109 protein-coding genes, 1 tRNA gene and 1 pseudogene (2 of these 111 cut by a window edge) are annotated in these 115,343 nt (G+C 68.6%); 26 read left to right on the forward strand and 85 right to left on the reverse strand.

The genetic code is table 11. The annotated features are described in order from the left end of the window. The 23 genes from BST38_RS10560 to fabG all read right to left on the reverse strand — a co-directional run. Window positions 1–628, reverse strand: partial view of a cytochrome P450 gene (locus BST38_RS10560; RefSeq protein ID WP_083143250.1) — the beginning only. Its footprint begins 635 nt before the window's first position; 628 of the gene's 1,263 nt are visible here — the first part of the coding sequence; its start codon is at window positions 626–628; the stop codon falls past the left edge of the window. Next, complete coding sequence (locus BST38_RS10565; protein WP_083143251.1) at window positions 625–2,163, reverse strand: acyl-CoA synthetase; 1,539 nt, start codon at window positions 2,161–2,163, stop codon at window positions 625–627. The genes BST38_RS10560 and BST38_RS10565 overlap by 4 nt, the downstream gene beginning before the upstream one ends. A 5-nt stretch (window positions 2,164–2,168) precedes the next feature. After that, entirely contained in the window at window positions 2,169–2,573 is a 405-nt protein-coding gene (locus BST38_RS10570; protein ID WP_083143252.1) for an SCP2 sterol-binding domain-containing protein, read from the reverse strand. Between the two features lie 127 nt (window positions 2,574–2,700). Further along, window positions 2,701–4,011: a phytoene desaturase family protein gene (locus BST38_RS10575; RefSeq protein ID WP_083143253.1), complete on the reverse strand. Its 1,311-nt coding sequence runs from the start codon at window positions 4,009–4,011 to the stop codon at window positions 2,701–2,703. A 15-nt stretch (window positions 4,012–4,026) separates the two neighbouring features. Further along, the gene (locus BST38_RS10580; protein WP_083143254.1) at window positions 4,027–5,187 is read right to left on the reverse strand and encodes an acyl-CoA dehydrogenase family protein; all 1,161 of its coding nucleotides are present in this window, start codon (window positions 5,185–5,187) and stop codon (window positions 4,027–4,029) included. A gap of 5 nt (window positions 5,188–5,192) precedes the next feature. Beyond that, window positions 5,193–6,404: an enoyl-CoA hydratase-related protein gene (locus tag BST38_RS10585; RefSeq protein ID WP_083143255.1), complete on the reverse strand. Its 1,212-nt coding sequence runs from the start codon at window positions 6,402–6,404 to the stop codon at window positions 5,193–5,195. Continuing rightward, complete coding sequence (locus BST38_RS10590; RefSeq protein WP_083143256.1) at window positions 6,394–6,846, reverse strand: MaoC family dehydratase; 453 nt, start codon at window positions 6,844–6,846, stop codon at window positions 6,394–6,396. Before BST38_RS10590 ends, BST38_RS10585 begins: the two co-directional genes overlap by 11 nt. Before the next feature lie 168 nt (window positions 6,847–7,014). Further along, on the reverse strand, window positions 7,015–7,278 hold the full coding sequence (locus BST38_RS10595; RefSeq protein WP_083143257.1) for a cytochrome C oxidase subunit IV family protein: 264 nt from the start codon (window positions 7,276–7,278) through the stop codon (window positions 7,015–7,017). Continuing rightward, complete coding sequence (locus BST38_RS10600; protein ID WP_083143258.1) at window positions 7,275–7,859, reverse strand: cytochrome c oxidase subunit 3; 585 nt, start codon at window positions 7,857–7,859, stop codon at window positions 7,275–7,277. The genes BST38_RS10595 and BST38_RS10600 overlap by 4 nt, the downstream gene beginning before the upstream one ends. Next, window positions 7,856–8,536 carry a hypothetical protein gene (locus BST38_RS10605; RefSeq protein WP_083143259.1) on the reverse strand — a complete coding sequence of 227 codons (681 nt, stop codon included), beginning with the start codon at window positions 8,534–8,536 and terminating at the stop codon, window positions 7,856–7,858. The genes BST38_RS10600 and BST38_RS10605 overlap by 4 nt, the downstream gene beginning before the upstream one ends. Further along, on the reverse strand, window positions 8,530–10,182 hold the full coding sequence (locus BST38_RS10610; RefSeq protein ID WP_083143260.1) for a class I adenylate-forming enzyme family protein: 1,653 nt from the start codon (window positions 10,180–10,182) through the stop codon (window positions 8,530–8,532). The genes BST38_RS10605 and BST38_RS10610 overlap by 7 nt, the downstream gene beginning before the upstream one ends. Next, complete coding sequence (locus BST38_RS10615) at window positions 10,179–11,732, reverse strand: class I adenylate-forming enzyme family protein (protein ID WP_237160737.1); 1,554 nt, start codon at window positions 11,730–11,732, stop codon at window positions 10,179–10,181. Before BST38_RS10615 ends, BST38_RS10610 begins: the two co-directional genes overlap by 4 nt. A gap of 46 nt (window positions 11,733–11,778) precedes the next feature. After that, window positions 11,779–12,639, reverse strand: coding sequence for an SDR family NAD(P)-dependent oxidoreductase (locus BST38_RS10620; protein WP_083143262.1), 861 nt, complete (start codon window positions 12,637–12,639; stop codon window positions 11,779–11,781). A gap of 28 nt (window positions 12,640–12,667) precedes the next feature. Further along, window positions 12,668–13,861: an acetyl-CoA acetyltransferase gene (locus BST38_RS10625; protein WP_083143263.1), complete on the reverse strand. Its 1,194-nt coding sequence runs from the start codon at window positions 13,859–13,861 to the stop codon at window positions 12,668–12,670. Then, window positions 13,851–15,179, reverse strand: coding sequence for an OB-fold domain-containing protein (locus BST38_RS10630; protein ID WP_237160740.1), 1,329 nt, complete (start codon window positions 15,177–15,179; stop codon window positions 13,851–13,853). The genes BST38_RS10625 and BST38_RS10630 overlap by 11 nt, the downstream gene beginning before the upstream one ends. Window positions 15,180–15,187: 8 nt before the next feature. Further along, window positions 15,188–16,396, reverse strand: coding sequence for an acetyl-CoA C-acetyltransferase (locus BST38_RS10635; protein ID WP_083143265.1), 1,209 nt, complete (start codon window positions 16,394–16,396; stop codon window positions 15,188–15,190). After that, window positions 16,393–16,632, reverse strand: a complete 240-nt coding sequence (locus BST38_RS10640) for a hypothetical protein (protein WP_083143385.1) — start codon at window positions 16,630–16,632, stop codon at window positions 16,393–16,395. The genes BST38_RS10635 and BST38_RS10640 overlap by 4 nt, the downstream gene beginning before the upstream one ends. A 23-nt stretch (window positions 16,633–16,655) precedes the next feature. Next, the gene (locus BST38_RS10645; protein ID WP_083143266.1) at window positions 16,656–17,183 is read right to left on the reverse strand and encodes an aromatic-ring-hydroxylating dioxygenase subunit beta; all 528 of its coding nucleotides are present in this window, start codon (window positions 17,181–17,183) and stop codon (window positions 16,656–16,658) included. Beyond that, window positions 17,180–18,430, reverse strand: coding sequence for an aromatic ring-hydroxylating oxygenase subunit alpha (locus tag BST38_RS10650; protein WP_083143267.1), 1,251 nt, complete (start codon window positions 18,428–18,430; stop codon window positions 17,180–17,182). The genes BST38_RS10645 and BST38_RS10650 overlap by 4 nt, the downstream gene beginning before the upstream one ends. After that, complete coding sequence (locus BST38_RS10655) at window positions 18,427–19,239, reverse strand: enoyl-CoA hydratase/isomerase family protein (protein WP_083143268.1); 813 nt, start codon at window positions 19,237–19,239, stop codon at window positions 18,427–18,429. Before BST38_RS10655 ends, BST38_RS10650 begins: the two co-directional genes overlap by 4 nt. Then, the gene (locus BST38_RS10660) at window positions 19,236–20,039 is read right to left on the reverse strand and encodes an enoyl-CoA hydratase/isomerase family protein (RefSeq protein ID WP_083143269.1); all 804 of its coding nucleotides are present in this window, start codon (window positions 20,037–20,039) and stop codon (window positions 19,236–19,238) included. The genes BST38_RS10655 and BST38_RS10660 overlap by 4 nt, the downstream gene beginning before the upstream one ends. Continuing rightward, the gene (locus tag BST38_RS10665) at window positions 20,036–20,803 is read right to left on the reverse strand and encodes an enoyl-CoA hydratase/isomerase family protein (RefSeq protein ID WP_083143270.1); all 768 of its coding nucleotides are present in this window, start codon (window positions 20,801–20,803) and stop codon (window positions 20,036–20,038) included. Before BST38_RS10665 ends, BST38_RS10660 begins: the two co-directional genes overlap by 4 nt. Further along, window positions 20,800–21,528 carry a 3-oxoacyl-ACP reductase FabG gene (fabG, locus tag BST38_RS10670; RefSeq protein ID WP_083143271.1) on the reverse strand — a complete coding sequence of 243 codons (729 nt, stop codon included), beginning with the start codon at window positions 21,526–21,528 and terminating at the stop codon, window positions 20,800–20,802. Before fabG ends, BST38_RS10665 begins: the two co-directional genes overlap by 4 nt. 103 nt (window positions 21,529–21,631) lie before the next feature. On the opposite strand from fabG, the gene BST38_RS10675 reads away from it, so the two are divergent. After that, entirely contained in the window at window positions 21,632–22,429 is a 798-nt protein-coding gene (locus BST38_RS10675) for an SDR family NAD(P)-dependent oxidoreductase (RefSeq protein WP_083143272.1), read from the forward strand. A 64-nt stretch (window positions 22,430–22,493) separates the two neighbouring features. Here the strand turns inward: BST38_RS10675 and BST38_RS10680 are convergent, their stop codons facing one another. Next, a complete protein-coding gene (locus BST38_RS10680; protein WP_083143273.1) occupies window positions 22,494–23,306 on the reverse strand; it encodes an enoyl-CoA hydratase/isomerase family protein in 813 nt (270 codons plus the stop codon). A 48-nt stretch (window positions 23,307–23,354) separates the two neighbouring features. On the opposite strand from BST38_RS10680, the gene BST38_RS10685 reads away from it, so the two are divergent. Continuing rightward, window positions 23,355–24,272, forward strand: coding sequence for a LysR family transcriptional regulator (locus tag BST38_RS10685; protein WP_083143274.1), 918 nt, complete (start codon window positions 23,355–23,357; stop codon window positions 24,270–24,272). 26 nt (window positions 24,273–24,298) lie between these two features. Here the strand turns inward: BST38_RS10685 and BST38_RS10690 are convergent, their stop codons facing one another. Then, window positions 24,299–24,997: an MBL fold metallo-hydrolase gene (locus BST38_RS10690; protein ID WP_083143275.1), complete on the reverse strand. Its 699-nt coding sequence runs from the start codon at window positions 24,995–24,997 to the stop codon at window positions 24,299–24,301. A gap of 72 nt (window positions 24,998–25,069) precedes the next feature. Between BST38_RS10690 and BST38_RS10695 the strand changes: the two genes are divergently transcribed. After that, on the forward strand, window positions 25,070–25,978 hold the full coding sequence (locus tag BST38_RS10695) for a DoxX family protein (protein WP_083143276.1): 909 nt from the start codon (window positions 25,070–25,072) through the stop codon (window positions 25,976–25,978). Between the two features lie 25 nt (window positions 25,979–26,003). Here the strand turns inward: BST38_RS10695 and BST38_RS10700 are convergent, their stop codons facing one another. Further along, complete coding sequence (locus BST38_RS10700) at window positions 26,004–26,741, reverse strand: DUF4333 domain-containing protein (RefSeq protein WP_083143277.1); 738 nt, start codon at window positions 26,739–26,741, stop codon at window positions 26,004–26,006. Between the two features lie 85 nt (window positions 26,742–26,826). Here BST38_RS10700 and BST38_RS10705 point away from each other — a divergent pair, with 85 nt between their 5' ends. Then, entirely contained in the window at window positions 26,827–27,711 is an 885-nt protein-coding gene (locus tag BST38_RS10705) for an SCO6745 family protein (RefSeq protein ID WP_083143278.1), read from the forward strand. A gap of 9 nt (window positions 27,712–27,720) precedes the next feature. Here the strand turns inward: BST38_RS10705 and BST38_RS10710 are convergent, their stop codons facing one another. The 7 genes from BST38_RS10710 to BST38_RS10740 form a co-directional block, all read right to left on the reverse strand. After that, window positions 27,721–28,047 carry a YnfA family protein gene (locus BST38_RS10710; protein WP_083143279.1) on the reverse strand — a complete coding sequence of 109 codons (327 nt, stop codon included), beginning with the start codon at window positions 28,045–28,047 and terminating at the stop codon, window positions 27,721–27,723. Between the two features lie 14 nt (window positions 28,048–28,061). Further along, the gene (locus tag BST38_RS10715) at window positions 28,062–28,808 is read right to left on the reverse strand and encodes an ABC transporter ATP-binding protein (RefSeq protein ID WP_083143280.1); all 747 of its coding nucleotides are present in this window, start codon (window positions 28,806–28,808) and stop codon (window positions 28,062–28,064) included. Further along, window positions 28,792–29,643 carry an ABC transporter ATP-binding protein gene (locus BST38_RS10720; protein WP_083143281.1) on the reverse strand — a complete coding sequence of 284 codons (852 nt, stop codon included), beginning with the start codon at window positions 29,641–29,643 and terminating at the stop codon, window positions 28,792–28,794. Before BST38_RS10720 ends, BST38_RS10715 begins: the two co-directional genes overlap by 17 nt. Beyond that, window positions 29,640–30,785 carry a branched-chain amino acid ABC transporter permease gene (locus BST38_RS10725; RefSeq protein WP_083143282.1) on the reverse strand — a complete coding sequence of 382 codons (1,146 nt, stop codon included), beginning with the start codon at window positions 30,783–30,785 and terminating at the stop codon, window positions 29,640–29,642. The genes BST38_RS10720 and BST38_RS10725 overlap by 4 nt, the downstream gene beginning before the upstream one ends. Then, the gene (locus tag BST38_RS10730; RefSeq protein ID WP_083143283.1) at window positions 30,782–31,792 is read right to left on the reverse strand and encodes a branched-chain amino acid ABC transporter permease; all 1,011 of its coding nucleotides are present in this window, start codon (window positions 31,790–31,792) and stop codon (window positions 30,782–30,784) included. The genes BST38_RS10725 and BST38_RS10730 overlap by 4 nt, the downstream gene beginning before the upstream one ends. A gap of 96 nt (window positions 31,793–31,888) precedes the next feature. Next, a complete protein-coding gene (locus tag BST38_RS10735; RefSeq protein WP_083143284.1) occupies window positions 31,889–33,100 on the reverse strand; it encodes a branched-chain amino acid ABC transporter substrate-binding protein in 1,212 nt (403 codons plus the stop codon). 212 nt (window positions 33,101–33,312) lie between these two features. After that, entirely contained in the window at window positions 33,313–33,954 is a 642-nt protein-coding gene (locus BST38_RS10740) for a two-component system response regulator PdtaR (protein WP_083143285.1), read from the reverse strand. A gap of 86 nt (window positions 33,955–34,040) precedes the next feature. Here BST38_RS10740 and BST38_RS10745 point away from each other — a divergent pair. Beyond that, window positions 34,041–34,117 (forward strand) — tRNA-Leu (locus tag BST38_RS10745). Between the two features lie 24 nt (window positions 34,118–34,141). Here BST38_RS10745 and BST38_RS10750 read toward each other — a convergent pair. The 4 genes from BST38_RS10750 to BST38_RS10765 are packed head-to-tail and all read right to left on the reverse strand — an operon-like array spanning window position 34,142 to window position 38,972. Further along, window positions 34,142–35,560, reverse strand: a complete 1,419-nt coding sequence (locus BST38_RS10750) for a DASS family sodium-coupled anion symporter (protein WP_237160738.1) — start codon at window positions 35,558–35,560, stop codon at window positions 34,142–34,144. Window positions 35,561–35,573: 13 nt separating this feature from the next. Continuing rightward, window positions 35,574–36,323 carry a succinate dehydrogenase/fumarate reductase iron-sulfur subunit gene (locus BST38_RS10755; RefSeq protein WP_083143287.1) on the reverse strand — a complete coding sequence of 250 codons (750 nt, stop codon included), beginning with the start codon at window positions 36,321–36,323 and terminating at the stop codon, window positions 35,574–35,576. Window positions 36,324–36,333: 10 nt separating this feature from the next. Next, window positions 36,334–38,280, reverse strand: a complete 1,947-nt coding sequence (locus BST38_RS10760; RefSeq protein ID WP_083143288.1) for a fumarate reductase/succinate dehydrogenase flavoprotein subunit — start codon at window positions 38,278–38,280, stop codon at window positions 36,334–36,336. Continuing rightward, a complete protein-coding gene (locus tag BST38_RS10765) occupies window positions 38,277–38,972 on the reverse strand; it encodes a succinate dehydrogenase cytochrome b subunit (RefSeq protein WP_083143386.1) in 696 nt (231 codons plus the stop codon). Before BST38_RS10765 ends, BST38_RS10760 begins: the two co-directional genes overlap by 4 nt. A gap of 160 nt (window positions 38,973–39,132) precedes the next feature. On the opposite strand from BST38_RS10765, the gene BST38_RS10770 reads away from it, so the two are divergent. Further along, complete coding sequence (locus BST38_RS10770; protein WP_336385740.1) at window positions 39,133–40,434, forward strand: adenylate/guanylate cyclase domain-containing protein; 1,302 nt, start codon at window positions 39,133–39,135, stop codon at window positions 40,432–40,434. Here the strand turns inward: BST38_RS10770 and BST38_RS10775 are convergent. The 7 genes and pseudogenes from BST38_RS10775 to BST38_RS10805 all read right to left on the reverse strand — a co-directional run bounded on the left by BST38_RS10775 (window position 40,409) and on the right by BST38_RS10805 (window position 47,234). After that, the gene (locus BST38_RS10775) at window positions 40,409–40,912 is read right to left on the reverse strand and encodes a Dps family protein (protein ID WP_181792046.1); all 504 of its coding nucleotides are present in this window, start codon (window positions 40,910–40,912) and stop codon (window positions 40,409–40,411) included. The genes BST38_RS10770 and BST38_RS10775 overlap by 26 nt on opposite strands. A 32-nt stretch (window positions 40,913–40,944) precedes the next feature. Then, a complete protein-coding gene (locus BST38_RS10780) occupies window positions 40,945–42,759 on the reverse strand; it encodes a DUF2339 domain-containing protein (RefSeq protein ID WP_083143389.1) in 1,815 nt (604 codons plus the stop codon). A 45-nt stretch (window positions 42,760–42,804) separates the two neighbouring features. Further along, a complete protein-coding gene (locus BST38_RS10785; protein WP_083143289.1) occupies window positions 42,805–43,458 on the reverse strand; it encodes a response regulator in 654 nt (217 codons plus the stop codon). Next, window positions 43,455–44,582, reverse strand: a pseudogene (macS, locus tag BST38_RS10790) (MacS family sensor histidine kinase); the annotation flags it as partial. The gene BST38_RS10785 and the pseudogene macS, both read right to left, overlap by 4 nt. Before the next feature lie 5 nt (window positions 44,583–44,587). Next, a complete protein-coding gene (locus BST38_RS10795) occupies window positions 44,588–45,340 on the reverse strand; it encodes an amino acid ABC transporter ATP-binding protein (protein WP_110781718.1) in 753 nt (250 codons plus the stop codon). Window positions 45,341–45,381: 41 nt separating this feature from the next. Further along, on the reverse strand, window positions 45,382–46,308 hold the full coding sequence (locus BST38_RS10800) for an amino acid ABC transporter permease (protein ID WP_083143291.1): 927 nt from the start codon (window positions 46,306–46,308) through the stop codon (window positions 45,382–45,384). Between the two features lie 5 nt (window positions 46,309–46,313). After that, window positions 46,314–47,234: an ABC transporter substrate-binding protein gene (locus BST38_RS10805; protein WP_083143292.1), complete on the reverse strand. Its 921-nt coding sequence runs from the start codon at window positions 47,232–47,234 to the stop codon at window positions 46,314–46,316. 193 nt (window positions 47,235–47,427) lie between these two features. On the opposite strand from BST38_RS10805, the gene BST38_RS10810 reads away from it, so the two are divergent. From BST38_RS10810 to BST38_RS10835, 6 genes are all read left to right on the forward strand, one after another. Continuing rightward, the gene (locus BST38_RS10810) at window positions 47,428–48,021 is read left to right on the forward strand and encodes an HdeD family acid-resistance protein (RefSeq protein WP_083143293.1); all 594 of its coding nucleotides are present in this window, start codon (window positions 47,428–47,430) and stop codon (window positions 48,019–48,021) included. Between the two features lie 89 nt (window positions 48,022–48,110). Then, window positions 48,111–49,580 (forward strand): cytochrome ubiquinol oxidase subunit I, encoded by a 1,470-nt coding sequence (locus BST38_RS10815; protein ID WP_083143294.1) that lies wholly within the window; start codon window positions 48,111–48,113, stop codon window positions 49,578–49,580. Between the two features lie 9 nt (window positions 49,581–49,589). Further along, complete coding sequence (cydB, locus tag BST38_RS10820) at window positions 49,590–50,630, forward strand: cytochrome d ubiquinol oxidase subunit II (RefSeq protein ID WP_083143295.1); 1,041 nt, start codon at window positions 49,590–49,592, stop codon at window positions 50,628–50,630. 53 nt (window positions 50,631–50,683) lie between these two features. Further along, a complete protein-coding gene (gene cydD, locus BST38_RS10825; protein WP_083143296.1) occupies window positions 50,684–52,246 on the forward strand; it encodes a thiol reductant ABC exporter subunit CydD in 1,563 nt (520 codons plus the stop codon). Then, entirely contained in the window at window positions 52,233–53,711 is a 1,479-nt protein-coding gene (locus BST38_RS10830) for an ATP-binding cassette domain-containing protein (protein WP_083143391.1), read from the forward strand. Before cydD ends, BST38_RS10830 begins: the two co-directional genes overlap by 14 nt. After that, the gene (locus tag BST38_RS10835) at window positions 53,708–54,190 is read left to right on the forward strand and encodes a DUF4190 domain-containing protein (protein WP_083143297.1); all 483 of its coding nucleotides are present in this window, start codon (window positions 53,708–53,710) and stop codon (window positions 54,188–54,190) included. Before BST38_RS10830 ends, BST38_RS10835 begins: the two co-directional genes overlap by 4 nt. A 5-nt stretch (window positions 54,191–54,195) precedes the next feature. Here the strand turns inward: BST38_RS10835 and BST38_RS10840 are convergent, their stop codons facing one another. From BST38_RS10840 to BST38_RS10900, 13 genes are all read right to left on the reverse strand, one after another. Beyond that, entirely contained in the window at window positions 54,196–55,056 is an 861-nt protein-coding gene (locus tag BST38_RS10840) for an acyl-CoA thioesterase II (protein ID WP_083143298.1), read from the reverse strand. Between the two features lie 17 nt (window positions 55,057–55,073). Further along, window positions 55,074–56,492, reverse strand: coding sequence for a pyruvate kinase (pyk, locus tag BST38_RS10845; protein WP_083143299.1), 1,419 nt, complete (start codon window positions 56,490–56,492; stop codon window positions 55,074–55,076). A 27-nt stretch (window positions 56,493–56,519) separates the two neighbouring features. Continuing rightward, a complete protein-coding gene (locus BST38_RS10850; RefSeq protein ID WP_083143300.1) occupies window positions 56,520–58,028 on the reverse strand; it encodes a glutamate synthase subunit beta in 1,509 nt (502 codons plus the stop codon). Continuing rightward, window positions 58,021–62,559, reverse strand: coding sequence for a glutamate synthase large subunit (gene gltB, locus BST38_RS10855; RefSeq protein ID WP_083143392.1), 4,539 nt, complete (start codon window positions 62,557–62,559; stop codon window positions 58,021–58,023). Before gltB ends, BST38_RS10850 begins: the two co-directional genes overlap by 8 nt. A gap of 81 nt (window positions 62,560–62,640) precedes the next feature. Further along, window positions 62,641–63,054 carry a DUF2752 domain-containing protein gene (locus BST38_RS10860; RefSeq protein ID WP_083143301.1) on the reverse strand — a complete coding sequence of 138 codons (414 nt, stop codon included), beginning with the start codon at window positions 63,052–63,054 and terminating at the stop codon, window positions 62,641–62,643. Continuing rightward, complete coding sequence (locus BST38_RS10865; protein ID WP_083143302.1) at window positions 63,044–63,472, reverse strand: NINE protein; 429 nt, start codon at window positions 63,470–63,472, stop codon at window positions 63,044–63,046. Before BST38_RS10865 ends, BST38_RS10860 begins: the two co-directional genes overlap by 11 nt. Window positions 63,473–63,517: 45 nt before the next feature. Next, window positions 63,518–64,948 (reverse strand): HNH endonuclease signature motif containing protein, encoded by a 1,431-nt coding sequence (locus tag BST38_RS10870; RefSeq protein WP_237160739.1) that lies wholly within the window; start codon window positions 64,946–64,948, stop codon window positions 63,518–63,520. A 54-nt stretch (window positions 64,949–65,002) separates the two neighbouring features. Further along, window positions 65,003–67,057: a prolipoprotein diacylglyceryl transferase gene (lgt, locus tag BST38_RS10875; protein WP_083143304.1), complete on the reverse strand. Its 2,055-nt coding sequence runs from the start codon at window positions 67,055–67,057 to the stop codon at window positions 65,003–65,005. Continuing rightward, on the reverse strand, window positions 67,054–67,842 hold the full coding sequence (gene trpA, locus BST38_RS10880; protein WP_083143305.1) for a tryptophan synthase subunit alpha: 789 nt from the start codon (window positions 67,840–67,842) through the stop codon (window positions 67,054–67,056). Before trpA ends, lgt begins: the two co-directional genes overlap by 4 nt. Further along, window positions 67,839–69,101 (reverse strand): tryptophan synthase subunit beta, encoded by a 1,263-nt coding sequence (gene trpB / locus BST38_RS10885; RefSeq protein WP_083143306.1) that lies wholly within the window; start codon window positions 69,099–69,101, stop codon window positions 67,839–67,841. The genes trpA and trpB overlap by 4 nt, the downstream gene beginning before the upstream one ends. Further along, on the reverse strand, window positions 69,102–69,920 hold the full coding sequence (gene trpC / locus BST38_RS10890) for an indole-3-glycerol phosphate synthase TrpC (RefSeq protein WP_083143307.1): 819 nt from the start codon (window positions 69,918–69,920) through the stop codon (window positions 69,102–69,104). 65 nt (window positions 69,921–69,985) lie between these two features. Continuing rightward, a complete protein-coding gene (locus BST38_RS10895; RefSeq protein WP_083143308.1) occupies window positions 69,986–70,582 on the reverse strand; it encodes a TIGR02234 family membrane protein in 597 nt (198 codons plus the stop codon). Next, window positions 70,579–72,105: an anthranilate synthase component I gene (locus BST38_RS10900; protein WP_083143309.1), complete on the reverse strand. Its 1,527-nt coding sequence runs from the start codon at window positions 72,103–72,105 to the stop codon at window positions 70,579–70,581. Before BST38_RS10900 ends, BST38_RS10895 begins: the two co-directional genes overlap by 4 nt. Window positions 72,106–72,137: 32 nt before the next feature. Here BST38_RS10900 and BST38_RS10905 point away from each other — a divergent pair, with 32 nt between their 5' ends. Both BST38_RS10905 and BST38_RS10910 read left to right on the forward strand, forming a co-directional pair. Further along, window positions 72,138–72,602, forward strand: a complete 465-nt coding sequence (locus BST38_RS10905) for a peroxiredoxin (protein ID WP_083143310.1) — start codon at window positions 72,138–72,140, stop codon at window positions 72,600–72,602. Next, window positions 72,599–73,393 (forward strand): ABC transporter ATP-binding protein, encoded by a 795-nt coding sequence (locus tag BST38_RS10910; RefSeq protein WP_083143311.1) that lies wholly within the window; start codon window positions 72,599–72,601, stop codon window positions 73,391–73,393. The genes BST38_RS10905 and BST38_RS10910 overlap by 4 nt, the downstream gene beginning before the upstream one ends. A 21-nt stretch (window positions 73,394–73,414) precedes the next feature. Here the strand turns inward: BST38_RS10910 and hisI are convergent, their stop codons facing one another. Genes hisI through hisD form a run of 8 tightly spaced genes read right to left on the reverse strand, consistent with a single transcriptional unit; the run spans window position 73,415 to window position 79,847 of the window. After that, window positions 73,415–73,762, reverse strand: a complete 348-nt coding sequence (gene hisI, locus BST38_RS10915; RefSeq protein WP_083143312.1) for a phosphoribosyl-AMP cyclohydrolase — start codon at window positions 73,760–73,762, stop codon at window positions 73,415–73,417. Between the two features lie 28 nt (window positions 73,763–73,790). Further along, a complete protein-coding gene (hisF, locus tag BST38_RS10920) occupies window positions 73,791–74,576 on the reverse strand; it encodes an imidazole glycerol phosphate synthase subunit HisF (RefSeq protein ID WP_083143313.1) in 786 nt (261 codons plus the stop codon). Continuing rightward, window positions 74,573–75,391, reverse strand: coding sequence for an inositol monophosphatase family protein (locus BST38_RS10925; RefSeq protein WP_083143314.1), 819 nt, complete (start codon window positions 75,389–75,391; stop codon window positions 74,573–74,575). Before BST38_RS10925 ends, hisF begins: the two co-directional genes overlap by 4 nt. Continuing rightward, window positions 75,388–76,143, reverse strand: a complete 756-nt coding sequence (gene priA / locus BST38_RS10930) for a bifunctional 1-(5-phosphoribosyl)-5-((5-phosphoribosylamino)methylideneamino)imidazole-4-carboxamide isomerase/phosphoribosylanthranilate isomerase PriA (protein ID WP_083143393.1) — start codon at window positions 76,141–76,143, stop codon at window positions 75,388–75,390. The genes BST38_RS10925 and priA overlap by 4 nt, the downstream gene beginning before the upstream one ends. A 5-nt stretch (window positions 76,144–76,148) precedes the next feature. Further along, complete coding sequence (hisH, locus tag BST38_RS10935) at window positions 76,149–76,769, reverse strand: imidazole glycerol phosphate synthase subunit HisH (protein ID WP_083143315.1); 621 nt, start codon at window positions 76,767–76,769, stop codon at window positions 76,149–76,151. Continuing rightward, window positions 76,766–77,383, reverse strand: a complete 618-nt coding sequence (gene hisB, locus BST38_RS10940; RefSeq protein WP_083143316.1) for an imidazoleglycerol-phosphate dehydratase HisB — start codon at window positions 77,381–77,383, stop codon at window positions 76,766–76,768. The genes hisH and hisB overlap by 4 nt, the downstream gene beginning before the upstream one ends. Beyond that, the gene (locus tag BST38_RS10945) at window positions 77,380–78,495 is read right to left on the reverse strand and encodes a histidinol-phosphate transaminase (RefSeq protein ID WP_083143317.1); all 1,116 of its coding nucleotides are present in this window, start codon (window positions 78,493–78,495) and stop codon (window positions 77,380–77,382) included. Before BST38_RS10945 ends, hisB begins: the two co-directional genes overlap by 4 nt. Next, window positions 78,492–79,847 (reverse strand): histidinol dehydrogenase, encoded by a 1,356-nt coding sequence (gene hisD / locus BST38_RS10950; protein ID WP_083143318.1) that lies wholly within the window; start codon window positions 79,845–79,847, stop codon window positions 78,492–78,494. Before hisD ends, BST38_RS10945 begins: the two co-directional genes overlap by 4 nt. A gap of 36 nt (window positions 79,848–79,883) precedes the next feature. Between hisD and BST38_RS10955 the strand changes: the two genes are divergently transcribed. Together BST38_RS10955 and BST38_RS10960 are read left to right on the forward strand one after the other, a co-directional pair. Then, entirely contained in the window at window positions 79,884–80,294 is a 411-nt protein-coding gene (locus BST38_RS10955) for a nitroreductase family deazaflavin-dependent oxidoreductase (protein WP_083143319.1), read from the forward strand. A gap of 23 nt (window positions 80,295–80,317) precedes the next feature. Continuing rightward, entirely contained in the window at window positions 80,318–80,956 is a 639-nt protein-coding gene (locus tag BST38_RS10960; RefSeq protein WP_083143320.1) for a LysE family transporter, read from the forward strand. Here the strand turns inward: BST38_RS10960 and BST38_RS10965 are convergent, their stop codons facing one another. From BST38_RS10965 to nadA, 4 genes are read right to left on the reverse strand one after another with little or no spacing between them, the layout of a single operon-like run. After that, entirely contained in the window at window positions 80,957–81,397 is a 441-nt protein-coding gene (locus tag BST38_RS10965) for a hypothetical protein (protein WP_083143321.1), read from the reverse strand. 20 nt (window positions 81,398–81,417) lie between these two features. Continuing rightward, the gene (gene nadC, locus BST38_RS10970; RefSeq protein ID WP_083143394.1) at window positions 81,418–82,275 is read right to left on the reverse strand and encodes a carboxylating nicotinate-nucleotide diphosphorylase; all 858 of its coding nucleotides are present in this window, start codon (window positions 82,273–82,275) and stop codon (window positions 81,418–81,420) included. After that, window positions 82,275–83,822 (reverse strand): L-aspartate oxidase, encoded by a 1,548-nt coding sequence (locus BST38_RS10975; protein WP_083143322.1) that lies wholly within the window; start codon window positions 83,820–83,822, stop codon window positions 82,275–82,277. The genes nadC and BST38_RS10975 overlap by 1 nt, the downstream gene beginning before the upstream one ends. Beyond that, entirely contained in the window at window positions 83,819–84,862 is a 1,044-nt protein-coding gene (gene nadA, locus BST38_RS10980) for a quinolinate synthase NadA (protein ID WP_083143323.1), read from the reverse strand. The genes BST38_RS10975 and nadA overlap by 4 nt, the downstream gene beginning before the upstream one ends. Window positions 84,863–84,936: 74 nt before the next feature. Here nadA and BST38_RS10985 point away from each other — a divergent pair, with 74 nt between their 5' ends. Continuing rightward, a complete protein-coding gene (locus BST38_RS10985) occupies window positions 84,937–85,614 on the forward strand; it encodes an NUDIX hydrolase (protein WP_181792125.1) in 678 nt (225 codons plus the stop codon). Between the two features lie 42 nt (window positions 85,615–85,656). Further along, on the forward strand, window positions 85,657–87,009 hold the full coding sequence (locus BST38_RS10990; RefSeq protein WP_083143325.1) for a lipase family protein: 1,353 nt from the start codon (window positions 85,657–85,659) through the stop codon (window positions 87,007–87,009). On the opposite strand, the gene BST38_RS10995 is transcribed toward BST38_RS10990, so the two are convergent. The 3 genes from BST38_RS10995 to bioB are packed head-to-tail and all read right to left on the reverse strand — an operon-like array spanning window position 86,945 to window position 88,868. After that, complete coding sequence (locus BST38_RS10995; protein WP_083143326.1) at window positions 86,945–87,601, reverse strand: DUF2567 domain-containing protein; 657 nt, start codon at window positions 87,599–87,601, stop codon at window positions 86,945–86,947. The genes BST38_RS10990 and BST38_RS10995 overlap by 65 nt on opposite strands. Next, on the reverse strand, window positions 87,598–87,846 hold the full coding sequence (bsaP, locus tag BST38_RS11000; protein WP_420872571.1) for a biotin synthase auxiliary protein BsaP: 249 nt from the start codon (window positions 87,844–87,846) through the stop codon (window positions 87,598–87,600). Before bsaP ends, BST38_RS10995 begins: the two co-directional genes overlap by 4 nt. Before the next feature lie 26 nt (window positions 87,847–87,872). Then, entirely contained in the window at window positions 87,873–88,868 is a 996-nt protein-coding gene (bioB, locus tag BST38_RS11005) for a biotin synthase BioB (protein ID WP_083143328.1), read from the reverse strand. 123 nt (window positions 88,869–88,991) lie between these two features. Between bioB and BST38_RS11010 the strand changes: the two genes are divergently transcribed. Beyond that, window positions 88,992–89,564: a TetR/AcrR family transcriptional regulator C-terminal domain-containing protein gene (locus tag BST38_RS11010; RefSeq protein ID WP_083143329.1), complete on the forward strand. Its 573-nt coding sequence runs from the start codon at window positions 88,992–88,994 to the stop codon at window positions 89,562–89,564. A gap of 7 nt (window positions 89,565–89,571) precedes the next feature. Here the strand turns inward: BST38_RS11010 and BST38_RS11015 are convergent, their stop codons facing one another. From BST38_RS11015 to BST38_RS11030, 4 genes are read right to left on the reverse strand one after another with little or no spacing between them, the layout of a single operon-like run. Continuing rightward, window positions 89,572–90,096: a 2'-5' RNA ligase family protein gene (locus BST38_RS11015; protein WP_083143330.1), complete on the reverse strand. Its 525-nt coding sequence runs from the start codon at window positions 90,094–90,096 to the stop codon at window positions 89,572–89,574. Beyond that, window positions 90,096–90,776: a dethiobiotin synthase gene (gene bioD, locus BST38_RS11020; protein WP_083143331.1), complete on the reverse strand. Its 681-nt coding sequence runs from the start codon at window positions 90,774–90,776 to the stop codon at window positions 90,096–90,098. The genes BST38_RS11015 and bioD overlap by 1 nt, the downstream gene beginning before the upstream one ends. Further along, window positions 90,773–91,915, reverse strand: coding sequence for an 8-amino-7-oxononanoate synthase (locus BST38_RS11025; RefSeq protein ID WP_083143395.1), 1,143 nt, complete (start codon window positions 91,913–91,915; stop codon window positions 90,773–90,775). Before BST38_RS11025 ends, bioD begins: the two co-directional genes overlap by 4 nt. A 36-nt stretch (window positions 91,916–91,951) precedes the next feature. Beyond that, complete coding sequence (locus BST38_RS11030) at window positions 91,952–93,253, reverse strand: adenosylmethionine--8-amino-7-oxononanoate transaminase (protein ID WP_083143332.1); 1,302 nt, start codon at window positions 93,251–93,253, stop codon at window positions 91,952–91,954. A 23-nt stretch (window positions 93,254–93,276) separates the two neighbouring features. Here BST38_RS11030 and sucT point away from each other — a divergent pair, with 23 nt between their 5' ends. The 4 genes from sucT to treZ are packed head-to-tail and all read left to right on the forward strand — an operon-like array spanning window position 93,277 to window position 101,643. Continuing rightward, window positions 93,277–95,472: an acetyltransferase SucT gene (sucT, locus tag BST38_RS11035; protein WP_083143333.1), complete on the forward strand. Its 2,196-nt coding sequence runs from the start codon at window positions 93,277–93,279 to the stop codon at window positions 95,470–95,472. Continuing rightward, complete coding sequence (gene glgX, locus BST38_RS11040; protein WP_083143396.1) at window positions 95,472–97,619, forward strand: glycogen debranching protein GlgX; 2,148 nt, start codon at window positions 95,472–95,474, stop codon at window positions 97,617–97,619. Before sucT ends, glgX begins: the two co-directional genes overlap by 1 nt. Window positions 97,620–97,621: 2 nt before the next feature. After that, a complete protein-coding gene (treY, locus tag BST38_RS11045) occupies window positions 97,622–99,910 on the forward strand; it encodes a malto-oligosyltrehalose synthase (protein WP_083143334.1) in 2,289 nt (762 codons plus the stop codon). Continuing rightward, the gene (gene treZ, locus BST38_RS11050; RefSeq protein ID WP_083143335.1) at window positions 99,910–101,643 is read left to right on the forward strand and encodes a malto-oligosyltrehalose trehalohydrolase; all 1,734 of its coding nucleotides are present in this window, start codon (window positions 99,910–99,912) and stop codon (window positions 101,641–101,643) included. The genes treY and treZ overlap by 1 nt, the downstream gene beginning before the upstream one ends. 4 nt (window positions 101,644–101,647) lie before the next feature. Here treZ and ilvA read toward each other — a convergent pair whose 3' ends face one another. Then, on the reverse strand, window positions 101,648–102,970 hold the full coding sequence (gene ilvA / locus BST38_RS11055; protein WP_083143336.1) for a threonine ammonia-lyase IlvA: 1,323 nt from the start codon (window positions 102,968–102,970) through the stop codon (window positions 101,648–101,650). Between the two features lie 125 nt (window positions 102,971–103,095). Here ilvA and BST38_RS11060 point away from each other — a divergent pair, with 125 nt between their 5' ends. Continuing rightward, a complete protein-coding gene (locus tag BST38_RS11060) occupies window positions 103,096–103,326 on the forward strand; it encodes a hypothetical protein (protein ID WP_083143337.1) in 231 nt (76 codons plus the stop codon). Between the two features lie 11 nt (window positions 103,327–103,337). On the opposite strand, the gene BST38_RS11065 is transcribed toward BST38_RS11060, so the two are convergent. The 6 genes from BST38_RS11065 to lspA form a co-directional block, all read right to left on the reverse strand. After that, window positions 103,338–104,339, reverse strand: a complete 1,002-nt coding sequence (locus BST38_RS11065) for a WXG100 family type VII secretion target (RefSeq protein ID WP_133057218.1) — start codon at window positions 104,337–104,339, stop codon at window positions 103,338–103,340. A 67-nt stretch (window positions 104,340–104,406) separates the two neighbouring features. Then, complete coding sequence (dnaE, locus tag BST38_RS11070) at window positions 104,407–107,949, reverse strand: DNA polymerase III subunit alpha (RefSeq protein WP_083143339.1); 3,543 nt, start codon at window positions 107,947–107,949, stop codon at window positions 104,407–104,409. A 71-nt stretch (window positions 107,950–108,020) separates the two neighbouring features. Beyond that, on the reverse strand, window positions 108,021–108,695 hold the full coding sequence (locus BST38_RS11075; protein ID WP_083143340.1) for a TetR/AcrR family transcriptional regulator: 675 nt from the start codon (window positions 108,693–108,695) through the stop codon (window positions 108,021–108,023). 62 nt (window positions 108,696–108,757) lie between these two features. Then, complete coding sequence (gene rarD, locus BST38_RS11080) at window positions 108,758–109,639, reverse strand: EamA family transporter RarD (protein WP_083143341.1); 882 nt, start codon at window positions 109,637–109,639, stop codon at window positions 108,758–108,760. Beyond that, window positions 109,636–110,565 carry an RluA family pseudouridine synthase gene (locus tag BST38_RS11085; RefSeq protein WP_083143342.1) on the reverse strand — a complete coding sequence of 310 codons (930 nt, stop codon included), beginning with the start codon at window positions 110,563–110,565 and terminating at the stop codon, window positions 109,636–109,638. The genes rarD and BST38_RS11085 overlap by 4 nt, the downstream gene beginning before the upstream one ends. Beyond that, window positions 110,562–111,221, reverse strand: coding sequence for a signal peptidase II (gene lspA, locus BST38_RS11090; protein ID WP_110781719.1), 660 nt, complete (start codon window positions 111,219–111,221; stop codon window positions 110,562–110,564). The genes BST38_RS11085 and lspA overlap by 4 nt, the downstream gene beginning before the upstream one ends. Before the next feature lie 42 nt (window positions 111,222–111,263). Here lspA and BST38_RS11095 point away from each other — a divergent pair, with 42 nt between their 5' ends. Next, entirely contained in the window at window positions 111,264–112,166 is a 903-nt protein-coding gene (locus tag BST38_RS11095) for an asparaginase (RefSeq protein WP_083143344.1), read from the forward strand. On the opposite strand, the gene BST38_RS11100 is transcribed toward BST38_RS11095, so the two are convergent. Next, window positions 112,167–113,531 carry a DNA polymerase IV gene (locus BST38_RS11100; RefSeq protein WP_083143345.1) on the reverse strand — a complete coding sequence of 455 codons (1,365 nt, stop codon included), beginning with the start codon at window positions 113,529–113,531 and terminating at the stop codon, window positions 112,167–112,169. It lies immediately after the preceding gene. A gap of 30 nt (window positions 113,532–113,561) precedes the next feature. Here BST38_RS11100 and BST38_RS11105 point away from each other — a divergent pair, with 30 nt between their 5' ends. Then, a complete protein-coding gene (locus tag BST38_RS11105) occupies window positions 113,562–113,804 on the forward strand; it encodes an RNA-binding S4 domain-containing protein (RefSeq protein WP_083143346.1) in 243 nt (80 codons plus the stop codon). On the opposite strand, the gene ileS is transcribed toward BST38_RS11105, so the two are convergent. Then, on the reverse strand, window positions 113,801–115,343 hold the end of the coding sequence (gene ileS / locus BST38_RS11110; protein ID WP_083143397.1) for an isoleucine--tRNA ligase. 1,574 nt of this gene lie beyond the right edge of the window; only the last 1,543 of its 3,117 coding nucleotides appear in the window; the start codon falls outside the window, past its right edge; it ends in the stop codon at window positions 113,801–113,803. The genes BST38_RS11105 and ileS overlap by 4 nt on opposite strands.

Here is a 115,343-nt window from a genome sequence, read left to right on the forward strand (position 1 = left end):
CCAGCGACTCGGTGAGCACCTCTGCGGGTTCGCGGCCTGCCGCGACATCGGGGTCGGCCCAGGCCACCATGCCCTCGGCCAGCCTCGCCGCCTCGTCGCGCTGCTCGTCGGGCAGGCCGAGCATGTCGTAGATCGTCCACATCGGCAGCCGCTTGGACACCTGCTCGACGAAGTCGCCCTCTGTGGTCTTGAGCAGGTCGTCGACGATTGAGCGGGCCTGGTTGTCGATCTGGTCCTTGATCTTGGCGACCTGACGCGGGGTGAACACCGAGCTGACCAGCCGGCGCAGGCTCGAGTGGGCCGCACCGTCCATGCCCAGGAATGACTGTGTGGCGTCCAGCAGTTCCTCGGGAACCGCCTCGAACGTGATGCCCTGCCCCGAGCAGAACAGCTCGGGGTTCTTGCTGACGTAGGCGACGTCCTCGTGCCGGGTGACCACCCAGACCCCGTCGATCTCCGGCTCCATCATCGAGCCCTCGAGCGGCCGGTGCCAGCTGACCGGGCGTTCGTCGCGCAGGATCTTGAACGCCTTCTCGCGGTCGTCGAAACTCTGCGCCCAGAACTCCACCGAAGAGACGCTCACCGGGTCGAACGGGGGACGCGGGGTCTGCACCTGCGTTGCTGTCATGTCGAGACCTCCAGGTAACTGTTGATGAGGATCCGTTTCGCCAGCTTCCCGGTGGCAGTGCGCGGGAGCTGATCGGTGAAGTCCACCGAGCGAGGGGCCTTGTAGTGCGCAATGCGTTGGCGCACATAGTCGATGATCTCGCCGGCGAGCTCGTCGGATCCGGCGACACCGTCGCGCAGCTGCACGACGGCCTTGACCTGCTCCCCCATCTCCGGGTGCGGCAGACCGATGACGGCCACGTCGGCGATGGCCGGGTGCAGGGCCAACAGGTTCTCGATCTCCTGCGGGTAGATGTTCACCCCGCCGGAGATGATCATGAACGCTTTGCGGTCGGTCAGGAACAGGTATCCGTCCTCGTCGGCGTAGCCGACGTCGCCGACGGTCGACCAGTTGGCGTGCTCCGGATGCCGGGAGTCGGCCGTCTTGTCCGGATCGTTGTGATACTCGAACGGCGTCACGTCGCGTTCGAAGTACACCGTGCCGATCTCACCCGGGGGCAGTTCGACGCCGTCGTCGTCACAGATCCGCAGGACGCCCAGGGCGGCGCGGCCGACGGATCCCCGCTTCTGCGTCCACTCCGGCGTGGTGATCACCGTGGTGCCGTGCTGTTCGGTGGCGCCGTAATACTCCACGAGAATCGGTCCCCACCAGTCGATCATCGCGTCCTTGACGTCCGGTGGGCACGGTGCGGCCGCATGCACGGCCAGGCGCAGCGACGAGACGTCGTACGACTGCCGGGCCTCGGTGGGCAGGTGCAGCATCCGGATGAACATCGTCGGCACCATCTGCGTCACCGTCACCCGGTACTTCTCGATCGCGGCCAGCGCGTCCTGGGCGTCGAATCGTTCCATCAGCACGACGGTGCCACCGAGCGCGAGCACGCCGCCGCACCATTTCAGCGGAGCGGTGTGGTAGACCGGCGCGGGCGACAGATAGCGGTCGGCGGGCGAGATCCCGAAGACCTGCGCCAGCATGCCGACGAGCGGATCACCCGCTTCGTCGACCTGGATGTCGAGAAGCCGCGGCTTGATCCCCTTCGGTCGGCCTGTGGTGCCCGAGGAGTACAGCATCTCGGCTCCGCGCGGCTGATCGGTCAGCGGGGGCAGGTCCTGCTCCAGCAGTGCCGAATAGCTGTCGTGGCCCGGGATCTCCCCACCGAACGCATACCGCTGTCGCACGGCCGGTGTCAGGGCGACCAACTCTGCGGACAGTTCACCGATCCCTGCGGACGCGAACAGCACCTGCGCGCCGCTGTCGTTGATGATGTACGCGGCCTCGTCGGGCGCCAGGTGCCAGTTCACCGCGGTGATGTAGAGGCCGGACCGGATTGCGGCCCAGTAGATCTCGAAGGCAGGAGCGGCGTTGTCCGACACCAGCGCGATGACGTCGCCGCGCCGCAGGCCGAGGCCGTGCAGGGCCGACGCCACCGTGGCCGAACGGCGTTCGAGCTCGGCGTAGGTGGTGACCGCCCCCGACCCGGCCATGATGATGGCCGGGTGGTCGGGGTCGGTCAGTGCATGCGAACCGGGAAACATGCCGATCAGACCAGCAGGTCGTCGCGGCCGTCGTTCTTCAGCCGGTCGATGTAGACCGGGTAGAGCTTCTTGCCCAGCGGCGCGATCTTCAGCAGGCTCCCCATGTCGCCGTCGACCTTGATCTTGCGCTTGGCCATCGCCAACGGCAGGTTGACCTTGCCCTGCCAGTAGGCGTTGCCGGTGTCCGCCGTCATCGACATCGTCGCCTTCGGCGCCGCGCCGCCGTCGACGCCCTCACGGATGCTCTTGTTCGCCATGTCGATGACGACGACGGCCTCGGGGTCGGTGAAGTCGAACGCGATGACGAGCCCGGTCGCGACCAGCTTCGGCCCGATCTCCTCGTCCTCGAAAGCCGTCTCGAAAATTCCGCCGATGTACTTGGTGACCTCGGCTGAGTTGGCGAATCCCATCCCGCTCCTTAATTTATTTTTGATTCGAAACTGGCTATGGCCATCGTCACACCATGCCTGCCGTAAGTCAACCTATGTCGGGCCTTCGGCTGGCGCGTTTCGGTCGGATTCCGAACGGTGACAGAACCTAATGTCCGGCGGGCCGGTATGCGGCGACGACCTTGTCCACCACCAGCTTCGCGGTCTCCGCACATGCGGTCGTCCCGCCGTTGGCGTATTCCTTGACCCCGTCGCCGACGTTCCACAGCCCGGCGATCGGGGTGTCGTGGGGCAGGTCGAAGCCGGCCACCGCACGCTGCGGCGGCCAGCCGTCCCGGGTCACCGCGATGTTGAGGATGCGGGCCCGCACGTCGAAGTCGTCGATGTTGTCGCGCAGGTCCTGCAGCAGGAGCTCCGTCTCGGCCTTCTCGTCGAACTCCCCCGTCGGGTTGTCGGGCACCGACGTCCCGACGTAGAGGTTCCAGCCCTCCGGCGCCATCTCCGGGCACAGGTCGGTGAAGTTCGCGATGTACGCGATCCGCCGCGACTTGGAGAAGCTCAGCATGCCGGGGACGTCGACCAACCGCTCCCGGCTGGCGAAGTTGACCGAGATCATCGAGGTGGGCCGGTCGCCGCGCGTGACCAGCTCCTGGTAGTCGGCGGGCACGTTCTCGGCGCCCAGCAGAGCCACCGTCGCGGCCGGACCGACATCACTGACGACCACCGCCGCGGTGACCTGCACGGTCTGCCCGCCGCGCCAAACCTCGACACCGGTCACCTTCCCGGCCTCGGTGAGGATCCTGGTGGCCGGCGTGGACAACCAGATGGTGCCGCCGTCCCGTTCCACAGCCGCCGCCAGCGACTTCCACAACCCGATGGTGCCCTCCGGATGGAACCCGAACCGCTTGAACGCGCTCTTGCGGGTGAAGTAGGTCAGAAAGACCCGCGCAGGCAGGTCCTCGGACCCGACCGCGAAGATCGAGGCGCACATGTTGCGGAAGATGCCGTGCACGCCCTCGTTCTTGGTGTACTTGCGCACCCAGTCCGCGGTCGAGATCTCGTCCTCGGGCAGCCCCGAGTCGTTGCGCGCCGCGCCGATCCCCTGGACCAGCTTGGCGCCCTGCCGGGTCAGTTTGCCCAACAGGAACCCCCACCCGCCGCCGGTGACGTCGACGTCCTTACCTGCGACGCGATACAGGATCGGCGGCTTCGGTTCGCGGATGTCGAAGGCCGCACCGACCTCTTCGCAGGTCTGCTCGGTGATGCCGCCGAGCTCGATGACAATGGCACCGTTGTTGACCTTGAACCCGTCGATGTCGTCCGTGGAGGCTCGACCGCCGACCTTGTCCAGACTCTCCAGCACCAAGGTGCGATACCCCTGGTGGGCCAGGCGCGCCGCGGTGAACAGCCCGCCCGCACCCGCGCCGATCACGATGACGTCGAAGTCGTTGTCTGACATTGCTTCTCCTGGGGTTCAGTACGAGCGGGGCAGGCCGAGGGAGGTCTGGGCGACGAAGTTGAGCACCATCTCGCGGCTGACCGGCGCGGTGCGCATGAGCCGGGTGACGAACCAGAGCTCGGACAGTCCGTACTCATGGGACAGCCCGTTGCCGCCGTGTGTCTGGATGGCCTGGTCGAGGGCCTGCAACGCGGCCTCGGAAGCGGCGAACTTCGCGATGTTGGCGGCCTCCCCCGCCGGTTCCCCGGCATCGAACAGCTCGGCGCTGCGCACGGTGGCCATCCGGCCCAGTTCCACCGCGATGTGGGACTCGGCGAGCGGATGCGCGACGCCCTGGTGCGCGCCGATGGGCGTGGACCAGACGGTGCGCTGCTTGGCGTACTCGGCGGCCTTGTCGATCGCGTAGCGGCCGATGCCGCTGCACAGCGCCCCGACCAGGATCCTCTCCGGGTTCAGCCCGTCGAAAACCTGCCGTAATCCGTTGCCCGGCGCCCCGATCAGTGCGTCCTCCCCGACCTGCACATCGTCGAGGAACACGGTGAACTGCTTGTCGGGTGACACGATCGAGGTGTCGATCTGCTGGAACGTCAGGCCCGGAGCATCGGTGGGCACGACGAACAGCGACAGCCTGGGCTTCTCCGGTGTCGAGTGTTCGGCGTCTCTGGTGACCAGCAGGATGGCCTCACACTGATCGACCGCCGAGATGTAGTACTTGGACCCGGAGATCGACCAGCCGGCGCCGGTGCGGGAGGCGGTGGTCTTGACGTTGTGGCTGTTGGATCCCGCGTCGGGTTCGGTGAGCCCGAACGCCATCTTGCGGGTGCCGTCGGCGATGCCGGGCAGCCAGTCCTGCTTCATCTCGTGTGACCCGTGGTGGGCCAGGATACTTCCGCAGATGGCGGGTGAGATCACCCAGATCAACAACGGCATGCCATGTGCGGCAAGCTCTTCCACGACGACGACGGCCTCCGACATCCCGCCGCCGCCACCGCCGTACTCCTCGGGCAGGTGCACACCGAGCAGACCCGAAGTGCCGAGGTCCTTCCAGAGTTCCTCGATGTCGGTCCCCGACCGGCCGTGCTCCAGGAAGTACTCGACGCCATAGCGTTTGGCGATACCGGCGACGCTGTCGCGGATCGCGCGGTGATCGGCGCTGTCGGTGTGCAGTCCGGGCATGCTTGCTACCTTCCGGTGAATTCGGGTTTGCGCTTCTGCGGGAACGCGGTGATCGCTTCCGTGGCGTCGGCACTGTTGGCGGTGTCCTTGATGACGCGGGTTTCGGCAGCCAACTGGGACTGCAGGTCGTTGGACCAGCTCTCGCGCAGCAGCTGACGCATCGCGCCGAAGGCCTTCGTCGGCCCGTGCGCCAGCTCACCGGCCAGCGCCAGCGCCCGCTCCCGCAGTTCGTCGGCGGGCACGATCTCGTTGATCAGCCCCCATTCCAGGGCCTCGGCGTCGGTGATCGGGGTGTTGCGCAGATAGGCCTGCGCAGCGCGGCGCGGGCCGATGAGCCGGGGCAGATGCCAGGTTCCGCCGCCGTCACCGGACACCCCCAGTCCGGCGAACGCGGTCAGAAAGCGGGTGCCTTCGGCCGCCAGGACGAGGTCCGCGGCGTAGACGTACCCGAGTCCGCCGCCGGCCACGGCGCCATGGGCGGCCGTCACGATCGGCACGTCGAGCCGGCTGAGGATGTCGAAGCCCTGATGGAACGGCACGGTCATCGACTGGATGAGATCGCCGAAGACGGTAGATTGCCCGTGCTGGAAGTAGCCGATGTCGCCGCCGACGGTCAGCGCCGGTCCGTTGCCGCAGATCAGCACCGCGCGGACAGTGCCGTCGGCGGCGAGACGACGCGCCACCTCGAGCGTCTCCTGTGCCACCGTCATGTCGATCGCATTGCGGGCGTCGGGCCGATTCAGGCAGACCGTCGCGACCCCGCCGGAGACGGAGTAGTCGAACGTCTGAAGGCGGCCCGGCCCGTCCAGAGCGGCATGCCAAGCGGCGGTGTCGGTCAGCTGCCGCAGCGCGCTGATGCGACCGTCTGGGGCGAAGGCGAGGATGTGGATGAATGCGGCGTCCAACGGGTTACCGGTGCGGCGGGCAGAGCCGAGGTAGCTCCCGCTGACCAGCAGGCGGCCGTCGCCGAGGGACTCGAACTGCCGCGCGTCCGCACGTGCCCGGAAGTGTTCGCCGATGCGCCACCACAGGTTGCGCTGCATGGCCTCGGGACCGCGGTGTTCACCGCCCATGCCGAACGGCATCCCCTCGGCGGCGTGCCCGACGAAATCGGGGTGCAGCAGAGCGTTCAGGGCTACCCGGTCGCCGGTGGCCAGCGCTGCGTAAAGGCTCTGGGCCGCAGCGATCTTGGCGTCGCTGTGGACCTCAGCCGACATAGCGGATGATGGACTCGATCACCGCGGCGGGCTTGTCGGCGCCGTCGATCTCGATCGTGGTGACCAGCGTGGCCTGCACCCCGCCTTCCACACCGGTGACCTCCGCGACGGTGGCGCGGGCACGGACCTTCGCACCGACCGGCACCGGGGAGATGAAGCGAACCTTGTTCAGGCCGTAGTTGATCGCCATCGTCACGCCGTCCACGCGGTACATCTGGTGCATGAAACGCGGGAGCAACGACAGGGTGAGCAGCCCGTGGGCGATGGTGCCGCCGAACGGGCCGGTGGCCGCACGCTCAGGGTCGACGTGGATCCACTGATGATCGTCGGTGGCGTCGGCGAACAGATCGATCCGCTCCTGGGTGATCTCCAGCCACTCGGTGGGGCCGAGTTCGCGGCCGCCCGCCGCGGCGAGTTCGTCGAGGTTGGCAAAGATCTGCATCGCATCTCCTGAGCGTCAGGCGGCCGCGCCACGCGGCGGGCCGACAGAGTTTAATGTCCATTCGAATCTGAAAAGACAGGCCAGCGCCGCTTCTGGACACGACGGTAACACTTTTTCTATGCGGTGTTAAATTATTCGCAATACGGCCCGACGTCAGCCGCGCACAGGTCAGCGCAGGATCAAGGCGAGGCAGATGCCCGCGACGACGACGAACCACCCCTGCGCCCACCGCTGCAGCGGTGTCCCGCGCAACTCCATGAAATCCATCGCGACCATCCACGCCTTGACGAACGCGATCACTGCGGCGCCCGCGGCGGCGACCCGCGCGCTGAGCACGTCGTGCACCAGCCCGGTCGCGAACAACAGAGCCACCACACTCATGGCCAGCAGCGCCGCGTACACCGCGCCGACCCGGCGGCGCTCGGTGTTCATGCGTGGCTCCCGATGTAGACGAACGAGAAGATCAGGATCCAGAGCAGGTCGACCATGTGCCAGTATCCGGCGGCGCTCTCGGCGAACCGCTGACCGACGACCCGGCCCGCCTGCTCACCGCGCCACCACACCGTCAGCAGGATGCTGCCGATCGCCACGTGCATCAGGTGCAGGCCGGTGAGCACGTAGTAGTACATGAAGAACGTCGAGGACGTCATCGTGTGGCCCGCGCCGATCTCGATCGCGTACTCGACCGACTTCACCATGGCGAACGTCGCCGCCGACGTGAGCGCCCCGCCGAGCAGCACTCGTGCGTCCACGCCGGCGCGGAGATTCTGTACCGCACGCACGACGAAATACGACGACGTCAGCAGCACCACCGCATTGACGAGTCCCAACCACATCACGAGATGCGACGCTTCGGAACGGAATTCGTCCCGGTTGTCGCCGAACTGCCACAGGTAGGCGACGAAGAAGGCCACGAACACCGTCATGTCGGCGAAGATGAACCCCCAGAAGGCGGTGTCGCTGGCCAGCCGGTGAGCGTGCTTGGCCGGCGCTGCCTCGGCGCGTGTCGTCATACCGTGGTCCCGATCCTCGCCCGGTGCCTGACCAGCAGACCCATGACGAGCAGGAATACCGAATAGGTGGTCAGGGCCAGCCAGAAGATCAGCACACCGTTCCAGGTGAACGGACCATGATGGAAGACCATCGCGAGCACGTCGAAACTGAACGTGAAGGCGATCCAGCAGTTGAGGTATCCGACCCACGGGGGAATCGGCGAGGCCGGATCGCGGATCGCCGATGCGGCGATAGCCAGGTTCTGAATGATGAACGGCGCGACGGGCGTGATGAACAGCAGCCAGGCGAGATCATTGAGCAGGACTGTGAGCTCGGGGTCACGATCGGCACGGAACGCTGCCACAGCCATGATCAGCATCGGTATCAACAGCATCGCGGCGGTGACCGATCCGGAGACCACCTGGACAAGTGCGAGCAACCGCGATTCCGGCGAGCCGGTGATCATCAAGTGCGACAACGACGCAATGAGCGGGACCACCAGCGAGATCCCGATGGTGGCGACGGCGAATCCGGCGGACACCTGGATCCCGCCGCCGTAGAAGGCCGCGACCTCGTCGGCCGAGTGGGAAGGACCCAGCGGGAACGGCAGTACCCCGGCGATCAGCCACCCGATGAACGTGACCACCAGCGTCAGAGGACCGCACCACCCGCACACCAGCAGCACGGGTTTCAGCATCCGCGCACTTCTTCGGCCAGCCGGAACTTCTGCACCTTGCCCGTCGGGGTGGCCGGAAGCGCGTCGGCGTCATAGAACACCACCCGCTTGGGAACCTTGAATCGCGCGAGGTTGGCCCGGCAGTAGTCGAGCACCTCGTCCTCGGACAGCGAGGCCTCCGGGGCGGCGACCACGACCACACAGCCGATCTCACCCCAGCGTTCGTCGGTGATCCCGAACGCGAACGCCTGGCTGATCTTCGGATGACCGTGCAGGAGCTCTTCGATCTCCCTGGGCATCACGAGCTCGCCGCCGCTCTTGTAGACCTCCTTGCTGCGGCCCGTCACCTGCAGATAGCCATCCGGCCGGACCACGCCCAGGTCACCGGAGAACAACCAGCCGTCCCGCAGTGCCGCGGCGGTCTCCGCCGGCCGGTTCCAGTAACCGAGCATGGTGGCCGGGCCCCGGGACACCAGCTCGTCGTCCACGGTGTCGTAGACGACCAGGTCGTCGGTGCCCGGAACCGACGCGGCACCGGCCAGTTTCGGACGGCCCACCGTCTCCGAGGTCAGCTGCAACGGATCCTCGGGCAGGGTCAGGGTCATCGCCCCGCCGCACTCGGTCATCCCGTATCCGGTGACGATCTCGTCCACACCGAAGTCCCGTCGCACCTGTTCCCACAACCAGATCGGTGCGGGCGCGGATCCGCACAGCACCGCCTCCAGCGAGCTCAGATCGTAGGCGGCGCGGGTCTGCGATTCCACCATCGCGACTGCCATGGTCGGCACGCAGAGGATGTCGCTGGCCCGGTGGCGTTGGATGCCGGCGAAGTAGCCCTCCGCCGAGAATGCCGGCTGCGGGATGACCGCGCCGCCGACGAACATCGCGGCCAGGATGCCTTCGACGTAACCGAACATGTGATAGCACGGCAGCGAGAACAGGATTCGCCGCCCGTCCCCGAACCCCCGGGTCAGCGCGGACGCGTAGGCGGTGCGCAGGACGCTGTCGTGGGCGACCAGCACCCCTTTGGGCGATCCGGTGGTCCCCGATGTGTACAGCATGTCGCCCGGCGCATCCGGGGCCACGTCGAGTTCGGGGGCCGCCCCCGCCGTAGCGGCCAGGTCGCCGACGGTGCGCACACCCGGGCGGGCGCGACCGTCGGTGTCGAGCAGCACCACGTGCCGTAGGTCCGGCACCGCCCGGTGCTGCGGGGTGTTCTCCGAATCCCATTGTGGGGCAATCTGATCCAGCATTCCCTGGTAGTCCAGGGTTCCGAAACCGGTCATGGTGACCAGCACCCGACAGCCGGAGTCGGCCAGCACGAACCCGAGTTCACTCGCCTGGTACAGGTAGTTGAACGGCACCGCGAGGGCGCCTACCCGGGCGATGGCGAACTTGACGGTCACGAACTCCGGATAGTTGGCCATCACCATGCCGACCCGGTCGCCCGGTTGAACACCGAGCGCGGCCAGCCCGGTGGCGATCCGGCGCGACCGGTCGGCGACGTCGGCATAGCTCAGCGTGACGTCGTCGGTGATGACGAACGGCCGCGCCCCATGGCTGCGCGCGCATTCGTCGAGCCATCCGGCCAGGGTCCTGGGCTGCCACACCGGAAAGCGCTCCCGCAGAGCCCGGCGGCAGGCGTCGATGTCGGCTGTGGTTCTCACAGTTCTCGCAACTCCCCACGTTGTATCGCATCGCGCAGCGCGAACTTGCGCACCTTTCCCGTCGGTGTGGCCGGAAAGTCGGTCTCGGTGACGAACCACCGCGACGGCACCTTGTACGGCGAAAGCACTGATTCCGCCTGGGCGGCGAGGGTCTTCTTCACCTCGACGGGGTCGCCCACGGCACGAATGACCGCGGCGACCGCCTCACCCCAACGGTCGTCGGCGATTCCGACCACCGCGAGATCGAGGAGGCGGTCGTCCCCGGTGAGGTGGCGCTCGATCTCGGCCGGGGCGATGTTCTCCCCGCCGCGGATGATGATGTCCTTCAGCCGGCCGGTGACCGTCAGGTACCCGCGGTCGTCCATCGCGCCGAGGTCACCGGTCCGGACGAAGCCGTCGTCGTCGACGGCCGCCGCGGTGGCCGCGGGATCGTGCAGGTACTCGACGAACTGCTGGTAGCCACGCGCGCAGATCTCCCCGGGCTCACCGACTGCCACCACGGCGCCGGTCGCGGGGTCGACGATCTTGCAATCCACCTGAGGTAGCGGCCGCCCCACCGTGCCCAGCAGTTCGGCTCGGTCATCGGTGGGACGGGTCATCGACAGCACCGGCGCCAATTCGGTCTGACCGAACAGGTTCAGCACCGTCGCCCCGAAAACCTCGGCGGCACCGTCGATCAGTGCCGGTGACACCAACGACGCGCCACCCATCACAATCGGAATCCGTGGACCGGGTGACCCCTCGGAGCGCTGGGCCGTGACCAGCGCGTCCAGGATCGCGGGGACGTAGAACAAGACGTCGGCGCGTTCGGCATGCAATACGGCCAAAGTCTGCGCAGGAGTGAATCGTTCGACAAGCACCGCGGTGCCACCGAGCCACAGCGGCCCGAGGGTCGCGATCACGCACCCGGCGGTGTGGAACATCGGGAGCGGGTTCACGCCCACCGCACCGGCGGGCGCCGCGGCGCTTTCCATCGTCAGCTTCGCGACGTTCACCAGCGCCCGGTGGTTCAGCACGACGCCCTTCGGGCGGCCGGTGGTGCCGGAGGTGTATTGCAGCATCGCGACGTCGTCGGGCGCGACCTCGGGCAGCGCGCCCGGGTCGGGGTCCACGGCCCGCCACCGGTGGTCGGACAACGAGATCCGCTGCAGACCCGGGATGCGCGCCGCGACCCGGGCGGCCACCTCCCCCATCGCGTAGTCACGGCTGACGTCGGCGTGCAACAACACCGTCGCTCCCGAGTGGGTCAGCGCGTAGTCGAGTTCCTCCTCGCGCAGCACCGGGTTGAGAGCGACCAGCACCACCCCCGCCAACGCGGCGCCGTACTGAATGATGGGCCATTCCACGACATTCGGGGCCCACAAGGCGATACAGCCGCCCGGGCGGGCCAGCCGCGACAGTGCGGTGGCCACGCCGGCGGCTTCGGTGTACAGCTGCGCATAGGTCAGCCGCACGTGTTCGCCGCTGCCGTGCCGGGTCCCGACGAGCGCGGGCCGGTCCGGGTGCTGGGCACTGCGCCGGGCCAGCAGCGCACCGACAGAGTCCTCCACGAGGTCGACGCTGCGGTCCGCAGGCCAGTACGACTGCCGCAACGGATTACACCGGGTTGCTGCCGAGTTTGGCGTTGCCCATATCGCTGATTTCGCCCCATCGGCTGGTGATCTCGGCCAGCGTCGGCGGCGCGGCGAACGTGACGCCGTCGTTCTGGAACAACGCGTGGCGCTGCACCAGCCCGCCGCCGACCACGAACGCCGACCCGCTGTCCTGGTTCTCCTCGCTGACCAGATAGCCGACCGCGGGGGCGACCAGTTCGGGATCCAGCTTGTCGAGAACTTCCTGCGGGGCGATGTCGGCGGTCATCCGGGTCGCCGCCAGCGGCGCGATGGCGTTGGCGGTGATGTTGTACTTCGCGCCCTCGATCGCCAGCGTGTTGATCAGGCCGACCAGACCCGCTTTGGCGGCGCCGTAGTTGGCCTGCCCGAAGTTCCCGTAGAGCCCACTGGTGGAGGTGGCCACCACCACGCGGCCGAACTGCTGCTCCCGGAAGTGGGTCCACGCCGCGCGGATCACGTTGAAGCCGCCGTAGAGGTGCACTTTGAGCACCGCGTCCCAGTTCTCGTCGGTCGTCTTGTGGAACGCACCGTCGCGCAGGATGCCCGCATTGCTGACGACGCCGTGCACGGCACCGAACTCGCTCAGCGCGGTCTGCACAATCTCCGCCGCGCCGTCGGGGGTCGCCACCGAGGAATAGTTCGCGACCGCATGGCCGCCGGCGGCACGGATCTCGTCGACCACCTCGTCGGCCATGGTGCTGCCGGATCCGGATCCGTCCCGGGCGCCACCGAGATCGTTGACGACGACCAGCGCACCGTTACCGGCGAGGAACCGTGCGTAGGAACGTCCCAGGCCGCCACCGGCTCCGGTCACGACGACGACCTTGTCTGCTACACCTGGCACTGCTGAACTCCTTGTGTGTGAATGTGGTTTAGCGATGTTGTTCGCGGGTGACGACCGAGACGAACGACACGCAGCCGCCCGGACGGCCGCCGAGGTTGTGGGTCAGCGCGGTGTGCGGGTCGGACAGTTGGCGTTCCCCGGCCTGGCCACGGAACTGCAGCCACGCCTCGTAGAGCATCCGCAGCCCACTGGCGCCGACCGGATGACCGAAGCTCTTCAGACCGCCGTCCGGGTTCACCGGAAGTGCTCCGTCACTGTCGAATTCGCCCGCCAGCACGTCCTTGACGGCCCGCCCGGGCTCGGTGAACCCGAGATCCTCCATCAGCACGATCTCGGTCGGGGTGAAGCAGTCGTGCACCTCGGCCAGCGACAGCTGGGTCCGGGGATCGTCGATGCCCGCCTGCGCGTAGGCGTCCTTGGCCGAGCGCACCACCTCGGGGAAGGTGGTGTAGTCGTACCCGGGATCGAGGGCTCCGCGTCCCGACGCCGCGACCAGTGACAGCGCCGAGACGTACATCGGGTTGTCGGTGTACTCGTGGGCTCGGTCGGCCGGAACGATCAGGGCGCACGCGGCGCCGTCGGAGACGCCGGAACAGTCGAATACCCCGAGGCGGCCCGCGACCCTCGCGGCGTTGCCGATCGTCTCCTTGGCCACCGGGGAGCGGAACTGTGCCTTCGGATTCCGTGCTCCGTTGGCGTGGTTCTTCCACGCCACGTGCGTCATCGCCGCGCGCATCTCGTCGGGGTCCGTGCCGTACTTCGCGCAGTACGCCGGGTCCAGCAGCGAGAACGCCGCCGGCGCGGTCATCGAGATCTCCGGTGCCGTGCCGTCTCCGGGCGGATCCTGGCGCAACAGCCCGGAGAACCCGGAGTCCTTGAGCTTCTCCACCCCGACCGCCATCGCGACGTCGTAGGCCCCTGCCGCCACCGCGTAGCACGCGTTGCGGAACGCCTCGGATCCACTGGCACACATGTTCTCCACACGCGTGACCGGCTTGTCGTCGGAGCCCAGCGCGCGGCTCAGCGTGAGACCGGACATACCGGAACTCAGGGTGCCGAGCCAGTAGGCGTCCACATCGTCGCGGGTGACCCCCGCCGACGTCAGGCACTCGGTGTAGGCCTCCAGCACCAGGTCCTCGGTGGATGCGTCCCACCGCTCCCCGAACCGGCTGCAGCCCATGCCGACAACCGCGACCCGGCCGGCGATGCCGTTACTGGCCATGGATTTGCACCGCCTTCCAGAAGTAGTCGTGCACATCGCCGGCGGTGAACAGCCGCCGGAAGCTGAAGCGCACGCGAGCCCCGACCCGCAGCGCGTCCTGGTCGGCGTCGGCCACCTCCACCGTGCACCGGCCACCCCCGTCGACGTCGACGACGGCCTGCACCATCGGCGGCGACGGCGAATAGGCCAGCCGGTCGACGGTGTAGGTGACGACGGTGCCTTCCCGCGCGGCGATCGGCACCGAATCCATGTCGTCGGCCACCGCACACCCGCGGCACACCCGTGCGGGCGGAAGATGGACGAAACCACATCGGCGGCAGCGTGTTCCGGTGAGGCCGAACTTCCAGGCCGCGGCCCGCGACGACGGTGGGGCCGCGACGCGGTCCGGTTCGGGACGCCGCGGTGGTTCCATCTCGACCAGTCCGCGCCAGGACAGATAGGTCAGCGGCGGCACCGGGCGACCGCCTTCGAGCTGGATGGCCAGCGGTGTAGGTTGGCGGGCTGCCGGCAGCGCGGCGGTGGTGCGCAACACCAGGGCGTCGCAACCGTCGGTGGCCGACAGCACCAGGATGGTGTCCCCCGGGTCGGCGACGTCGAGGACGCCGGTCAGCGCGATCGCCGCGTCGGCCGCGCCGCTGAACCCGACCGGTGAGGTCACCGTCGACTTCTGGCCTTTGACCAGGGAGCCGGCCCGCTTGAGCACCGCCGAGTTCGGACAGGCCAGCACGACGTGGTCGGCATCGGCGAGACCTGCCGTGTCCAGGGCGTCGGCCGCCGTGGAACGGATCAGCGGGCTGTACCGCTCGAAGCCGAAACGCTCCTCCCACTGCTGCCCGGTCACCGAACCCGGTGCCCGCCAACGGTCCAGGAACTCTGCGGTGCGCGACGCCGTGCCGAGCACCTCGGCGATCGGCTCCCCGTCGCCGAACGCCAGCGCCGCGGCGCCGTCGCCGCCCAGCTTCTCATCGGCCGAACCCGGTCGGCCGACCCGCACGTCGGCGGCCACCGCGAGGCCACCGGACCGCGCGGCCAGCAGGATCGCGGCGAACCCGCTGCGGCCGGTGCCGCAGAAGTCCGCCGCCAGAACCTGTTCGGGCAGACCGAGCGCGGCGTGGATCGCGGTGGCGTTGGTCTTGTCGGCGTAGGCGGGGCTGCTGGTCGCGAACAGCACAGCGCCGGGGTCAAATCCCGGGGGCAGTGCTGCGTGCGCCGCGGCGACCGCCATCGTGGTGGAGTCCTCGTCGTAACCGGCCACCACCCGCCGGCCCAGCCGGTGCGAGGGCACGTAGGTGGCGTAGCCGAGCAGGCCCTTGCTCACGGCACTGCTCATGACACGCCCCGGAACAGCGCGGCGATCCCCTGCCCGCCGCCGATGCACATCGTCTCCAGGGCCAGGCCGCCACCGCGTCGCCGCAACTCGTGCAGCATCGTGTTCAGGATCCGCACCCCGGTGGCGCCGATCGGATGCCCCAGCGAGATGCCGGACCCGTTGACGTTGAGCCGCTCGTCGACGTCCGTCAATGAGACGCCCCACCCCGACAGCACCGCGAGGACCTGCACCGCGAACGCCTCGTTGATCTCGATCAGACTGAGGTCGTCGAACCCGAAACCCGTTCTGGCCAAGAGCTTCTGCGCCGCGGTGACCGGTCCGATGCCCATGTGGGACGGTTCGCAGCCGGTGGCGGCCCAGCCCTCGAAGAAGCCCAGCGGTTCCAGCCCGAGGTCGTCGAGACGATCCTCGGCGACCACCAGGCACGCGGCGGCCGCATCGTTCTGCTGACTCGAGTTACCCGCGGTGACGGTGCCGCCGGCCATCACGGTGCGCAGACCCGACAGTGTTTCGGTGTCGGTGTTCGGCCGCACCCCTTCGTCGGTGTCGAAGACGGTCGGTTCGCCGCGGCGCTGCGGCACCTCGACGGGCACGATCTCGTCGGCGAACACCCCGGCCTGCTGGGCGGCGGCGGCGCGCCGGTGGCTGCGCACCGCGAACTCGTCGGCGGCCTCGCGGCTGATGCCGTAGTCCTTCGCGAGATTCTCGGCGGTCTCGATCATTCCGCTGATCTTCCCGAAACGCCACGCGGGCTGCGACATCTCACGGCCACGGTCCAGTCGGTCGTAGAGCGTCTGGTTGCCGGCGCGGGCGCCCCACCGCGCGGTGGTGGTGTAGTGCTCGATGTTGCTCATCGACTCGACGCCACCGGCCAGCACCACGTCGGCGGCGCCGGTCTGCACGGTCATCGCCGCGGTGATCACCGCCTGCAGCCCGCCGCCGCAGCGCCGGTCGATCTGCAACCCGGGCACCGTGATCGGCAGCCCCGCGTGCAGCGCCACCCACCGCCCGATGCACGGGGCCTCGGAGTTGGCGTAGGACTGGGCGAACACCACGTCCTCGATGCGGTCGGGTTCGACGGCGCTGCGTTCCACCACGGCCTTGACCACCTGCGCGGCCAGGTCCTCGGCCCGCAGCGGGCGCAACGCGCCACCGAAGGTGCCGACCGCGGTGCGCAGCGGTGCGACGATCGCGGCCCGCCTCACGATTCCCCCTCCCCCCGCCAGCGGTCCGCCGACGGATCCAGCAGCGCATCCAGCCGTTCCGGGGGCAGCCACACGATGGTCTCCAGTTCCAGTGCGTCGAGGAATCGCACCCGCCCGGTACGCAGGTCCTCCAGCCGCAGCCGCGGCGAGTTGCCCTCCACGTCGAAGGTCACGGACACCTCGGCGAATTCGCTGCCGATGAGCGGTCCGTGCGTGGGGTCCAGGTGAATGCCCATGTCCTGCCCGACGCTGTCCTGGCTCAAATCAGGAAACCCAGCGTCGGGACCGGCTTGTCGTTGTCGACCAGGACGACCTTCTTGTAGGCCAGCCGCAGTCGGTCGCCCTCACGACGCAACCGGTAGGTGGTCCTGCCGCCCCAGATCTCGTTGCCCCGGGCCCGCGACTCCAGCACCAGGAAGTTCGCGCCGATCTCCAGGTCGACACCCCCGCCGGCGTTGGGCCGGCCCCCCAGGAACTCGATGTTGGTGATCAGCCTGCGCAGATTGGACGGCGGGGCCTGCGCGTACCGGCGGCCGGTGCGGACCTGTTTCAGGCGGGTGGAGATGCGGCTGCGGTTGTCGAAGATGATCGACATCTGCCGGTTCGGGTCGATGTCCGCGCCACCGGCAGGCACCCAGTACAGCGCGTCGTCGGTCCACAGCGCTTCCCAGGCGTCGTAGTCGTTCTCGTCGGCGTAGCGCGCCTCGCGGAACAGGAACTGCTCGACCTCGTAGCGGTCGAATTCCTCGGGTACGGGAATCAGGTCGGTGCTCGTCGCGGCGGTCACGGCGTCTCCATCAGCTTCTTGTACTGCGACCAGAACGCACGCATTCCGGTCTCGTCCGTGGCGGTGCCCACGGGATGTCCTCGCTCGTCGGTGGTTTCGCGGTTCAGGCCGCGACGGATATCGAGCCATTCGGGGTTGCGGGCCTCCAGCCCCTGCTGGTTGCGTTCGTACATCTCGGTGTCGTCGGCCAGCAGCATGCCCGCAGGCCCGACCGATCCGATGCACTGGGAAACCATGCGCCGGTTCAGCTCTGGCGCACCGGCGAGCTGCACCGCGGTCGCGTACTGCACGCATTCGTTGACCGCGACGGGCTGGATGTTGAACACCTGGATCTCGGCGATGAACAGGTTCGGGAAGATCATCACGTGAGGTGCTCCCTCGATGAGGATCCGCTCCGCGTCGTCGCCGTAGGTGGCGCGCATCGCGGCGACATAGTCGGGCACCCGCGATTCGGTGGTGCCGAACCAGCGCATCGGCGTGGCGTGCTTGCGGAACTCCGGACGCAGGTCGTTCTCGCTGTGGCCGTTGCCGAGGTCGCGGGTGACCGCGGTCGACGAGTCGCTGTAGAGCGGACCGATGGTGCTGCCGGTCACCCCGAAGATGGAGCCGTGCACGAACTGCGGGTGATATCCGTCGGTTTCGTTCTCGGCCGGGATCTTCCAGTTCGAGCGGGACCGGTGTTGCAGCCAGCCGGCGTTCAACTCGACCCTGCCCTCGGGCGAGAGCCGGGTCAACCGGTCGATCTCCCCGGCCGCGTCGCCGAGATGCTCGACCAGGCTGGGGCCGTCGGCGGCGAAACTGCCGAAGACGAACCCGCCGTAGGTGTCCATCCGCGGCACCCGGCCCATCGGCAGGTCGAGCTTGCGATCGCCGTAGCCCTTGAAGAACGGGAACCCGATCAGGTCGCCGTTGTTGCGGAAGGTCCAGCCGTGATACGGGCAGCGGAACGTCCCGGAGTTGCCCTTCGCGTCGTCGCACACCTGGTTGCCCCGGTGCGCGCACCGGTTGAGCAGCAGGTGGAGCTGCCCGTCGCGGTCGCGGGTCATGATGATGTCCTGCGTCCCGAGCTTCTTGCGGACGTAATCGCCTGCCCGGGCGACCTCACTCTCGTGCCCGACGAAAACCCATGTGCGATACCAGATCTTCTCCAGTTCCTCGGCGAAGATCGACGGATCGGTGTAGAGGGAGCCGTGCACCCGATCATGCTGGATCAGCCGGTCGTAGCGGCTTCCGATGACCGATGTCATGAGCGACCTCCTTGGGTTTGTCCGAACACGGGTCGACGCTTCTCGCGGTAGGCGGCGACCCCTTCGGCGAAGTCGTCGCTGCCGAACAGCTCGGCCTGGTAGGCGGCCTCGCGGCTGAGCACGCCGTACGGATGCAGGGTCGGCGCCTCCGCGAGCATCGTCTTGATCACGCCGAGAGCCGCCGGTGGCTTGACCGCCAGCCGCTCGGCGTCGGCCAGCGCGGCGTCCAGCGCCGCTCCGGGTTCGGCGAGCGCGTCGACGAGTCCCCAGTCGAACGCCTGCCGGGCGTCCACCGGGGTGCCGAGGGTCAGCATCTGCCGTGCCCGCGGAATCCCGATCCGGCGGGGCAGGGACGCGAACACCCCCATGTCGCCGGCGAGCCCGACGTTGGTGAAGGTGGTCGCGAATCGGGCGTCGGCGGCGGCCACCACACGATCGCACGCTGCGGCCAGCGACGTGCCCGCGCCGTAGGCGGCGCCCTCGACAGCGGCCAGCACCGGCTTTGGGGTCGACCAGATGGCCCGGATGACGGCCTGCGCCGACTCGGCACGCTCGGTGGCCGCGTCGCGGTCCATCCGCTGCATCGTGGCGATGTCGCCGCCCGAGCAGAACACCGAGCCCGCACCGGTGAGCACGATGGCTCGCACCGCGGTGTCGGCGTCGGCAGTGTCGATGGCCTCGCGCAGGGCGAGTCGCAGCGGGATGTCGATCGCGTTGCGCACGTCCGGACGGTTCAGCGTGATGATCCGGACCGCACCGCGGTCGTCGGTGAGAATGACCGCACCGCGGTCGTCGGCCACGATGCTCATTTGCCGGTGTACCTCGGCGGGCGGCGCTCGATGACCGCGCGCAGACCTTCCAGCGCGTCGGCGGTGCCGGACAGTTCGGACACCGTGCGGGACTCCTCGGCGAGCCGGGCCTCCACCGGGGCACCCAGGCCGGTCCAGACCAGCCGCTTGGTCGCCGACAACGCCAACGTCGGCATGGCCGCCAGCTGCGTCGCGATCTCGTCGGCGCGGGCGCTGAACTGCTCGTCGTCGACGACCTCGGTGATCAGGCCGATGCTCGCGGCCTCCTCGGCGCCCAGCGTCGGGTTGGTCAGCAGGATGCGGAGCGCGTGCCGCAATCCCACCAACTGCGTCAGCGTCACCGACGACCCGCCGTCGGGGGCCATCCCGACGCGCACCGCACCGGAGAAGAACTTGGCCGAACGCGCGGCGACCACGATGTCGGACGCGCACACCAGGCCCAGTCCGCCCCCTCCCGCGGCGAACCCCTGCACCGAGGTGACCACCGGCACCCGCAGCTGGATGAGCGCCGCGGTGGCCAGCTGCAGCCACGCGGTCGCCTCCCGCAGGTAATCCGGCAGGGCCTCACCCTTGGACTCGAACGTGTGAATGTCGCCGCCCGCACAGAAGTTCCGGCCCGCACCGGACAACCGGACCACCTTCACCGCCGGGTCGGCGTGGCAGCGCAGCACCGCCTCGTGCAGCGCCTTGAGCGTCTCGACGTTGAGCCCGTTGGAGATGTCGGGCCGGTTGAGGTGCAGCCGCGCGATGCCGGCGTCATCGACGTCGAGCAGCACGTGGGTATCGATACCGGTGGTCATGCGCGGGCCTCCCTGGATTCGAACGCGGCGGCGGCGTCCGCGCCGTCTCCGATGATGTGACGGACGACCGCATCCGTCTCGTTGGTCAGTGCCTGGTCGAGTGTGGCGCGTAATCCGTTGTCCACCAGTCGTTTGATTGTGGTGGTGGAGCGGCGGCTGCGGCCGGCAAGCGCGCCGAGGAACGCCTCGACGTCGGCGTCGAAGGTCTCCGGAGGAAACGACCGGTACGCCAGACCGAGAGCAACGGCGTCGCGCCCGCTCAGCCGGTCACCCGAGAGCAGCAGACCCATCGCCTGCTGGCGTCCGACGAGGCGGGGCAGCCGGGCGGTGCTTCCGCCGCCGGGAATCATTCCGAACCGGACGTGGTTGTCGGCGATCCGCGCGGTGTCGCTGACCAGCACGATGTCGGCGGCCTGCAGGAACTCGAACCCCCCGGCCGCCGCGGCCCCCTCGACTACGGCCACCACGGGCACCGCGACGCCCGCGACGCTGTCACACGCCGCACGGAACGTGGTGAACAACCCCTCCAGCGCCTCCGGCCCCTGCGCTCGCAGCCGCTCGACCTCGTCGAAATCGCCTCCGGCGCAAAAATTTCCACCAGCTCCACGCACGACGATGACGTTCACGGCCTCGTCACGGCCCAGCAGGCGCAGGGCCTCGGTCAGTTCGGCGGCCAGGCCGACCGTGATCGAGTTCATCTTGTCGGGCCGGTTCAGGGTGATCCGGCCGATCGGGCCGTCGGCCACCGCCTGCACGGCACTCACATGTATCTCCCGCCGCCGACCTCAAGGACGGTGCCGGTGATGTAGCTCGACAGCTCGGAGGCCAGGAACACCACCGCGCCGGCCACTTCCTTGGGCTCCCCCGCCCGCTTCATCGGCACCGCGGCCTCGCGCTCGGCGAACACCTCGGGCGGCATGGCCGCGGTCATCGGGGTCCGGATCAGGCCCGGCTGCACGGCGTTGATCCGAACATTGTGGTGCGCAACCTCTTTAGCGGCAGCCTTGGTCAGGCCCACGATCCCCGCCTTGGCCGCGCTGTAGTTGGTCTGCCCCGGATTGCCGGACTTGCCCGACAGCGACGAGATGTTGACGATGCTTCCGGATTTCTGTTCGCGCATCACCGCCGACGCTTCCCGCACCCCGAGCCAGGTGCCGCGCAAGTGGACGGTGACGACCGCGTCGAAGTCGGCGACCGACATCTTCTTCAGCGACGCGTCCCGGGTGGTGCCGGCGTTGTTGACGAACAGGTCGAGGTGTCCGTGCGCCCGCACGGTGTCGGCCACCAACGCGTGCATCGCCTCTTCGGAGGTGACGTCGCAGGCGACACCGGTCCCGCTCAACTCCTCGGCGACCGAGTGTGCCGCGTCCCCGTCGAGGTCCGCGATCACCACCTGCGCTCCATGTGCGACCAGTTCACGGGCGATCTCGGCGCCGATTCCCTGGCCCGCACCTGTCACGACAGCAACCTTGCCGTCGAGCAACGTCATCTGGACTCCTAAGCGCGGTTGTAGACAAATTTAATCATAATTTCTAATCTAAGTTAAACCAATGAGGGCGTGTCGCTCAAGAACGCCGGCGAGGAGCTATCAGATGGATCTGGGACTGGCAGGTGCCCGGGTGGTCGTCACCGGCGGGGCGTCGAACATCGGCCGCGGGATCGTGCACGAGTTCGCCTCGGAGGGCTCCCGGATCGTCATCAACGACATCGACGAGGCGCAGGCCGAGAAGGTGCGTGCCGAGGCGCTCGAACGCGGCGCGCAGGACGTCGAGGTGGTGATTGCCGACCTGACGCTCGAGGGCGCAGCCGAAGTCACGGTCGGCCGCGCGGTCGAGCGGTGGGGCGGAATCGACGTCCTGGTGAACAACGCCGGCTGGAGCGTGCCCGGCTTCGTCGCCACCGACACCGACCGCGACAAGTGGCAGCGCACCATCGAGATCAACTTCTTCTCCGCACTGGCCGCCACCCAGGCCGCGATCGGGCCGATGAAGGAAGCCGGTGAGGGATCGCTGATCTACATCGCCAGCGACGCCGCATTCGGCCAGATCCGCCAGGCCGTCTACGGCGCGTCCAAGGCCGCGATGGTGGCGCTGGCCCGCACCACGGCACGCGAACACGGACGGCACGGAATCCGGTCCAACATCGTGTGCCCCGGCCTGGTCATCCCCGAGGGGCCCGATGCGGTCGGCGAGAAGAGCCTGTGGTCGGTAGGCCAGGACGAGGTGTTCAACCCCAATCAGATCGACTTCATGCTCAAGGACACCCCGATGCGGCGTCTGACGACCGCGGAGGACGTCGGCCGGGCGGTGCTGTGGTTCGCTTCGCCGCGGGCGGCGCGGCAGGTCACGGGCCAGATGATCTCGGTCAGCGGCGGCTACACCATGCCCTAGCCCCCATGCCCTAGCCACCATGCCGTAGCCGTCGAGAGTGCGCCCAGCGCGCCCGAGTCGGGCCTCAGTCCGGCTCGGGTATCGGCTCCCACTCCCCCGACACCGATGCGCTCCACCGCGGGGCGCGTTTCTCGCGGAATGCCGCGACGCCTTCGCGTGCGTCGGCACTGCCCATCACCCGGTGGTGCAGGTCAGTCTCCAACCGCGCCACCTGCCGGGCGCTGTAACCGTTGGTCATGGTGTCCCACAACAACCGCTTGCTCAGCGCCGCCGACATCGGGGCGACATTGACCGCGATGTCGCGGGCAATCCCCATCGCGGTATCCAACACCTCCTCGGCGGGCAACGCCCGGTTCGCGATCCCGAGCGTCTCGGCCTCTGCGCCGTCGAAGGTCCGACCGGTCAGCAGGAGATCCGCGGCTACCGCGCCGCCGACCAGGTGGGGCAGCGTCCAGTGCGACATGCAGTCACCGAGGACACCGCGGCGCACCTGCGCCACAGCGTATTTCGCATCTGTAGCCATGATTCTCAGGTCGGCCTGCAGCGCGATCGTCAGCCCGATGCCGATCGCATGGCCGTTGACCGCGGCGATCACGGGAGTTCGCAGCTCGAACGCCGCCGGATCGGTCGGCGATGCGGTGAAGCCCGCTGCGCCGGCCTCGAACGGCCCGGCCGGGGAAGCCATATCGGCTCCGGCGCAGAACGCGTCACCGGCACCCGTCAGCACGATCGCGCGAACTGCGTCGTCGTCGTCGCAGACCCGGTAGGCGGCGTTGAGCAGCTGACCCATCTCGGCGGTGTAGGCGTTGCGCTGCTGCGGCCTGTTCAGCGTCAGCACCGCGACCCCGTGCGCGACAGAGACGGTCAGGTCGGTCATGCGGCGAACTTACCGACCGGCACGGCGCGCACTGGGGACAATCCAAGGATGGACACCCGGCGGCTGGAACTGTTGTTGGCGCTGTCGCGGCTCGGCTCCATGCGGGCGGTGGCCGACGAGTACCGGCTCACCACGTCCACGGTGTCGCAGCAGATCGCCGCGCTGGCCCGCGACACCGGCGCCCAGCTGATCGAGCCGGACGGGCGCCGGGTGCGGCTGACCCCGGCCGGACGCCGGCTCGCCGACCACGCCGTGACGATCCTCGCGGCGGTCGACGCCGCGCGACTCGACTTCGACCCCGACGCCGAACCCGCGGGCACCGTCAGGGTGGGCGGCTTCGCCACCGGTATCCGGGTCTCGCTGCTGCCGATCGTCGCCGACCTCGGGATGCGCTACCCCAACGTGGAGGTGGTGATCAGCGAGTACGAGCCGACCGAGGCGTTCACGTTGCTGGCCGCCGACGACCTCGACCTCGCGCTGACCTACGACTACAACCTGGCGCCGGCGTCGCCGGGACCCGCACTGGAGACGATGCCGCTGTGGTCGACCGGGTGGGGCCTCGGGGTGCCTGCCGACACACCGGCCGGAGCCGGGATCACCGCGTTCGCCGACTCCCCCTGGATCGTGAACTCACGCAACACCGCCGACGAGACGGCGGTGCGCACCCTGGCGTCGCTGGCCGGGTTCACGCCGGCGGTCGCCCACCAGATCGACAGCCTCGATCTGGTCGAGGACCTGATCGTCGGCGGGTTCGGAGTGGGACTGCTTCCGCTCGGCAGGCCCACCGGCCCCGGGGTCACCGTGCTTCCGCTGCACAATCCCGACGTGATGCTGACTGCCTACGCGGTGACGAGGAAGGGCCGCTCGGCGTGGTCACCGCTGCGGGCCATCCTGGACCGGATGCGGCCGCCCCCTGGCGCGCCACAGCACCTGCGGTGGCCGCGGCCCCAGGCCGACGGCGGCTGATCGGACGCCGGGACGGACACCGACCGTCATCGCGCGGCGAGCCAGCGCGCCTGCCGGTGCACGAAGGCCGCGTCGACCACCGCGCCGTGCCCCGGGACGTACCGCGCGCCCGGGCCACCCAGGGCGGCCAGCCGGTCCAGGGTCGCCGGCCAGGCCGCCGGGTCCGACTGATCGTCGACGCACGGATCTCCGGACTCCTCGACGAGGTCCCCGCAGAAGACCACGGTGTGCGGCCCGTCGGCGACGAGCACGACCAGGTCGTGGTCGGTGTGTCCGCGGCCCGGATGCACGATCCGCACCGTGACGTCCTCGGCGAGGGTGAGGTTCCCGGCGGCCTGCGCGTACCGAGGCGGCACCGCCGCGGCCAGCGCGGCATCGACCTCGACCGGGTCCGCCCCGTGTGTCACGGCGTCGGCACGTAGCCACGCGTGCCGCTCGGCAAGCGCGGTCACCACCTCGGGGGCGCAGAACGTCGTCGCGGCGGCGAACACCGAGTGCCCGAGGATGTGGTCGAAGTGGTTGTGCGTCAGCACGACATGGCGCACCGTGCAGCCGGTGAGCTCGGCGATGTCGTGCGCCACCGCATGCGCCTCAGACAGCGTGGTGCCGGTGTCGACCACGAGTGCCGAACCGTCGGCGTGCACGGCGCCGACCGTGACGTCGCAGAACGGCAGCCGGCAGCGAATCACGTGCTCGCTGATCCGCTCCCAGATCAATGCCGCCACCCCTGGGACGGTACTGCGACAGCGCACCTGAGCCGTGGTTTGCCGCCCGGTGTGCCTGGGAACACAGGCCCCATGTTGATCCGACGTGTTGCGCGCCCCATGCTGTCCGCTGTGTTCATCTCGCGGGGAATCGAGGCCCTGCGTAGCCCGAAACCGGCGACCGATGCCACCCGGCAGACGCTCGAAGAGCTCAGCAAGTTGCCCGATCCGGTCGGCACCAATCTGCCGACGAACGCCGAGACAGTGGCGAAGGTGACCGCGGCGGTGCAGATCGGCGGCGGCCTGCTGCTGGCCGCCGGCCGGCTCCCGAGGTTCGCCTCGGCGGCACTGGCGCTCAGCGTGGTTCCGAGTTCCCTTGGCGGTCATGCCTTCTGGACCGAGGTGGACCCGCAGCGAAAGGCCGACGAACGTCGCGCCTTCATCACCGACGTCAGCCTCATCGGCGGCCTGATCATTGCCGCCGTCGACACCGAGGGCAAGCCCTCGCTCGGGTGGCGTGGCCGCCGGGCCGCGCGCAAGGTGTCCGACGCCGTCGCGTCGGCGCTGCCTGCCGGCGCTGCCGCCGGCAACTCTCTGGTGGACAGCCCGCTCGCCGAGAAGGTCGGGCACGGGCTGCAGGTCGGCGCCGAACGGGGCCGCGAGCTCGCACACATCGCCGGGGAGCGGGGTTCGGAGTTCGCCGAGGTGGCGCTCGACCGCGGCGGCAAGTTGGCCGAGGTCGCCCGCGAGCGGGGCACTGAACTCGCCGAACTGGCCCGCGAACGCGCCCCCGAGTTGGCCGAGATCGCCCGCGAACGCGGCGAGGAACTGGCCGACCGGGCCCGCCATCGCGCGCCCGAGCTGGCCGAACTGGCCCGTGAACGCGCTGAACTGGCGCGCGAACGCGCCGCGGTGCTGGCCGATGTCGCGAGCAAGGAAGCCAAGAAGGCCGGCAAGCAGGCGAAAAAGCAGGCCAAGAAGCAGCAGCACCGCGTGCGCTGATTGCGGCGGTCGCCGGCCGCCCCTGTCAGTCCCGCGGCGCGTAGCTGTAGTCGATCTTGGTGCCGTCCACGGCGGTCACGGTCAGGACGAACGCCGCGGTTTCCGGTCCGGCGACCACGCTGCAGTCCACCGTGTTTCCGGGCCTGCCCTCGAGGTCGCCTGAGCAGGTGGCCGACTCCGGAGGCTTTGCGACGTGGCGCGCCAACTCGGCCAGCAGCGACTGCTCGACCTCCGTCTTGGTCAGGATCGGCACCAGGTCGAAGTTCATCAGCAGCCCGTCGAGGCTGGTGACCTCGGCTGTGCGCCGCAACGTGACCCCGGCGGAGGTGACCTCGCACTGGGCCGTCTCCCCCAGCACGCCGAGCAGACCTGTCTCGCATACGACACGCGACGGCGGCGGCCCGCCTGCCTCGTCCACCAATCGCGTCACCGCACGCTCCAACTGCTCTCCGGACAGCGCGGGAATCAGTTCGTACTCGATCCTGTCGCCGTCGACGGCGGTGACAGTCACGATGGGCTCGAACCGGTTGGTCGGGCCGAGCACCACCTCACACCGCGCCGTCTGCCCGACCTCGCCGGGGAGCGGGTCCTTGCACGAGACCGATTCCGGGGTCGCGCCGGCTTCGCGGAGCCGCGCGGTGATGTCGGACTGCAGATCCGAGGTCGCCACAGCAGGGAGCCCGTCGTCGGGGGTCTGCACGCCGCATCCGGCCGCCGAGGTGATGAGGGCCATCGCGGCGAGCGGACCGAAGACCTTCCTCACGTGGTATCCCGTCGCAGGTAGGAAGTTTGCAGGCACCCTAGCAGAGAGTTTCGGGGCCGGCTGGCTTCGATGTTTTACTGCTCGCATGCCCAGAACCGCCCTGACTGCGCGACGCCTGCACGACCGCGCCGAACCCGTCCACGCCGTCACCTACTTCGCCCCGGAAAGCCGTGCCGCGCTCGACGGACTGGGATACCGGGGTTTCTGGTCGGGCTACTTCGCCGCCCGCTCGGCTCCGCTGGGCCCGGTTCCCGCCGACGTGGTCACGGCCGCGTTCTACAACTTCACGGCCGAACGGGTGGCCAAGGCGCTGCCCGCGGCGTGGGACGTCGCCTCGCCCTCCGAGGCACTGGCCGCCAGGGAGAGTTCGGCGGCGGCGGTGCTGCGGCGATGCGGGGTCGGCGACGAGGAGGCCGCGACCGTTGCCGACCTGGTGCGGCGGGCCGTCGCATCGGCCGATACCGACGGTCGCGTGCTCTACGGCGCCAACCGCGCGTTGCCATGGCCATCGGATCCGCAGGCGCGGCTGTGGCACGCGACCACGCTGCTGCGTGAGCACCGCGGGGACGGTCATGTGGCCGTGCTGACTGCCGAGGGGTTGTCCGGGCGCGAGTGCAACGTGCTGCACGCCGCCGCCGGAGGTGTGCCCGCGGAGATGATCAAACGGGCACGCGACTACGACGACGACCAGTGGGCGCTCCACCAGGAGGCCCTGCGCGGCCGCGGCCTGCTCGACGGCGACGGCGTGTTGACCGGAGAGGGACGAAAGTTCAAGCGCCACATCGAGGATCGCACCGACACGATCGCGCTGTCCGTGCTCGCCGGGCTCGATGACAGCGACGTCGAAGCCCTGTTCCAAGCGCTCACCCCGATCACCCGCAAGGTGGTCGCCGCGGGTGACGTGCCTGCGGGGACGCCGATGGGGCTCAGCCGTGACGACCTCGACGACGGCAGCGCACGTCTGGACTGACGGGTCGCCTCAGCGCGGGGCGTACATGATCAGGCCGACGCCGGCGAGGCAGACCGCTGCGCCGACGATGTCCCACCGGTCCGGGCGGAAGCCGTCGGCGACCATCCCCCACAGCAGGGAGCCGGCGACGAACACCCCGCCGTACGCGGCGAGGACTCGGCCGAAGTTCGCGTCCGGCTGAAACGCCGCGACGAATCCGTAGGCGCCGAGCGCGATGATGCCCGCTCCGATCCACAGCCAGCCGCGATGCTCCCGCAATCCCTGCCAGACCAGCCACGCTCCGCCGATCTCCAGGATCGCGGCGAGGACGAACAGCAGCACAGACTTGACGATCACGCGTCTACCCGTGCCTATGCGACGCCGAGGTACGCGGCGCGGATGCTGTCGTCGGCCAACAACTCCCGCGCGACGCCGGTGCGGGTGACCTCGCCGGTTTCCAGGATGTACGCCCGGTCGGATCGGCTCAGCGCCTGTTGGGCGTTCTGCTCGACGAGCAGAACGGTGGTGCCGCTTGCGTTGATCTCCGCGATGATCTTGAAGATCTGCGAGATGACCATCGGGGCAAGGCCCATCGACGGCTCGTCGAGCAGCAGCACCTTGGGCCGGGCCATCAGCGCCCGCCCGATCGCGAGCATCTGCTGCTCACCGCCGGACAGTGTGCCCCCGACCTGGCTGCGCCGCTCGGCGAGCCGCGGGAAGGTCTGCAGCACCCAGTCGAGGCGCTCGTCGTGCTCGGCCTTCGACGGGAATTTGCGACTGTAGCAACCCATTTCGAGGTTCTCGATAATCGTCATGCCGGGGAACACGCCGCGGCCCTCCGGGGCCTGGATCAACCCGTCGGTCACCCGCTTGTGTGCGGGGACACGGCTGATGTCCTTGCCGTCGAACCACACCGACCCCGACGTCAGCGGCAACAGGCCCGAGATCGCGCGCATCATCGTCGTCTTGCCGGCGCCGTTGGAGCCGAGCAGCGTGACCAGCTCACCTTCGTGCACGGTCAGCGACACCGAGTGCAACGCCTTGATCCGGCCGTAGTGCACGACGACGTCGCGCACGTCCAGCAGCACGGGACGGGAGTCGTCAGCTGATTTCGTCATCGGGCACCCCCAGGTAAGCGGCGATGACCTTCGGGTCCTCGCGGATCTGCGCGGGCAGGCCGTCGGCGATCTTGCGGCCGAACTCGAGCACGACGATCCGGTCGGTCACCCCCATCACCAGCCGCATGTCGTGTTCGATCAGCAGCACGGTGTAGCCGTCGTCGCGGATCTTGCGGATCAAATCGATCAACGCCGACTTTTCGCTGGGGTTGAACCCGGCCGCGGGTTCGTCCAGGCACAGCAGCTTCGGTTCGGTGGCCAGCGCCCGCGCGATCTCCAGCCTGCGCTGGTCGCCGTAGGACAGGTTCTTGGCCTTCTCCTCACCCCGGTGCGCGATCCCGACGAAATGCAGCAGCGCCGCCGACCGTTCGATCGCCGACTTCTCCTCCCGGCGGTGCCGCGGCGAGCGGAACAACGCCCCGGGTACCGAGGTGTGGTGGCGGGCGTCGGTTCCGACCATCACGTTCTCCAGCGCGGTCATCTCACCGAAGAGCCGGATGTTCTGGAAGGTCCGGGCGATCCCGAGCCGGGTGATCTGGTGGCGTTTGATCCTGCCGATCGGGGAGCCGTCGAATGTCACCGTGCCCGATGTCGGCCGGTACACGCCGGTGATCGCGTTGAAGCAGGTCGTCTTGCCCGCCCCGTTGGGGCCGATGAGGCCGAGGATCTCGCCGCGACGGATGTTGAACGTCACCGCGTCGAGCGCGGTCAGGCCGCCGAACTTCACGGTCAGATCGGTGGTCTGCAGCAGCACCTCGCCCTCGTCGGCCTGGATGTCGCGGTGCACGCCGGCGATCTCGGCGACAGCATCCTCGAAGGTCTCCGGTTCGGTCATTTCACCGGCTCCGTGTCCGTCGGCTGGGCCCGCAACAGCTTGCGGGCGGCTCTGGCGTAGGTGAGCAGATGCTGGCGGGCCGGGAACAGGCCCTGGGGTCGGAAGATCATCAGCACCACGAGCGCCAGGCCGAAGAACAGGTACTTCAGGTTGCCCATGTCGATGCCCAGGAAATGCACTCCCAGAAGCCGGTTCGGCAGGTACACGATGATGAACGCGCCCAGGATCACGCCGAGCTTGTTGCCCTGCCCGCCGAGTACCACAGCGCACAGGAACAGCATCGAGTTGATGATGTTGAACGTCGGCGGCGCGACGTACTGCACCTGCCCGGCGTAGAGCGCACCGGAAAGCCCTCCGATGGCCGCGCCGATCGTGAACGCCCACAGCTTGAACTTGAACGCGTTGACGCCCATGACCTCCGCGGCGTCCTCGTCTTCGCGGACGGCGATCCAGGCGCGTCCGACCCGGCTGCGCTCGAGGTTCCCGACCAACAGCAGGATGCCGACGATCAGGGTGAGTCCGAGCCAGAACCACCAGGTGCCGTAGTTGGCGTCACCGCCCGAATTGGATACGGAGAACACACCTTCGGGATGTTGCTCGTTCTCCAGGAAATGCGGGAAGGCGACCTCGTTGAGACCGCGGGGCCCGTTGGTGACGTCGGCCAGATTGTCGGCCAGCAGACGGATGATCTCGCCGAAACCGAGGGTGACGATCGCCAGGTAGTCACCGCGCAGCCGCAGCGTCGGGGTGCCGAGTATCAGGCCGCTGAGCGCGGTCACCGCCATAGCCAGCGGCACACAGGCAAGCCAGGCCCACGGGGTGGTCAGGAAACCCTTGGGGCTCATCTGATTCCACGGGCTCTCAGGGCTGGTCAACAGTGCCACGGTGTAGGCGCCGACGGCATAGAACCCGACATAGCCGAGGTCCAGCAGACCCGCCTGTCCGACGACGACGTTCAGGCCGATCGCGATGATCGCGACCATCGCGAACTGCGCCATGGTGCCGCCGAAGCTGATTCCCGGCGTGTTGATGAATCCCGGCTTGAACAACGGGGACAACGCGATCCCGGCGAACAGGACGATGCCGAACACCCACTTCTGGGCCCGGGTCAGGCCGTCCCGCCAATCCATCACCCGTGTCATACGCGTGCCTTCCCGAGGCTCTCACCGAGGATGCCGGTAGGACGCACCAGCAGCACCAGAACCAGCAGCACGAACGCGACCACGTCACGCCACTGCGTGCCGAACACCGCCTGGCCGTAGTTCTCCATCACCCCAAGTAGCAACCCGCCGAGCAGCGCGCCGCGCAGGTTGCCGATGCCGCCGAGTACCGCCGCCGAGAACGCCTTGATACCCAACAGGAATCCGCCGGAATAGATGATGCCCTGCGGCACCTTGAGCGTGTAGAGCAGCGCGGCCGCGCCGGCGAGCAGACCGCCGATCAGGAACGTCGTCATGATGATCCGTTCCCGCGACACCCCCATCAGGGTGGCCGTCGTCGGGTCCTGCGCGACGGCGCGGATGCCGCGGCCGAATTTGGTGCGGTTGATCGCGATGTCGGTCAGCACCGCGAGCACCAGCGCGGCCGAGATGATCACGATGGTGACGTTGGAGATCGAGACCCCGAACAGCTCGAACTGGGTCTTGGGCTGCACCAGCACGATCGGCTGCTGGGCATTCGGCCCGCCGTAGCCCGGGATCAGCTTCGGCAGGATGAACAGCACGAACTGCTGGAGCACGAAGGACATGCCGATCGCGGTGATCAGGAATGTCAGCGCCCGCGCGTTGCGCTTGCGCAGCGGGCGGTAGGCGACGAACTCCAAACCGATCGCCGCGCTTCCGGACACGGCCATCGCGAACAGCATCGCGACGCCCAGGTACAGGATGGTCAGCCCGACGCCCTTGTTGTAGGCGTTGCCGCTCGGGGTGAAACCGAGGATGACGTCGAGCGCGAAGTACGCCCCGAACATGCCCAGCATGAAGATCTCGGAGTGCGCGAAGTTGATCAGACGCAGCACCCCGAAGACCAGGGTGTAGCCGACAGCGACCAGGGCGTAGATCGCTCCCCAGGACAGGCCGTCGATCGTCAACTGCCAGAAGCTGTCCACCAGCGCACCGACGTTGAAGTTGATGTTTGCGGCCAGGTTCATCCGGTGGTGAGCTCCTCAGCGGGGACCAGTCGAAAAGGACTGCTGAGCGAAAACGCGTCCGAGCCAAGAACTCTCGGACGCGTTTCGCTTCAGCGGTTACTGGACGTCGTAAATCCAGATCAACGTGGTGGTGAGCTCACCCTCAGGAGTCCACTGGTACTCGCGGGCCACACCTTGGCCCTGGTAGTTGCGGACGAAGTCCAGCAGGGCCGGGCGGGTGATCGCACCGGAGTCGATGCCCTTGAGCAGGATGGTGCCCAGGTCGTAGCCCTCGGCGCTGTAGGTGCCCGCCTCCTGGCCGAACTTCTCCTGGTATTCCTCGGCGAAGGAGCCGGTGGCCGGGCCGCACGGGCAGGCCAGCACAGCACCCTTGGAGGATTCACCCGCCTGCTTGACGAACTCCGGGTCCTTGGTGCCGTCGGCGCTGGCGAACACGCCCTCGAAACCGCCGTCACGCAGCTGCTGCACCAGCGGTGCAGCCTCGGCGTAGTAGCCGCTGAAGAACACCGAATCCGGGGCCGCACCCTTGATCTGCGTCACCGCGGCGGAGAAGTCCTTGTCGCCCTTCTTCACCGAGATGTTGCACGCGGAGTCGGCCACGGGGCCGAGGGTCTCGCGCACGGCCTGTCCCAGGCCGAGACCGTAGTCGGTGCTGTCGTCGACGACGCAGACCTTCTTGTGGCCCAGGGTGTTCTTCAGGTAGTTCGCGACCGACGGGCCCTGCACGCCGTCGTTGGCCAGGCCGCGGAAGAACGTCTTCCAGCCGTTCTCCGACAGCGTCACGTTGGTCGCCGACGCGGTGGTGGCCACCAGGCCTGCCTGGTCGAACACGCCACCGGTGGCCTTGGTCTCGCCCGAGAAGGCGGGCCCGACCAGGCCGATCGTGTACTGGTCGTCGACGATCTGCGGGGCGATGGCGCTGGCCTTCTGCGGATCGCCCTCGGTGTCGAACGGCTTGAGCTGCACCTGGCAGCCCGGGTTGGCGGCGTTGTGCTTGTCGATCGCGAGCTGGACGCCGTTCTTGATGTTGATGCCGAGCGCGGCGTCGGGGCCGTTGAGCGCTCCGGCCATGGCGATCGACACCGGCGGGCATGTCGCCTGCCCGTCACCTGCCGGGTCGGCGGGCGCGGCGCCCTCGCTCGCGGCGACCTCGGCGCCGGTCTCGTCGATCTGCACCTTCTCGACGATCTTCAGATTCGACTGCGCTGCTTCCTCTTCGGGCGAGCCCTGACTACAGCCGGCCATAGCCAGCGCAATCAACCCCGCGCCACCGAGAGCAAATGCCTTGCGTGCCACGCGACCGCGCACGTCCCACCTCCGGTTCAGTGTTTGTCTCGACATCTTCGGGTGTCCGTCCGATAACCACTGACGATCACGTCGGCGATGCTTCGCCGACGACCATAACCGCCACGCCGCGGTATCGCGTGCCGTTCGAAAACGCGTCGCGTGGATAAACCAGGTCAGCTGAGAAAAGACTGCGCCGGAAACGCAGACTTAACGGGCCGCGGGGCCCGGCGGCGCTATTTGGCGTCCGCGTCGGGCGTGTCAGCGGGTGGGTCCAGAGTCTCGAGGACGACCTCCGCGACACGCTTCATCGTGGTGCGCCGATCCATCGCGGCACGCTGAATCCACTTGAACGCTTCCGGCTCGGTCATCCCTTGCTTGGCCTGCAGCAAACCCTTGGCGCGTTCGACGAGCTTGCGGGTCTCCAGCCGGTCCGACAGCGTCGCGACCTCTTTCTCCAGTTCGGCGATCTCACTGAACCGGCTGACCGCGACCTCGATCGCGGGGATCAGGTCGGTGATGCTGAACGGCTTGACCAGGTAGGCCATCGCGCCGGCGTCGCGGGCCCGCTCGACCAGTTCGCGCTGGCTGAACGCGGTCAGGATCACGATCGGGGCGATGCGCTTGGCGGCGATCTCGGACGCCGCGTCGATGCCGTCTCGCCGGGGCATCTTCACGTCCATGATGACCAGGTCAGGGCGCAGCGACTCGGCCAGGTCGACGGCCTCTTGGCCGTCGCCGGCCTCGCCGACGATCTCGTAACCCTCCTCACGCAGCATCTCTGCCAGGTCGAGCCGGATCAGCGCCTCGTCCTCGGCGATCAGGACGCGGTGCGGCGTGGCGGCGGCGTCGGGGGATGACGCGGAAGCGGATGACATGCAGACATTGTGAAGCCCGCAGGCGATATGGGCGAGCGCGGGGCCATCATCTATGGTGATAGGCCGCGTCCTAGTGTGGGCGCGACGCCCTCGTATCCCAACTGGCAGAGGAAACGGATTCAAAACCCGTACAGTGTGAGTTCGAATCTCACCGAGGGCACCACGACCCGGCGTTGTCCTGGCGTGTTCACCAGACGCCGATGACCTTCATCCACAGTCCCCCGACGGACGTCCAGATCGCGATGTTGACGATGCTCATCACGAACCCGATCCGGAACAGCTCACTGGTCTTGACGTAGCCGGACCCGTAGATCACGCCCGCCGGCCCCGACGAATAGTGCGCGAGGCCGCCGAACAGGCTGCCGATGAACCCGAACACCAGCGCGGCGAACAGCGGCGGTGCGCCGGTGGCGATCGCGGCGCCGAGGAACACCGCGTACATGGCGACGATGTGCGCGGTGTTGGACGCGAACAGGTAGTGCGAATAGAAGTAGACGGTGGTCAGGATCGCGAATGCGAGCAGCCACGGCAGCGCGTCCACCGAGCCGGCCACGGTTTCACCGATCCAGTCGATGACGCCGAGTTGGTTAAGTTCGGCGGCCATCCCGACCAGCACGCCGAAGAACACCAGGGTGCTCCACGCCGAGGTGTTGTCGGCCAGGTTTCGCCAGGTCAGCACCCCGGTGATCAGCAGGATCGCGATGCCGGTGAACGCGGCGGTCGTCGCGTCGATGTTGAGCACTTCCCCCAGGCACCACAGGATCAGCAGCAGCACGAACGTCGCGGCCATGATCCACTCCCGGCGCGACATCGGACCGGACTCATGCAACTGCGCACGTGCCGCCTCGGGCGCCTCCGGCGTCTTGACCACCGTCGGCCGGTAGATCTTCGACATCACCCACGGCACCACCAGCAGGCTGACCAGCCCGGGCACCACGGCCGCCGCCGCCCATCCCGCCCAGGAGATCTCGACGCCCAGTTCGCGGGCCGCTTCCTGGGCCACCGGGTTGCCCGCCATCGCGGTCAGGAACATCGCCGAGGTCACCACGTTGACCTGCAGGGCGGTCAACGTCAGGAAGGCTCCGAGGCGCTTGCGGGATTCCTCCGGTTCGGGGTGGGAGTCCTCGAGCCGGCTCAACGAGGCCACCACCGGGAAGACGACTCCCCCGCACCGCGCGGTGTTCGACGGTGTCGCGGGCGCCAGGATCAGATCGGTCAGCGCCATCCCGTAGGACAGACCCAGCGTCGAGCGCCCCAACCGGATCACGAACTGCAGGGCGATACGCCGGCCCAGCCCGGTGACCAGGAAGCCCTCCGCGATGAAGAACGCCGCGACGATGAGCCACACCGTGGTGTTGGCGAAGCCCGCCAGCGCCCGGGCCGCCGATTCGGTCTTGGTGAGCATCGCCGCCGACATCCCGATCAACGCCACCGAGCTGGTCGGCAATGGCTGCAGGATCAGCCCGAGGATCGTGCCCAGGAAGATGCCGAGCATGCGCATCCCCGTCGGCTCGACCCCCTCGGGCACGGGCAGGAAGTAGACCACCACCGCGACCAGCACGGGAATGCCTGCCTTCCACAGGTACGGCACCCATGGTCTGCTCACACTGTCCCCGCTCTCAGTCCGGCCGGCCGCGCAGACGTGACCGCACCGCTTCCCGGTTGACCGCGGCCACGGCGGTCAGCGGAATCGCCTCGGGACACACCGCCGAGCACTCCCCGTAGCTCGAGCACGGTCCGAAGTCGGCCTCCATCTGGCCGATCACGGCCTTGGCGCGCCGCCCGCGTTCCTGAGCGCCGCGCGTCACCGTGCCCAGGTGCAGCAGTTTCGCGCCGGCATACAGGTGGGCCGCCCCGTTGGGGCACGCCGCCACACAGGCGCCGCAACCGATGCAGGCGGCGAAGTCCAGCGCGTACTCGGCGTCGTCGTGCGGCAGCGGCTCGGCGTCCGCGTCGCCCGCAGTGCCGGCATCCACGGCGACGTGACCGCCCGCGGTGATCATCCGGTCCAGCGCCGAACGGTCGACCACGAGGTCACGGACGACCGGGAACGCCGCCGACCGGAACGGTTCCAGACGCACCCGGGCCCCGTCGGAGAACGACCGCACGTGCTGCCGGCAGGACGGCGCGTTGGGCACCGGGCCGTGCGGGCGCCCGTCGACGGTGATCCCGCACGATCCGCACACCCCTTCCCGACAGTCGGAATCGAAGGCCACCGGGTCGTCACCGTCGGCGACCAGGGTGTCGTTGAGCCGGTCGAGGAGCTCCAACAACGACATCTCCGGGCTCGCGTCGTCGACGACGTAGGTGGCGAAACCACCCGATGCCGCGGTCTCGGATTGCCGCCAGATCTCCAAAGTCAGCTTCACGCCACCCCTCTCACGTGTAGTTCCGGGTCTGCAACGGCACCGCGGTGAAACTCAACGGTTCGTCGCGCCGGATCGGCGGGCCGTCGCCGTTGTGCTCCCAGGCCGACACGAAGCACCACCGGTCGTCGTCGCGCAGGGCCTCGCCGCCGGCCGTTTGGTGCTCGACCCGGAAGTGGGCGCCGCAGGATTCGTCCCGGTCCAGGGCGTCGATACACATCAGCCGCGCCAGCCCGAGGAAATCGGCCACCCGGCCGGCCTTTTCGAGTTCCTGGTTGAACTGCGCCCCCGTACCCGCCACCCGCAGGTCGGACCAGAAATCGGCACTGAGCGCGTCGATCTCGGCGATCGCGGCCTTGAGCCCGGCCTCCGAGCGCGACACCCCGCAACCTCGGTACAGGATGTCGCCGAGGCGGCGGTGGAAGCGGTCCGGTCCCTGGGTACCTCCGATCGACAGCAGCGCCTCGACCCGCCTCCGGACGTCCTCCAGCGTTGCCGTCACCGCCGGATGGTCGGGGGCGGGCGGCTGCGTACCGAGCAGGCCCGCCAGGTAGTCGGGGATCGAGTAGGGCAGGGTGAACCACCCGTCGACGCACGCCGACAGCAGCGAGTTGGCTCCCAGCCGGTTGGCTCCGTGGTAGGTCCATCCCGCTTCCCCACCGACGAAAAGCCCTGGGATCGAGGTCATCTCGTCGAAGTCGCTCCACAGCCCGCCCATAGAGAAGTGTGCGCCCGGCGCGATGCGCATCGGCACCACATAGGGATCCTCACCGGTCGCGTCGCGGTACATCGCGAACAGGTTGCCGTATCGCTCGGTGAGCGTGTCGCGGCCGAGCCTGGTCAACGCGTCCCGGAAGTCAAGGTAGACACTGTTTTTCAGAGGACCGACGCCGTGGCCGGAATCGATCTGGGCACGCGCGGCGCGCGAGGAGATGTCGCGCGGGGACAGGTTCCCGTACGCCGGGTACATCCGCTCCAGGTAGTAGTCGCGGTCCTGTTCGGGGATGTCGTTGGCCGGCCGGTCGTCCCCGGGTTTCTTCGGTACCCAGATCCGCCCGTCGTTGCGGAGCGACTCGCTCATCAGGATGGTCTTGGACTGCCACTGGGAGTTCACCGGCAGCGCGGTCGGATGGAACTGGATGAACGCCGGAGATGCGAACAGCGCGCCGCGCAGGTAGGCCCGCCACGTCGCGGTGGCGTTGGAGTTCTTGGCCAGGGTGGAGTGGAAGAACACGTTGCCGTATCCGCCGGTGGCGAGCACGACCGCGTGCCCGGTGAACGCCTCGACCTGCCCGGTCACCAGGTTGCGCGTGACGATGCCGCGCGCCGCGCCGTCGACCACGATCAGATCCAGCACCTCGCAGCGGGTGTGCAGCGTGACCGCGCCGGTGTCGACCTGGCGCAGCAGCGCCTGGCTGGCCGCGATCTGCAGCTGCTGCCCTGTCTGGCCCCGGGTGTAATACGTCCGCGACACCTGTACGCCGCCGAAGGACCGGGTGCTCAGACTGCCGCCGTACTCCCGCGCGAACGGTGCGCCGATCGCGTTCATATGGTCGATGACGCGCGCGGATTCCTCGGCCAGGCGGAAGCAGTCGGCTTCACGCGCGCGGAAATCCCCGCCCTTGACGGTGTCCTTGACGAAGCGCGCGACGCTGTCGTTGTCGACCTTGCGTCCGCGCGCGGCGTTGATCCCGCCCTGCGCGGCGACGCTGTGGGCCCGCCGCGGCGCGTCGTGGTAGGTGAAGGACTCGACGCGGTAGCCCAGTTCGGCCAGGGCCGCCGCACATCCCGCGCCGGCGAGCCCGGTCCCGACGACGAGCACGGTGAACTTGCGCCGGTTCAGCGGACTGACAAGGCGGTAGTCCAGCATGCGTTGTGCCCACGCGGCCGACGGATCCCCCGCGGGGACACGACCGTCGACGGTGCCGCCGACGATGCGCCACCGCTCGGGCCCGCTCACAACAGTCCCAGCTGCACCGCAACCGGAATGGACATGTTGCCGACCGTCACCGCAAGTGCGACAGCGAGTCCCACGATCACCAGCACCTGCCGGGCGCGACGACCGGTGACGCCGAAGTCGTTGACCACCGTCCACAGCCCATGTGCCAGATGCAAGCCCAGGACCGCCATCGCCAGGAAATAGAACAGCGCCACCGCCGGCCGGTCGAAGCTGGCGGTCATGTTGTCGTACGCATGCCCGGCACGGAACGTCTCGCCGGCCGCCGGGCGGGTCCCGGTGGTGAGGTCGAGAATGTGAAAGATGATGAACAGCAACAACACAACGCCGCTGACGAACATCGTCCGGGCGGCGAACGTGCGGGGTGATCGCATTCCTTTGCGCCGGAAGCGGCCGCGGGCCCGGTGCCCGCGCACGGTCAACAACACCGCCGCCCCGACATGGGCGAGCAGGCATACCGACAACACGACACGGAAGATCCACAACGCGCCCTCGTAGGGCAGCAACGGTTCACCCAGTGTGCGCAACCAGTGCGCGTAGTCGTCGAAATGCGTCGCGCCTGTGTACGCCTTCAGGTTTCCGATCATGTGCACCAGAACGAAGAGCGCGAAGACCGCACCGGTGACGGCCATGATCAGTTTCAGCGTGACCGAGGAGGGCTGCACCTGCCACTGCCAGTCGGACCGTTGCCGCATGGGCTTGCGAGCGACCTCATGGCCGGCGTCGGCGCTGTCTGCGGCCGACCGCTCGATGGTGGATGCCACGCTCACCCCCAACCTGCCCCCACCACAAAAGCTACTCCGGGTCATTTCATTGCGCAGTCGATCCGGTGCGCGGGCGCGTAGGGTTTCGCCCGTGGTCAACGTTCGGCCTGTCTGTCTGCCCGAGGACGAGCCCGGGGGTGGCACGTGGACGCCGAAGTGGCACCGCGAAGACCGGGTGGGCCGTCGTCTCCGCGTCCTGATGATCGCCAGCTGGATCGCCGCGGCGGTGTCGGCGGCGTTCGGGGCATTCCAGTTGGCCGTCGGTGGCTCATTGTGGTGGCTGGGCGCCGTGAACATCATGTGCGGCCTGGTGTTCCTGTGGATCCCCCGGCTGTGCCCGCTCGGCGAGTTGGTCGCGCCGCTGACTTTCGTGACGTTCGCCTACATGTCGGTGACGTTCGTCTGCTACACCATCGGGACCGGGTCAGGAATGCAGTTCTATTTCCTGGTATCCGCGTCGCTGGTGGTGCTCGTCCTCGGTGTCGAGCGCATCGCACTGGCATCGGTGATCGCCGGCGTCGGGGTGGTGATCACTGTCGCGCTGGAGCTGACCGTGCCTCGCGATCGCGGCCTCGGCCCGTCCTGGACGTTGACCGCCGGCTTCGTCAGCGCGATCAGCACGTCGGCGGTGATGATCGTCGCGACTCTGTGGTACACGCTGCGCGAGATCTACCGGGCCGAAGCCGCGATGGAGGCGGAGTACGAGCGCTCAGAACGCTTGCTGGCCAACATCCTTCCGGCCACCATCGCCGACCGGCTCAAGGAGCCGACGCGCACCGTCATCGCCGACAAGTACGACGACGCATCGATCCTGTTCGCCGACATCGCCGGCTACACGAAACGGGCCAGCGACACCGCACCGGCCGAGCTGGTGCGCTTCCTGGATCGGCTCTACACCGATCTCGACGCCCTCGTCGACCGGCACGGACTGGAGAAGGTCAAGACGAGCGGCGACTCCTACATGGTGGTCAGCGGGGTGCCGATTCCCCGCGACGACCATCTCGAGGCGCTCGCCTACCTCGCCCTCGACATGGCCACCGAGGTGGCCGGCCTGAAAGACCCCCGGGGGCGCGACGTGCCGCTGCGCATCGGCATGGCGAGCGGACCCGTCGTCGCCGGCGTCGTCGGCGCGAAGAAGTTCTTCTACGACGTGTGGGGCGACGCCGTCAACGTCGCGTCCCGGATGGAGACCACCGACGAAGAAGGCCGAATCCAGGTGCCCGACAACGTCTATCGCCGACTCCGCGACGCCTTCGTCCTCGAGGAGCGCGGTGTCGTCGACGTCAAGGGCAAAGGTGCGATGCACACCTGGTACCTCGTCGGACACCGTTCCGCGGAGGGCCAGATCATCGGCTCCTCCGGTGGTGTCAGACCTTACGGTTCTCCGACTTGACCAGCCATGCCAACTTCTCCAGGCCGTCGATGAGCTGGTGCAGGATGTCCGCGGTGCTGGAATCCTCGGCGTCCACCGGATCGTGGACCGTGCGCAGCGTGTCGACCACGGCGTAGATCCGGGTCGTGATCAGGTCGACGACGTCACCGGTGCTGTGCTCATAGGCCGGGAACTCCGGAAGCGACGTGGTCGCGGCGACGGTGTCGGAGCGACCGTCGGGGACGGCGTCGAGCGCACGCATCCGTTCGGCGATGGTGTCGCTGGCCGTGCGGGCGAAGTCGACCACCTCGTCGAGCTGCAGGTGCAGGTCGCGGAAGTTGGTGCCGACGACGTTCCAGTGCGCCTGCTTGCCCTGAAGCTGCAGTTCGATCAGGTCGACCAGGACGCGCTGCAGTGCGGCGCTCAGGTCCGGCGATGCCTGGAACCCGGTGACCTCGGCTTCGGTGCGACGTGTCTTCGATGCTGTGTTCATGATCATGTCAACGCCTCCTTTTCTGGATTGAGTCCAGTTTAGCCCATATTTTCTGTGCTCTTCACCACAACCTGGCGATCCTGCTTCTCCAGCAGCCGCGCATAGCCGGCCCCCATGCCGAGAAGGATCAGGCCGGCCACGATGAACACCACCACCCGGAAGATCCCGTCGAGCGTGCCCAGGTCGAACAGGAAGAGCTTCGCCATCGCCGCAGCCACCAGACCCAGTCCCCCGCCGATCGGCACCGAACGATCCTCACGGGGAATCCGGGCCGCGTAGCCGAACAACGCCGCCGCCATCACGATCCACAGGATGGTCGCGGCCATGTGGCCGGCGTAGAAGCCGCCCTGGCCACCCGCGACGAGCATGCCCGCGGTCACGGTGCAGGTGGTCACCGCGTACACCATGACAGCAGCCGCGCCGACCCAGAGCGCGCTCTCCGTCGGGTCCCACGCCCGCACGAGCACCACCGCCGCGACAGCCAGCAGGACGCTGGACACCAGCGTCGACACCCCGGTGGCCGCACTGACCGGCATCGGCTCGAACAACGCGTCCGGCGGCGCATAGGCCAGGTGCGCAAGGGCGCCGAAGACCACGAATCCCGCTGAGGTCCAGCGGGCTACGACGTCGTTGCGGGCGGCTACGGCGAGCACGACGGCGATCGCGAGCAGCACCGGTCCGGCAAGTCTGCCGTCGAAGCCGGCGGTCACGGCGATCAGGACGGCCACCGCCGCCGTCGCGGCGAGCACGTGCCGGACGACCCCCGCGACACCGGGCAACCTGTCGGCGAGCAGCACGACCGCCAGCAGCGCGGCAGCCACTGCCGCAGCCATCAAAGCCGCCACCACCCGGTCCACCGCCAGACCCACACACAGCGCGGGGAGCACGCCGGCGGCGGTCAGCAGCGCCATCGCGACCCGATTCGTGATGCGCGGCAACAAGATCAGCCCGGCGACCACCGCGATCACCGCCGCGATGCCGCATGCGCCGGCCAGCAGCAGATCGTCGCGGCCGTCGAAGTACCGGGCCAGCAATGCCACCAGCAGCGGAAGTGCCGCGGCGGCGATCCGCGCCGCGTGCAGCCAGATCCAGTCCTTGCCGAGTTGTACGGGCAGCGACACCGCCGCCAGCGCCAGCATGAATCCGATCAACAGCAGCGAGATCCCCTCGGTGACAACGGGTGCGAGTCCGATCAGCGGCACCAGCACCAACAACCCCAGATGTTCGGAATCCCACCGCCGCGCCAGGGTCAGCCCCGCACCGCCGATCACCGCGGCCACGACCAGCCCGACCGGCGGTGCGACCCATTCGTAGATCGTGGTGACGGCAATGACGTCCATATAGGCCGCGGCGATCCCGGTCGCGACCGCGGCGATCGCACCGACGCGGCCCCCGGGGCGGCTGTTCAGCCACCACCCGGCCGCCACCAGCGCCGCGGCAAGCACGCCGCCGGCGGCCACCCGGAACTCCGGACGCAGGATGCCCGCCTGCGCGGCCAGCACGAGCAGCAGGACGACGCCGATCAGCGTGACGGCGACCCCGGCGACGGCGAGCAACTTGCCAATCCAGCCCTCCGACCGCTCGGGGCGCGGTTTGGGCGGCACCGGCGCGGGCGGCTGCCACGGCTGATACACCGGCGGCGGTGGATACTGCGGCCAGTACGGCTGCGGCGCCGGGAGCGCGGGCGGCGGAGTGGGTACGGCGACAGGCGCAGGCGCAGGCGCGGGGACGGGGCGCTCGGTGAGGATCCGATCCAGCTCGGCCAGATCACCGGATACCCGTGTCAGCTGACGCGAGATCGCGGCGAAGTCCGCGGACAGCCGGGAGATGACGGCGGAGTGCGGTTCAGTCATGTCCGCCATCGTGGCGCAGAACCACTGCCCGCGGGATGAGTACTACTACTCGTCCAGCCCGTGTTCGATTGCGTAGCGAGCCAGTTCGACGCGGTTGCCGACCTGCAGTTTTCGGAACGTGGCCTGCACATGGTTCTCGACGGTGCGGTGGCTCAGCGACAGCCGGTTCGCGATCTGCTTGGCGGTCAGGCCTTTCGCGACGTAGCGCAGGATCTCGGTCTCGCGCTCGGTCAGCGCAGGGCAGTCCGACCCGTCGGTGGCGTTGCGCTCGATGCGGCGGAACTCGCCCAGCACCAGGCCCGCCAGACCGGGGGTGAACACCGCCCGGCCCTGCGCCGTGGCGCGCACCGCGTCGGCGAGTTCCTGTTTGGACGCACTCTTGACCAGATAGCCGGTGGCCCCTGCCTTCACGGCCTCCAGCACGTCGTCACGTTCGTCGGAGGCCGAGAGCACCAGGATCCGTGAAGACGGGGACACCGCAAGGACTTCCGCCGTCGCCTGCGCGCCGTCGCCGTCGCCGAGTCGCATGTCCATCAACACGACAGCGGGCCGGACCACGGCCGCGCGTCGTTTCGCCGACGCGACACCGTCAGCAGTCGCGATCACCTCGAAGCCGTCGTCGGCCAGGTCCCGGGCGACCGCCTCCCGCCAGATCGGATGGTCGTCGACGACCATCACGGTCGTCCCGGTGTCGGTCATCGGTGCGGTAAACCCGGTGTGCGCGGCAACGTCAACTCCCATTCGGTTCCGGATCCGGCGCCGGTGGTCAACTCCGCGCGGCCACCCAGCCAGTTCATCCGGCCGACAATCGATTTCGCGACACCGACTCGCCCCTCGCCCACTGCATCCTCCAGCCGCCCGTCGGGGATGCCGACCCCGTCGTCCCGGACGCTCACGGTGACCGAATCGCCCAGGTCCTCGAGAAGAACATACGCCCGCGCGCCGGGGCCCGCGTGTGCCTCCACGTTGTCGAGCGCGTTGGTCACCGCCGCGAAGAACTCCCGGGCGAGCGAGGATTCGAGCAGGACCGGCTCGGCGGGCACGCTGACCGACACCCGGTCGGACGCGCGGCCGAGCAGCATCGCGCTCAGATCGGCAACCGTGTCGTCGCGGGGCGGTGCCTCGGCGGAGCTCACCAGCCGGCGCAGCGCGCGCTCCTGCTCGCCGGCGAGCTCGGCCAACTGCGCGGTGTCCCCGCCGATCTCCCGGCCCTTCCGGGCCACCAGCGCGAGCACCTGGATCGCCCCGTCGTGAACCTGGCGGGACAACCGTTCCCGCTCCTCCAGCGCCGCCGCCAGCCGGGTCGCCCGCTGTAGTTCGGCGTGCGCGCGCCGCGCCGTCTGCGCCGCCATGCCGACAGCCAGACCGACCGCGAGCTCGATCACGATGGTGGCGTTGCGGCCGAGATCGATGCTCACGTAGCCCTTCAGTACGGCGCTGGCCGCGACCACGACCAGCCCGGCCAGCATGCCGGGAACGGGACCGGACAGGATCGCCGCCGAGATCGTCGCGTTGGTGGCCCACAGCGTGGTCGGCCACGACTGGTTGTCCAGCGCCCACTGGTCGGACGCGACGAACTCCGTCGAGAGCATCAGTGCCACCACGACCGCGACCTCGGCGAGTACCCATGCCGGACGTCTGCCGAACCCCTGCAGATAGGCGACTGCACACGCCGCGCTCCACGCGAGCAACATCGCGAACAGCGCCCAGGCGATGCCCGGAGCCTCCAGATCGTCGTTGACCGACAGCTGGAAACCGAGTGCGTACCCGCAGCTGAGCAGCCGGAACACCTGGGCGGCCCGCCACAGCGGCGTCGCCGGGTCGGTCGCTACATCACCTTGGAGAGAAACGCTTGCGTCCGTTCGTGCTGTGGGTTGGCCATCACGTCGCGCGGGTTGCCCCGCTCGACGACGACACCCCCGTCCATGAACACCAACTCGTCGGCCACCTCGCGGGCGAACCCCATCTCGTGGGTCACCACGACCATCGTCATACCTTGTCCGGCAAGCTTTTTCATCACACCCAGCACCTCGCCGACGAGTTCGGGATCAAGTGCCGAGGTCGGCTCGTCGAACAGCATCAGCTTGGGTTGCATCGCCAGCGCCCTCGCGATCGCGACCCGCTGCTGCTGGCCGCCGGAGAGCTGCGCGGGATACGCCTGGGCCTTGTCGGCGAGCCCGACCTGCGCGAGCAACTCTTTGCCGCGCTCGACCGCCTCGGACTTCTTGACGCCGGCGACCTGCACCGGCGCCTCGATCACATTGCCGAGCGCGGTCCGGTGCGGGAACAAGTTGAAGTGCTGGAACACCATCCCGACGTCACGGCGCTGCTTGGCCACCTCGCGCGGCTTCATCTCGTGCAGCTTGCCGCCGCGCTCGTTGTAGCCCACCAGCGCACCGTCGACATAGAGCCTGCCAGCGCTGACGGTCTCCAGGTGGTTGATACAGCGCAGAAAGGTCGACTTGCCGGAGCCGGACGGGCCGACCATCACCAGCACCTGGCCCTTCTGGACCTCCAGCGTGATGCCCTTGAGCACCTGCAGCGCGCCGAAGTTCTTGCACACCAATTCGGCCTTGACCATCGGCGTCGCGCTGACTGACTCTGCTGTCATACCCATCCTTGTCAGCCTGCCGGAGGCTGTTGTGCCAGCGCCAGCGCTTCGAGCTGCTTGGAGGTCAGCTTGCGCGAGGCTCCCCGGGAGAAGTACCGCTCCAGGTAGTACTGCCCGACCATCAGGATGCTCGTGATCACCAGGTACCAGGCAGCGGCCACCAGCAGCAGCGGCACCGGCTCGAAGATCCGGGCCGCTATCTCACGAGTGGCGATGCTGTACACATCGAACGCGTACGGCACGGCGGTGACCAGCGATGTCGTCTTCAACAAGCTGATCAGCTCGTTGCCCGTCGGCGGGATGATCACCCGCATCGCCTGCGGCAGCACGGTCCGCCGCATGGCCTTACCCCAGGACATCCCCAGCGCCGTGGAGGCTTCCAGCTGCCCTTCGGGGACCGACAGGATGCCGGCGCGCACGATCTCGGCCATGTACGCGGCCTCGTTGAGACCGAGGCCGATCACCGCGAGCACGAACGGTATGGACAGGTCCTGCAGTTCGATGGCGAAGAACGACGGCCCGAACGGCACGCCGAGCTGGATGTTCTGGTAGATCGTCGGGAACAGGCCCCAGAACGCCAACTGCACGTAGATCGGGGTGCCGCGGAAGATCCACAGGAACACCCACGCCACCGAACTGAGCACCGGGTTGTCCGACAACCGCATCACCGTCAGCACGACGCCGAGCAGGATGCCGATGACCATCGAGTAGACGGTCAGCTGCAACGTGTTGAAGACACCCAACAGGATGCGCTCGTGGAAGAAGTACTCCCCGAACGTCGACCAGCCGTAGGCCGGGTTGGTCGCCGCACCCCACAGGAACAGTCCGACGAGGACGATGATGACGCCGGCCGCCACCCACCGCCAGGGATGCCGCAACGGGACGGCATCGATGGCCTGGGGCGCCCCGGACGGAGGTGGCGTGCCGGCGTCGGTCATGTCGGTCAGGAGATCGCGCCGTTGATCACCGGCTTGTCGATCATCCCGTCTTCGAGACCCCAGTTGGCGGCGATCTCCTTGTACTTGCCGGTGTCGATCAGATGCTGCAGCGCCTGCAGCAGCGACTGGGCCAGCGGGGAACCCTTGGCGACCGGCCAGCCATAGGGCGCCGAGTCGAACGTCTCACCGGCCTCCTCGAGCTTGCCGTTGGTCTGCTTGATCGCGTACAGGGTGACCGGCGAATCCGCCGACATCGCGTCGGCCTGGCCGAGCACGACCGCGTTGGTCGCGGCATCCTGGCTGTCGAACGCCACGATCTCGATGGCCGGCTTGCCCTCGTCGGTGCACTTCTTGCTGCGCGCCGGGAGTTCGTCGGTCTCCTGGACCGTCGTCGCCTGCACCGCGACCTTCTTGCCGCACGCGTTCTCCGGATCGATGTCCGCGCCCGCGGGCTTGGCCCACAGCGTGCCGGCCGAGAAGTAGGTGACGAAGTCGACCTGCTCCTCACGCTCCTTGCTGTCGGTGAACGAGGACATCCCGACGTTGAACGTGCCGCCCTGGATCGACGGGATGATCTTCGCGAAATCGGCCTCGCGGTAGTCGGGGGTCAGACCCAGGGTGCCCGCGACCGCGTTCATCAGGTCGACGTCGAAGCCGACGATCTCGCCGCTCTCGTCCTTGAACTCGTTCGGCGCATAGGGGATGTTCACCCCGATGACCAGGGTGCCGGTCGACTTGATGGCCTCGGGCACGGTGTTCGCGATTTCGTCGACCTTCTCCGCGGGCGCGGCGGCGGTCGGGGATCCCTCCTCGCTCGGGGCTTCCGAGCTGCTCGAACAACCGGACAGCGCCATGGCGCCCGTCGCGGCGAATACCGCTGCGATGCGCCAGAGCTTGGTCCGGCGGTCTTGGATTCCACCCAACACTGGTTTGCCTCCACTTTCTTCTCGGGTCGTCGCGTCCGTCTGAGTCTGCCTACCGGGGCGACCAGGCAGGAACGTTAACGACCGATGACCCGGCGCGCAGCGCCAGTAACGGAACATTAACGACACGGTTAGGACATCACAGCGGTACCGCGAAATCGGAACCGGCGTGTCGCGCGTGTGACACACTTTCCTGATGGAAACCGCTGCTCCCCCAAGCATGTTGCAGAATCTCTGGAAGACGGCGCTGCTGACTGGGGTGCTCACGATAATCCTCGGAGCGATGGTGTGGTTCTGGCCCGCCATCAGCGTGTTCGTTGCCGCCATCTTCTTCGCGGCCTATTTGCTGGTCACCGGCGTTTCCCAGGTGGTCTTCGCATTTGCCCTGAAGGTGTCGGCGAGCGGCCGCGTACTGCTGTTCATCAGCGGTGCGGCAGCGCTGATCCTGGCCGTGATGTGCTTCCGCAATTTCGGTAATGCCGTTCTTCTGCTAGCCATTTGGATCGGCATCGGGTTCATCTTCCGCGGTGTGGCCACCACGGTATCGGCGATCAGCGATCCGGATCTGCCCGGCCGGGGCTGGGAGATCTTCATTGGTGTCATCAGCCTGATCGCCGGCGTGATCCTGTTGGCCGCGCCGTTCGAATCCATCGAGACCCTGACCGTGGTCGTCGGCATCTGGTTGGTGGTGCTCGGCGTCTTCGAGGTGATCTCGGCCTTCGGAATTCGTTCGGCCAGCAAAGACCTGAGAACCATCGAGTCGAACCTCACACCGAGTCGAGTCGATTAAGGGCAAAAGTCCCTTGCCCCCACCACCCCCATGACTACTACATTGTGTCGTAGAAGGAGTAGATTGCTTCTTTAGAGCTGGGAGTGCGCATGGACGCTCTGGATGTTTCTCGGTGGCAGTTCGGTATCACCACCGTCTACCACTTCATCTTCGTCCCGTTGACCATCGGGCTGGCCCCGCTGCTCGCCGTCATGCAGACGATCTGGCATGTCACCGGAAACACCGCCTGGTACCGGCTCACCAAGTTCTTCGGCAAGCTCTTCCTGATCAACTTCGCGATCGGCGTCGCCACCGGCATCGTGCAGGAGTTCCAGTTCGGCATGAACTGGAGTGAGTACTCCAAGTTCGTCGGCGACATCTTCGGCGCCCCGCTGGCTTTCGAGGGATTGGTCGCGTTCTTCTTCGAATCCACCTTCATCGGCTTGTGGATCTTCGGCTGGAGCCGCCTTCCCCGCGCGGTCCACCTGGCATGCATCTGGATCGTCGCGTTCGGCGTCAACGCCTCGGCGTACTTCATCATCGCCGCCAACTCGTTCATGCAGCACCCCGTCGGAGCGAAGTTCAATCCGGAGTCCGGCCGCGCCGAACTCGTCGATTTCGGTGCGCTGCTGACCAACAACACCGCGATATGGGCCTTCCTGCACGCCGTCGCAGGCTCCCTGCTCACCGCAGGCGCATTCGTCGCGGGCATCTCGGCGTGGCTCATGGTGCGCGACCGCCGGCGCAACCCGGCCGACCCGGCACCGCTGGACTCCCAGGCGATGTTCCGCCCGGCCGCGATCATGGGCAGCTTCGTCGCGCTGGTCGCCGCCGCGGGGCTGTTCTTCACCGGCGACATCCAGGGCAAGCTGATGTTCGTCCAGCAGCCGATGAAGATGGCGTCGGCAGAGTCGTTGTGCCACACCGAAACCGATCCGGATTTCTCCATCCTGACCGTCGGAACCCACAACAACTGCGACAGCGTCACCCACCTCATCGAGGTTCCGTACGTGCTTCCGTTCCTGGCCGAGAACAGGTTCAGCGGCGTCACGCTGCAGGGTGTGCAGGATCTGCAGGTGCAGTATGCGGAGAAGTTCGGCCCGGGTGACTATCGGCCCAATCTGTTCGTCACCTACTGGTCGTTCCGCGCGATGATCGGCCTGCTCCTCGTTCCGGTCGCGTTCTCGTTGGTGACCTTGTGGCTGACCCGGCGCGGGCGCATACCGGACCAGCGGTGGCTCGGCACGTTCGGCATCCTGACGATCCCGACACCGTTCCTGGCGAACTCCGCGGGCTGGGTTTTCACCGAGATGGGGCGCCAACCATGGGTGGTGGTGCCCAACCCCACCGGCGACCAGATGGTGCGGATGACGGTGCAGGAAGGCGTGTCCAACCACGCCGCGGGCACCGTGTGGCTGTCGCTGACCGTGTTCACGTTGCTCTACGGAGCGCTCGCGGTGGTCTGGTTCTACCTGATGAGGCGCTACGTCGTCGAAGGCCCGCAGGAGCACGACGCCGAGCCGGCTCCCCCGACCCCGCCCGACAGCGACGACGTCGCCCCCCTCTCGTTCGCGTACTAGGAGACCGCCATGGCACTGCAGGAATTGTGGTTCCTCCTGATCGCCGTGCTGTTCCTCGGCTTTCTCGTCCTGGAGGGGTTCGACTTCGGCGTCGGAATGCTGATGGCCCCGATGGGCACCATGGGCCCAGGCGATACGGACAACCGGCGGCGCGCAGTCCTCAACACGATCGGACCGGTATGGGACGCCAACGAGGTGTGGTTGATCACCGCGGGAGCGGCGATGTTCGCGGCGTACCCCGGGTGGTACGCCACCCTGTTCTCGGCGCTGTACCTGCCGCTGCTGGCCATCCTGTTCGGCATGATCCTGCGCATCGTCGGCATCGAATGGCGCGGCAAGATCAACGATCCGCAGTGGCGCCGCTGGGCCGACATCGGTATCGCGCTGGGCTCCTGGTTGCCCGCGGTGCTGTGGGGTGTCGCGTTCGCAATCCTGTTGCGTGGGTTGCCCATCGACGCCGACGGCAGGACCGACGTGGCATTCGGCGACATCCTGAGCCCGTACACCCTGCTGGGTGGGCTGGCGACCGGGTCGCTGTTCCTGTTCTACGGCTCGGTATATCTGGCGCTGAAGACCTCCGGCGCGCTGCATGACGACGCGTTCCGGGTCGCGCGGACGCTGTCGCTGCCGGTGATCGTGCTGGCCGGCGGCTTCGGCCTGTGGACCCAGCTCGCCTACGGTCGGACGTGGACCTGGGCGGCGCTCGCGGCCGCCGTCGTGGCGCTGCTGCTCTCGGTGGCCCTGATGTGGCAGAAGACTCGTGAAGGCATCGCGTTCGTCGCCATGGTCGTCGTGATCGCCGCGGTCGCGGTGTTGATCTTCGGTTCGATGTACCCGACGCTGCTGCCCTCGACGCTGAACCCGGAGTGGAGCGTGACGATCTACAACGGCTCGTCGACGCCCTACACGTTGCGCATCATGACGTGGGCGTCGCTGGCGCTGCTGCCGTTGGTGCTCTGCTACCAGGCCTGGTCGTACTGGGTGTTCCGCAAACGCGTTACCGCGGAAGCGATCCCGGAGTCGATCGGACTGGCGAGGCGAGCGTCCTGACCGATCCCAGCCGCGCCCCGATCGACCCGCGCCTGTGGCGGGCCTCTGCGGCGATGCGCCGGTTCCTGGCCGCCACAACGGTATTCGGCGTGCTGATCGCGGCGTGCACCATCGGGTCGGCAGTGGTCCTCGCGTCGATCGTGGCCCGGGTCATCACCGACCCCGCGTCGCGCAGTCCAGGCATCCTCGCCCCTGCTCTGACGGCCCTGGTCGCGTTGTGGACCGTCCGCGTGCTCGCGCAGTGGCAACAGGGACGGCTCGCCCAGCACGGAGCCAGCGCGGTCATCGCCGATCTCTCCGATCAGGTGCTCGACGCCGCCACCTCGCTGCCACCGCGCGAGCTGGCCGCCCGTCGCGACGACGCCGCCGTGGTCGTCACGCACGGCCTCGACGGTCTGCGGGTCTATTTCACCGCGTATCTGCCGTCGCTGTTCCTCGCGGTGATCCTGACGCCCGCCACCGTCGCGGTGATCGCCTGGTACGACTGGCGGTCCGCGGTGATCGTGGCGATCGCGCTTCCCCTGATCCCGATCTTCATGATCCTGATCGGGCTGGCCACCACCGACCGCTCCGAGGCGGCGCTGGCAGCGATGACCACCCTGCAGTCGCGCTTGATGGATCTGGTCGCCGGGCTGCCGACGCTGCGCGCGTTCGGGCGCACCGCGGGCGCCGCCGACCGCATCGCCGAACTGGGTGCCGCGCATCGCCGTTCGGCGATGGCCACGATGCGGATCGCGTTCCTGTCGGCGTTCGTGCTCGAGCTGCTCGCCACCCTCGGGGTCGCGCTGGTCGCCGTCGGCGTCGGAATGCGCCTGGTCTTCGGGGATATGACGTTGACCGCCGGGCTCACCGCGCTGCTGCTGGCCCCTGAGGCGTTCTGGCCGCTGCGCCGGGTCGGGGCGACGTTCCACTCGGCGCAGGACGGCAAGACCGCGGTGCAGGCCGCGTTCCGATTCATCGACAGCGCCGCCCCGACGCCGGACGGCTCGGCGGCGCTCACGGGGGACACCGTCACCGTCACCGTGCACGACCTGGACATGACCGCGCTGCCCGGGCGGGTCACGGTCATCACCGGGCCCAACGGGATCGGCAAATCGACTCTGCTGCAGGCGATCCTCGGCCTCGGCCCCTCGCCGAGCGGACGGATCACCGTCAACGACCTCGACGTTACCGAACTCGACCGGCAGCGCTGGTGGGCGCGGGTGGGCTGGCTGGCGCAGCGGCCGGTGCTGATCCCGGGCACGGTGGGCGAGAACCTCGAGTTGTTCGGACCACTGGACGACCTCGAGGAAGCCTGCCGGTCAGCGTGTTTCGACGAGGTCCTGGCCACGCTGCCGGACGGCCTGCAGACGCCGATCGGCCGCGGCGGGGTCGGGCTGTCGCTGGGGCAGCGGCAGCGTCTCGGGCTGGCCCGGGTTCTCGGGTCCGGCGCGCCGCTACTGCTGTTCGACGAGCCGACCGCGCATCTCGACGGACCGACCGAGGCACGGGTGCTCGAGGCGATCACGCGGCGGGCCGCGGCGGGTGCGACGGTGATCGTGGTGGGACACCGCGATCCGGTACTGGCGATCGGCGACGCGGTCGTCGATATGGGCGGTGCCCGTGTCCCGTCCTGACCCACTCCTGCAGGTGTGGCCGCTGCTGCGGCCCCGCATCCCGCGCCTGGCCGCCGCGGTGCTCTTCGGTGCCGCGTCGCTGGGCAGCGCGTTCGCCCTCACGGCGGTGTCCGCGTGGCTGATCACCCGGGCCTGGCAGATGCCACCGGTGCTGCATCTGACCGTCGCGGCCGTCACGGTGCGGGCGCTCGGGATCTCGCGCGGGCTGCTGGGCTACTGCGAGCGACTGGCCTCCCACGACGCCGCACTGCGCGCCGCGAGCAACGCCCGGGTGGGCATTTTCCGCCGGCTGGCGAGCGCGCCGACGGACGCGGTGATGCGGCGCAGCAGTGGTGACCTGGTGGCGCGAATCGGGCACGGTGTCGACGATCTCGCCGAGGTCATCGTCCGTGCGCTCGTGCCGATCTGCGTCGCGGCGCTGCTGGCCGTCGTGGCGATCACCACGGTCGCCGTGATCTCGCCGCCCGCCGCGGCGGTGCTCGCGGTGAGCATGGCGGTCGCAGGCATCCTCGCCCCGGTCGCGGCTGCCCGCGCCACGAAGGCTTCTGAAACCGTTGCCGCCGAACACCATTCCGGGCGTGACACCGCGGCCCTGCTGGCTTTGGAGCACGCCCCGGAACTGCGGGTCAGCGGTAGGCTCGCCGGTGTGCTGGCCACCGCGGCCGACGAACAACGCCGATGGGGGCGCGCCGTCGACCGGGCGTCGGCACCCGCGGCGGTGGCGGCGGCCGCGCCGACGGCGGCGACCGGGGTCAGCGTGCTGGGCGCCGTGCTCGCCGGAATCACGCTGGCCTCCAGCGCCGCGCCGACGACCGTCGCGATCCTGATGCTGGTGCCGCTGGCCTCGTTCGAGGCCACCGCCGCTCTGCCGGGCGCCGCCGTCGCGCTGACCCGCGCACGGATCGCGGCCCGGCGCCTGCTCGCGCTGACCGAACCCGCCGCCGAGGACGACCGCCGTCCGGTCGTCACACCACCTGAATTGGAGCCGGGAGACCGCGTCGCGGTGGTCGGGCCGAGCGGGTCCGGCAAGACCACCTTGCTGATGCAGACCCCCGGGGTGTTCTTCGCCGAGGACGCGCACCTGTTCTCGACCACGGTGCGCGACAACCTGCTGGTCGCCCGAGGCGACGCCCGCGACGACGAACTGCTGGACGCACTGCGCCGGTGCGGGCTCGGCCGTTGGGTCGCCGAATTGCCCGACGGCCTGTCGACGGTCCTGGTCGGCGGGGCGTCGGCGGTGTCGGCGGGGCAGCGCCGCCGGCTATTGCTGGCCCGCGCGCTGATCTCGACGGCGCCGACCGTCCTGCTCGACGAGCCGACCGAGCACCTCGACGCCTCCGACGCCGATGCGATCATGGCCGCGATCCTGACCCCGGGCGAGTTGTTCGGGCCGGAACGCACCGTCGTCGTGGCCACTCATCACCTGACGGAACACCTGCCGGTGAAGGTAATCTCCCCGACATGAGCGAACCGCCGCCTCCCCCGCCCGGCACCTATCCCGGCGGCTACTCGCCGCAGCCCTACGGCGGCTACGGCGGCTATCCACCGCCGTACCCCGCGCCCCCGAAGAACGGGCTGGGTACCGCGTCGCTGGTCGTCGCGATCATCTCGCTGTTCACGGTGTTCGGCGGGGTGGTGCTCGGCGTCGTCGCGGTGATCCTGGGCTTCCTCGGCCGCGGCCGGGTGCAGCGCGGCGAGGCGAACAACGGCGGAATCGCGATAGCCGGCATCGTGCTCGGCGCGGTCAGCATCGTCGTGTCGATCGTCGCGATCGTGATCATGGCGGTGGTCGGCTGGTCGGTGTTCAAGGACGTCGGCGGCACCGACTACATCGACTGCCTCAACCGGGCCGGCTCCGACCAGACCGCCGTCGAGCAGTGCGCCGACGAGTTCACCCAGCGCGTCGAGGACGAATTCTCCGTCACCGTCACCCCGCGGCCCTAGACCGGTCACGGGAAGTGCTTGACGATGCCTTCCTGTACCACCGTGGCCAGCGGCTGACCCGAGCGGTCGAAGAAGTGCCCGGAGCCCAGACCGCGGGAGTCGGCGGCGACGGGTGAGGTCGTCGAGTACAGCACCCAGTCGTCGAAGCGGATCGGCCGGTGGAACCACACGGTGTGATTGGTGGTGACCGCGAAGATCCGGTCGTACCCCCACGACAGACCGTGGGTGGTGATGATCGAGTCCAGCACGGTGGTGTCCGACGAGTACACCAGCGCGGCGGCGTGCAGCACCGGGTCGTCGGGCATCGCGCCCTGCGCGGTCATCCACACCCGGTTGTGCCCGAGCCTGCCGCCCTTGTCACGCATGACCCACGCCGGGTCGTTGGTGTAGCGCCATTCGATGGGCCGCAGCGCGCTGACGAAATGCGGGACCACCTCCTCGTACCCGCGCAGCAGCTCGTCGATCGGCAGCACCGCCTCCGGATCGTCGATCTGGGGCGGTTCGATCCCGTGCTCCAGCCCCTTGCCGCCGGCCAGGTAGGACACCAGAGCTGTGGTCAGCAGCTGCCCGTTCTGCATCACGTCGACGCGGCGGTTGGCGAACCGGCGCTCGTCGCGCAGCCGCACGACGTGGAACTCCAGGTCCTGCTCCGGGTCTCCCCCGGCGATGAAGTGCACCGACAACGCGCTCGGCGGGGTCGGGTACTTCAGGCTCCGGCTGGCCGCGACGAAGGCCTGAGCCATCATCTGCCCGCCGAACGTGCGCACCGGGTTCTTGCTCGGGTGCCTGCCGACGAAGGTGTTCTCGTCGACGAGGTCGAGGTCGAGGATCGCGAGCAGCTCTTGGAAGTCCGCATGACGCGACACTCGATGATCTCCCTCAGTTAGACGTCGTCCTCCCCGATGCGGTGGACGTGGATCAGATTCGTGGAGCCTACTGTGCCCGGAGGGGCGCCCGCGACGATGACCACCAGGTCGCCGCGCTTGTACCGGCCGAGCGCCAGCATCGACTGGTCGACCTGGCGGATCATGCCGTCGGTGGTCTCGATGTGCGGGACGATGAACGTCTCGGTGCCCCAGGTCAGCGCCAGCTGACTACGGATCTCGGGCAGCGACGTGAACGCCAGCACCGGCAGCGGGGTGTGCAGACGGGCCAGCCGGCGCACGGTGTCCCCGGACTGGGTGAACGCGACCAGCGCCTTCGCGTCGAGCCGCTCACCGATGTCGCGGGCCGCGTAGGAGATGACGCCGCGCTTGGTGCGCGGCGTGTGGGTCAGCGCCGGGACGGCCACCGAGTTGTCCTCGACCGCGCTGACGATCCGCGCCATCGTGCGAACCGTCTCGAACGGGAACTTGCCGACCGAGGTCTCCCCGGACAGCATCACCGCGTCCGCGCCGTCGAGCACCGCGTTGGCGACGTCAGAGGCCTCCGCGCGCGTCGGGCGGGAGTTCTCGATCATCGACTCCAGCATCTGGGTCGCGACGATGACCGGTTTGGCGTTCTCCCTGGCCATCTGGATGGCCCGCTTCTGCACCAGCGGCACCTCCTCGAGAGGCAGCTCGACGCCGAGGTCACCACGCGCGACCATGATCGCGTCGAACGCCAGCACGATGGCCTCGAGGTTGTCGATCGCCTCCGGCTTCTCCAGCTTCGCGATCACCGGGACGCGGCGCCCGACCCGGTCCATCACCTCGTGCACCAGCTCGACGTCGGCGGGCGAGCGCACGAACGACAACGCGACGAGGTCGACACCCAGGCGCAGCGCGAACTCCAGGTCGTCGATGTCTTTCTCCGACAGTGGCGGAGCCGACACGTTCATCCCGGGCAGGGACATGCCCTTGTTGTTGCTGACCTTGCCACCCTCGGTGACCGTGCAGACCACGTCGTTGCCGTCGATGTGTTCGACCACCAGACCCACATTGCCGTCGTCGACGAGCACCCGGTCACCGGGACTGGCGTCCTGAGCGAGCCGCTTGTAGGTGGTCGACACCCGGTCGTGGGTGCCCTCGAAGTCGTCGACGGTGATCCGGATCGTCTCGCCGTTCTTCCACACCGTCGGCCCGTCGGCGAACCGGCCCAGCCGGATCTTCGGGCCCTGCAGGTCGGCGAGGATGCCGACGGCGCGTCCGGTCGCATCCGATGCGGCGCGAACGCGTCTGTAGTTGGCCTCGTGGTCGGGGTAGTCGCCGTGGCTGAAGTTGAGCCTCGCGACATCCATTCCGGACTCGACCAGCTGCTTGACCGCCCCCTCAGAGGCGGTGGCCGGGCCGAGCGTACAGACGATCTTTCCGCGTCGAGTCACGGCTCACGAGCATAGTCGTTAATCGATTCAGACGACGGCCAGCGGCAGCGCCCCGGGCCGCACCGGGGCGGGCAGATCCGAGTCACCCATCAGGTACGCGTCGACGGCGTGCGCGGCGCTCCGGCCTTCGGCGATCGCCCACACGATCAGCGACGCACCGCGGTGCGCGTCTCCGCACACGAAGACGCCGGGCGCTTCGGTCTGCCAGTCCGAGCCGCACGGCACGGTGCCGCGCCGGTTGAGCGTCACACCGAGGTTGTCGAGCAGCGGCATGTGCTCGACCCCCTCGAACCCGATCGCCAGCAGCGCCAGATCGCACGGGATCTCCAGCGTCTCCCCGACCGGCACGATGTGGCGGCGGCCGTTCTCGTCGCGCTCGACCTTCACCTCGGCGATCTCCATCGCCCGCAGATTCCCCCGCTCGTCACCGAGGAAGCGCTGCACGGCGACCTCGTAACGGCGGTGTCCGCCCTCGGCGTGGGCCGGCGAGAGCCGGGTCCTCAGCACCAGCGGCCACGTCGGCCACGGGGTGCGAGAGTCGTCACGCTGTTCCGGCGGTTCGGGGTTGTAGTCCAGCTGCGTCACCGACGCGGCACCCTGGCGGTGCGCGGTGCCCAGGCAGTCGGCTCCGGTGTCGCCGCCGCCAATGATCACGACGTGCTTGCCCGCCGCGCTGATCGGGCTGGGACCGTCGCCTTCGCATTCCTTGTTGGCCGGGACCAGGTGTTCCATCGCGAGATGCACGCCGTTGAGGTGGCGGCCCTCCACGTCGTTGTCGCGGGAGCGCAGCGCCCCGACGGCCAGTACGACGGCGTCGTGCTGGGCCCGCAGCTGCTCGATCGGCAGATCAACGCCCACCTCGCATTCGGTGACGAAACGCGTTCCCTCCGCACGCATCTGGGCCAGTCGCTGGTTGAGCGTGCCCTTCTCCAGCTTGTACTCGGGGATGCCGTAGCGCATCAGCCCGCCGATCCGGTCGTCCCGTTCGTAGACCGTGACGTCGTGGCCCGCGCGCGTCAGCTGCTGGGCGGCGGCCAGCCCGGCCGGACCGGAGCCGACGACGGCGACCTTCTTGCCGGTCGAGATCGCGGCCGGCTGGGGCTCGACGAGACCGTCCATCCAGGCCTGGTCGGCGATGGTCTGCTCGATGCGCTTGATCGTGACGCTGCCGCCAGTCTGCTCCTCGGAGATCGACAGCACGCACGCCGCCTCGCACGGCGCCGGGCACAGCCGGCCGGTGAACTCCGGGAAGTTGTTCGTCGCGTGCAACCGGTCGCTGGCCGCGTCCCAGCGGCCGCGGCGCACCAGATCGTTCCACTCCGGGATCAGGTTGCCCAGCGGGCAGCCCGCGGTTCCGGAGTGGCAGAACGGGATTCCGCAGTCCATACAGCGGCGGGCCTGCTGGGACACCTCGCCGGCACGCTGGTGCGGGTCCTGGCGCTCGTAGACCTCGCGCCAGTCCCCGACCCGTTCGTCGACGGGCCGTTTGGTGGCCTCGACCTTGGGCACTTCCAGGAATCCGCGCGGGTCAGCCACGGGTCGCCTCCATGATCGCCGAGTCGACGTCCCGGCCCTCGGCCTTGGCCATCCGGGTCGCCTCGAGCACGCGCTGGTAATCGCGCGGCATGATTTTGGTGAATTGTGCGCTGCGCCTGGGCCAGTCGGAGAGCATCGACGTCGCGACGGTGCTTCCGGTGTAGCGCGCGTGTAGCGCCACGACGTTGCGCAGCCAGGCCAGGTCCTCGGGATCGAGGCGCTGCAGTTCGACCATGTCGGTGTTGACCCGGCTGGGGTCGAGTCCGAGCACGAACGCGATGCCGCCGGACATGCCCGCGGCCATGTTGCGGCCGACCTTGCCGAGCACCACCACCCGGCCGCCGGTCATGTACTCGCAGGCGTGGTCGCCGACGCCTTCGACGACGGTCAGCGCACCGGAGTTGCGGGCGGCGAAACGCTCACCGACCCGGCCGCGCAGGTACAGCTCACCCGAGGTGGCGCCGAAAAGCAGCGTGTTGCCGGCGATCACGTTGTCCTCGGGCAGGAACAGCACGTCGTCCTGCGGTTTGACGACGATCCTGCCGCCCGAAAGCCCCTTGCCCACATAGTCGTTCGCATCGCCGATGAGCTCCAGGGTGACTCCGGGCGGAAGGAACGCGCCGAGCGACTGGCCGGCCGAACCGGTCAGCGTGACGTGGATGGTGTCCTCGGGCAGCCCCGCCGCACCGTAGCGCCGGGTCACCTCGCTACCGAGCAGGGTGCCGACGGTGCGGTTGACGTTGCGCACCGGAAGCTCCAGCCGAACCGGGTGGGCATCCTCCAGCGCCCCTTCGGCGAGCTGGATCAGTGTGCGGTCGAGCGCTTCGTCGAGACCATGGTCCTGATCGCGCACCCGGCGCCGTTCGGAGGTCGACTGGGGCACGGCGAAGACCGGGCTCAGGTCGAGTCCGCGGCTCTTCCAGTGCGCGACGCCGTCGGCGGTGTCTAGCATCTCGGCGTGCCCGACGGCCTCGTCGATGCTGCGGAAACCGAGCTCTGCCAGGTACTTCCGGATGTCCTCGGCGATGAACTGGAAGAAGTTCTCGACGAACTCCGGCTTACCGTTGAACCGGGCGCGCAGCTCGGGGTTCTGGGTGGCGACCCCGACCGGGCAGGTGTCGAGGTGACACACCCTCATCATGATGCAGCCGGCCACGACCAGCGGCGCGGTGGCGAACCCGTACTCCTCGGCGCCGAGCAGCATCGCCACCACCACGTCACGGGCGGTCCGCATTCCGCCGTCGCACTGCACGGTGATGCGGTCGCGCAGGCCGTTGAGCACGAGCGTCTGCTGGGTGTCGGCCAGCCCGATCTCCCACGGGGCGCCGGCATGTTTGAGGCTGGTCAGCGGAGCGGCACCGGTACCGCCGTCGTATCCGGAGATCAGCACGACGTCGGCGTGCGCCTTCGACACCCCGGCGGCGACCGTGCCGACCCCGATCGAGCTGACGAGCTTGACGTGGATGCGGGCGTCGGCGTTGGCGTTCTTCAGATCGTGGATCAGCTGCGCGAGGTCCTCGATCGAGTAGATGTCGTGGTGTGGCGGCGGCGAGATCAGCCCGACGCCCGGCGTCGAGTGCCGGGTCTTGGCGATGTTGGGATACACCTTGTATCCCGGAAGTTGCCCGCCCTCACCGGGTTTGGCACCCTGTGCCATCTTGATCTGAATGTCGGAGGCGTTGACCAGGTAGTCGCTGGTGACGCCGAACCGCCCGGAGGCGACCTGCTTGACGGCGCTGCGCCGCTTCGGGTCGTAGAGCCGGTCGACGTCTTCGCCGCCCTCGCCGCTGTTGGAGCGTCCGCCGAGGTTGTTCATCGCGATGGCCATCGTCTCGTGGGCCTCGGCGGAGATGGAACCGTAGCTCATCGCGCCGGTGTTGAACCGTTTGACGATCTCGCTCGCGGGTTCGACCTCGTCGAGCGGCACCGGCGGACGCACACCCTTCTTGAACTCGAACAGTCCGCGCAGCGCGCCGCCTTCGCGGCTGAGCCGGTCGACCTCGTCGGAGTACTGCTGGAACACGTCATGGCGACCGGTGCGGGTCGCATGCTGCAGCAGGAACACCACCTCGGGGGTGAACAGGTGCAGTTCACCTTCGCGCCGGAACGCGTACTCGCCGCCGACCTCCAGGCGCCGATGCACCCGCTCGGTCGGGTTCTCCGGGTACGCGCGCCGGTGGCGCAGCTTGACCTCCTCGGCGATCACGTCGAGGCCGACGCCGCCGAGTTGGGTCGGTGTGCCGGTGAAGTACTCGTCGATGACGTCTTTGTCGATGCCGATCGCCTCGAACGCCTGGGCGGCGGTGTAGGAGGCCACCGTGGAGATGCCCATCTTGCTCATCACCTTCATCACGCCCTTGCCGAGCGCCTTGAGGTAGTTGCGCACCGCGGCCGACGGCTCGATGCCGGTCAGTTCACCCTCGCGGATCAGGTCCTCGATGGATTCGAAGGCCAGGTACGGGTTGACCGCAGCGGCGCCGAAACCGATCAGCATCGCGATGTGGTGCACCTCGCGGGCGTCGCCACTCTCGACGACGAGCGCGACCTTGGTGCGCTGTTTGGTGTGAACCAGATGGTGGTGCACGGCAGAGACCGCCAGCAGCGACGGGATCGGCGCCTTGGTGTGGTCGGAGTCGCGGTCGGAAATGACCAGTGTCCGTGCGCCTTTGGTGATCGCGGTCGATGCGCGCAGGCGTAGATCCTCCAGCGCCTCGGCCAGGCCCTCTCCCCCGCGTTCGACGTCGTAGAGCGCGCGCAGCACGACGGTGCGCAGCCCGGGCTGCTCGCCGTCGTCGTTGATGTGGACGATCTTGCCGAGCTCCTCGTTGTCGAGGACGGGCCAGGTGAGCTTGATCTGGCGGCACGATGCGGCGCCGGGTTCGAGCAGATTCTGTTCAGGGCCCATCACGCGCGACATGGAGGTGACGATCTCCTCGCGGATCGCGTCCAGCGGCGGATTGGTGACCTGGGCGAAGAGTTCGACGAAGTAGTCGTAGAGCAGCTTGGAGCGCTGCGACAGCACCGCGGCCGGGGTGTCTGTGCCCATGGAACCCAGCGGTTCGGCACCGGAGGCGGCCATCGGGGTGAGCAGGATGCGCAGCTCTTCCTCGGTGTAGCCGAAGCTCACCTGCCTGCGCACCACCGATTCGTGGTTGGGCTGGGCGGGGGCGCGGTCGGGCAGTGTCTTGAGCTCGAGCAGTCCGGCGTGCAGCCACTCGCCGTAGGGCTGGGCGCCCGACAGCCGCTCCTTGATCTCGTCGTCGGAGACGATGCGGCCCGCGTCGGTGTCGACCAGCAGCATCTTGCCGGGCTGCAGGCGGCCCTTGGCGACGATCTGCGCCGACGGCACGTCGAGGACCCCGGCCTCGCTGGCGAGGATCAGTCGGTCGTCGAGGGTGCGCCACCAGCGACCCGGCCGTAACCCGTTGCGGTCCAACACCGCTCCGACCAGAGTGCCGTCGGTGAAGGTGACGCAGGCGGGGCCGTCCCACGGTTCCATCAGCGAGGCGTGGAACTGCCAGAAGGCCCTTTCCTCCGGGTCCATGGTGGTGCTGTTCTCCCACGCCTCGGGGATCATCATCAGCACGGCGTGGGGCAGGCTGCGGCCGCCGAGGTGCAGGAGTTCGAGTACCTCGTCGAAGGACGCGGAGTCGGACGCATCCGGGGTGCAGATCGGTGAGAGCCGGCTCAGGTCGCCGGGGATGTGGTCGCTGGCCAGCATGGCCTCCCGGGCGTGCATCCGGTTGCGGTTGCCGCGCACGGTGTTGATCTCGCCGTTGTGCGCGACGAAGCGGAACGGGTGCGCCAGCGGCCACGACGGGAAGGTGTTGGTGGAGAAGCGGCTGTGCACGATCGCGATGGCACTGATGCAGCGCTCGTCCCGTAGGTCCGGGAAGTACAGCGGCAGCTGCATCGTGGTGAGCATGCCCTTGTAGACCATGGTGCGACTGGACAGCGACGGGAAGTAGACGCCGTCGCGTTCGGCGCGCTTACGCATCGGGTAGACGCGGCGGTCGAGTTCGATTCCGCCGGGCCGGTTCCCGTCGATCGCGGGTGCGGCGACGAAGAGCTGAGCCATATGGGGCATACAGTCGAGCGCGGTCTTGCCGATCTCGGCGCCGATCGGATCGACCGGGACCTCTCGCCAGCCGAGGACTTCGAGGTTCTCTTCGGCGGCGATGGCTTCGATGGCGCTGCAGGCAGCCGCACGCTGTGCGGGGTCCTGGGGCAGGAAGCAGATTCCGGCGGCGAAGGTGTTGCCGTCGCCGGTGGCCTCGGGCAGCACGAAGTCGACGACGTCGCGCAGCAGCGCGACGGGGAGCTGGATGAGGATGCCCGCGCCGTCACCGCTGTTCGGTTCGGCGCCCGCGGCGCCGCGGTGCTCGAGGTGCTCCAGGGCGATGAGACCGTCGGTGACGATGCTGTGGGAGCGCCTGCCCTGGATGTCGACCACCATGGCTACACCGCAGGAGTCCGACTCGTTGTCGGGGTCGTACAGACCTTGGGGTTCGGGCAACGCCGAGTAGAGCATGGATTTGGCCTCCGCCATCCTGAATTCGTCATCAGGGACTGCGTCGGCCCGTTGGTCCAGTGTATCAGCGCAGGTCGCGGCTCACCCGGCGAGAACGGTCGGGACCAGCGGGAATCCGGGCAGATTGCGGACCAGAGTCCATGCCACGACCGTGATTACGGTCACGACGTAGAGCGCGACGGTGGCCACCGGCTTGGACTGCCTGCGCCGGATGAGCACCCATGCCAGCAACAGCGGCAGACCGATGAGCACGAACGCGTTGTCGACGAACGCTGCGGCGAGATCGCCGTGCAGCAGATCGTGGGTCATGCGCAGGCCGCCGCAGCCGGGGCACAGCCAGCCGGTCAGTTCGTGAAATGGGCAGGGCGGGAACAGGAATCCCGGGCGGTGCGGATCGTTGAGGCCGATGTAGAGGAGGGCGCCGCCGAGGACGGCACCGGTACCCCACCCGACGAAACGGCGTGTGCGGCGGTCGATTGCGGGGCTATGTGCCATCGCGCAGCGGGAAGCCCGCCGGATCGCGGACCTTGTCGGTGAGGATCAGGATCGCGTCGATGATCCCCCAGATCAGCGCGCCGATGCCGCACGTGAGGAGTCCCACAACGAGTTGGATCACACCGAGGGTCGTATAGCCGAGGTAGATCCGGCCGATGCCGACGAGGCCGAACAGGCCGAGAAGCTGGAGCAGCCCGGCGACGACCTTCGATTTCTCGGACAGTGGCTCCCCGGTGACCGGATGCCGGCCGAACGGCGCGGCGGGATCGGTGTAGGCGCCCGAATACTGGCCCATCGGCGGCGGATAGCCGCCCGACGGAGGAGGCGGGTACCCGCCGGGCGGGACATAACCCGGTTGCTGCGGCGGAGGGGTGTACTGATTTCCACCTTCGTTGCCACTGAACGGGGGCTCGGTCATGCCACCAGGATGCCAGACCACCCCGAGGCGTCAGGTCGGGACGCGTCAGAAGGGCGGAGGCTCGTAGGTCGCGGCGAGCCACGCTTCCCGCTGGCGCTTCCTCTCGGCGTTGAGCTCGATGCGCTGCTGACGTTCGCGCTCGATACGGGCCCGTCGGTCCTCGTCGCGGGTGCGTGCCCGGCGCGGCATCTTCTCCGACTTCTCCGATGGGTCACGAGGCGCGTCGGCGTCCGGGATCGGCGCGGTGGGAACGGCCAGCGCCGGAAAGAGTTCGCCGCCATGCGGTTCCGTCGTGTACACGTGCCCGGTCGGGGCGGTGAGCACAATGGTTCCGTCGGGACGCTGCTCGTCGCGCCATCCGCCCGGTCCGCTGTAGAACGTCTTGATCAGGTGATGCGTCCGGCAGTAATGCTTGAGTCCAGAGGCGTGGGTGATGCCGAACGGCCATGGCGTCGTATGGTCCACGTCGCAGCTCTCCACCGGGGCGTCACAGCCCGGGAAACGGCACGTCAGGTCGCGCCACCGCAGATAGTCCTTCAACGGCGCCGACGGCCGATACCCCTTCTCCGGCTCAGCCGCGGGCGTCCGTACGGGCTTGAGCTTGGCCGTCTTCTTCCCCGCGGCGGCGCGAACCTCCTCGGCGGGCAGCACACCGAAGCCGGAAAGATAGCCGGGATTGTCACTGGTTCCGTCGACGGTGCCCTGTTCGGCCAGGATGTGGATGACCACCTGAGCCGCGGACTCGCGCACCGCCGCGGCCGGACAGTCCTCGGACCCGCACTGGCATGCCAGGGTGACCTCTCCCCGACCCAGCGCGCCGCCCGCGTCGGCGCGAAGCTGGTTGTGGCTGCGCGGATCGTTGGCGCACACCGTGGCAGCCAACGCTTCCAAGCGTTGATCCAGCGCTGCGGCGTCGTCGGCGTTCATGACACCGCCCACGAACGCCATCCCCAGTGAATCCGGGGCCACGTCGAGATAGCGATTGTCTTTCGCGGCCGGGGGCACCCGCACCCCGGCGGGGTCGAACTTGGCGACCCACATGTCGAGCCGATCGGTCAGCTTTTTATCCGAGAACCGCATCCACCGGGTGATGTGACGAGCCAGCGCTGCGTCCAGTTCGCCGATGGTTCCGTCGTCCACGTTGGCGGTCCGACGCAACGCGAACCGCACCATCCGGTAGTCGATGTCTCCGCGGGCGAACACCGCAGCCACCGCCGGGAGCCGCTCGAACAGCGAAACGGCCGTGTTGACCTGGCTGCCGGCCCGCCAGCGGCTGAGGTTCTGCGCCGCGGACACCTCGGCCGCGACTGCCTCGTAGACGTCCGTGTGCCAGAACTCCGCCTCGACGTACTGCCGCTTGCGGATCGTGTACAACCGGGCCACCGCCTCGAGTCGCTGCGCCACCGCACGCGACTCCGCCCGCCACGCGACGCCCATCGCGTCAACGAGCTCCGCGGCACCAACTTGGTCGAACACATGTTCGATTATGCCAGTGGCGTCCGACAAAACACGGTGACGACGACCGGGTGCTCAGCGGTTCCTGCGTCGGCGGATCCATTGGCGGACGATGCTGCCGGGCCCGGGCTGTCCACTCTCGGACGAGGGCTCGGTGACGACTGTGTACGAGTGCGTCGGGTCCGCGGTGGGGCCCTCGGGTTCGCCGTCCAGATCGGTGTCGGCGTCGCTGTCGGTCAGCGCTTCGGTGTCGACTTCTGCGACCTCGGCTGCGGGCTCCTCGGCCAGCTCGTCAGCGTCACCCTCGGATTCCTCGGCCTCAATCGCGGCCTCGTCTACCTCGACGTCGGCATCGCCCTCGACCACCACGTCGGCATCAACCTCAGCGACTTCGGCCGCAGGCTCCTCAGCCAGCTCGTCAGCGTCACCCTCGGATTCCTCGGCCTCAATCGCGGCCTCGTCTACCTCGACGTCGGCATCGCCCTCGACCACCACGTCGGCATCAACCTCAGCGACTTCGGCCGCAGGCTCCTCAGCCAGCTCGTCAGCGTCACCCTCGGATTCCTCGGCCTCAATCGCGGCCTCGTCTACCTCGACGTCGGCATCGCCCTCGACCACCGCATCGGCATCAACCTCAGCGACCTCAGCCGCAGGCTCATCAGCCTCAGCCGCGGGCTCATCAACTTCGACACCCTCGGCGATCTCAACCTCAGCCTCGGCTACCTCGACGCCGGCATCGCCCTCGACCACCGCATCGGCATCAACCTCCGCGACCTCAGCCGCAGGCTCATCAGCCTCGGCACTCTCGGATTCCTCAACCTCGTCGGCCGGCTCCTCGGTCTCGTCATCACCCGACACAGCGACGCCGGCAGCCGCGGCGCCCTCGGCGGCTTCGACGGCCTCATCGCCTTCCACAGTGCCCAGGCCACCGGCCTCCTCGGGCACGGGATGCGGCTCGATTTCCGCGGCGGGTTCGGCCGGCTCGTCTTCGTCTTCGTCTTCGTCTTCGTCTTCGACGGGTACGTCGAGCTGGGCGATCAGCGCCTCGGTTTCAGCCGCACCTTCGACCGCGGCATCATGCACCCCGGACGCGGCGTCGGCGGCCTCGACGGCCTCATCGCCTTCGACGGAGCCGAGACCACCCACCTCGCGTTCGGCCTGCTCGTTCTTCTCGTCCTGGCCGGCGACGGTCGCTGCGGCAACCACCCCGACCGCCGACGCCATCGCGACGTCTTTGGCGAGCTCCTCGACATCGGATTCGGCATCCTGGTCACCACGCAGCGTCTCGGGTGCCTCCCGACCCTTCGGCGCCACCATGATGTAGACCGCCGCCGCGATGAACACGAACGTCGCCGTGAAGGTGTTGATCCGGATACCTGCCACCAGCGTCGCCGTATCGCTGCGCATCAGTTCGATCCAGAACCGGCCCACGCAATAGCCCGCGACATACAGCGCGAACAGCCGGCCATGACCGATCTTGAATCGCCTGTCGACGAAGATCAGCACCGCGAAAACCAGCAGGTTCCACAGAAGTTCGTACAGGAACGTCGGGTGCACGACCTCGATCAGCTCACCCGTGGACACCCCGTTGAGCGAGTCGAGCGCGCCGACGCTGTTACGCCGCTCGTATATCTCCAGACCCCACGGCAGCGTGGTGGCGCGGCCGTACAGCTCCTGATTGAAGTAGTTGCCCAGGCGGCCGATCGCTTGCGCCAGAACGATTCCCGGAGCAATCGCATCGCCGAACGCCGGCAGCGGTATCCCCCGCCGTCGACACGCGATCCACGCTCCCAGCGCACCGAACGCGACCGCGCCCCAGATCCCCAGACCGCCGTCCCAGATGCGAAACGCAGCAGCCGGCCCGACACCGTCCGCACCGAAGTACGTCCGCCAGTCGGTCATGACGTGATAGACGCGACCACCGATCAGGCCGAACGGCACCGCCCACAACGCGATGTCGTAGATCACGCCGGGTTCGCCGCCGCGGTTCACCCAGCGGCGGTCGCCGATGACGAGTGCGGCGATGATGCCGACGATGATGCACAGTGCATAGGCGCGGAGCGGGAACGGGCCGAGGTGCCAGACCCCCTGAGGCGGGCTCGGGATGTAGGCCAGAACCGTCGTCGTCACGCAGTGATCCTCTGCCTTACTCCGTCTGCAAGTTCTTCTGTCAGCGAGCGCACCGCGGGGATGCCCTCTTTGAGCGCGGACACCAGCGCGGATCCGACGATGACGCCGTCGGCGTACGCGCCGATCTCAGCGGCCTGCTCCCGCGACCGCACACCCAGACCCACACCGACCGGGATGTCCGACACGGCTTTGACCCGGGCCACCAATTCGGGGGCGGCGTTGGACACCGCATCCCGGACGCCGGTGACACCCATCGTCGACGCGGCGTAGACGAACCCGCGGGACGCCTCCACCGTCTTCGCGAGCCGTTCCTCCGTGGAGGATGGCGCGACAAGGAAGATGCGATCCAGATCGTGGGCCTCGGAAGCGGCGAACCAGTCGTCGGCCTCATCCGGGATCAGATCCGGGGTGATCAGCCCGAGCCCGCCGGCCGACGCCAGATCGCGCGCGAAGGTGTCAACCCCCCGGCGCAGCACAGGGTTCCAGTACGTCATGACGACCGCGCGGCCACCGGCGTTGCTGATCGCCTCGACGGCCCGGAACGCGTCGCTGACCCGGACACCGCCGCGCAGCGCCACCTCCGTGGCCGCGGCGATCGTCGGGCCGTCCATGCCGGGATCCGAGTAGGCGATGCCGACCTCGATGATGTCGCAACCGGACTCGACGAGCGCGACCATCGCCTCGATGGAGCCCTCGACATCGGGGAAACCCGTGGGCAGATATCCGATCAGCGCCGAACGATTCTCGGCGCGGCAGGATTCGAACAATCCGGCAAGCCGACTCATGGCGTCCCGTCCTCCAGCAGCCCGAACCACTTGGCCGCCGTCTCGACGTCCTTGTCCCCTCGTCCGGAGACGTTGACCAGGATGATCGAACCCGCATCCAGTTGCGGACCGAGCTTGAGCGCACCCGCGACGGCGTGCGCCGACTCGATCGCGGGAATGATGCCCTCGGTGCGGCTCAGCAGCGACAACGCGTCCATCGCCTCGGAGTCGGTGATCGGCAGGTACTCGGCACGACCGATGTCCTTGAGCAGCGCGTGCTCGGGACCGACACCCGGGTAATCCAATCCCGCTGAGATGGAATGGGATTCGATCGTCTGGCCGTCCTCGTCCTGAAGCAGGTACGAGAACGAGCCTTGGAACGCACCGGGTGAACCGCCGGTGAATGTCGCTGCGTGACGGCCGGTTTCGACGCCGTCACCAGCAGCCTCGTAGCCGATCAGCCGAACGCCGGGATCGTCGATGAACGCGTGGAAGATGCCGATCGCGTTCGACCCGCCACCGACACACGCGACCACCGCGTCGGGCAGCCGGCCGGCCTGATCGAGCATCTGCGCGCGGGCCTCCAGCCCGATCACGCGCTGGAAATCTCGCACCATCACCGGGAACGGGTGCGGGCCCGCCGCGGTACCGAAGCAGTAGTAGGTGTCGTCGGCGTTGGAGACCCAGTCGCGGAACGTCTCGTTGATCGCGTCCTTGAGCGTCTTGGAGCCGGACTCGACGGCGACCACCGACGCACCGAGCAGTCGCATCCTGGCCACGTTCAGCGCCTGCCGCGCGGTGTCGACCGCGCCCATGTAGATCACGCATTCGAGGCCGAGCAGAGCGCATGCGGTCGCCGTCGCGACCCCGTGCTGACCCGCGCCGGTCTCGGCGATCACCCGGGTCTTGCCCATCTTCTTGGCGAGCAGCGCCTGACCGAGGACGTTGTTGATCTTGTGAGATCCGGTGTGGTTGAGGTCTTCTCGCTTCAAGAAGATCCGCGCCCCGCCGGCGTGCTCACTGAGGCGCTCCGCCTCGTACAGCGGAGACGGCCGGCCGGTGTAGTGCTTCTGCAGCCTGTCGAGTTCGTCGAGGAAGGTCTGGTCGCTGCGCGCCTTCTCGTAGGCGGCGGTGACCTCTTCGATGACGGCCATCAGCGCCTCGGGAACGAGCCTGCCGCCGTAGGCGCCGAAGTGCCCTCGGGCATCGGGATCATGCGGGGTGGGTTCGGCGACTGCGGCGCTGGCGCGCGGCAGTTCCGGACCGGAGTTCTCGGTCACTTAGCGCGCAGGTTTCGGGCAGGAGGGATGGGTTCCGGCCGTCACCAGATCGGCGACGGCGCTGCGCGGATCACCGCTGGTCACCAGGCCCTCGCCGACGAGCACGCCGTCGGCGCCCGCTCCCGCGTAGGCGAGCAGGTCGGCGGTGCCGCGCACCCCGGACTCGGCGATCTTGATGACGTTGCTGGGCAACCCCGGCGCGATGCGCGCGAAGCAGTCCCGGTCGACCTCGAGGGTCTTGAGGTTACGGGCGTTCACGCCGATCACGGCGGCGCCGGCCTGCAGTGCACGATCGGCCTCTTCCTCGGTATGCACCTCGACAAGGGCGGTCATTCCGAGCGATTCGGTGCGCTCCAGCAGCGATTCCAGCGCGGGCTGTTCGAGGGCAGCGACGATCAGCAGCAGCAAATCGGCGCCGTGCGCCCGTGCCTCGTGGATTTGGTACGGCTTGACGATAAAATCCTTGCGTAGCACCGGGATCGACACCGAAGCGCGGACCGCGTCCAGGTCGGCGAGCGAGCCGTTGAAGCGGCGCTGTTCGGTCAGCACGCTGATCGCGCGGGCTCCGCCGCTCTCGTAGGCAGACGCGAGTTCGGCCGGATCGGCGATCGGGGCCAGCTCACCGCGAGACGGGCTGGCCCGCTTCACCTCGGCGATCACCGCGATCCCCGGCTCCCGCAGAGCAGCCATCACGTCGAGCGGCGCAGGCGCGCGCTCGGCCTGTGCCTTGACCTCAGCCAAGCTGACGGCGGCTTCGCGAGCGGCAACGTCAGCACGTACTCCCTCGAGGATCGAATCGAGGACGGTCGCCGAACCCATAGGCGTCGCTTCCCTTCCCCTGACGGCCGTTCGATGCATATCGAAGGGTAGTCGCCGACGAGCCATCAGTTGTCACCGCCCCTGTTGTCAGTGTTGGTCGGGTCACGGCCCTCGTCGAGCGCGTCCCACATCATCCGCTCCGACATCGACCCCTGCGCGGCAGGTCCCGCATCCACCTCACCAGCCGGGCGTCGGGTGAAGCGGGCGGCCTCGGCGCGACCACCGGCCGCCGAGCGCATCAGCAGCACCGCACCGGCCAACGCCAGCACTGCTGTGACGAGAGTCACTGCCGCGCCGGTGTAATAGCGCTCGGTCCCGACCAGATCGGCCACCGGCACCTCCGCGAGTCGGGCGGCACGGACGGCCACGTCGGTGACCACCCACAAGCTGATCGCGAGATATCCCATGCCCGCGCTGGCGGCCGCGACGAGCACCGCCAGGATCCGCAGCGGCCATCCGCGCACCGCCAGCGCCGCGACCGCAGCAGCGGCCAACAACAACGCGAGCGGCACCAGCGCTGTGGACCACGTGGAACCCGACAGATCGGTGGTCTTCGGTTGACCGAGCCCGTCGAACGAACTCACCTGTACCCACGTCAGGCGCGAGGCTCCCCACAGGCCCACCGCGGCGAGTAGCAGCAGGAGCTGCGCGACCCGGGTCACGGCTCGCTCAGCGTCTCGGCCGCGGCGATCGCGGCCAGCACCGCGCGCGCCTTGTTCGCGGACTCGTTGTATTCGTATGGACCATTCGAATCGGCGACGACGCCCCCGCCGGCCTGGACGTAGGCGGTGCCGTTGCGCATCAGCGCGGTCCGGATCGCAATCGCGAAATCGGCGTTGCCCGCGAAGTCGAGGTAACCGAGCACGCCGCCGTAGAGGCCGCGGCGGGTCTTCTCGACCTCCTCGATGAGCTCCATCGCCCGCACCTTAGGCGCCCCCGACAGCGTCCCGGCCGGGAAACAGGCCGTCACGGCGTCCAGCGCGGTCCTGCCGTCGGCGAGCAGCCCGGTCACCGTCGACACCAGGTGCATCACGTGGCTGTAGCGCTCGATGTGGCTGTAGTCCTCGACCTTCACCGTGCCCGGCCGGCACACGCGGCCCAGGTCGTTGCGGCCGAGATCGACGAGCATCAGGTGCTCGGCGAGTTCCTTCTCGTCGGACAGCAGTTCCTTTTCCAGGAGAAGGTCTTCCTCCTCGGTGTCGCCGCGCCACCGGGTGCCCGCGATCGGGTGTGTGGTGGCACGGCCGTCCTTGACGGTGACGAGCGCCTCGGGGCTGGATCCGACGATCGAGAAGTCCAGTCCCCCATCGCTGTTCGGGACGTTGAGCAGGTACATGTACGGGCTGGGGTTGGTCACCCGCAGCATCCGGTAGACATCCAGCGGGTCCGCGTCGGTGTCCATCTCGAAGCGCTGGGACGGCACCACCTGGAATGCCTCGCCCGCCTCGATGTCGCCGACCAGCTTGTCGACGACCTTCGTGTACTCCTCCACGGTGAGCTGCGCGCGGGGTTGCGGGGCGGGGCGGCGGAACGTCGCGACGGTCGAGGCCAGCGGCTCGGCCAACGCCGCGGTCATCACATCCAGCCGCGCGACGGCGTCGTCGTAGGCCTCGTCGACGCGCTCGTCGGTGCCGTTCCAGTTCACCGCGTTCGCGATCAGCGTGATCGTGCCCTCGTGGTGGTCGACGGCGGCGATGTCGGTGGCCAGCAGCAGCATCATGTCGGGCAGCCCGAGGTCGTCGACCGTCAGCTCCGGCAGCCGCTCCAGGCGGCGCACCATGTCGTAGGCGAAGAACCCGACCAACCCCGACGACAGCGGCGGCAGACCGGACAGCGGCGCGGTCTCCAGCAGCGACAGCGTCGACTTCAGCGCCTCCAGCGGGTCACCGCCCGCGGGGGCGTCCTGCGGGATGACGCCGAGCCACACCGCCTCGCCGTCGCGCACCGTCAGGGCCGACGGCGCCCCCGCGCCGATGAACGACCAGCGCGACCACGACCGCCCGTTCTCCGCGGACTCCAGCAGGAACGTCCCGGGCCGGTTGGCGGCCAGTTTGCGGTACGCCGACAGCGGCGTCTCGCTGTCGGCGAGCACCTTGCGGGTCACCGGGACCACACGATGCTCGGCGGCCAGCGCCCGGAAGTCCTCCCGCGAGGTCGTCACGGTCAGGTCGGCGGTCGTCTGCACGCCGCGATTCTCCCAGACGTACCGTGATAAGCATGAATCCCCTCAAACCGGGTGATCGGGTCGCCGAGTTCGAGCTGCCGGACCAGACAGGCACGATGCGCACGCTCACCGAACTGCTGGCCGACGGACCCATCGTGCTGTTCTTCTATCCGGCCGCGATGACGCCCGGCTGCACCAAGGAAGCCTGTCACTTCCGCGACCTGGCGTCCGAGTTCGCCGCGGCCGGAGCCACCCGGGTCGGCATCAGCGCCGACAGCGTCGACAAGCAGGCGCAGTTCGCCGACAAGCAGAACTTCGACTATCCGCTGCTGTCGGACACCGAGGGTGTGGTCGCCGAGCAGTTCGGCGTCAAGCGCGGGCTGCTCGGCAAGTTCATGCCGGTCAAGCGCACTACGTTCGTCATCGACACCGACCGCACCGTGCTGGCGGCCATCGCCAGCGAATTCAGCATGGACACCCACGCAGACAAGGCACTGGAGGTGCTGCGGTCCCGGTGATACCAGTCCTTGAGCTCACCGATGTGACGTTCCGGCGCAGCGGTAAGCAGATCATCGACGGCATCTCGCTGACCGTGCGCGAAGGCGAGCACTGGGCGCTGCTCGGCCCGAACGGGGCGGGCAAGAGCACGCTGCTGGGTTTCTGTGCGGCGGTGACGTTCCCGTCCTCGGGCACGGTGCGAATCCTCGGACAGCAGATGGGCCGGGTGGATCTGGCGTCGCTGCGGCACTCGATCGGCCACGTCAACCCGCGCCACCAGTTGCAGTACTCACTGACCGTGCGCGACGTCGTGATGACCGGGATCACCGCGACCATCGACACACCGATGCGGTGGACGGCCTCGGGCGAGGAGTCGGCCCGCGCCGACGCGATGATCGCCGCGGTCGGGTTGTCCCACAAGGCCGACGACGTGTGGCCGACTCTGTCGCAGGGCGAACGCGGCCGCACGCTGATCGCCAGAGCGTTGATCGCCGAACCGCGGCTGCTGCTGCTCGACGAACCGTCCACCGGACTGGATGTGGCTGCCCGCGAACAGCTTCTGGAGACCATCGACTCGCTCGACCAGACCCACCCCGAAGTGGCGTCGATCCTCGTCACGCACCATCTGGAGGAGCTGCCGACCACGACGACTCATGCGCTGCTCATCTCGGAGGGTCGCGCCGTTGCCAGCGGTCCGGCACGCGAGACGATCACCACCGAGACGGTGTCGGCAGCCTTCGACCATCCCGTGGTGGTGGGGTACGACGACGGGCGCTGGACGGCGCGGGCGAAGGCGTCGCGGATCATCTAGCTCGGCGTCGGTGCCGGGCGGCTATGCCTCGGGCCCCAGCAGCAGATCGGCGTCGAAACAGGTGTGGTCGCCGGTGTGGCAGGCGCCGCCGACCTGGTCGACCTCCAGCAGCACGGTGTCCCCGTCGCAGTCCAGCCGCACCGAGTGCACATGCTGGGTGTGGCCCGACGTCAGGCCCTTCACCCACTGCTCGTTGCGAGAGCGGGAAAAGTAGGTGGCCTCACGGGTTTCCAGCGTGCGGGCCAGCGCGGCGTCGTCCATCCAGGCCACCATCAGCACGTCGCCGCTGCCGCGTTCCTGCACGACGGCAGTGAACAGGCCCTCGGCATTGCGCTTGAGCCGCGCCGCGATCGCGGGGTCCAATGTCACCTGGGCCCCCTGCTCTTTGCGCAAGCGCTCATCGGACGGTGATCCCTTCGGCCTTCATCGCCGCCTTCACCTCACCGATCGTCAGGTCGCGGAAGTGGAACACGCTGGCGGCCAGCACCGCGTCCGCACCCGCGAACACCGCCGGCGCGAAGTGCTCGACCGCGCCCGCGCCGCCACTGGCGATCACCGGCACGGTCACCGCACCGCGCACCGCGCGCAGCATCTTCAGGTCGAAGCCGGCCTTGGTGCCGTCGGCGTCCATCGAGTTCAGCAGGATCTCCCCGACCCCGAGTTCGGCGCCCTGCGTTGCCCATTCGACCGCGTCGATGCCCGTGCCACGGCGGCCGCCGTGGGTGGTGACCTCCCACCCCGACGGTGTGGGCTGCGAACCCTCGGGCACGGTGCGCGCGTCGACCGACAGCACGATGCACTGCGAGCCGAACTGCCGTGACAACTCGGCGAGCAACTCGGGGCGCGCGATCGCGGCGGTGTTCACCGACACCTTGTCGGCGCCCGCACGCAGCAGCACGTCGACGTCGGCGACCGAGCGGACACCGCCGCCGACGGTCAGCGGGATGAAAACCTGCTCGGCGGTGCGGCGCACCACGTCGAGCATCGTGCTGCGGCCCGACGACGACGCGGTCACGTCCAGGAAGGTCAGCTCGTCGGCGCCCTCGGCGTCGTAGGCGGCCGCGAGCTCCACCGGGTCACCGGCGTCACGCAGGTTCGCGAAGTTCACGCCCTTGACGACCCTGCCGTCATCGACGTCCAGGCACGGGATCACCCGGGTCGCGACGTCGCTCGCAGCCTTCACAGGTAGTCCTTCGGGTCGCCGGCCGCACGCAGGATCTCCAGGAGCTCCTCGTGCACGCCGGGTGCGGCGGCCAGCGCCGACGGCGACGACGCCGTCCACGGCTCACCGGCCAGATCGGTGACGATGCCGCCTGCGGCCCGCACCAGCGCCACACCGGCGGCGTGGTCCCACACGTGGTGTCCGAAACTGATTGCCCCGCCCAGGATTCCGGCGGCAACGTAGGCGAAGTCCACACCGGTGGCGCCGTGCATGCGCATCCGTGAGCATTCGCGGCTGAGGTTCTCCAGCACCTTGACGCGGTACCGGCCCGGGTAGCGGCCCCGGGAGTCGATGTTGAAGGTGCCCGTCCCGACGATGGATTCGGCGAGAGTCACCGGTGCCAGCGCGTCGAGCGCCTCGTCGTTGCAGCGCACCGGCGAACCCTGGATCGACGTGTACCGCTGGCCGGTGAACGGCAACCACGTCAGTCCGAGCACCGGTTCACCGTCGACGAGCAGACCGAGCAGGATCGCGGCCGTCGGCAGTCCCGCCGCGTAGTTGAAGGTGCCGTCGATCGGGTCGAGCACCCACACCTGTTCGGCGTCCAGCGATTCGCCGCCGAACTCCTCGCCGTGCACCCCGATCCCGGTCAGCCGGGTCAGCTCGGCCACGACGCGCCGTTCGATCGCGAGGTCGACCTCGGTGGCGAAGTCGTTACCCTTCTTCGCGACCGCGGAGTCAGCGCGGTGCCCTGCGACGAACTGCGCCGACGCGCCGTCGAGCACACCGACCGCCGTGTCGAGCAGATCCTTCAGCTGCTGGTGGTCGAGCGTCACGTTCGGACCGCGTCGAGAGCCTGCGGCAAGGTGAAACGTCCCGCGTAGAGCGCCTTTCCGACGATGGCACCCTCGACGCCGCGGTCGGTCAGCGTGGCGATCGCGCGCAGGTCGTCGAGGCTGGACACCCCGCCTGACGCGATGACCGGCGCGTCGGTGCGCTCGCAGACCTGGGCCAGCAGGTCCAGGTTCGGGCCGTTGAGGGTGCCGTCCTTGGTGACGTCCGTGACGACGAACCGCGAACATCCTTCGCCGTCAAGACGTTCCAGCACGGTCCACAGGTCACCGCCGTCGGTCTCCCAGCCGCGGCCACGCAGCCGGTACTGGCCATCCTCGATCTTGACGTCGAGACCGACGGCCACCTGCTCACCGTGCTCGGCGACGACCTTGGCGCACCACTGCGGGTTCTCCAGCGCCGCGGTGCCCAGATTCACCCGCGCGCAGCCGGTCGCCAGCGCGGCGGCCAGCGACTCGTCGTCGCGGATGCCGCCGGACAGTTCGACGGCGACGTCGAGCTTGCCGACGACCTCGGCGAGAAGTTCCCGGTTGGACCCGCGGCCGAACGCCGCGTCGAGGTCGACCAGATGGATCCACTCGGCACCGTCACGCTGCCACGTCATCGCTGCTTCGAGCGCCGAGCCGTACTCCGTCTCGCTGCCGGCCTGCCCCTGCACCAGGCGCACCGCGCGGCCCTCGACGACGTCGACGGCGGGCAGCAGGATCAGTTTCGAAGAGGCATTCACCGGATTCACGCTGGTCAACTTAGCGCCCCTACCCAGTTCGACAGTAATTCGGCGCCGGCGTCCCCGCTCTTCTCCGGGTGGAACTGGGTCGCCGACAGCGGCCCGTCCTCGACCGCGGCCAGAAACGGCACGTGGTGGGTGGCCCAGGTGAGCAGCGCGTCCGGGTCACCCTCCCACTGCTGGGCGGCGTAGGAGTGCACGAAGTAGAAGCGGGTGTCGGCGCTCATGCCCTTGAACAGCACGCTGTCGGCCGGGGCGTCGACGACGTTCCAGCCCATGTGCGGGATCACCGGGGCGTCGAGCCGCACCACCGAACCCGGCCACTGTCCGCAGCCGGTGGATTCCACGCCGAACTCGACGCCGCGGGAGAACAGGATCTGCATGCCGACGCACACGCCGAGCACCGGCCTGCCCGCGGCGACCCGGTCGGCGATGATCTTCTCGCCGCCGATGCCGCGCAATCCGTTCATGCACGCCTCGAACGCACCGACCCCGGGGACGACCAGGCCGTCGGCATTGGCCGCCGCACCAGGATCGGCGGTGACCTCGACCTCGGCCCCGACCCGCTCCAGCGCCCGCTGCGCCGACCGCAGGTTGCCGGACCCGTAGTCCAGTACCACCAGTTTCGTTGTCACAATGAGCCTTTGGTGGACGGGATGCCGGTCACGCGCGGGTCGTACTCGACGGCCTGGCGCAGCGCGCGGGCGACGGCTTTGTACTCGGCCTCGGTGATGTGGTGCGGGTCGCGGCCGTACAGGGTGCGCACGTGCAGTGCGATCCGGGCGTTGTAGGCCAGCGATTCGAAGACATGCCGGTTCACGACGGTGTGGTACGGCGCGGCGGAACCGGCGATGGTGAACTGCACCATGTAGTCCGGCTCGCCGGTGTGCACGAAGTACGGCCGCCCGGACACGTCGACGGCGGCGTGCGCGAGGCATTCGTCCATCGGGATGAACGCATCACCGAAGCGGCGGATGCCCTTTTTGTCGCCGAGCGCCTGGGCGAGTGCCTGGCCCAGCACGATCGAGGTGTCCTCGATGGTGTGGTGGCCCTCGATCTCGATGTCGCCGACGGCCTTGATGGTGAGGTCGAAGCTGGCGTGGCTGCCCAGCGACGTCAGCATGTGATCGAAGAACGGCACACCGGTGTCGATGCTGACCTGGCCGGTGCCGTCGAGGTCGAGATCGACGACGATGTCGGATTCCTTGGTCTTGCGCTCGACTCGGGCTCGGCGGTTCGGGAGGGTCATTTTGCTCCTATTCGGGCGCTGGCAGCCAGCAGCGCGTCGTTCTCGTCGGCCAGGCCGATGGTGGTCCGCAGATATCCGGGGATGCCGACGTCGCGGATCAGCACACCCTCGTCGAGGTAGCGCTGCCACGTCGCGGCCGCGTCGGCGAACTCGCCGAACAGCACGAAGTTCGAGTCGCTGGGAATCACCCGGAAACCCAGCTCCGTCAGCCCGGCGCACACCCGCTCGCGTTCGGCGATCAGGGTGGCCACGCTGCCCAGCGTCTCGTCGGCGTGCCGCAGCGCGGCGCGTGCGGCGGCCTGCGTGACCGACGACAGGTGATACGGCAGCCGCACCAACAGCATCGCGTCGATGACAGCCGGTGCGGCGATCAGATATCCCAGCCGGCCACCGGCGAAGGCGAACGCCTTGCTCATCGTGCGGCTGACGACGAGCTTGGTCGGGTACGCGTCGAGGAGCGCGATCGCGCTCGGCTGCGACGAGAACTCACCGTAGGCCTCGTCGACGATCATCACCCCGCCGGTCATCGCGTCCAGCAGCAGCTGCAGATCGTCGAGCGACACCGATTGCCCCGTTGGGTTGTTGGGGCTGGTGACGAACACGACGTCGGGGTTGTGTTCCTTGATCGCCGTCGCGGCGACCGCGGCGTCCAGGCTGAAATCCTCGGCGCGGTGGGCCACCAGCCACTGGGTCTGGGTGCCGTCGGCGATGATCGGGTGCATCGAGTACGACGGCACGAAGCCCATCGCGCTGCGGCCCGGACCGCCGAAGGCCTGCAGCAGCTGTTGCAGGATCTCGTTGGAACCGTTTGCGGCCCAGACATTCTCGACGCCGACCGGGTTGCCGGTCTTGGCGGTCAGGTACCGGGCCAGGTCGGTGCGCAGCGCGACCGCGTCGCGGTCGGGATAGCGGTGCAACTCCCCCGCGACCTCTCGCACCGACGCGGTGACGTCGTCGATAAGCGCCTGGGTCGGCGGGTGTGGGTTCTCGTTGGTGTTCAGCCGCACCGGAACCACGAGTTGTGGTGCGCCATAGGGCGATTTACCGCGCAGGTCGTCGCGCAGCGGCAGATCGTCGAGGGTGACCGACGCGCCGGGTACCGGTGTGGTCACCGCTCGAACCTCCGGCGCACCGCTTCGCCGTGGCTCGGCAGGTTCTCGGCGTTGGCCAGCGTGATCACGTAACCGGACACGTCTTTGAGCGCGGCCTCGCTGTAGTCGACGACGTGGATACCACGCAGGAACGTCTGCACCGACAGGCCACTGGAGTGCCGTGCACATCCGGCGGTGGGCAACACGTGGTTGGAGCCCGCGCAGTAGTCGCCGAGGCTCACCGGCGACCACGGGCCGACGAAAATCGCCCCCGCCGAACGGATCCGGTTCGCGACACCCGCCGCGTCGGCGGTCTGGATCTCCAGGTGCTCGGCGGCGTACGCGTTGACGGTGCGCACCCCGGCCTCGACGTCGTCGACGAGCACGATCGCCGACTGCGGCCCACTCAGCGCTGCGGTGACCCGTTCGCGGTGCACGGTGGTCTCCAGCTGCACCGCCAGCTCGCGGTCGGTCGCATCGGCCAGGTCGGTGCTGTCGGTGACCAGCACGCTGGCCGCCATCTCGTCGTGCTCGGCCTGGCTGATCAGGTCGGCGACGACGTGCACCGGGTCGGCGGTGTGGTCGGCCAGGATCGCGATCTCGGTCGGGCCCGCCTCGGCGTCGATGCCGACCTGCGAGCGGCAGATCCGCTTGGCGGCGGTGACGTAGATGTTGCCGGGCCCGGTGATCATGTCCACCGGCGCCAGTTCGGTGTCGTCGGTGTCGACGCCGCCGTAGGCGAGCAGCGCGACGGCCTGCGCACCGCCGACGGCCCACACCTCGTCGACGCCGAGCAGCGCGGCCGCGGCGAGGATCGTCGGGTGCGGCAGCCCCTGGAACTGCTCGGGGTTGGTCTTCTGCGGCGGGCTCGCGATCACCAGCGAATCCACCCCGGCGGTCTGTGCGGGCACGACGTTCATCACGACGCTGGACGGGTAGACGGCGTTGCCGCCCGGCACGTAGAGCCCGACCCGCTCGACGGGCACCCACCGCTCGGTCACGGTCGCGCCCGGCGCGAGGGTGGTCGTGGTGTCGGTGCGGCGCTGGTCGGCGTGTACGGCGCGGGTGCGCTCGATGGCGACCTCGAGCGCGGTGCGTACGTCGTCGTCAAGGGCGGCGAGGGCTTCGGCGAGTTTCGCGGCGGGCACCCGGACCGTGTCGGGCCGGACACCGTCGAACGACGCGCCGTATTCGAGCGCCGCCTCGGCACCACGTTGGGCGACCGCATCGACGATCGGGCGGACCTTCGGCACCACGGCGTCGACGTCGACCCCACCACGCGGCAGCGCGCCGCGCAGGCGGGCCGCCGACAGCGTCGTTCCGCGCAGATCGATGCGCCGCAGGAGCCCTGGCGTTACATTCACGTCGACCATTCTCCCAGAGCAGACCAAATCGGTTATGGAGGCGTCATGCGAGCCAGCGAGCACCCCAACAACGCTCCGGGCGTACCGATGATCTTTCCGCCGTGGCTGGAGAATCTGCAGGTCAAATACATCAACAGGATGATCAGGCCATTCTCGAAGCGGATGCCCGGCCTCGGGGTGATCAAGCATCGCGGCCGCACGTCGGGCAAACCGTACGAGACCATCGTCACTCCGTACCGCAAGGACAACGTGCTCGCGATCGGGCTGGCCCACGGGAAGACCAACTGGGTCAAGAACGTCCTCGCCGCCGGTGAGGCCGATATCCAGATCGGCAAAAAGACCCTCCACCTGGTGCGACCGCGCGTGTTGCCGGCCGGGACCGTCGACGAGACGCTCCCCCGGATGGCCCAAATCGTCGGGAAGCAGTCCGGGGTGTTCGTCGCGGATATCGCTTGACCTGACCTGCCAGACTCGACGCCATGACGTGGCAGATGTGGCTGGCATTCTTCGGCGCCGCGATCGCGATCGCGGTCTCGCCGGGTGCGGGTGCCGTGCAGTCGATGGCGACCGGACTGACCCACGGCGTCAAGCGTGGCTACTGGAGCATCGTCGGCCTGGAGATCGGGTTGATGCTGCAGCTGACGCTGGTGGCCGTCGGTCTGGGCGCCGCGGTCGCGAACTCGATCCTCGCGTTCACGATCATCAAATGGCTCGGCGTGGCGTACCTGGCCTACCTGGCGTACCGGCAGTGGCGCAGCACCGCGATCAACCTCGACGCCCAGATCGACCGGGCGATGGACGGCGGTCGGCTCTCGCTGCTGGTGCGTGGCTTCCTGGTCAACGCGACCAACCCGAAGGGGCTGCTGTTCTTTCTGGCCGTGATGCCGCAATTCGTGAACCCCAGCGCCCCGCTGCTGCCGCAGTACCTGGCCATCGCCGTGACGATGGTGGCCGTCGACATGGTCGTGATGGGCTTCTACACCGCGCTGTCGGTGCGGCTGCTGGCGTGGCTGCGCACCCCGCGGCAGCAGACACTGCTCAACCGCGTGTTCTCGGGCCTGTTCGCGACCGCCGCCGTGGTGCTGGCGTTCGTCCGCCGAGGTCCGGCGCCTGTGTAACTATCCGCAGTGGCCTTTGACCGCTGCACTCGCGGCTTCGGCCGCCCGGAGCCGTCCCGCCTGCCCCGGATCGTCGTTGGGTACCCCCGCGGTCGCGGCGGCGCCGATGTCCATCAACTCGTTGGCGAACGTGCGGACGTCGTCGGCCAGATCGGGCGGGGTCGCCGGATCGAGCTTCGCGAGCAGGTACTGACCGCCGTCGAGCAGCGCGATGCGGGCGTTGGCCGCCACGGCGAGCGCACCGGCGATGTCGCCCGGCGGGGTCGCGTTGGTGTTGGTCGCGACCCCGGACCGCACGGTCTCGAACGCCGCACAGACGGAGTTCTTCGCGTCGGCGCGCTGGGCGTCGGTGTAGCCGGGCTCACCGCCGAACGTGCGCATCAGCGCCACGACGGCCACGCCGAGCGCCAGCACCGCGACCACGAGTGCCGTTGCCTTCATCGGCTGGAGACCTTCATCGACTAAAGATCCAGGCCGAGGTCCAGCACGCGCACCGAATGCGTCAGTGCGCCCACCGCGAGGTAGTCGACTCCGGTGCCCGCGTATTCGGCGGCGTTCTCCAGGGCCAGCCCGCCGGAGGATTCCAGTTTGGTCTTGGGCGAACGCGAGTCGCGGCGCTGCACGGCGATCTGGGTCTGCCACACCGGGAAGTTGTCCAGCAGTACCAGCTCGACCCCCTCGGCGAGCACCTCGTCGAGCTGCTCCAACGAATCGACCTCGACCTCACACGGCAGATCCGGTGCAGCCGAACGCACTTCACGCAGCGCGGCGACCACGGATCCGGCCGCGGCGACGTGGTTGTCCTTGATCAGCGCGGCGTCGCCCAGACCCATCCGGTGGTTGACCCCGCCGCCGACCCGGACCGCGTACTTCTGCAGCGCCCGCAACCCGGGCAACGTCTTACGGGTGTCCCGGATCTCGGCCTTGGTGCCCGACACGGCGTCGACCCACGCCGCGGTCGCCGTCGCGATCCCGGACAGGTGGCACACCAGGTTCAGCATCGTCCGTTCGGCGGTGAGCAGGCCCCGGGTCGGCGCCTTGACCGACAACGCCACCGCGCCCGGCTCCAGCCGGGTGCCGTCCGGCGCCTGCTGCTCGATGCTGTAGTTGCCGGCACCGATCACCTCGTCGAGAACCATCACGGCCAGTTCCGAGCCGGCCAGCACCCCGGCCTCACGGGCGACCATCGACCCGGTCGTCGTCGCGTCGGCGCCGACGGTGGCCGTGGTGGTCACGTCCGGTCCGTACTGAAGGTCCTCTTCGAGGGCACGCGCGATGACGGCCCGCGCTTCGGCGCGTTCGGTGTCGGTCAGTCTCATCAGCACCCCACGGTGGCGGGCGCGAGACCGGCAGCGACGCTGACGGCCTGCGCGGGATCGGTCAGTGGATGGTCGGAGCGGTGGTGGCAACCCCTGCTCTCGGTGCGCGCGGCTGCCGCACTCGCCACCACCGAGGCGACGGCGGTCAGCGCGGCGTCTTCGAAGTCCTTGCGCGACTTCAAAACTCGCGGCGGTGCCGTATCGATCAGCTCGGCGAGGCGGGCCAGGCCGTCGCCGTCACGGACGACGGAGGCGTGCCGGGTCATCGCAGCCTGCAGTTCGGCGCGCGGCAGCGCCGGGCGGACCGCGGGCGCGGGTTCGACCAGTCGCGCCGGGCCGGTGGCCGCGGCGAACTCCGCCGCCGCCGCACCCGAGCGGCCGCCGACCACCAGACCTTCGAGCAGGCTGTTGGACGCCAACCGGTTGGCGCCGTGCATCCCGGTGCGCGCCACCTCACCGGCGGCGAACAGCCCGGGGACTGCCGTGCGGCCGTGCACATCGGTGACCACACCACCGCAGCTGTAGTGCGCGCCGGGGACCACCGGGATAGGCCGGCGCACCGGGTCGATACCCGCATCCAGACAGGACGCGTTGACCGTCGGGAATCGCCGCGCGAAATCAGCGATGTGGCGGGCGTCGAGATACACGCATTCGTCGCCGGTCTCGGACAACCGGGCCTCGACCGCGGCGGCCACCACGTCACGCGGCGCGAGATCACCCATCGGGTGCACGCCTGCGGTGACCGAACGACCCTGCGCGTCCACGAGTTTCGCACCCTCGCCGCGCAGCGCCTCGGTGATCAGCGGACGTCGTCCCCCGCCGGAACCCGAGTACAGCATCGTCGGGTGGAACTGGATGAACTCAAGATCGGCCACGGAGAGCCCTGCCCACATGGCCAGCGCGACGCCGTCACCCGTGGATCCGTCCGGGTTGGTGGTCGCCGAGTAGAGATGTCCGAGGCCACCGGTCGCGAGGATCACCGACGGCGCGTACACGGCTCCGAAACCGTCGTCGCTGAGCACGTGCACTCCGGCGACCGCGCCGTCATCGAGGATCAGGTCCAGCGCGACGTGGTTGCGCCGGATGTCGAGCGACGACGCGGCGACATCGAGGGCACGCTGCACCTCGGCGCCCGTCGCGTCCCCGCCGGAGTGGATGATCCGCCGCCGGGTGTGCCCGCCCTCGCGGGTCAGTGCCCACTGACCGGGTGCGGATTCGTCGAAATGTGCTCCGGCGGCAACCAATTCGCTGACCGCCTGATAGCCACCGGTGACGATGGAGCGGACCGCGTCGGCGTCGCACAACCCGCCACCCGCGGCGAGGGTGTCCGATACGTGGGCGTCCACGGAGTCCTCGGTGCGGGGCAGCACCACCGCGATGCCGCCTTGGGCATAGAACGTCGCGGTCTCGGCGGCCTTGCTCAGCAGCACGACCTTGCCGCCGCGACGGTGCGCGGCCAGCGCGGCGGCAAGTCCTGCGACGCCGGTGCCGATGACGACGACGTCAGCGCGCTGCCGCCATCCGCTGCTGCCGCCGCAGCCGGTCATTCTCCGCCGCCGGGCTGCCCGATCTCGATCATCCGCGTCACGCTCAACCGCGCCTTGGCCGCCATGTCCAGGTCGACGTGCACCTCGTCGGCGCCCTCGACCAGACAGCGCAGCATCGCCGCCGGGGTGATCATCTTCATGTACCGGCACGACGCGCGATCGTTGACCGCCTGGAAGTCGACGTCGGGTGCGGCACGGCGCAATTGGTGCAGCATGCCGATCTCGGTGGCCACCAGCACCTGCTTGGCGCCGGTCTCGCGGGCGGCGTCGAGCATGCCGCCGGTGGACAGGATCTTGACCCGATCTTCGGGGAACGCGCCCTCGCCGGCGAGGTAGAGCGCCGAGGTCGCACACCCGCACTCGGGGTGGACGAACAGTTCGGCCTCGGGATGCGCGCGGGCCTGATCGGCCAGTTCGTCGCCGTTGATGCCGGCGTGGACGTGGCATTCGCCGGCCCACACGTGCAGGTTCGCACGGCCCGTCATCCGGCGCACGTGGGCGCCGAGGAACTGGTCGGGGCAGAACAGCACCTCGCGGTCCTCGGGGATGGACGCGACGACCTCGACGGCGTTCGACGAGGTGCAGCAGATGTCGGTCTCGGCCTTCACCGCGGCGGTGGTGTTGACATAGGACACCACGACCGCACCGGGATGTTCGGCCTTCCACGCGCGCAGTTCGTCGGCGGTGATCGAGTCGGCCAACGAGCAGCCCGCCCGCTGGTCCGGGATCAGCACCGTCTTCTCCGGCGACAGGATCTTGGCGGTCTCGGCCATGAAGTGCACGCCGGCGAACACGATGGTGTCCTCGGGCACCTCGGCGGCGATCCGCGACAGCGCCAGCGAGTCGCCGACGTGGTCGGCGACATCCTGGATCGCGGGCAGTTGGTAGTTGTGCGCCAGCAGCGTCGCGCCGCGCAGCTTCAGCAGCCGGCGCACCTCGGCGGCCCACGCTTCGTCACCGTCGATGCCGGAGTATCCGTCCGGGCCGTCCACGACACGGTCCGCGAATGCGGTGTCATACGTCCCAGCGAGAACCGTCATCGCCGTCTCCTTCGCTTCATCGAGGTTTTCGACTTACAATCGAAAACATGCCACATATTAGCACTGCGCACGAGGTGCTTGCCGTTGTGTTCCAGGTGCGCCGCGTCGAGAACTCGCCCCCCTCGGCCAAACCCGCACTTCACGTGCTGTTGTGGCAGCGCGCCCTGGAGCCCGAGAAGGGGAAATGGTCGCTACCGGGCGGCCAGCTGGGCTCCGACGAGGATCTGACCAGCTCGGTGCGGCGCCAGCTGGCCGAGAAGGTCGACCTTCGCGAATTGGCCCACCTGGAGCAGTTGGCCATCTTCTCCGACCCGCACCGCGTGCCGGGGCCACGCACCATCGCCTCGACCTTCCTCGGCCTGGTGCCCTCCCCCGCCACCCCGGAACTGCCGTCGGACACCCGCTGGCACCCCGTCAGCGACCTGCCGCCGATGGCGTTCGACCACGCGCCCATGGTCGAACACGCACGCACCCGCCTGGTTGCGAAACTCTCCTATACGAACATCGGATTCGCTTTGGCACCAGCGGAATTCGCGCTGTCGGCGCTGCGCGACATCTACAGCGCCGCGCTCGGGCACCCGGTCGACGCGACCAACCTGCAACGCGTCCTGGAACGCAGGCACGTGATCACCCGCACCGGCACCACCGCCCGGTCGGGCCGCAGCGGGGGTCGTCCGGCCGCGCTGTACCGCTTCACCGACGCCCGGTACCGGGTGACCGACGAGTTCGCGGCGTTACGTCCGCCCGGGTGAGTCGGCTAGCTTCTTAATACCTTCTTAAGTAACAATGGCCGGATGGACTTGGGCAATGTTGCACGGTCGACCGGCGCCGAATGGATCGGCCAGCCCGTCCACGAACCTCTGCAGCGCAAGGCGCGGCCGGTCCTGCCGGCCGACGACCCGTTCTACGAGCCTCCCGCGGGCTACGAGCATGCGCGACCCGGCACGGTGCTGCGCTCCCGCGATGTCGAGCTGGCGTTTCTCGGGCTGATCCCACAGAAGTTCCAGGCCACCCAGCTGCTGTACCGCACCGCCGACCTGCACGGCGATCCGCAGGCCGCCGTCACGACCGTCCTGGCGCCCGCGGAACGGACCCCGGACGGCCCGACACCGATCGTGTCCTACCAGTGCGCCATCGACGCGGTCGCCGGGCGTTGCTTCCCGTCCTACGCGCTGCGACGCGGCGCCAAGGCCGTGGGCGCGGTGGCCCAATTCGAGTTCCTGCTCGTCGCCGCCGCACTGGCCGAGGGCTGGGCGGTCTCGGTGCCCGATCACGAGGGCACCACCGGAATGTGGGGCGCCCCGTACGAGCCGGGCTACCACGTGCTCGACGGTATCCGCGCCGCGGTCAACCATGCGCCGCTGCAGCTGGCCGCCGACGCCCCGGTCGGGCTGTGGGGCTACTCCGGAGGCGGCCTGGCCTCCGCCTGGGCCGCCGAGGTACAGGACAGTTACGCGCCCGAACTGAACGTCGTCGGCGCCGTGCTCGGCTCACCGGTGGGCGATCTCGGACACGCGTTCCGCAGGCTCAACGGCAGCGTCTACTCGGGGCTGCCCGCGATGGTCGTCGCCGCGCTCACCCACATCTATCCCGACCTCGACCGGATCATCCGGGAGCACGCCACCCCCGAGGGCAAGGCGATGCTGGCGCGGATCGAGAAGATGACCACCGCACACGCGATGCTCACACTGGTCGGCAAGGACATGGCGCACTGGCTGGACCGCCCGCTGGAGGAGATCCTGCTGACACCCGAGGTCCAGCACGTCTTCGACAGCATCAAGCTGGGAGCCATGGCGCCGAAGGTCCCGGTACTGATCGTGCAGGCCGTGCACGACCGGATCATCTCGGTCAACGACATCGACGAGCTGACCGAGACCTACACCAACGGCGGCGCCAGCGTCACCTACCACCGGGACATGTTCAGCGAGCATCTGCTGCTGCACCCGATGTCGGCGCCGATGACGTTGCGCTGGCTGCGGGACCGCTTCGCCGGCCGCCCGCTCGCGGCACACATCGCCCGCACCAAGTGGCCGACGCTGCTGAACCCGTCGACCTACCGCGGGATGCTGACCCTCGGCAAGATCACGGCGAAGGTGGTGCTGGGGCGGCGGCTGGAACGCTCACCGCTGTCCCGATTCGACCTGTAGGCGAGCCCGGATACTCCACGGGCGGCCACGCTCCGAGGTCGTCGCGTGGGCACGCCACCGCGGCCAGCAGGTACACCGTCGCGGCCACTGCCGCCGGGACCAGCAGGCTCACCGCGATCTGCAGCGGCGAATGACCGAAGAACACCGAGGGCGCCTCGGTGATGTAGTGCACGCGCTGCTGCTCGGATACCGGAGCGCCCGCGATGTCGACGGCTCCGTAGCGCAGGTGGGCGACCAGCGCCCCGATGCCCGCGGCGCTCGCCGCGGCCAGCAGCGATCCGGCGGCCAGCGCGGCGGCGAGTACCGGTCCGCGGTGAGTCTTCCACTGCCACACCGCAACCGCGGCGATCACCGCCAGCACCGACAGCAGGCCGACCATCAGGAACGCCGAGGTGAACCAGTTGTCGGCCTCCATGCCGATGTGCGCCTTGATCTTGTCGCCGGCGCGCGTCAAGGCGACGACGCCCTTGACGGGCGGGGCCAGCCAGGCCCACAGCGCGCCGACGAGCGCACCGGCGAGCGCGAGCCCGACCACCACGGTCAGCGCCGCTCGGATCGCCGAGGTGCGGGGTGGGTGCGTGGCGGCGGTCACCGGTAGATGTCCAGATCGGTGGCATCGACCGTGCCGTGCCGCGAGCACTTGGCCCACCAGCCGTCGGGCCGGACCTGCACGATCATCCGGCGCCCGCAGGACGCGCAGAACCGCGGCGGCTCAAGACCGAGCTGGGCGGCGGTGGGAACGGCACCGCCCGCTTCCGAGCCGGTAGAGACGCCGGTATAGACGTTGTAGAGGCCTGCGCCGACGGGCGCTGGCAGTTCGGTGCCTTCGGTGACCATCACGTGATCGGTTCTACCCGTACCGACTACAGCGTCGCGTTGAGGGCCTTGATCGGCATCTGCAGATCGTCGAGAAGCTGCAGGTCCGCCTCGGCGGGCCGGCCCAGTGTGGTCAGGTAGTTGCCGACGATGACGGCGTTGATACCGCCGAGGATGCCCTGCTTGGCACCGAGGTCGCCGAGGGTGATCTCGCGGCCGCCGGCGAACCGCAGCATCGTGCGCGGCAGCGCCAGCCGGAACGCGGCGACCGCCTTGAGCGCCTCGGTCGCGGGAAGCACCTCCAGGTCGCCGAACGGCGTTCCGGGACGCGGGTTGAGGAAGTTCAACGGCACCTCGTGCGGGTCGAGCTCGGCAAGGTTCGCAGCGAACTCGGCGCGCTGCTCGAGCGTCTCACCCATGCCGAGAATGCCGCCGCAGCACACCTCCATACCGGCTTCGCGCACCATCTGCAGGGTGTCCCACCGCTCCTCCCAGCTGTGGGTGGTGACCACGTTGGTGAAGAAGGAGCGAGCGGTCTCCAGGTTGTGGTTGTAGCGGTGCACTCCCATCGCCGAGAGCTGCTCGACCTGGTCCTGGGTCAGCATGCCCAGTGAGCACGCGATCTGGATGTCGACCTCGTTGCGAATCGCCTCGATGCCCGCGGCGACCTGAGCGAGGAGACGCTCGTCGGGGCCGCGAACCGCGGCGACGATGCAGAACTCGGTGGCACCGGTCTTCGCGGTCTGCTTGGCCGCCTCGACCAGGCTCGGGATGTCCAGCCACGCGCTGCGCACCGGAGACGCGAAAAGCCCTGACTGGGAACAGAAATGGCAGTCCTCGGGGCAGCCGCCGGTCTTGAGGCTGATGATGCCCTCGACCTCGACGTCGGGACCGCAATGCGCCATCCGGACCTCGTGGGCCAGGGCCAGCAGATCGTCGAGACGGTCATCCGGCAACTGCAGCACCTGCAGGGTCTGGGCCTGGTCGAGACCGACGCCACGTTCCAGTACCTGCTCGCGTGCCACTGCCAGAATGTCGGTCACCAGATCGTCTCCCTTAGCCTGTTGAACACGTCGGCGAGCCGACAATTGAACACGTCGGCAAGCCGAACGATTGAACACGTCGGCGAGCCGACAATTGAACACCGTTCAGGTTAGGGTAACTGGGTGCAGCTCTCCAAACACGACGTGGTCGACGTGGCGACGTCCGTGCTGGACAACTACGGCATAGCGGACCTGTCGATGCGCAGGCTGGCACGCGAGCTGAACGTGTCCCCCGGCGCGCTGTACTGGCATTTCGAGAACAAGCAGCAGCTCCTCGGGGCGGTCGCCGACCGCATCCTCACCCCCGTCGGCGAGGTCACCGGACCGTGGCGGGACCGGATCCGCCAGACGTGTGCGCAATTGCGCGACGCGCTGCTGTCGCACACCGACGGTGCCGAACTGGTGTCGGCGAGCTTCGCCGCGGGTCAGTCCGAGGCGATGACGGGTGTGCTGAACCGCCTCGGCGCCGCTGCGGGCGACGCGGGTGTCGCATCCGGGCAGGCCGAGTTGGCCGCGCGATCGGTGATCTATTACGTACTCGGCTTCACCGCCGACGAGCAGTCCCGGTTGCAGTGGGACGCCGCGGGCGCCGATGTCGCACAGACGGTGTGGGCCGAAGAGCCCGACACCCGCTTCGCCTTCGGGTTGCAATTGCTGATCGACGGGATCGCCGCGCACAGCCACGCCGAGGCCTGACGGCTCCTCAGCCGATCGGGTGCACGACCTTGGCATTGCCGTCCCAGTGCCGCAGCCCGACCACGGCCGCGTCGAGATCGCGGGTCACCGCGGGCAGCGTCACCGCGACCGGCAGCGAGGTGACCGGCACCCGCCGCGCGAGCGTGACGTGCGGGGTCCACTGACCGGGTGCGGCGTGCGGCAGCGGACCATCCGGCATGTGCGGCACACAGATCCGGTGCACCTGCTCGTGCAGCGCCAGCAGTTCGGCCGACGGCACCACGAGGCGGACCAGCGTGGTGGCTCGTCCGCCGCCGAACAGCATCGGCGCGCCGATCACACACCGCAGCGGCAGTCGGTCCAGCACGTGCCGCAGCGGCGCGTCGACCGCGTCGTCGAGTTCGGCGGCGACGGTGACGGTGACATGCGGCCGGTTGCTCTCCGAGCGGTGGCCGGAGAGACTGCGGATACCGTTGCGCGCCAGGTCATCCCAGGCCCCCCGAAGAGCCGCCTCGGACGCCTCGTCGAACAGCAACTCGACGGAATGGACCATCAGCCGGTCAGATCCGCAACCCACCCCGCATCGAATGCGAGTGCACTGATCCGCTCGAAGTCCGTGGCACCCAGGGTTCCGGCACCGGCGGGCAGCGCGGCCCGCACGGGTGCGAGCCGGGCCAGCGCCTCCCGGTTGTCGCTCTCGGCGATCCCCGGCTGCGCCGGCCACGCACCGATCACCAGACCGGCACTGCGAAGTCCGCTGTGGGACAAGGCCTCCAAGGTCAGCATCGTGTGATTGAGGGTACCGAGTCCGGGAGCCACCACGGTCAGCACCGGCGCCGCGAGATCGACGGCGAGATCGCGCAAGGTGATGCCGTCGGCGCCGAGTTGGACCAGCAGGCCACCGGCTCCCTCGACGAGGGTCAGCCGTCCGGGACGGTCGGCCGCGGCGACCAGGTCGAGTAGCGCGCCGCGCGTCGGCAGTTCGGCGCCGACCCGCTGCGCGGCGGCCAGCGGTGCCAGCGGCTCGGGGAACCGGGCCAGCGAATGCAGTTCGCCGATGCCGGCCAGCCGGGCGATCTCGGCGAGGTCGTCGTCGCCGTCCTGCGTGCCGGTCTGGACGGGCTTGCACACCGCGACGTCGATTCCGGCGAGCCTGGCGCAGCAGGCCAACGCCGCGGTCGCGACGGTCTTGCCGACACCGGTGCCGGTTCCGGTCACGAAGAGGACGCTCACGCCGGCGCCAACACCTCGGTGAGCACCTGACGGGCCAGGGTCATCTCGTCGTCCGTCAGCGACGCGCGTGCCGTCAGCCGCAGCCGCGACGTGCCGGCGGGCACCGTCGGCGGACGGAAGCAGCCGGCCCGGACGCCGTGGTCGAGGCATGCCGCGGCCGCGGCGACCGCGACCTCCGGGTCTCCGAGGATCACCGAGACCACGGCCGACGACGGCACGTCGACGACACCGCAGATCTCGGCGAGTGTGGCGGCGTGGTCGAGTACGCGCTGGGCACGCCACGGCTCGTCGACGAGCACCTGCAGCGCGGCGTGCGCGGCGCCGACCGCCGCCGGCGCCAGCCCGGTGTCGAAGATGAATGTGCGCGCCGCGTCGATCAGATGCGCGCGCACCCCCGCCGGGCCCAGCACCACACCGCCCTGGCTGCCGAGCGCTTTCGACAGTGTCGTCGTCATCACCACGTCGGGAGCGCCGGCGAGCCCCGCCTCGTCGAGCAGTCCGCGTCCCCCGTCACCGCGCACACCGAGCCCGTGGGCCTCGTCGACGATCATCAGCGCGCCGTGCCTGCGGCAGACCGCATGCAGTTCCCGCAGCGGCGCCAGGTCACCGTCGGCGGAGAACACCGAATCCGTGACGAAGACGGCGCGCTCCTCGTCGCGGCCCGCCAGTACCCGCTCGACCGCGGCGACGTCGTTGTGCGAGGTCACCGCGACCCGGGCGCGCGACAGCCGGCACGCATCGACAAGCGAGGCGTGCGTGTAGGCGTCGGAAACCAGAAGCGACCCGGGCCCGGACAGCGCGACGACGGCGCCGAGGTTGGCGGTGTAGCCCGACGAGAACACCAGCGCGGACTCGGCGCCGACGAACCCGGCGAGCGCGTCCTCGAATTCCTCGTGCAGTTCGGTGTTGCCGGTGACCAGCCGCGACCCGGTCGAGCCCGCGCCCCAGGTGCGCAGCGCCGTGATGCCGCCGTCGATCACCCGGGGGTGCTGTGACAGGCCCAGGTAGTCGTTGGAGGCCAGGTCCAGCTCTGCACCGACCGGCCGGCGGGCCCGCAGCGACCTGCGCAGACCGGCGGCGCGCCGCTGCGCCTCGACCTCGTCGAGCCAGGCCAGCGGGGAAAGACCGACGCGCGTCACGGTGCTCCTCGGGATGCAGCGGCTCTTGAACACCGTTCAGGTTAGTGCACGGGCGACCTCGGTCATCGCCGAGGTGATCTGGGCGATCTCGTCGGCGGTGCAGATATAAGGAGGCATCACGTAGACCAGGTTCCGGAACGGCCGTAGCCACACCCCGTGCTCGATCGCCACCGGCGTCGCCACCCGCAGATCGACCGGGCTGTCCAACTCCAGCACCCCGATCGCGCCGAGCACGCGCACGTCGGCGACGTTCGGCAGGTCGGCGGCCGCGACCAGCCCGGCCTGCAGTCCCGCTTCGATGCCCCGTACCTGCGCCTGCCAGTCCGACGCGAGCAGCAGTTCCACCGAGGCCACGCTGACCGCGCAGGCCAGCGCGTTGGCCATGAACGTCGGACCGTGCATCAGCGCTCCCGGTGGGTTGGCACTGATCGTGTCGGCGACCCGTCGCGTGCACAGCGTCGCCGCGAGCGTCAGGTACCCGCCAGTCAGCGCCTTGCCGACGCACATGATGTCCGGGGACACCCCGGCGTGATCGGCGGCGAACAGCGCGCCGGTGCGGCCGAACCCGGTGGCGATCTCGTCGAAGATCAGCAGCACGTCGTGCTCGTCGCAGATCCGGCGCAGATCCGACAGGTAGCGCGGGTCGTGGAACCGCATCCCGCCCGCACCCTGCACCACCGGCTCGACGATCACCGCGGCAAGCTCGTCTGCGTGCCTGCCGAGCTGCTCGGCGAAGGCGGCGCTGTAGGCCGGCTCGTACTGGGCGGGCACCGGCGGCGCGAACACCTGATCGGCCAGCAGCGAGTGCTCCCCCGTCCACAGTTCGTGCATGCCGCCCTGCGGATCGCACACGCTCATCGGGGTGAAGGTGTCGCCGTGGTAGCCGCCGCGCCAGGTCATCAGGCGGCTCTTGCCCCGGTGGCCGCTGCTGCGCCAGAACTGCAGCGCCATCTTGACGGCGACCTCCACCGACACCGAACCCGAGTCGCTGAAGAACACCGCTTCCAGCCCGGCCGGGGTGACCTCGACGAGCAGTTGCGCCAGCCGGGCCGCCGGCTCGTGGGTCAGCCCGCCGAACATCACGTGGTTCATGGTTGCCAGCTGGCGGGTGATCGCCGCGTCCAGCACAGGGTGGCCGTGGCCGTGTACCGCGGTCCACCACGACGCCATCGCGTCGAGCACCTCGACCTCGCGGTCGTCGTGAACCAGGGTGAGCCATGCACCCCGCGCACCGACCGCGACGACGGGCGCGAGCGCGTCGGCGCCGATCGGACTGTAGGGATGCCAGATGTGCGCAGCGTCGAGCGCGCTGATCTCGGCAGGCCTCAACGCAGACACCTTCGGTAGATTAACCGTCGACCATGATGACCCTCGCCCCTGCCCGGCCGGCACGCCCCGCCTCCCCGGGCCCGACCCCGCCTGCCTCCGTACCACCGGCGTCCGGCATGGGAACGCGCACGTCAGGCTTCTATCGGCACGACCTCGACGGCCTGCGCGGCGTCGCGATCGCGTTGGTGGCGGTGTTCCACGTGTGGTTCGGACGGGTGTCGGGCGGCGTCGACGTGTTCCTGGTGCTGTCCGGCTTCTTCTTCGGCGGACGGCTGCTGCGCAACGCGATCGACCCCGGCGCGGTGCTGCATCCGGTCACCGAGATCAGCCGGCTGGTCCGGCGGCTGCTGCCCGCACTGGTGGTGGTGCTCGCCGCGTCGGCGGTGCTGACCATCCTGATCCAGCCGGAGACCCGTTGGGAGACCTTCGCCGATCAGAGCCTGGCCAGCCTCGGCTACTACCAGAACTGGGAACTGGCCAATTCGGCCGCCGACTATCTCCGCGCGGGTGAGACCGTCAGCCCACTGCAGCACATCTGGTCGATGTCGGTGCAGGGCCAGTTCTACGTCGCGTTCCTGGCGCTGATCGTGCTGACCGGCGTGGTGTTCCGGCGGATGTTCGGCAGGCACGCGCGGGCGGCCTACGTCGTGCTTCTGAGCGCGCTGACCATCGCGTCGTTCGTGTACGCGATCATCGCCCACAACGCCGACCAGGCGACCGCGTACTACAACAGTTTCGCCCGCGCCTGGGAGCTGCTGCTCGGTGCGCTGGTCGGCGCCGTCGTACCGTACGTGCGCTGGCCGATGTGGCTGCGCACGCTGGCCGCGGTGATCGCGCTGGCCGCCATCCTGTCCTGCGGCGCGCTGATCGACGGTGTCCACGAGTTCCCCGGCCCGTGGGCGCTGGTGCCCGTCGGCGCAGCGCTGCTGTTCGTGCTGTCGGCGGCCAACCGGTACGCCGACCCGCACACTCGTGGCCGCATCCCGGCGCCCAACCGGCTGCTGGCGACCAAACCCTTTGTCGCGCTCGGCGCGATGGCCTATTCGTTGTATCTGTGGCACTGGCCGCTGCTGATCTTCTACCTCGCGTACACCAGCAAGTCGCGGGTGAATTTCGTCGAAGGCGCGGTGATCCTGCTCCTGTCCGGCCTTCTCGCGTGGCTGACCACCCGGTACGTCGAGGAACCGCTACGCGTCCGCCGCGCCCAGGCCGGCACCGCGCCGAAAGCGCACGCCTCGCTGTGGCGCCGGCTGCGCCGGCCCACCATCGTGCTGGGATCCACGGTCGTGCTGCTGGGGGTCGCGCTGACCGCGACGTCGTTCTCGTGGCGCGAGCACGTGAACACCCTGCGCGCCAACGGCAAGGAACTGTCCACGCTGTCGCTGCGGGACTATCCCGGGGCACGGGCGCTGGTGAACAACGCGAAGGTGCCGAACGTCCCGATGCGCCCGACCGTGCTGGAGGCCAAGGACGACATCCCCGAGTCCACCGTCGACGGCTGCATCAGCGATTTCGACAACATCGGGATCATCAACTGCACCTACGGCGACAAGGCGGCCGACCGCACCATCGCGCTCGCCGGCGGATCCCACGCCGAGCACTGGATCACCGCCCTGGACCTGCTCGGGCGCATGCACCACTTCAAGGTCGTCACCTACCTGAAGATGGGCTGCCCACTGACCACCGAGAAGAATCCGCTGGTGATGGGCGACAACCGGCCATACCCTAAATGCCGGGAATGGAACGAACGGGTGATGCCGATGATCCTGGCGGACAAGCCCGATTTCGTGTTCACCACTTCCACGCGACCGTGGAACATCAAGGACGGCGACGTGATGCCGTCCCAGTACCTCGGCATCTGGAAGCAGTTCTCCGACGCCGGGATCCCCGTACTGGCGATGCGCGACACCCCGTGGATGGTGCGCGACGGCGAGCCGTTCTTCCCGTCCGACTGCCTCGCCAGCGGCGGCGACGCGGTGTCCTGCGGGATCGAACGATCCAAAGTTCTGTCCGACCGCAACCCGACGCTGGACTACCTCGCCAGATTCCCGTTGCTCAAACCTCTCGACATGAGTGATGCCGTGTGCCGGCAGGACTATTGCCGGGCCGTGGAGGGAAACGTGCTGATGTACCACGACGCACATCACATCTCGTCGACGTACATGCGCACGATGACCAATGAGCTCGGCCGCCAGCTCGGTCTGGCGACCGGCTGGTGGACGAGCTGATGGCCTCAGCCGAAGCGGGATCCGTCCCGATGATCTGGCCGGGCGACCCGTACCCGCTCGGCGCGACGTATGACGGTGCGGGCACCAATTTCTCGCTGTTCTCCGAGATCGCCGACCGCGTCGAACTGTGCCTGATCGGCAAGGACGGTCACGAAGAGCGGATCAACCTCGACGAGGTCGACGGCTATGTGTGGCATTGCTATCTGCCGACGATCACCCCGGGTCAGCGGTACGGCTTCCGGGTGTACGGTCCGTGGGATCCGGCCGCCGGCCACCGCTGCGACCCGAGCAAGCTGCTCCTCGACCCGTACGGCAAATCGTTCCACGGCGACTTCACCTTCGGCCAGGCCCTGTACTCCTACGACCTGGCCGCCGACGATCTGGCGAGCGGCGGTGTGCCGCCGCGGATCGACTCGCTCGGGCACACCATGACCAGTGTCGTGATCAACCCGTTCTTCCAGTGGGGTTCCGACCGTCCACCGCGCACGCCGTACCACGAGACGGTGATCTACGAAGCGCACGTGAAGGGGATGACCCAGCGCCATCCCGGCGTGCCCGAGGAACTGCGCGGCACCTACGCCGGGCTCGGTCACCCCGCGATCATCGAGCACCTGAAGTCCCTCAACGTCACCGCGATCGAACTGATGCCGGTGCACCAGTTCATGCACGACCACCGGCTGCTCGATCTGGGCCTGCGGAATTACTGGGGCTACAACACGTTCGGATTCTTCGCCCCGCATCAGCAGTACGCGGCGACCCGCAACGCCGGCGGCGCGGTGGCGGAGTTCAAGACGATGGTGCGCGCGTTCCACGAAGCGGGTATCGAGGTGATCCTCGACGTCGTCTACAACCACACCGCCGAGGGCAACCACCTCGGGCCGACGGTCAACTTCCGGGGCATCGACAACGCCGCGTACTACCGGCTGCTCGACGGAGACCTGCGCTACTACAAGGATTTCACCGGCACCGGCAACAGCCTCAACGCCCGGCATCCACACACTTTGCAGCTGATCATGGACTCGCTGCGGTACTGGGTGCTCGACATGCACGTCGACGGCTTCCGGTTCGATCTGGCCTCGACGCTGGCCCGCGAGTTCTACGACGTGGACCGCCTGTCGGCGTTCTTCGACATCATCCAGCAGGACCCGGTGATCAGTCAGGTGAAGCTGATCGCCGAACCGTGGGACATCGGCGAAGGCGGTTATCAGGTCGGGAACTTCCCAGGTTTGTGGACCGAATGGAATGGGAAGTATCGCGACACTGTGCGTGATTACTGGCGGGGCGAGCCCGCAACCCTGGGTGAGTTCGCGTCCCGTTTGACGGGGTCGTCGGACCTGTACGAGGCGACCGGCCGACGGCCGAGCGCCAGCATCAACTTCGTCACGTGCCACGACGGCTTCACGCTCGCCGACCTGGTCTCCTACAACGAGAAACACAACGAGGCCAACGGCGAGGACAACCGCGACGGCGAGAGCCACAACCGGTCGTGGAACTGCGGCGTCGAGGGGCCCACCGACGACCCCGACATCCTTGCCCTGCGCGGCAAGCAGATGCGCAACATCCTGGCCACCCTGATGCTCTCGCAGGGCACGCCGATGATCGCCCACGGTGACGAGATCGGCCGCACGCAGCGCGGCAACAACAACGTCTACTGCCAGGACTCCGAATTGTCCTGGATGGATTGGTCGTTGTGCCAGACCAACGCCGACCTTCTCGAATTCACCCGCAAGGTCGTCGGATTCCGCAAGAAACACGCGGTGTTCCGCCGCCGCCGGTTCTTCGAGGGCAAACCGCTGCGCACCGGTGAGCAGATCCGCGACATCGCATGGTTCACCCCGTCCGGTCAGGAGATGACCTCCGAGGACTGGGAGTCGGGATTCGAGTGCGTCTCGGTGTTCCTCAACGGCGACGCCATCCCGGCGCCCGACGAGCGTGGTCAACGGGTCTCCGACGATTCGTTCCTGATGTGCTTCAACTCCCACGACCAGCCCCTGGAGTTCGTGGTGCCCGACGGTGACTACGCCAACGCGTGGAGCGGGGCGATCGACACCGCCGACCCGCTGGGTGAGAGCACGCTGGAGCTGGCTGCCGGGCAGACCGTTTCGGTGGAACCGCGGTCCCTCCTCGTGCTGCGCAAGACGGCCTGACCATGACAGTGCTCTCCACGTACCGGCTGCAGATGCGTGGGCCCGCCAGCGGCGAGTCCTTCACCTTCGCCGACGCCGAGAATCTGGTCGACTATCTCGCTGACCTCGGCGTCACCCACCTCTACCTGTCCCCCATCCTGACCGCCGGCGAGGGGTCCACCCACGGATACGACGTCACCGACCCGACCACGATCTCAGCCGAACTCGGTGGGCCGGAAGGGTTTCGGCGCCTTGCCGAGAAGGCGCGCGCCGCGGGACTTGGGCTGGTCGTGGACATCGTCCCCAACCACGTCGGCGTCGACGACCCGACCCAGAATCCGTGGTGGTGGGACCTGCTCAAACACGGCCGAAAGTCGTCCTACGCCTCATATTTCGACATCGACTGGAACCTGGACCCCGACGGGCGGATCGTGTTGCCGGTCCTGGGATCTGACGACGACGTCGCCGACCTGACCGTCGACGGTGACGTGCTGCGACTCGGCGACCGGACCTGGCCGATCGCCCCCGGCACCGGCGACGGCACAGGCCCGCAGGTGCACGACAGGCAGCATTACAAGCTGATCGGCTGGCGGAACAACGTCTGCGGCTACCGGCGCTTCTTCTCCATCACCTCACTGGCCGGGATCCGGCAGGAGGACCCGGCGGTGTTCGACGCGTCGCATGCCGAGGTCAAACGCTGGTTCGACGAGGGGCTGGTCGACGGTATCCGCATCGACCATCCGGATGGCCTGTCCGATCCCGCCGGCTACCTGGTCCGGCTGCGCGAGCTGACCGGCCCGGACGCGTGGATCGTCATCGAGAAGATCCTCGCCGTCGACGAGGCACTCGACACCAGCCTGCCCGTGGAGGGCACCACCGGCTACGACGCTCTGCGCGAGGCGGGTGGGGTGTTCATCGACCCGACCGGCGCCGAATCCCTCACCGCGATGGTCGAATCTGCGGGAATCGTGCACAGTGACTTCGCCGCCGAGGCGCGCCGCCTGAAGGTGGACGCGGCGACGACCACGCTGTCGAGCGAACTTGCCCGCATCGGCCGAGCGGTCGTCGCGGCCACCGGGACCGGCCATGACGCGCTCGGCATCGCGATCGCCCAACTCCTCGGCCACGTCGGGGTGTACCGCTCCGATTACCGGGCGCTGTCCGCGGTGCTGCCGGTCGCGATATCGGACACCGTCGCCGCGCACCCCGAACTCGCCGAACCGCTCGCGGTCCTGGCCGCGGCACTGGACAGCAGCGACGAGGTGGCGGTGCGGCTGCAACAGCTGTGCGGTGCCGCGACTGCGAAGTCCATGGAGGACTGCCTGTTCTACCGCGACGCCCGGCTGGTGTCGCTCAACGAGGTCGGCGGCGAGCCGGAACGGTTCGGCGTCAGCACCGCGGAGTTCCATCAGCGCGCCGCCGTGCGGGCCGCGCTGTGGCCGCGGGCGATGACCACGCTGACCACCCACGACACCAAGCGCGGCGAAGACGTGCGAGCCCGCATCGGGGTGCTGTCCCAGGTGCCGTCGCTGTGGTCGGAGATGGTGCAGGGCTGGCAATTGAGCACACCCCCACCCGACCCTGGCACCGGATTGTTCCTGTGGCAGAACATCTTCGGGGTGTGGCCTGCCGACGGCACAGTGACCGAGGAGTTGCGCGGGCGTCTGCACGGCTACGCGGAGAAGGCTATCCGCGAGGCCGCGCTGCACACGACGTGGAACGAACCCGACGAGCGGTTCGAGTCCGCGGTGCACACCTGGCTCGACGCGATCTTCGACGGCCCGGTCGCGGTGGAGATGACCGCGCTGGTGGCCCGGCTCGACCCGCACGCGCGCAACGACTCGCTCGGCCAGAAGCTCATCGCGCTGACCGCTCCCGGCATCCCGGACGTCTACCAGGGCACCGAGTTGTGGGAGGACAGCCTCGTCGACCCGGACAACCGCAGGGCCGTCGACTATCCGGCCCGCCGGCGCGCGCTGGAAACCGGCGAGCACCCGAAGCTGCGGGTGGTGCGCGCGGCGCTGCAGCTGCGCAAGGAGAAGCCCGACACGTTCTTGCGCGGCGGACACCGTGCGGTGCTCGCCGCCGGTGAGCACGCCGCACATCTGGTGTCCTTCCTGCGCGGCGACGACGTCCTGATCGCCGCGTCGCGCTGGACCGCCCGCCTCCCCGAGAGCGGATGGGGGGACACGTCGCTGCCGCTTCCCGACGGGACGTGGACCGACCGGCTGACCGGCCGCAGCGTCACCGGGCCGGTGCGCGCCGCCGAACTGTTCACCGACCTGCCCGTCGCACTGCTGGTGAGGACCTGATGGCTGACCACGAGTTCTCGGTATGGGCACCACGTCCCGAGCGGGTGCGCCTCGACGTCGACGGCGCACTGCATCCGATGACCCGCGGCGACGACGACTGGTGGCATGCGCGCGTCGACGCGGCGCCCGACGCGCGGTACGGCTTCGTGCTCGACGACGACCCCACCGTGCTGCCCGATCCGCGTTCACCCCGGCAGCCCGGTGGCGTACACGAGCGTTCCCAGCTGTGGTCCCCGCGCGCGGACGCGTGGACCGACGACGGGTGGCAGGGCCGCTCGATCGAGGGTGCAGTGATCTACGAACTGCACATCGGGACCTTCACCACCGAGGGCACCTTCGATTCGGCCATCGACAAACTCGACCAGCTCGTGGAGCTCGGCGTCGACTTCGTCGAGGTGATGCCGGTCAACGCGTTCAGCGGAACGCACGGCTGGGGCTACGACGGCGTGCTCTGGTATGCCGTGCACGAACCGTACGGCGGCCCGGACGGGCTGGTGCGCTTCGTCGATGCGTGCCACGCCCGCGGGCTCGGTGTGCTGATCGACGCGGTGTTCAACCATCTCGGGCCGTCCGGCAACTACCTGCCCAAGTACGGGCCGTATCTGTCCACCGGCTCCAACCCGTGGGGCGAGTCGATCAACATCGCCGACGCCGGTGCCGACCAGGTCCGCCGCTACATCCTCGACTGCGCGCTGCGCTGGATGCGCGACTTCCACGCCGACGGGCTGCGCCTGGACGCGGTGCACGCGTTGGTCGACACCACCGCGGTGCACATTCTCGAGGAGCTCTCCGCCGAGACGGACGCGCTGTCAACCGAACTCGGACACCCGCTGTCGCTGGTCGCCGAGAGCGACATGAACGATCCGCGGCTGATCACCCCGCGGGAGCAGGGCGGACTCGGCATGACCGCACAGTGGGACGACGACATCCACCATGCGATCCATTCCGCCGTGTCCGGCGAACGGCAGGGTTATTACGGCGATTTCGGCACGCTGGCGACACTCGCCGACACACTGCGGCACGGCTACTTCCACGCCGGCACCTACTCGTCGTTCCGCGGCCGCAGACACGGCCGGCCGTTGGACACCGCGACGATCCCGGCCACCCGACTGCTGGCGTACACGCTGACCCACGACCAGGTCGGCAATCGGGCCATCGGAGACCGTCCCTCGCAGAACCTGACCACCGGCCAGCTGGCGGTCAAGGCGGCGCTGGCGCTCGGCTCGCCCTACACCGCAATGCTTTTCATGGGTGAGGAGTGGGCGTCGTCGTCGCCGTTCCAGTTCTTCAGCTCTCATCCCGAACCCGAGCTGGCGCGCGCCACCGCCGAGGGGCGCAAGCGTGAGTTCGCCGAACACGGGTGGGACGCCGACGAGATCCCCGATCCGCAGGACCCGGCGACGTTCGAGCGCTCGAAGCTGGACTGGGCCGAGACCACAGAGGGCGACCACGCCCGGCTGCGGGCGTTCTACCGGGATCTGATCGCGCTGCGGCGCGACGAACCCGATATGGCCGACCCGTGGCTGGACCACTTGCGCGTCGAATTCGACGAGAACGCAGGCTGGTTCGTGATGCACCGGGGTGCGCTGGCGATAGCCTGCAACCTTCGTGCCGAACCGGTCGACGCACCCGTCACCGGCGAGGTGGTACTGGCGTGGGACACGCCGTCGGTCGGCGAGCAGACGACGACCCTGCCCGGCCACTCCGTGGCCGTACTGCGTCAGACCGGATAGCGGGTCAGGTCAGATAGCGGTAGGTCGGCGAGCCCGGCTCCAGCAACTGGATATGGCATTCCGAGGCGTGCATCCGCTCGAGCAGACCCTCAAGGTCTGAGGCCGCGCCCATCTCGATCCCGACCAGCGCCTCCCCCGTTTCCCGGTTGTTGCGCTTGACGTACTCGAACAACGTGATGTCGTCGTTCGGGCCGAGCACCTCGTCGAGGAACTTGCGCAGTGCGCCGGGCTCCTGCGGGAAGTCGACCAGGAAGTAGTGCTTGAGCCCGAGGTGCACGAGCGACCGTTCCAGCACCTCGCCGTAGCGCGAGACGTCGTTGTTGCCGCCGGAGATCAGGCACACCACCGTCGAACCGGGCTCGATGTCGGCGTCGAGCAACGCGGCCACCGACAGGGCGCCCGCAGGCTCGGCGATGATGCCCTCGTTCTGGTACAGGTCGAGCATCGCGGTGCACACCGCGCCCTCGTCGACGGTGGTGATCGACACCATGTCACCGGCTGCCGACAGCGCGGCGAACGGCTTCTCGCCGATCCGCGCGACCGCCGCACCGTCGACGAACTGGTCGACCTCGTCGAGTGTCACGGGCCTGCCATTGGCCAGCGCCGCGACCAGCGCCGCGGCACCGGCGGGCTCGACCCCGAGCACCGATGTGGTCGCGGTGCGCTCGGCCAGGTACGTGGTGATGCCGCTGATGCAGCCACCGCCGCCGACCGGCACGATCACCAGATCGGGTTCGGCGCCGAGCTCGTCCAGGATCTCGACGGCGATCGTGCCCTGCCCGGCCATCGTGCGCAGGTCGTCATACGGAGGTACCAACGTGGCGCCGGTGCGGGCGACATCCTGAAGGGCGGCCTCGGCGGCCATGTCGTAGGTCTTGCCGCCGACGATCAGCTCGATGAAGTCACCGCCGTGGTACAGGATGCGGTTGCGTTTCTGCTTGGGGGTCTTGGCCGGGACGTAGACGCGGCCGTGCACCCCCATCGACCGGCATGCCAGCGCGAACCCCTGGGCGTGGTTGCCGGCGGACGAGCAGACCACACCCGCGGCTTTCTCCTCCGGGGTGAGCTGCATCAGCAGGTTGTACGCGCCGCGGAGCTTGTAGGACCGCACCGCCTGCAGGTCCTCGCGCTTGAGGTAGACATTCGCGCCGGTGAGCGCGGACAGCCGGTCGCTGAGTTGCAGCGGCGTCCGCGACACCACACCGGAAATTCGCTGAGCGGCCTCGTCGATGTCCGCGGCACGCAGCGGCGCCAGGGCCATCTGGTCCTCGCGCAAGCGCTCGTCGGCGGGATCCCTACGGGGACTCGGGCTCAGCTCGGTGGACACCCGATCAATGGTGCCACCGCAGGCCGCAGCGGCAAAAACAGTCCCTAGCACAGCTATGTAAATCGGAGCCCCTGATCCGGTGTTTCGGCTGGCCGAAAACTTTGATGCGAGCTATCGTGAAACCCATGACGACCGCCGAACAGTTCCATGCAGCAGCACCGCGGCCGGCGTCGACGATCTCCATCGCCGGAGTGGAATGGCCCACCTACAAGGTGGTGGCCCTGCTCGTCGGCTTCCTGACGTTCGCCGTCGTCGCGCTGGTGACCGCGCACATGACCCCGGCGGTGTTGACCGCAGCCGCGATGGCCACGCTGATCTGGGCCGGCGGCGGCCTGGTCAACTCTCTTCGCCGCTGAGGCCTCAAACCTCAGGTGAGATCGGTCTCATTTCGGACGTTGCCTCGGAATTTGTCGAGGCCGTCCACCGCGTCGGCGGCGCGTGTCCCATCCCGACCCGCTTCGGTGTCGAAACTCTTCGACAGGTCACCGTAGGCATTCGAGTGGACGTTCGTTCCGTTGAACAGCTGGGGCCGGTGATTCTCGGATTCGCCGTGGAAGATCGCGCTGTTGTTCTCGGCCGCGATCGCCGAGTCGGAATACGGTCCCGGGCTGCCCGCCGCACTGCCAGGGACGCTGTCGCCCTTCGCATGGATGTGCACAGCTGAGACATCGAGGTCACTGCGCACCGGAGAGCCGAACGTGACAACTTGGGTGACGTTCAGCCAGCCCGACATCGCGATGTTCTGGGCATCCATGCCGCCCTGGCTGTACCCGACGAGCATCACCTCCGCCCCCTCGGGTATCAGCTTTTCCAACTGCTTCACCTGGTGCACGTCGAGAGCACCCCGCGCGGCGTGAACGTTGTTGAAGCCCGACTGGTTGGCGAACCAGCTCGGCACATCAAATAGTTGACTTGCGGTCCCGGCGATGTAGACGACGTAGCGGGTCTGACCGTCGGGACCCTCGACTTCCTGAACCCGGTAGCCGGACGAGTCACCCGGAATGTCACAGATCTCGTTCCACATGTCGTTGAGGCCGCGAGCTGACTGCTCGTAGCAGGCCGAGTCGCGCGACGCGGCGGCCGAAGATCCACTGCCGCCGTCGGGCCGGCTGGCGTTGTCCTGCTCGTCAGCGTTGCGCCGCAACGCTTCTGCGCCAGAACGCAGTCCCTGTGCCGCGGCGTTGATCGCCGACACCGAATGCCCGGTCCACTCCGAACGGAACCGCTGCGCATCGGGACCGTGCCAGAAACCGGCGTTGACAACCTGGCCGTTGAGAACTCGCACGGACTCCTGCAGTCGGTCCGCGGCCTGGGTGAACAAGGCCGCGGTTGCGCGCAGCTGATCGGTATCAGCGCCTACCAACGCCATGAGGCGACCTTAGTTGTCCCGCCCCGGACAGGAAGCCTGTTAACTGTCCTCCGAACGGATGATTCCGTCAGCCGCCGAGGCAGCCCGGGCCCAACAGCTCCTTGAGGTCGCCCATCAACGCAGACGACGGGGTCACCCGCAGCGACTGATCCAGTTCCAGCGTGGTGATCCGCTCACCGCTGATCAACCGCAGGTGCACCTGGGAAGTGCCCGGATGGCGGGCCAGCACCTGCTTGAGTGCGGTGACCTTGTCGACGGTGCACTGCCGGGTGGGCAGGCTCACCGCGACCGGGCGGTTGGCCTGGGCACTGGAGAAGTCGGGCACCACGAGTTCGTTGGCGATCAACGAGATCCGGTCATCGCGCTTGGCGACCTTCGCGCCGACCAGCACGACCACGTCGTCGGCGATCTCGGCGCCGAACATCGAGTAGGTCTGCGGGAAGAACAGCACCTCAATACCGCCGGAGAGGTCCTCGATCTGCGCCGACGCCCACGGCAGACCGTTCTTGTTCACCCGCCGGTTCACCGATGCCAGGATGCCGCCGACCCGGACCTGGGTGTCGTTGGCGATGTCGCCCTCCAGGATGGCCGGGATCTGGGTGTCGACCTGGGCGGCCAGCAGGTGCGCGACCCCGTTGAGCGGATGCCCGGACACGTACAGACCGAGCATTTCTCGTTCGAGGGCGAGCTTGTGCTTGTCCTCCCACTCCTCGTCGGGCACGCGGATGGTGAACGCAGAATCACCGGCATCCCCGTCACTATCTCCCCCGCCGAACAGGTCGAACTGCCCCATCGCCTCGGCCTTCTTGGTGCCCAGCACCGAGTCGACCGCGTCGGTGTGCACGAGGAACAGACCCTTACGGGGATGGCCGAGCGAATCGAACGCGCCCGCCTTGATCAGCGATTCGGTGACCTTCTTGTTGCACGCGGTGATGTCGATCTTGTTCAGGTAGTCGGAGAAGTCGGTGTACTTACCCTTCTCCTCACGCGTATTCACCAGCGAGGCAACGACGTTCGCGCCCACATTGCGCACCGCGCCGAGGCCGAAGCGGATGTCGTCACCGACCGAGGCGAAGTTCTGCACCGATTCGTTGACGTCGGGCGGCAGCACGGTGATGCCCAGCCTTCGGCAGTCGGCCAGGTAGACCGCGGCCTTGTCCTTGTCGTCGCCGACGGAGGTCAGCAGGCCGGCCATGTACTCGGCCGGGAAATTCGCCTTCAGGTAGGCCGTCCAGTACGACACCAGCCCGTAGCCGGCGGCGTGCGATTTGTTGAACGCGTACCCGGCGAACGGAAGGATGGTGTCCCACAACGCCTTCACCGCCGCCGCGGAGAAGCCGTTCTCGGTCATGCCCTCCAGGAAGCCCTTGTACTCGGCTTCGAGGACCTCGAGCTTCTTCTTGCCCATGGCCTTGCGGAGCGCGTCGGCTTTACCCATCGAGTAGCCGGCGACCTTCTGCGCGATGAACATGATCTGCTCTTGGTAGACGATCAGGCCGTACGTCTCGGCCAGGATCTCCTTGAGCGGTTCTTCGAGCTCCGGGTGGATCGGTTTGATGGGCTGGCGGCCGTTCTTGCGGTCGGCGTAGTCGTTGTGGGCGTTCATGCCCATCGGGCCCGGCCGGTACAGCGCCAGCACCGCGACGATGTCGTTGAACTCGGTGGGCTGCATGCGGCGCAGCAGGTCACGCATCGGCCCGCCGTCGAGCTGGAACACCCCGAGGGTGTCGCCGCGGCCCAGCAGTTCGTAGGCCTTCGGGTCGTCGAGCGAGAGCGATTCCAGATCCACGTCGATGCCGCGGTTGGCCTTGATGTTCTCGATGCAGTCGCCGATGATCGTCAGGTTCCGCAGCCCGAGGAAGTCCATCTTCAGCAGGCCGATGGCCTCACACGACGGGTAGTCCCATCCGGTGATCACCGCGCCGTCCTGGGGACGCTTCCACAGCGGGATCGCGTCGATCAGCGGCTCGGAGCTCATGATCACCGCACACGCATGCACGCCCGCGTTACGCACCAGGCCTTCGAGGCCGCGCGCGGTCTCGTAGATGGTCCGCACGTCGGGATCGGTGTCGATCAGCGCGCGGACCTCGGCGGCTTCTTTGTACCGCTCGTGGGTGGGGTCGGTGATGCCGGACACCGGGATGTCCTTGGCCATGATCGGCGGCGGCAGCGCCTTGGTGATGCGGTCGGCGATCGCGAAGCCCGGCTGGCCGTAGTGCACGCGGGCCGAATCCTTCAGCGCGGCTTTCGTTTTGATGGTGCCGAAGGTGATGACCTGGGCCACCCGGTCGCTGCCCCACTTGTTCGCCGCGTAGCGCAGCATCTCGCCGCGGCGGCGGTCGTCGAAGTCGATGTCGATATCGGGGGCCGACGGCCGTTCCGGGTTCAGGAAGCGCTCGAACAGCAGGCCGTGCGGGATCGGGTCGATGTTGGTGATGCCCAGCGCGTACGCGACCAGCGAGCCGGCCGCCGAACCACGGCCCGGCCCGACCCGGATACCGACGGATTTCGCGTAGTTGATCAGGTCCGCGACGATCAGGAAGTAGGCCGGGAAGCCCTTGTCACAGATGACCTTGATCTCGTAGGTGGCGCGATCGGTGTACTCCTGGGGCACCGGGCCACCGGAGAACCGCCGCTGCAGACCCGCGGCGACCTCGTGGGTGAGCCAGGTGCCCTGGTCGTGCCCCTCGGGCACGGGGAAGACCGGCATCCGGTCCTTCGGGGTCCACACGTCGGCGTAGGACTGCACCCGCTCGGCGATCAGCAGCGTCGAATCACATGCTCCCGGCACCTGGCCGTCCCACAGCGCGCGCATCTCCGCCGCGGACTTCAGGTAGTAGCCGTCACCGTCGAACTTGAAGCGGTTCGGATCCGACAGCGTCTTGCCGGTCTGGATGCACAGCAGCGCCTCGTGGTTCTGGGACGCGTCGCGGGTGACGTAGTGGCAGTCGTTGGTGGCCAGCGGCGGGATACCGAGCTTGCGGCCGACGTCCAGCAGCCCTTCCCGGACCCGGCGTTCGATGTCGAGGCCGTGGTCCATGAGCTCGAGGAAGAAGTTCTCGGGCCCGAAGATCTCGCGCCATCTCGCGGCCGCCTCGAGCGCCTCGCGCTCGTGGCCCAGGCGCAACCGGGTCTGCACCTCACCGGACGGGCAGCCGGTGGTGGCGATGATGCCCTCGGCGTGCTCGGCGATGATCTCGGCGTCCATGCGGGACCACTTGCCGAGCTGGCCCTCGAACGACGCCAGCGACGACAGCTTGAACAGGTTGCGCAACCCGGTCGCGTTCTCCGCGACCATCGTCATGTGGGTATAGGAACCGCTACCGGAGACGTCGTCGCTCTTCTGGCTCGGGTCGCCCCACAGCACCCGCTTGGTGTCGAAGCGCGACGCGGGGGCGATGTAGGCCTCGATGCCGATGATCGGCTTGATCCCGGCGTCGGTGGCGGCGTTGTAGAACTCGCTGGCGCCGAACATGTTTCCGTGGTCGGTCATCCCGATGGCGGGCATCTCCAACCGTTGCGCTTCGGCCAGCATCGGCTTGACCTTCGCGGCGCCGTCGAGCATCGAGTACTCGGTGTGATTGTGGAGATGCACGAATGACCCGCTCATAGGGTCGCCAGTCTATGGCCGCGCACCGACAGCGCTCGGCGTGTCGCGGCGCGTGTCTCAGGTTCGCCGGATCACGTCGCCGACGGCGCGCCGAGCGATCCGTTCAGCAATCCCCCGTCGAGCAGAGCGAGCAATTGCCTGGCTACCTCAGGAGCGTTGTGTACAGGCGTCCCGGGGGTCAGGAATCCGGCGTGGAAACCCAGCCCCCAGAACAGTGCCGAGAGCATGTCGGACACCGCCCGCGGATCGGTGCCCGCCGGCAGCTCGCCGCGCCGCGCGGCATCGGCCACCGCCGCGTCGTAGAACCCGTGCACCGTCGCCACGATCTCGGCGGCCGCATCGTGCCGGTACTGGGCGCGATGGTGGTCGATACGCGCCGTGACCACGAGCTTCATCATCGCCGGCTCAGCGGCGCCGAGCCGGCCCAACTCCGACGTGAACGCCGCCAACTGCCGCCGCAGCGACCCTTCCCCGGCGGCGACCTCGGCACACTGGCGGACCCGCGCGCACACGTCGGCGAGCAGCGTGTCGTAAAGCTCCTCACGAGTGTCGAAGTAGTAGTGCAGCGTCGGCCTGCTGACCCCGGCGCGTTGCGCGATCAGCTGGAACGTCGCGGCCCGGTACCCGCGTTCGGCGATGGTGTCGCGAGCAGCGGCCAGGATGGTCCGGCGCGTTTGCTCAGAGTCCGATCCCGCCGGACGCCCGCGTTTACGCCCCCCGGTGACCGCGAGCGTCTCGTTGTGCACGGGCAAACGCTAGGGCATAGCTACTCCAGGGTCAACAATCCCGTGTGCAAATAATCGGCAGATCATGCCTCTACGGCGTGCCGATCGGCCCGCGCGCGACGCACCGCGTCGACGGTGAAGACCGCCAGTGCGACCCAGATCAACGCGAAGCCGAGCCAGCGCATCGGCGGCATCGGCTCCCGGCCCACCACCACGCCCCAGGTCAGTTGCATCGCCGGCGTCACGTAGAACAGCAGACCCAGCGTGACCATCGGAAGCAGTTGCGCCGCACCGGCGAACAGCAGCAGCGGCAGCGCCGTGAGCACCCCGGACAACACCAGCAACGCGACATGTCCGCCGCCGTGCCCGGTCAGCGTGCCGCCACCGGTGGCCTGCAGTACCACCAGATACGCGATCGCGAACGGTGTCGCGATCGCGGCCTCGACACCGACGCTGACCCGCGGGTCGGTCGGCACCAGTTTCTTGACCGCGCCGTACAGCCCGAACGACAGGGCCAGCCCGATCCCGACCAGCGGTGGCTCACCGAGTTGCACCGTCAGGATCACCACGGCGACCACCGCTATCGCCAGGGCACTGAACTGCCAGCGGTTCAGCTTCTCCCGGAAGATCACCAACCCCAGTGCGATCGACACCAGCGGGTTGATGAAGTAGCCCAGCGCCGCGTCGACGACATGGCCGTTGTTCACGGCATAGACGTAGATCAGCCAGTTCGCGGCGATCAGTCCCGATGCCGCGATCAGCAGCAGCCAGGTCCGGCCGGTGATCGCCGCGATGTCGCGCATCCGGCGCACCGCGGCCACCACCACGACCATCAGCACGAAGCTCCAGACGATGCGGTGCGCGAGGATCTCCAGCGCACCCGCGGGCTTGAGCAGGGGGAAGAATGCGGGGAACAGACCCCACATCAGGTAGGCGCCGGCGCCGAAAAGGAGCCCTCTCCTCACAATTCGTGCTGTCGCAGCACATCGAGTGCGTGCTGCAGATCCGCCGGGTACGGGCTGGTGAACTCGACCCGACGGCCGTCGGCGGGGTGCGCGAACGCCAGCGACCGGGCATGTAGCCACTGTCGTTCCAGACCGAGCTTCTTGGCCAGGGTCGGATCGGCCCCGTAGGTCAGGTCCCCGCAGCAGGGATGGTGCAGCGCCGCGAAGTGCACCCGGATCTGGTGGGTGCGGCCGGTCTCGAGCTCGATGTCGAGCAGGCTCGCGGCGCGGTGGGCTTCCAGCGTGTCGTAGTGCGTGACGCTGTGCCTGCCGTCCTCGACGACGGCGAATTTCCAGTCGTGCCCGCGGTGCCTGCCGATCGGGGCGTCGATGGTGCCGCTGGACGGGTCGGGATGGCCCTGCACCAACGCGTGGTAGCGCTTCTCGACCGTGCGCTGCTTGAACGCCCGCTTGAGCACGGTGTAGGCGCGCTCCGACAGCGCGACCACCATGACACCCGAGGTGCCGACGTCGAGCCGGTGCACGATGCCCTGGCGTTCGTGGATGCCGGACGTGCTGATCCGGAACCCGGCCGCGGCGAGCCCGCCCAGCACCGTGGGACCGTGCCAGCCGACCGTCGCGTGGGCCGCGACACCGGGCGGCTTGTCGACCGCGACGATGTCGTCGTCGGAGTACAGGATCCCCATGCCCTCGATCTCGACCGGGGTGTTCTCCACCGGATCCGGTGGGGCGGGCAACCGCACTTCGAGCCAGGCGCCCGCGACGAGCTTGTCCGACTTGGCCGCCGGCGCTCCGTCGAGTTCGACGCCGCCCTCCTCGGCGATGGCGGCCGCGGCCGTCCGCGAGAGCCCCAACAGCCGGGCCAGGCCGGCGTCGACCCGCATCCCGGCCAGCCCCTCGGGCACGGGCATCGACCGCGTGGTCATCCGTGCCCGGGTTCGACGTCCGGCTTGGCCGGGCCGACCTCATCACTAGCGTCCGGCTGGCGCCGGCCGACCTCATCACTGGCGTCCGGCTGGCGCCGGCCGACCGTATCGAAGTCGAAGCCGAACAACGACAGCACCACCAGCAGGATCGCTCCACCGACGACAGCGGGGTCGGCGACGTTGAACACCGGCCACCACCCGATGGACAGGAAATCGACGACGTGGCCGCGCAGCGGACCCGGAGAGCGGAAGAACCGGTCCACCAGATTGCCGAGCGCGCCGCCGAGGATCATGCCGAGGCCCAGCGCCCACCAGGGTGAGACGAGCCTGCGTCCCATCCAGATGATGCCGAAGACCACGCCGGTCGCGACCAGGGTCAGCACCCAGGTGTATCCGGTGGCCATCGAGAACGCCGCGCCGGAGTTGCGCACCAGCGTCCACGTTACCGTGTCGCCGATGATCGACACCGGCTGACCCGGCTTGAGCAGCTCGACCGCGAGCACCTTGGTCACCACGTCGAGGATCAGCACGACCGCCGCGACGGCGAGCAGCAGACGAATCCTGCGGCGCGGCGGCGCCGGCTCGGCCGGGGCCGGGGTGTCCGCCGGGTCGTCACCGGTCGCGGGGCCGACCGGGCTCGATGATTCATCTGTCACGCCCCCATCATCGCAAAGAGGCGGTGGGGAACAATTCCGCGCATGGGTCATCTCGTCGTCATCGCCACCGGTGGCACCATCTCGACCAGTTCCGACGCCGACGATGTGTTACGCCCCACCCGGTCGGGAGCCGACCTGACGGCGGGGTTCGACGTCGAGGTCGTCGACGCGCTGGCGGTGGACAGCTCGCAGCTCACGCCCGCCGACTGGGACCGGATCGCCGGCGCGGTGTGGCAGGCGTCCGACCGCGCCGGCACCGACGGCATCGTCGTGCTGCACGGCACCGACACCATGGAGGAGACGGCGCTCTGGCTGGAGCTGACGTACTCCGGGACCGCGCCGGTGGTGCTCACCGGGGCGCAGCGAAGCGCCGACGCCGACGACGCCGACGGACCCGCCAATCTGGCGGCCGCGCTGGAGTTCGCGGCCAGGCCCGAATCGCGCGGTATCGGCGTCGTGGTCAGCTTCGCCGGCACCGTGTTCGAGCCGCTCGGCGTACACAAGGTCGCCACGACCGACCTGCAGAGCTTTGCCGGACAGCAGCTCTCGGCCGACAAGGCCCGCCCGTACGTCGGTCCGCTGTCGGCGGCCGCAGCGCCGCGGGTCGACATCGTCGCGGCCTACCCTGGCGCCGACACTGCGGCACTGGACGCGTGCGTGGCCGCCGGGGCGCGCGGGATCGTGCTGCAGGCCCTCGGGTCGGGCAACGCCGGGGCGGCCCTGATCGACGGGGTGCGCCGACACTGCCGCGACGGGGTCTCCGTGGTGGTGTCGACACGGGTGCCGGGTGGCACGGTCCGCCCCGCCTACGGCCCGGGCCGCGACCTGGTCGACGCCGGTGCGGTGGTCGCCACGCACCTGCGGCCGCCCCAGGCGCGGGTGCTGCTGATGGCCGCGCTGGGCGCGGGCTCTTCCGTCGCCGAGTTCTTCGACCGCTGGGGCTGATCAGCTCTCGGCGCCGGTCATCTCCTCGACGTAGTCCGGCCAGTCCAGCGAGTCGACCGGATTCGCCCGGGACAGCGCCGGGTCGTCGTCGCGGAACGTGCGCGCCGGGCCCGGCCCGGTGGCCCGGCTCTCGAATCGCACGGTCATCACGCCGTGTCCGGCGCCCTGAACCCAGCCGTGGCCGAACTCGGTGTGGGACACGTCGTCGCCGATCCGCCACGCGGGCCCGACCGGACCCGGCTGCGGCGGTGCCGGCGAGGACGGCCCGACGCTGGTCAGTTCCTCGGTGGTCGCCGCTTCCAGGTCGGGGAACAGTGATTCCTGCTGGATGTCGGACAGGCCCGAGAACCCGACCCCGACCAGACGGACGGGCCCGATGTCGACGGGGTCGAGAAGCAGCCGGTGCGCGGTCGCGATCAGGGTGCCCGCGTCGGTCGTCGCGTACGGCAGCGTGGCCGACCGCGTCAACGTGCTCATGTCGGACTTCTTGAGCTTCACCGTCACGGTGCGTGCCCCGCGCCCGTCCTTGAGCAGTCTGCGGTGGGCGTGCTCGCCGATCGGCCCGGCCGCATCGCGCAGCTGGCGCAGCGTGGTCAGATCCTCGGGAAACGTCGATTCGGCGCTGATCTGTTTGGCGGGGGCGTTCTCGGCGACCGGGCGATCGTCGATGCCGCGGGCCAACCGGTGCAGTGCCGGCCCGACGGTCGGGCCCAGGATGTTGGCGACCTCGGTGTCCGACAGCGCCGCGAACCCGCCGACGGTGTCGATACCGAGTTTGTGCAGTTTGTCCTCGGCCACCGGGCCGATGCCCCAGAGCTTGCGCACCGGCAGGTCGTCCAGCAGCGCGCGTTCCTCGTCGTGGGCGACGATTTTGATGCCGTCCGGTTTGGCGAGCCCGGAGGCGATCTTCGCGATCTGTTTGCCCGACCCGGCGCCCACCGAGGCGACCAGCCCGGTGACGGCGGCGACGTCGGCACGCAGCTGCTGGCAGAACTCCGCCACCTCCCCGGGCGAGGCACCGATGAGCACGTCAGGCTCGCCGAACGCCTCGTCGAACGAAAGTTGTTCGAGCACCGGCACTCTGGCGCGCACCGTCTCGAACACCCGGCGGCTGGCCAGCCCGTAGACCACGCCGCGCGGCGGCAGCACGACCGCCGCCGCGCCGACCAGCCGGCGGGCCTGGTGCATCGGCATCGCCGACCTGGCGCCGAACACCCGGGACTCGTAGCTGGCACCGGCGACCACGCCGCGGCCGCCCAGACCGCCGACGAGCACCGGACGTCCGCGCAGCGTCGGGCGGGTCAACTGCTCCACGGACGCGAAGAACGCGTCCATGTCCAGGTGCAGGACCCATCGAGCGGCCACAGCTGCAGATGCTAGGGCGTTGCCGTTAGCGTGGCCGGTGTGGCACACCCGAGCGCCGAACCCTTCGATGTGGCGATCCGCGACGAGACCATCAGGCTCGGCCAGTTCCTGAAGCTGGCGAACCTGATCGACTCCGGCGCCGACGCCAAGACGGTGATCGCCGACGGTGCTGTCACCGTCAACGGCGAACCCGAGCAGCGCCGCGGCAGGCAGCTGCGTGCCGGCGACGTCGTCGAGTTCTCAGGGCGGGCCGCGCGGGTCACCGCCGGCTAAGCCTTCGTGATCGCCACCCGCACGCCGTCGCCGATCTCGGCCCCGCCGTCGGGCTCGCCGAACTCGAATCTGGTCGCGAGGATCTCCCCCGCGATCAGATCGCGGTGGGTCTGCGCCCACTCCTGATGCTGCGGCGGCACCGAGATCACCACCGAGATCCGGTCGGAGACCTCAAGCCCCGTCGACTTGCGCAGCTCCTGCAGCTCGCGGATACGGTCCTTGGCCCACCCCTCGGCCTCCAGTTCCGGGGTGACGGTGCCGTCCAGCACCACCAACCCGGCACCGTCGGGCAGCGCCGCGGTGTATTCCGCATCCGCGGCGACCAACTTCGAGCTGTACTCCTCGGGCAGCAGCACCGCCGGCCCGGCGGTCAGGGTTCCGTCGCCGTTGACGACGGCCTCGCCGGCCTTGACCGCCTTGATCGCGGCCTGGACGTCCTTGCCGATGCGCGGGCCCGCGACGCGGGCGTTGACGGTCAGCTCGAACCTGCCGTAGGTCGCGATGTCGGCGGTGAGCTCGACGGACTTCACGTTCAGCTCGTCGGCGATCAAATCCCGATAGGGCTCCAGCCGCTTCGGGTCATCCACCGCCACAGTGAGTTTCGGCAGCGGCAGCCGCACCCGCAGCTTCTTGGCCTTGCGCAGCGACGAACCGACCGACGCCACCTCACGGACCAGGTCCATGTCGGCGACCAGCTGCGGATCGGCGGGCAGCAGGTCGGCCTCGGGCCAGTCGGTCAGGTGCACCGATCGCTCGCCGGTCACGCCCCGCCAGATCACCTCGGAGATCAGCGGCAGCAGCGGCGCGGCGAGCCGTCCGGTGACCTCCAGCACCGTGTGCAGCGTGTCGATCGCCTCGGCGTCCTCTTCCCAGAAGCGCGAACGTGACCGCCGCACATACCAGTTCGTCAACGCCTCGGTGAACTGGCGCAGCTGGTCGCACGCGCCGGAGATGTCGCACACGTCCAGTGACGCGGTCAGCTGGTCACGCAGCACCGCGAGCTTGGCCAGGATGTAGCGGTCCAGCACGTTCGTCGAGTCGGTGCGCCACGTGCCCTTCTCCGGCGCGTACAGCGCCAGGAACGTGTAGGCGTTCCACAGCGGCAGCAACACCTGTCGCACACCTTCGCGGATGCCCTGCTCGGTGACGATCAGGTTGCCGCCGCGCAGGATCGGCGAGGCCATCAGGAACCACCGCATCGCGTCGGAGCCGTCGCGGTCGAACACCTCGTTGACATCCGGGTAGTTGCGCAGTGACTTGCTCATCTTCTGGCCGTCGTTGCCGAGCACGATGCCGTGCGATACGCAGGTGCGGAAGGCGGGGCGGTCGAACAGCGCGGTGGCCAGCACGTGCAGGGTGTAGAACCAGCCGCGGGTCTGCCCGATGTACTCGACGATGAAATCGCCCGGGAAGTGCGACTCGAACCACTGCTCGTTCTCGAACGGGTAGTGCACCTGCCCGTACGGCATCGACCCCGAATCGAACCAGACGTCGAGCACGTCCTCGATGCGCCGCATCGTCGATTTGCCGGTCGGGTCG

This window comes from Mycolicibacterium parafortuitum, from assembly GCF_002086815.1.
Taxonomy (GTDB): domain Bacteria; phylum Actinomycetota; class Actinomycetes; order Mycobacteriales; family Mycobacteriaceae; genus Mycobacterium; species Mycobacterium parafortuitum.

Bases quoted from the DNA above. Each gene is read 5' to 3' on its own strand.
- BST38_RS10565 (WP_083143251.1), bottom strand. From the start codon at position 2,163: ATGTTTCCCGGTTCGCATGCACTGACCGACCCCGACCACCCGGCCATC.
- BST38_RS10570 (WP_083143252.1), bottom strand. From the start codon at position 2,573: ATGGGATTCGCCAACTCAGCCGAGGTCACCAAGTACATCGGCGGAATT.
- BST38_RS10575 (WP_083143253.1), bottom strand. From the start codon at position 4,011: ATGTCAGACAACGACTTCGACGTCATCGTGATCGGCGCGGGTGCGGGC.
- BST38_RS10580 (WP_083143254.1), bottom strand. From the start codon at position 5,187: ATGCCCGGACTGCACACCGACAGCGCCGATCACCGCGCGATCCGCGAC.
- BST38_RS10585 (WP_083143255.1), bottom strand. From the start codon at position 6,404: ATGTCGGCTGAGGTCCACAGCGACGCCAAGATCGCTGCGGCCCAGAGC.
- BST38_RS10590 (WP_083143256.1), bottom strand. From the start codon at position 6,846: ATGCAGATCTTTGCCAACCTCGACGAACTCGCCGCGGCGGGCGGCCGC.
- BST38_RS10595 (WP_083143257.1), bottom strand. From the start codon at position 7,278: ATGAACACCGAGCGCCGCCGGGTCGGCGCGGTGTACGCGGCGCTGCTG.
- BST38_RS10600 (WP_083143258.1), bottom strand. From the start codon at position 7,859: ATGACGACACGCGCCGAGGCAGCGCCGGCCAAGCACGCTCACCGGCTG.
- BST38_RS10605 (WP_083143259.1), bottom strand. From the start codon at position 8,536: ATGCTGAAACCCGTGCTGCTGGTGTGCGGGTGGTGCGGTCCTCTGACG.
- BST38_RS10625 (WP_083143263.1), bottom strand. From the start codon at position 13,861: ATGGCCAGTAACGGCATCGCCGGCCGGGTCGCGGTTGTCGGCATGGGC.
- BST38_RS10640 (WP_083143385.1), bottom strand. From the start codon at position 16,632: ATGGGCATTCACCTGGACCCCACGCACGGACCGCTCATCGGCAGCGAA.
- BST38_RS10650 (WP_083143267.1), bottom strand. From the start codon at position 18,430: ATGACATCGGTCATCGGAAGCCGCTACGACCGGCTGATCCAGCATGAT.
- BST38_RS10655 (WP_083143268.1), bottom strand. From the start codon at position 19,239: ATGAGCATCGTGGCCGACGACCGCGGTGCGGTCATTCTCACCGACGAC.
- BST38_RS10660 (WP_083143269.1), bottom strand. From the start codon at position 20,039: ATGACCACCGGTATCGATACCCACGTGCTGCTCGACGTCGATGACGCC.
- fabG (WP_083143271.1), bottom strand. From the start codon at position 21,528: ATGACGTTGCTCGACGGCAAGGTTGCTGTCGTGACAGGTGCGGGCCAG.
- BST38_RS10675 (WP_083143272.1), top strand. From the start codon at position 21,632: ATGGATCTGGGACTGGCAGGTGCCCGGGTGGTCGTCACCGGCGGGGCG.
- BST38_RS10680 (WP_083143273.1), bottom strand. From the start codon at position 23,306: ATGACCGACCTGACCGTCTCTGTCGCGCACGGGGTCGCGGTGCTGACG.
- BST38_RS10685 (WP_083143274.1), top strand. From the start codon at position 23,355: ATGGACACCCGGCGGCTGGAACTGTTGTTGGCGCTGTCGCGGCTCGGC.
- BST38_RS10695 (WP_083143276.1), top strand. From the start codon at position 25,070: ATGTTGATCCGACGTGTTGCGCGCCCCATGCTGTCCGCTGTGTTCATC.
- BST38_RS10705 (WP_083143278.1), top strand. From the start codon at position 26,827: ATGCCCAGAACCGCCCTGACTGCGCGACGCCTGCACGACCGCGCCGAA.
- BST38_RS10715 (WP_083143280.1), bottom strand. From the start codon at position 28,808: ATGACGAAATCAGCTGACGACTCCCGTCCCGTGCTGCTGGACGTGCGC.
- BST38_RS10720 (WP_083143281.1), bottom strand. From the start codon at position 29,643: ATGACCGAACCGGAGACCTTCGAGGATGCTGTCGCCGAGATCGCCGGC.
- BST38_RS10725 (WP_083143282.1), bottom strand. From the start codon at position 30,785: ATGACACGGGTGATGGATTGGCGGGACGGCCTGACCCGGGCCCAGAAG.
- BST38_RS10730 (WP_083143283.1), bottom strand. From the start codon at position 31,792: ATGAACCTGGCCGCAAACATCAACTTCAACGTCGGTGCGCTGGTGGAC.
- BST38_RS10740 (WP_083143285.1), bottom strand. From the start codon at position 33,954: ATGTCATCCGCTTCCGCGTCATCCCCCGACGCCGCCGCCACGCCGCAC.
- BST38_RS10765 (WP_083143386.1), bottom strand. From the start codon at position 38,972: ATGCGGCAACGGTCCGACTGGCAGTGGCAGGTGCAGCCCTCCTCGGTC.
- BST38_RS10775 (WP_181792046.1), bottom strand. From the start codon at position 40,912: ATGATCATGAACACAGCATCGAAGACACGTCGCACCGAAGCCGAGGTC.
- BST38_RS10780 (WP_083143389.1), bottom strand. From the start codon at position 42,759: ATGACTGAACCGCACTCCGCCGTCATCTCCCGGCTGTCCGCGGACTTC.
- BST38_RS10785 (WP_083143289.1), bottom strand. From the start codon at position 43,458: ATGACCGACACCGGGACGACCGTGATGGTCGTCGACGACCATCCGATC.
- BST38_RS10795 (WP_110781718.1), bottom strand. From the start codon at position 45,340: ATGGTCAAGGCCGAATTGGTGTGCAAGAACTTCGGCGCGCTGCAGGTG.
- BST38_RS10800 (WP_083143291.1), bottom strand. From the start codon at position 46,308: ATGACCGACGCCGGCACGCCACCTCCGTCCGGGGCGCCCCAGGCCATC.
- BST38_RS10810 (WP_083143293.1), top strand. From the start codon at position 47,428: ATGGAAACCGCTGCTCCCCCAAGCATGTTGCAGAATCTCTGGAAGACG.
- BST38_RS10815 (WP_083143294.1), top strand. From the start codon at position 48,111: ATGGACGCTCTGGATGTTTCTCGGTGGCAGTTCGGTATCACCACCGTC.
- cydB (WP_083143295.1), top strand. From the start codon at position 49,590: ATGGCACTGCAGGAATTGTGGTTCCTCCTGATCGCCGTGCTGTTCCTC.
- cydD (WP_083143296.1), top strand. From the start codon at position 50,684: ATGCGCCGGTTCCTGGCCGCCACAACGGTATTCGGCGTGCTGATCGCG.
- BST38_RS10835 (WP_083143297.1), top strand. From the start codon at position 53,708: ATGAGCGAACCGCCGCCTCCCCCGCCCGGCACCTATCCCGGCGGCTAC.
- gltB (WP_083143392.1), bottom strand. From the start codon at position 62,559: ATGCTCTACTCGGCGTTGCCCGAACCCCAAGGTCTGTACGACCCCGAC.
- BST38_RS10860 (WP_083143301.1), bottom strand. From the start codon at position 63,054: ATGGCACATAGCCCCGCAATCGACCGCCGCACACGCCGTTTCGTCGGG.
- BST38_RS10865 (WP_083143302.1), bottom strand. From the start codon at position 63,472: ATGACCGAGCCCCCGTTCAGTGGCAACGAAGGTGGAAATCAGTACACC.
- trpA (WP_083143305.1), bottom strand. From the start codon at position 67,842: ATGAGTCGGCTTGCCGGATTGTTCGAATCCTGCCGCGCCGAGAATCGT.
- trpC (WP_083143307.1), bottom strand. From the start codon at position 69,920: ATGGGTTCGGCGACCGTCCTCGATTCGATCCTCGAGGGAGTACGTGCT.
- BST38_RS10905 (WP_083143310.1), top strand. From the start codon at position 72,138: ATGAATCCCCTCAAACCGGGTGATCGGGTCGCCGAGTTCGAGCTGCCG.
- hisB (WP_083143316.1), bottom strand. From the start codon at position 77,383: ATGACCCTCCCGAACCGCCGAGCCCGAGTCGAGCGCAAGACCAAGGAA.
- hisD (WP_083143318.1), bottom strand. From the start codon at position 79,847: ATGGTCGACGTGAATGTAACGCCAGGGCTCCTGCGGCGCATCGATCTG.
- BST38_RS10955 (WP_083143319.1), top strand. From the start codon at position 79,884: ATGCGAGCCAGCGAGCACCCCAACAACGCTCCGGGCGTACCGATGATC.
- BST38_RS10960 (WP_083143320.1), top strand. From the start codon at position 80,318: ATGACGTGGCAGATGTGGCTGGCATTCTTCGGCGCCGCGATCGCGATC.
- BST38_RS10965 (WP_083143321.1), bottom strand. From the start codon at position 81,397: ATGAAGGCAACGGCACTCGTGGTCGCGGTGCTGGCGCTCGGCGTGGCC.
- nadC (WP_083143394.1), bottom strand. From the start codon at position 82,275: ATGAGACTGACCGACACCGAACGCGCCGAAGCGCGGGCCGTCATCGCG.
- BST38_RS10975 (WP_083143322.1), bottom strand. From the start codon at position 83,822: ATGACCGGCTGCGGCGGCAGCAGCGGATGGCGGCAGCGCGCTGACGTC.
- nadA (WP_083143323.1), bottom strand. From the start codon at position 84,862: ATGACGGTTCTCGCTGGGACGTATGACACCGCATTCGCGGACCGTGTC.
- BST38_RS10990 (WP_083143325.1), top strand. From the start codon at position 85,657: ATGGACTTGGGCAATGTTGCACGGTCGACCGGCGCCGAATGGATCGGC.
- bsaP (WP_420872571.1), bottom strand. From the start codon at position 87,846: ATGGTCACCGAAGGCACCGAACTGCCAGCGCCCGTCGGCGCAGGCCTC.
- BST38_RS11015 (WP_083143330.1), bottom strand. From the start codon at position 90,096: ATGGTCCATTCCGTCGAGTTGCTGTTCGACGAGGCGTCCGAGGCGGCT.
- sucT (WP_083143333.1), top strand. From the start codon at position 93,277: ATGATGACCCTCGCCCCTGCCCGGCCGGCACGCCCCGCCTCCCCGGGC.
- glgX (WP_083143396.1), top strand. From the start codon at position 95,472: ATGGCCTCAGCCGAAGCGGGATCCGTCCCGATGATCTGGCCGGGCGAC.
- treY (WP_083143334.1), top strand. From the start codon at position 97,622: ATGACAGTGCTCTCCACGTACCGGCTGCAGATGCGTGGGCCCGCCAGC.
- treZ (WP_083143335.1), top strand. From the start codon at position 99,910: ATGGCTGACCACGAGTTCTCGGTATGGGCACCACGTCCCGAGCGGGTG.
- BST38_RS11060 (WP_083143337.1), top strand. From the start codon at position 103,096: ATGACGACCGCCGAACAGTTCCATGCAGCAGCACCGCGGCCGGCGTCG.
- BST38_RS11065 (WP_133057218.1), bottom strand. From the start codon at position 104,339: ATGGCGTTGGTAGGCGCTGATACCGATCAGCTGCGCGCAACCGCGGCC.
- dnaE (WP_083143339.1), bottom strand. From the start codon at position 107,949: ATGAGCGGGTCATTCGTGCATCTCCACAATCACACCGAGTACTCGATG.
- BST38_RS11085 (WP_083143342.1), bottom strand. From the start codon at position 110,565: ATGACCACGCGGTCGATGCCCGTGCCCGAGGGGCTGGCCGGGATGCGG.
- BST38_RS11095 (WP_083143344.1), top strand. From the start codon at position 111,264: ATGGGTCATCTCGTCGTCATCGCCACCGGTGGCACCATCTCGACCAGT.